The sequence below is a fragment of the Streptomyces sp. HD genome, from assembly GCF_028369295.1.
Taxonomy (GTDB): Bacteria; Actinomycetota; Actinomycetes; order Streptomycetales; family Streptomycetaceae; genus Streptomyces.
In genome coordinates this window covers 1-94,307 of sequence record NZ_JAQMYP010000042.1, presented here as the reverse complement: position 1 = coordinate 94,307, position 94,307 = coordinate 1, and the positions used below count along the sequence as shown (strand labels likewise).

The 94,307-nt window shown below is 71.6% G+C and carries 81 protein-coding genes; 41 read left to right on the top strand and 40 right to left on the bottom strand.

The genetic code is table 11. From position 1 onward, the window contains the following. Positions 1 to 1,191: sensor histidine kinase (locus tag POF73_RS33105; protein WP_272122730.1), on the bottom strand; the 1,191-nt coding region annotated here is incomplete at its 3' end. Between the two features lie 2 nt (positions 1,192 to 1,193). Continuing rightward, positions 1,194 to 1,919: a response regulator transcription factor gene (locus tag POF73_RS33100; RefSeq protein ID WP_272122729.1), complete on the bottom strand. Its 726-nt coding sequence runs from the start codon at positions 1,917 to 1,919 to the stop codon at positions 1,194 to 1,196. Between the two features lie 157 nt (positions 1,920 to 2,076). Here POF73_RS33100 and POF73_RS33095 point away from each other — a divergent pair, with 157 nt between their 5' ends. The 6 genes from POF73_RS33095 (at position 2,077) to POF73_RS33070 (ending at position 7,006) form a co-directional block, all read left to right on the top strand. Then, positions 2,077 to 2,760: a glycosyltransferase family 2 protein gene (locus POF73_RS33095; RefSeq protein ID WP_272122728.1), complete on the top strand. Its 684-nt coding sequence runs from the start codon at positions 2,077 to 2,079 to the stop codon at positions 2,758 to 2,760. Continuing rightward, the gene (locus POF73_RS33090; RefSeq protein WP_272122727.1) at positions 2,757 to 3,368 is read left to right on the top strand and encodes a TIGR04282 family arsenosugar biosynthesis glycosyltransferase; all 612 of its coding nucleotides are present in this window, start codon (positions 2,757 to 2,759) and stop codon (positions 3,366 to 3,368) included. The genes POF73_RS33095 and POF73_RS33090 overlap by 4 nt, the downstream gene beginning before the upstream one ends. After that, a complete protein-coding gene (locus POF73_RS33085) occupies positions 3,365 to 4,309 on the top strand; it encodes a class I SAM-dependent methyltransferase (RefSeq protein ID WP_272122726.1) in 945 nt (314 codons plus the stop codon). The genes POF73_RS33090 and POF73_RS33085 overlap by 4 nt, the downstream gene beginning before the upstream one ends. A 185-nt stretch (positions 4,310 to 4,494) precedes the next feature. Further along, the gene (locus POF73_RS33080) at positions 4,495 to 5,658 is read left to right on the top strand and encodes an ABC transporter ATP-binding protein (RefSeq protein WP_272122725.1); all 1,164 of its coding nucleotides are present in this window, start codon (positions 4,495 to 4,497) and stop codon (positions 5,656 to 5,658) included. Next, complete coding sequence (locus POF73_RS33075) at positions 5,655 to 6,341, top strand: ABC transporter permease (RefSeq protein WP_272122724.1); 687 nt, start codon at positions 5,655 to 5,657, stop codon at positions 6,339 to 6,341. Before POF73_RS33080 ends, POF73_RS33075 begins: the two co-directional genes overlap by 4 nt. Next, positions 6,338 to 7,006 carry an ABC transporter permease gene (locus POF73_RS33070; protein WP_272122723.1) on the top strand — a complete coding sequence of 223 codons (669 nt, stop codon included), beginning with the start codon at positions 6,338 to 6,340 and terminating at the stop codon, positions 7,004 to 7,006. The genes POF73_RS33075 and POF73_RS33070 overlap by 4 nt, the downstream gene beginning before the upstream one ends. Positions 7,007 to 7,249: 243 nt before the next feature. On the opposite strand, the gene POF73_RS33065 is transcribed toward POF73_RS33070, so the two are convergent. Genes POF73_RS33065 through POF73_RS33050 form a run of 4 tightly spaced genes read right to left on the bottom strand, consistent with a single transcriptional unit; the run spans position 7,250 to position 11,241 of the window. Beyond that, the gene (locus POF73_RS33065; protein WP_443049676.1) at positions 7,250 to 7,825 is read right to left on the bottom strand and encodes a GTP-binding protein; all 576 of its coding nucleotides are present in this window, start codon (positions 7,823 to 7,825) and stop codon (positions 7,250 to 7,252) included. Further along, positions 7,812 to 8,237, bottom strand: a complete 426-nt coding sequence (locus POF73_RS33060) for a DUF742 domain-containing protein (protein ID WP_272122722.1) — start codon at positions 8,235 to 8,237, stop codon at positions 7,812 to 7,814. Before POF73_RS33060 ends, POF73_RS33065 begins: the two co-directional genes overlap by 14 nt. Before the next feature lie 38 nt (positions 8,238 to 8,275). Continuing rightward, a complete protein-coding gene (locus POF73_RS33055; protein ID WP_272122721.1) occupies positions 8,276 to 8,752 on the bottom strand; it encodes a roadblock/LC7 domain-containing protein in 477 nt (158 codons plus the stop codon). Further along, positions 8,749 to 11,241 carry a sensor histidine kinase gene (locus POF73_RS33050; RefSeq protein WP_272122720.1) on the bottom strand — a complete coding sequence of 831 codons (2,493 nt, stop codon included), beginning with the start codon at positions 11,239 to 11,241 and terminating at the stop codon, positions 8,749 to 8,751. Before POF73_RS33050 ends, POF73_RS33055 begins: the two co-directional genes overlap by 4 nt. 306 nt (positions 11,242 to 11,547) lie before the next feature. On the opposite strand from POF73_RS33050, the gene POF73_RS33045 reads away from it, so the two are divergent. Beyond that, the gene (locus POF73_RS33045) at positions 11,548 to 12,504 is read left to right on the top strand and encodes an ABC transporter substrate-binding protein (protein WP_272122719.1); all 957 of its coding nucleotides are present in this window, start codon (positions 11,548 to 11,550) and stop codon (positions 12,502 to 12,504) included. Positions 12,505 to 12,573: 69 nt separating this feature from the next. On the opposite strand, the gene POF73_RS33040 is transcribed toward POF73_RS33045, so the two are convergent. From POF73_RS33040 to POF73_RS33005, 8 genes are all read right to left on the bottom strand, one after another. Next, complete coding sequence (locus POF73_RS33040; RefSeq protein WP_272122718.1) at positions 12,574 to 13,953, bottom strand: glycoside hydrolase family 43 protein; 1,380 nt, start codon at positions 13,951 to 13,953, stop codon at positions 12,574 to 12,576. Positions 13,954 to 14,114: 161 nt separating this feature from the next. Continuing rightward, a complete protein-coding gene (locus POF73_RS33035) occupies positions 14,115 to 14,702 on the bottom strand; it encodes a GTP-binding protein (RefSeq protein ID WP_272122717.1) in 588 nt (195 codons plus the stop codon). Further along, positions 14,689 to 15,069, bottom strand: a complete 381-nt coding sequence (locus POF73_RS33030) for a DUF742 domain-containing protein (RefSeq protein ID WP_443049675.1) — start codon at positions 15,067 to 15,069, stop codon at positions 14,689 to 14,691. Before POF73_RS33030 ends, POF73_RS33035 begins: the two co-directional genes overlap by 14 nt. Further along, a complete protein-coding gene (locus POF73_RS33025; RefSeq protein WP_272122715.1) occupies positions 15,050 to 15,469 on the bottom strand; it encodes a roadblock/LC7 domain-containing protein in 420 nt (139 codons plus the stop codon). Before POF73_RS33025 ends, POF73_RS33030 begins: the two co-directional genes overlap by 20 nt. Positions 15,470 to 15,480: 11 nt before the next feature. Next, a complete protein-coding gene (locus POF73_RS33020) occupies positions 15,481 to 18,138 on the bottom strand; it encodes a sensor histidine kinase (RefSeq protein WP_272122714.1) in 2,658 nt (885 codons plus the stop codon). Positions 18,139 to 18,380: 242 nt separating this feature from the next. Then, positions 18,381 to 19,376, bottom strand: coding sequence for a substrate-binding domain-containing protein (locus POF73_RS33015; protein ID WP_272122713.1), 996 nt, complete (start codon positions 19,374 to 19,376; stop codon positions 18,381 to 18,383). A 255-nt stretch (positions 19,377 to 19,631) separates the two neighbouring features. Next, positions 19,632 to 20,042, bottom strand: coding sequence for a DUF6114 domain-containing protein (locus POF73_RS33010; RefSeq protein ID WP_272122712.1), 411 nt, complete (start codon positions 20,040 to 20,042; stop codon positions 19,632 to 19,634). Beyond that, positions 20,042 to 20,710, bottom strand: coding sequence for a DUF6230 family protein (locus POF73_RS33005; protein WP_272122710.1), 669 nt, complete (start codon positions 20,708 to 20,710; stop codon positions 20,042 to 20,044). Before POF73_RS33005 ends, POF73_RS33010 begins: the two co-directional genes overlap by 1 nt. 614 nt (positions 20,711 to 21,324) lie before the next feature. Between POF73_RS33005 and POF73_RS33000 the strand changes: the two genes are divergently transcribed. Beyond that, a complete protein-coding gene (locus POF73_RS33000) occupies positions 21,325 to 21,978 on the top strand; it encodes a Tat pathway signal sequence domain protein (protein ID WP_272122709.1) in 654 nt (217 codons plus the stop codon). 18 nt (positions 21,979 to 21,996) lie between these two features. On the opposite strand, the gene POF73_RS32995 is transcribed toward POF73_RS33000, so the two are convergent. Further along, positions 21,997 to 22,980: a lytic polysaccharide monooxygenase gene (locus POF73_RS32995; protein ID WP_272122708.1), complete on the bottom strand. Its 984-nt coding sequence runs from the start codon at positions 22,978 to 22,980 to the stop codon at positions 21,997 to 21,999. 378 nt (positions 22,981 to 23,358) lie between these two features. Here POF73_RS32995 and POF73_RS32990 point away from each other — a divergent pair, with 378 nt between their 5' ends. Further along, on the top strand, positions 23,359 to 25,173 hold the full coding sequence (locus POF73_RS32990) for a S8 family peptidase (RefSeq protein WP_272122707.1): 1,815 nt from the start codon (positions 23,359 to 23,361) through the stop codon (positions 25,171 to 25,173). Between the two features lie 176 nt (positions 25,174 to 25,349). On the opposite strand, the gene POF73_RS32985 is transcribed toward POF73_RS32990, so the two are convergent. Next, entirely contained in the window at positions 25,350 to 26,027 is a 678-nt protein-coding gene (locus POF73_RS32985; RefSeq protein WP_272122706.1) for a ScbR family autoregulator-binding transcription factor, read from the bottom strand. Positions 26,028 to 26,229: 202 nt separating this feature from the next. Here POF73_RS32985 and POF73_RS32980 point away from each other — a divergent pair, with 202 nt between their 5' ends. From POF73_RS32980 to POF73_RS32970, 3 genes are all read left to right on the top strand, one after another. Continuing rightward, positions 26,230 to 27,162, top strand: coding sequence for a ScbA/BarX family gamma-butyrolactone biosynthesis protein (locus POF73_RS32980; protein WP_272122705.1), 933 nt, complete (start codon positions 26,230 to 26,232; stop codon positions 27,160 to 27,162). Between the two features lie 72 nt (positions 27,163 to 27,234). After that, the gene (locus tag POF73_RS32975; protein ID WP_272122704.1) at positions 27,235 to 27,882 is read left to right on the top strand and encodes a ScbR family autoregulator-binding transcription factor; all 648 of its coding nucleotides are present in this window, start codon (positions 27,235 to 27,237) and stop codon (positions 27,880 to 27,882) included. 22 nt (positions 27,883 to 27,904) lie between these two features. Further along, complete coding sequence (locus tag POF73_RS32970; protein ID WP_272122703.1) at positions 27,905 to 29,110, top strand: damage-control phosphatase ARMT1 family protein; 1,206 nt, start codon at positions 27,905 to 27,907, stop codon at positions 29,108 to 29,110. A gap of 51 nt (positions 29,111 to 29,161) precedes the next feature. Here POF73_RS32970 and POF73_RS32965 read toward each other — a convergent pair whose 3' ends face one another. Together POF73_RS32965 and POF73_RS32960 are read right to left on the bottom strand one after the other, a co-directional pair. Further along, a complete protein-coding gene (locus tag POF73_RS32965) occupies positions 29,162 to 30,424 on the bottom strand; it encodes a cytochrome P450 (RefSeq protein WP_272122702.1) in 1,263 nt (420 codons plus the stop codon). After that, entirely contained in the window at positions 30,421 to 31,212 is a 792-nt protein-coding gene (locus tag POF73_RS32960) for an alpha/beta fold hydrolase (RefSeq protein ID WP_272122701.1), read from the bottom strand. The genes POF73_RS32965 and POF73_RS32960 overlap by 4 nt, the downstream gene beginning before the upstream one ends. A gap of 171 nt (positions 31,213 to 31,383) precedes the next feature. Here POF73_RS32960 and POF73_RS32955 point away from each other — a divergent pair, with 171 nt between their 5' ends. From POF73_RS32955 to POF73_RS32940, 4 genes are all read left to right on the top strand, one after another. After that, complete coding sequence (locus POF73_RS32955) at positions 31,384 to 32,310, top strand: ABC transporter substrate-binding protein (protein WP_272122700.1); 927 nt, start codon at positions 31,384 to 31,386, stop codon at positions 32,308 to 32,310. Positions 32,311 to 32,316: 6 nt separating this feature from the next. Then, positions 32,317 to 33,096 carry an ABC transporter permease gene (locus tag POF73_RS32950; RefSeq protein WP_272122699.1) on the top strand — a complete coding sequence of 260 codons (780 nt, stop codon included), beginning with the start codon at positions 32,317 to 32,319 and terminating at the stop codon, positions 33,094 to 33,096. A 318-nt stretch (positions 33,097 to 33,414) separates the two neighbouring features. Continuing rightward, on the top strand, positions 33,415 to 34,248 hold the full coding sequence (locus POF73_RS32945; RefSeq protein WP_272122698.1) for an ABC transporter permease: 834 nt from the start codon (positions 33,415 to 33,417) through the stop codon (positions 34,246 to 34,248). A gap of 49 nt (positions 34,249 to 34,297) precedes the next feature. After that, positions 34,298 to 35,047 carry an ABC transporter ATP-binding protein gene (locus POF73_RS32940; RefSeq protein WP_272122697.1) on the top strand — a complete coding sequence of 250 codons (750 nt, stop codon included), beginning with the start codon at positions 34,298 to 34,300 and terminating at the stop codon, positions 35,045 to 35,047. A gap of 29 nt (positions 35,048 to 35,076) precedes the next feature. Here the strand turns inward: POF73_RS32940 and POF73_RS32935 are convergent, their stop codons facing one another. Then, positions 35,077 to 36,318, bottom strand: a complete 1,242-nt coding sequence (locus tag POF73_RS32935; protein WP_272122696.1) for an endonuclease/exonuclease/phosphatase family protein — start codon at positions 36,316 to 36,318, stop codon at positions 35,077 to 35,079. Positions 36,319 to 36,488: 170 nt separating this feature from the next. On the opposite strand from POF73_RS32935, the gene cyc2 reads away from it, so the two are divergent. Continuing rightward, complete coding sequence (gene cyc2, locus POF73_RS32930; protein ID WP_272122695.1) at positions 36,489 to 38,648, top strand: germacradienol/geosmin synthase Cyc2; 2,160 nt, start codon at positions 36,489 to 36,491, stop codon at positions 38,646 to 38,648. 242 nt (positions 38,649 to 38,890) lie between these two features. After that, positions 38,891 to 40,801 (top strand): O-aminophenol oxidase PhsA, encoded by a 1,911-nt coding sequence (gene phsA, locus POF73_RS32925; protein ID WP_334313636.1) that lies wholly within the window; start codon positions 38,891 to 38,893, stop codon positions 40,799 to 40,801. Between the two features lie 42 nt (positions 40,802 to 40,843). On the opposite strand, the gene POF73_RS32920 is transcribed toward phsA, so the two are convergent. After that, positions 40,844 to 41,623, bottom strand: coding sequence for a CTP synthase C-terminal region-related (seleno)protein (locus POF73_RS32920; protein WP_272122735.1), 780 nt, complete (start codon positions 41,621 to 41,623; stop codon positions 40,844 to 40,846). A gap of 125 nt (positions 41,624 to 41,748) precedes the next feature. On the opposite strand from POF73_RS32920, the gene POF73_RS32915 reads away from it, so the two are divergent. The 5 genes from POF73_RS32915 to POF73_RS32895 all read left to right on the top strand — a co-directional run bounded on the left by POF73_RS32915 (position 41,749) and on the right by POF73_RS32895 (position 46,553). Next, positions 41,749 to 42,615 (top strand): LysR family transcriptional regulator, encoded by an 867-nt coding sequence (locus POF73_RS32915; RefSeq protein WP_272122693.1) that lies wholly within the window; start codon positions 41,749 to 41,751, stop codon positions 42,613 to 42,615. Between the two features lie 356 nt (positions 42,616 to 42,971). Then, positions 42,972 to 43,571, top strand: coding sequence for a PDZ domain-containing protein (locus tag POF73_RS32910; protein WP_272122692.1), 600 nt, complete (start codon positions 42,972 to 42,974; stop codon positions 43,569 to 43,571). 70 nt (positions 43,572 to 43,641) lie between these two features. Then, positions 43,642 to 44,262: a LysE family translocator gene (locus POF73_RS32905; RefSeq protein ID WP_272122691.1), complete on the top strand. Its 621-nt coding sequence runs from the start codon at positions 43,642 to 43,644 to the stop codon at positions 44,260 to 44,262. Positions 44,263 to 44,416: 154 nt separating this feature from the next. Beyond that, the gene (locus POF73_RS32900; protein ID WP_272122690.1) at positions 44,417 to 45,544 is read left to right on the top strand and encodes an aminopeptidase P family protein; all 1,128 of its coding nucleotides are present in this window, start codon (positions 44,417 to 44,419) and stop codon (positions 45,542 to 45,544) included. Positions 45,545 to 45,605: 61 nt separating this feature from the next. Further along, on the top strand, positions 45,606 to 46,553 hold the full coding sequence (locus POF73_RS32895) for an aminoglycoside phosphotransferase family protein (RefSeq protein WP_272122689.1): 948 nt from the start codon (positions 45,606 to 45,608) through the stop codon (positions 46,551 to 46,553). 84 nt (positions 46,554 to 46,637) lie between these two features. On the opposite strand, the gene treZ is transcribed toward POF73_RS32895, so the two are convergent. Then, positions 46,638 to 48,383: a malto-oligosyltrehalose trehalohydrolase gene (gene treZ / locus POF73_RS32890; RefSeq protein ID WP_272122688.1), complete on the bottom strand. Its 1,746-nt coding sequence runs from the start codon at positions 48,381 to 48,383 to the stop codon at positions 46,638 to 46,640. Between the two features lie 185 nt (positions 48,384 to 48,568). Here treZ and POF73_RS32885 point away from each other — a divergent pair, with 185 nt between their 5' ends. From POF73_RS32885 to POF73_RS32875, 3 genes are all read left to right on the top strand, one after another. After that, positions 48,569 to 49,120 carry a DUF1707 and FHA domain-containing protein gene (locus POF73_RS32885; RefSeq protein ID WP_272122687.1) on the top strand — a complete coding sequence of 184 codons (552 nt, stop codon included), beginning with the start codon at positions 48,569 to 48,571 and terminating at the stop codon, positions 49,118 to 49,120. A gap of 114 nt (positions 49,121 to 49,234) precedes the next feature. After that, a complete protein-coding gene (locus POF73_RS32880) occupies positions 49,235 to 50,605 on the top strand; it encodes a M14 family zinc carboxypeptidase (RefSeq protein ID WP_272122686.1) in 1,371 nt (456 codons plus the stop codon). Beyond that, positions 50,602 to 51,120 carry an SSI family serine proteinase inhibitor gene (locus POF73_RS32875; RefSeq protein WP_272122685.1) on the top strand — a complete coding sequence of 173 codons (519 nt, stop codon included), beginning with the start codon at positions 50,602 to 50,604 and terminating at the stop codon, positions 51,118 to 51,120. Before POF73_RS32880 ends, POF73_RS32875 begins: the two co-directional genes overlap by 4 nt. 129 nt (positions 51,121 to 51,249) lie before the next feature. On the opposite strand, the gene POF73_RS32870 is transcribed toward POF73_RS32875, so the two are convergent. From POF73_RS32870 to treY, 3 genes are all read right to left on the bottom strand, one after another. Then, positions 51,250 to 52,500, bottom strand: a complete 1,251-nt coding sequence (locus POF73_RS32870) for a M14 family zinc carboxypeptidase (RefSeq protein ID WP_272122684.1) — start codon at positions 52,498 to 52,500, stop codon at positions 51,250 to 51,252. A 190-nt stretch (positions 52,501 to 52,690) separates the two neighbouring features. Then, positions 52,691 to 52,951, bottom strand: coding sequence for a hypothetical protein (locus tag POF73_RS32865; RefSeq protein ID WP_272122683.1), 261 nt, complete (start codon positions 52,949 to 52,951; stop codon positions 52,691 to 52,693). Between the two features lie 2 nt (positions 52,952 to 52,953). Next, positions 52,954 to 55,308, bottom strand: coding sequence for a malto-oligosyltrehalose synthase (gene treY, locus POF73_RS32860; protein WP_272122682.1), 2,355 nt, complete (start codon positions 55,306 to 55,308; stop codon positions 52,954 to 52,956). Positions 55,309 to 55,389: 81 nt separating this feature from the next. Here treY and POF73_RS32855 point away from each other — a divergent pair, with 81 nt between their 5' ends. After that, the gene (locus POF73_RS32855; protein WP_272122681.1) at positions 55,390 to 56,709 is read left to right on the top strand and encodes an MFS transporter; all 1,320 of its coding nucleotides are present in this window, start codon (positions 55,390 to 55,392) and stop codon (positions 56,707 to 56,709) included. On the opposite strand, the gene glgX is transcribed toward POF73_RS32855, so the two are convergent. Further along, complete coding sequence (glgX, locus tag POF73_RS32850) at positions 56,706 to 58,898, bottom strand: glycogen debranching protein GlgX (RefSeq protein WP_272122680.1); 2,193 nt, start codon at positions 58,896 to 58,898, stop codon at positions 56,706 to 56,708. The two genes, POF73_RS32855 and glgX, sit on opposite strands and share 4 nt — an antisense overlap. 183 nt (positions 58,899 to 59,081) lie before the next feature. Between glgX and POF73_RS32845 the strand changes: the two genes are divergently transcribed. The 4 genes from POF73_RS32845 to POF73_RS32830 all read left to right on the top strand — a co-directional run bounded on the left by POF73_RS32845 (position 59,082) and on the right by POF73_RS32830 (position 63,468). Continuing rightward, positions 59,082 to 59,891, top strand: coding sequence for a Tat pathway signal sequence domain protein (locus POF73_RS32845; RefSeq protein WP_272122679.1), 810 nt, complete (start codon positions 59,082 to 59,084; stop codon positions 59,889 to 59,891). 60 nt (positions 59,892 to 59,951) lie between these two features. Next, positions 59,952 to 61,280, top strand: coding sequence for a copper amine oxidase (locus POF73_RS32840; RefSeq protein ID WP_272122678.1), 1,329 nt, complete (start codon positions 59,952 to 59,954; stop codon positions 61,278 to 61,280). 103 nt (positions 61,281 to 61,383) lie between these two features. Next, a complete protein-coding gene (locus POF73_RS32835) occupies positions 61,384 to 62,622 on the top strand; it encodes an SAV2148 family HEPN domain-containing protein (RefSeq protein WP_272122734.1) in 1,239 nt (412 codons plus the stop codon). A 108-nt stretch (positions 62,623 to 62,730) separates the two neighbouring features. Beyond that, positions 62,731 to 63,468: a 3'-5' exonuclease gene (locus tag POF73_RS32830; RefSeq protein WP_272122677.1), complete on the top strand. Its 738-nt coding sequence runs from the start codon at positions 62,731 to 62,733 to the stop codon at positions 63,466 to 63,468. Between the two features lie 195 nt (positions 63,469 to 63,663). Here POF73_RS32830 and POF73_RS32825 read toward each other — a convergent pair whose 3' ends face one another. Continuing rightward, the gene (locus POF73_RS32825; RefSeq protein WP_272122676.1) at positions 63,664 to 64,176 is read right to left on the bottom strand and encodes a YbaK/EbsC family protein; all 513 of its coding nucleotides are present in this window, start codon (positions 64,174 to 64,176) and stop codon (positions 63,664 to 63,666) included. Next, entirely contained in the window at positions 64,131 to 65,162 is a 1,032-nt protein-coding gene (locus tag POF73_RS32820) for a DMT family transporter (RefSeq protein WP_272122675.1), read from the bottom strand. The genes POF73_RS32825 and POF73_RS32820 overlap by 46 nt, the downstream gene beginning before the upstream one ends. A gap of 110 nt (positions 65,163 to 65,272) precedes the next feature. On the opposite strand from POF73_RS32820, the gene POF73_RS32815 reads away from it, so the two are divergent. Further along, positions 65,273 to 66,214: a LysR family transcriptional regulator gene (locus tag POF73_RS32815; RefSeq protein WP_272122674.1), complete on the top strand. Its 942-nt coding sequence runs from the start codon at positions 65,273 to 65,275 to the stop codon at positions 66,212 to 66,214. Between the two features lie 138 nt (positions 66,215 to 66,352). Here POF73_RS32815 and POF73_RS32810 read toward each other — a convergent pair whose 3' ends face one another. Then, positions 66,353 to 67,216 carry a phosphotransferase enzyme family protein gene (locus POF73_RS32810; protein WP_272122673.1) on the bottom strand — a complete coding sequence of 288 codons (864 nt, stop codon included), beginning with the start codon at positions 67,214 to 67,216 and terminating at the stop codon, positions 66,353 to 66,355. A 178-nt stretch (positions 67,217 to 67,394) separates the two neighbouring features. On the opposite strand from POF73_RS32810, the gene POF73_RS32805 reads away from it, so the two are divergent. The 4 genes from POF73_RS32805 to mgt all read left to right on the top strand — a co-directional run bounded on the left by POF73_RS32805 (position 67,395) and on the right by mgt (position 71,751). Beyond that, positions 67,395 to 68,339: a carbohydrate ABC transporter permease gene (locus tag POF73_RS32805; RefSeq protein ID WP_443049674.1), complete on the top strand. Its 945-nt coding sequence runs from the start codon at positions 67,395 to 67,397 to the stop codon at positions 68,337 to 68,339. After that, a complete protein-coding gene (locus POF73_RS32800; protein ID WP_272122672.1) occupies positions 68,336 to 69,169 on the top strand; it encodes a carbohydrate ABC transporter permease in 834 nt (277 codons plus the stop codon). The genes POF73_RS32805 and POF73_RS32800 overlap by 4 nt, the downstream gene beginning before the upstream one ends. Further along, a complete protein-coding gene (locus POF73_RS32795; protein WP_272122671.1) occupies positions 69,169 to 70,455 on the top strand; it encodes an ABC transporter substrate-binding protein in 1,287 nt (428 codons plus the stop codon). Before POF73_RS32800 ends, POF73_RS32795 begins: the two co-directional genes overlap by 1 nt. 72 nt (positions 70,456 to 70,527) lie before the next feature. Further along, positions 70,528 to 71,751, top strand: coding sequence for a macrolide-inactivating glycosyltransferase (mgt, locus tag POF73_RS32790; RefSeq protein ID WP_443049673.1), 1,224 nt, complete (start codon positions 70,528 to 70,530; stop codon positions 71,749 to 71,751). Positions 71,752 to 71,823: 72 nt separating this feature from the next. Here mgt and POF73_RS32785 read toward each other — a convergent pair whose 3' ends face one another. Further along, the gene (locus POF73_RS32785; protein WP_272122670.1) at positions 71,824 to 74,091 is read right to left on the bottom strand and encodes an MMPL family transporter; all 2,268 of its coding nucleotides are present in this window, start codon (positions 74,089 to 74,091) and stop codon (positions 71,824 to 71,826) included. A 305-nt stretch (positions 74,092 to 74,396) separates the two neighbouring features. Here POF73_RS32785 and POF73_RS32780 point away from each other — a divergent pair, with 305 nt between their 5' ends. From POF73_RS32780 to POF73_RS32760, 5 genes are all read left to right on the top strand, one after another. Next, positions 74,397 to 74,945 (top strand): DUF1697 domain-containing protein, encoded by a 549-nt coding sequence (locus tag POF73_RS32780; RefSeq protein ID WP_272122669.1) that lies wholly within the window; start codon positions 74,397 to 74,399, stop codon positions 74,943 to 74,945. A gap of 49 nt (positions 74,946 to 74,994) precedes the next feature. After that, positions 74,995 to 75,318, top strand: coding sequence for a nuclear transport factor 2 family protein (locus POF73_RS32775; RefSeq protein ID WP_272122732.1), 324 nt, complete (start codon positions 74,995 to 74,997; stop codon positions 75,316 to 75,318). A gap of 2 nt (positions 75,319 to 75,320) precedes the next feature. Continuing rightward, the gene (locus POF73_RS32770) at positions 75,321 to 76,337 is read left to right on the top strand and encodes a ketopantoate reductase family protein (protein ID WP_272122668.1); all 1,017 of its coding nucleotides are present in this window, start codon (positions 75,321 to 75,323) and stop codon (positions 76,335 to 76,337) included. Positions 76,338 to 76,430: 93 nt separating this feature from the next. Beyond that, positions 76,431 to 77,930, top strand: a complete 1,500-nt coding sequence (locus tag POF73_RS32765) for a hypothetical protein (protein ID WP_272122667.1) — start codon at positions 76,431 to 76,433, stop codon at positions 77,928 to 77,930. A 26-nt stretch (positions 77,931 to 77,956) separates the two neighbouring features. After that, the gene (locus POF73_RS32760; RefSeq protein WP_272122666.1) at positions 77,957 to 78,277 is read left to right on the top strand and encodes a hypothetical protein; all 321 of its coding nucleotides are present in this window, start codon (positions 77,957 to 77,959) and stop codon (positions 78,275 to 78,277) included. 81 nt (positions 78,278 to 78,358) lie between these two features. Here POF73_RS32760 and POF73_RS32755 read toward each other — a convergent pair whose 3' ends face one another. From POF73_RS32755 to POF73_RS32705, 11 genes are all read right to left on the bottom strand, one after another. After that, the gene (locus POF73_RS32755) at positions 78,359 to 79,696 is read right to left on the bottom strand and encodes a protein kinase domain-containing protein (RefSeq protein WP_272122665.1); all 1,338 of its coding nucleotides are present in this window, start codon (positions 79,694 to 79,696) and stop codon (positions 78,359 to 78,361) included. Positions 79,697 to 79,699: 3 nt separating this feature from the next. Further along, positions 79,700 to 80,608 (bottom strand): protein phosphatase 2C domain-containing protein, encoded by a 909-nt coding sequence (locus POF73_RS32750; protein ID WP_272122664.1) that lies wholly within the window; start codon positions 80,606 to 80,608, stop codon positions 79,700 to 79,702. After that, positions 80,602 to 81,261 carry a vWA domain-containing protein gene (locus POF73_RS32745; protein ID WP_272122731.1) on the bottom strand — a complete coding sequence of 220 codons (660 nt, stop codon included), beginning with the start codon at positions 81,259 to 81,261 and terminating at the stop codon, positions 80,602 to 80,604. The genes POF73_RS32750 and POF73_RS32745 overlap by 7 nt, the downstream gene beginning before the upstream one ends. Before the next feature lie 210 nt (positions 81,262 to 81,471). Continuing rightward, positions 81,472 to 83,124: a TRAFAC clade GTPase domain-containing protein gene (locus POF73_RS32740; protein ID WP_272122663.1), complete on the bottom strand. Its 1,653-nt coding sequence runs from the start codon at positions 83,122 to 83,124 to the stop codon at positions 81,472 to 81,474. 55 nt (positions 83,125 to 83,179) lie between these two features. After that, the gene (locus POF73_RS32735; protein WP_272122662.1) at positions 83,180 to 86,206 is read right to left on the bottom strand and encodes a GTPase-associated protein 1-related protein; all 3,027 of its coding nucleotides are present in this window, start codon (positions 86,204 to 86,206) and stop codon (positions 83,180 to 83,182) included. Continuing rightward, on the bottom strand, positions 86,203 to 87,465 hold the full coding sequence (locus POF73_RS32730; RefSeq protein ID WP_272122661.1) for a TRAFAC clade GTPase domain-containing protein: 1,263 nt from the start codon (positions 87,463 to 87,465) through the stop codon (positions 86,203 to 86,205). The genes POF73_RS32735 and POF73_RS32730 overlap by 4 nt, the downstream gene beginning before the upstream one ends. A gap of 2 nt (positions 87,466 to 87,467) precedes the next feature. Next, positions 87,468 to 89,717 carry a hypothetical protein gene (locus POF73_RS32725; protein WP_272122660.1) on the bottom strand — a complete coding sequence of 750 codons (2,250 nt, stop codon included), beginning with the start codon at positions 89,715 to 89,717 and terminating at the stop codon, positions 87,468 to 87,470. A 778-nt stretch (positions 89,718 to 90,495) separates the two neighbouring features. Further along, on the bottom strand, positions 90,496 to 91,227 hold the full coding sequence (locus POF73_RS32720) for a sirohydrochlorin chelatase (protein WP_272122659.1): 732 nt from the start codon (positions 91,225 to 91,227) through the stop codon (positions 90,496 to 90,498). 5 nt (positions 91,228 to 91,232) lie between these two features. Then, positions 91,233 to 92,126: an ABC transporter permease gene (locus tag POF73_RS32715; RefSeq protein WP_272122658.1), complete on the bottom strand. Its 894-nt coding sequence runs from the start codon at positions 92,124 to 92,126 to the stop codon at positions 91,233 to 91,235. Beyond that, positions 92,113 to 92,901 carry an ABC transporter ATP-binding protein gene (locus tag POF73_RS32710; RefSeq protein ID WP_272122657.1) on the bottom strand — a complete coding sequence of 263 codons (789 nt, stop codon included), beginning with the start codon at positions 92,899 to 92,901 and terminating at the stop codon, positions 92,113 to 92,115. The genes POF73_RS32715 and POF73_RS32710 overlap by 14 nt, the downstream gene beginning before the upstream one ends. A 48-nt stretch (positions 92,902 to 92,949) precedes the next feature. Continuing rightward, positions 92,950 to 94,050 carry an aliphatic sulfonate ABC transporter substrate-binding protein gene (locus tag POF73_RS32705; protein WP_272122656.1) on the bottom strand — a complete coding sequence of 367 codons (1,101 nt, stop codon included), beginning with the start codon at positions 94,048 to 94,050 and terminating at the stop codon, positions 92,950 to 92,952. Positions 94,051 to 94,307: the final 257 nt, after the last annotated feature.

Below are 94,307 nucleotides of genomic sequence, written 5' to 3'. Positions count from 1 at the left end.
CCCCCCCCCCCCCCCCCCCCCCCCCCCCCCCCCCCCCCCCGCCCCCCCCCCCCCGCCCCCCCCCCCCCCCCCCCCCCCCCCCCCCCCCCCCCCCCCCCCCCCCACCTCGAAGCGGCAGCCACCAGGGACGTTGCGGACCGTGGCCCGGCCCTCGTGCGCCTCCACGATGCCCCGCACGATCGCGAGACCGAGCCCGGCGCCCGACGGGGGCGTCCGGGCATGCGTACCGCGCCAGCCGGTGTCGAAGACGCGCGGCAGGTCCTCCTCAGGAATGCCGCCGCAGCTGTCGGTCACGGACAACACGACGCCCTCGGGCGAGCTTTCGGCGGCGACGGCGACCGTACCGTCGGCCGGTGTCCGGCGGATGGCGTTGACCAGCAGATTGCCCAGCACCCGGCTCATCTCCTTGCCGTCCACCTCGACCGGCACGGGCTCCACCCGCCCCCCGACCAGCCGCACGCCGTACTCGCGCGCCAGTGGGTCCGCGCCCGCGAGCGCGTCGCCGACGAGGTCGTACAGCGAGATCCGGCTCGGGCTCAGCGCCAGCGTCCCCGCATGGATGCGGGACAGCTCGAAGAGGTCGCCGACCATGCCGTTGAGGCGCTCGACCTCCATCCGGATCTGTTTGAGGTAGCGGCCGGGATCGGCGGCCACCCCGTCCTCCAGCGCCTCCGCCATCGCCCGCAGCCCGGCCAGCGGGGTACGCAGATCGTGCGAGATCCAGGCGACGAGCTCACGTCGCGAGGACTCCAGGGCGCGTTCCCGCTCGCGGGACTCGGCGAGCCTGGCGCTGGTCGCCTCCAACTCGCGGCTCAGCGCGGCGAGTTCGGCGGTGGCGGGGCCGTCCGGCGAGGTGAAGGCCCCGCCGTCGCCGAAGGAGCGGGCGGCGAGCGCGAGGGCGTGACTGCGGGCGGCGACCCAGCGGCCGAGCAGCAGGGCGGTGGCCAGGGAGACCACGGCGGCCATGGCGACGACGGTCGTGACGACGCTCAGGTCGTGCCGGGACAGGAACATCGCCTGCGCCACCGCGAGCGTGCCCGCGAGCATCGCGATGACGCCGACGCCCGCGACGACGGCGAGGTGGGTGATGAGCGAACGGCGCCGGATGAGCAGGAGGACACAGGCGCCGAGCGCTCCGGCGGCCGCGGCGCCGAGGAAGGCGAAGAGGGCGATGAGGAGGGTGTCGCGCATGATCACACCTCCGGGTTCGCGGTGCCGGTCGTGTCGAAGCGGTAGCCGACGCCCCACACGGTCTGGATGAGCCGGGGCCTGGCCGGGTCGTCCTCGACCTTGCCGCGCAGGCGGCGGACATGGACGGTGACGGTCGACAGGTCACCGAAGTCCCAGCCCCACACCTCCCGCATCAGGTCCTCCCGGCTGTAGACCTGGCCGGGGTGGTTCAGGAAGAAGGCGAGCAGGTCGAACTCGCGGATGGTGAGGGGGAGTTCGGTGCCGTCCTTGGTGGCGCGGCGGGCCGCCGGGTCGACCGAGAGCCCTGCCGCGCGCACTGCGCCCGACGGCCGGACCGGCCGGGTGCGGCGCAGCACCGACTCGACGCGCAGGACGAGTTCACGAGGGCTGAAGGGCTTGGTGACGTAGTCGTCCGCGCCGACCTCCAGGCCGAGGATGCGGTCGTCCTCGTCGCCGCGCGCCGTCAGCATGATGACCGGCACGGGGCCTCGGCCGCGCATCCGGCGGCACACCTCCAGACCGTCCATGCCGGGCAGCATCAGGTCCAGCACGACGAGGTCCGGCCAGTGCGCGGCGGCCCGGGTGAGGGCGTCGGGGCCATCACCGGCGTGGTCCACGACGTAACCGGCGCGGTCGAGGTACCCGGAGACGATCTCGGCGACGGTGGGGTCGTCCTCGACGACGAGGACCCGGGCCCCGGCCTGTGCGTTCGACTGTTGCTGCTCCATGCCGCCAGCCTCGCACCCCACACGCGCGCGTGGCGCCATCCGGCCCCGACGTCCGTGTTTCGTAAGGAGCATGAGTCTGATATGTCCCTTTCTCGCTCGTAGGGTGAAAGCCGTGACGACCCCATCACCACGAGCGAGTGCTCCTCATCCGGCGTCCGTGGACGTCGTGCTTCCCTGTCTCGACGAGGCCGAGGCGCTGCCCTGGGTCCTGGAGCGCATCCCGCCCGGCTGGCGTGCGCTCGTCGTGGACAACGGCTCCACGGACGGCTCGGCCGAGATCGCGGCCGCCCTCGGCGCGACCGTAGTACGGGAGACGCGGCGCGGATTCGGCGCCGCCTGCCACGCGGGCCTGAGTGCCGCCACGGCCGACATCGTCTGCTTCTGCGACTGCGACGCCTCCCTCGACCCGGGCGACCTGGTGCCCTTCGTGCGGCGCCTGGCGGCCGACGAGGCCGACCTGGTCCTCGGCCGCCGCCGCCCGAGGAGACGCGGAGCCTGGCCGCCGCACGCCCGTGCCGCCAACCTCGCCCTCGCCCGCCTCCTGCGCCGCCGCACCGGCCTGCGCCTGCACGACCTGGGCCCGCTGCGCGCCGCCCGCCGCGAGCCCCTGCTCGCCCTCGGCCTGACGGACCGGCGCAGCGGATACCCCCTTCAGATGGTCGTCCGCGCCGCCGACGCGGGCTGGCGGATCGCCGAGTACGACGTGCCGTACCACCCGCGCACGGGCGCCTCCAAGGTGACAGGGACATGGCGCGGCAGCTGGCAGGCGGTACGGGACATGAGCCGGGTGCTGGCCGAGGAACCGGCCGGCCCGAACGTCAGGGAAGGGGCCCGCTCTTGACCACGCTCCTCGTCATCGCCAAGGAGCCCCGGCCGGGCCGGGTGAAGACCAGGCTGACGCCGCCCTTCACACCCGAGGAGGCGGCCGCGCTCGCCGAGGCGGCCCTCGCGGACACGCTGGACGCCGTGGCGCGCACGCCCGCACGGCGCCGGGTCCTCGTCCTGGACGGAACACCGGGTCCCTGGCTGCCGCCCGGGTTCGACGTCGTACGGCAGTGCGCGGGCGGTCTCGACGAACGGCTCGCCGCCGCCTTCGCGCAGTGCGACGGCCCGGCGCTGCTCATCGGCATGGACACCCCGCAGGTGACGCCGGAGCTGCTGACGGTGGACTGGGCCGACCGTGACGCGTACTTCGGCCCCGCCGAGGACGGCGGCTTCTGGGCGCTGGGCCTGGCCGAACCCGACCCGTCACGCCTGCGCGGCGTACCGATGTCGACGCCGCACACGGGTGCCGCACAGCGTGCCCGGCTCGCGGACCTGCGGGTGCGGGACCTGCCGTGTCTGCGGGACGTCGACACGGCGTACGACGCCGGCCTGGTCGCCAAGTCGGCACCGGGCGGCCGTTTCGCGACGACGCTGGCCCGCCTCTCCTCGGCGGCGGACCGATGAGCGGCCTGCGAGAGGCGGCGGTGGCACGGATCGTCCGCCAGCCGGAACCCGCCGAGGCCACGGACGACCTTCGGCCCGACGGTGCTCGGCGGGACGGTGCTCGGCCCGACGGCCCCTGGTCCGACGGTGCTCGGCCGGACGGTGCTCGGCCGGACGGTGCTCGGCCGGACGGTGCTCGGCCGGACGGTGCCCGGCCCGACGGTGCCCGGCCGGATGGTGCCCGGCCGGACGGTGCCCGGTCCGACGACCTCCGGTCCGATGCCCCCTGGTCCACCGACCCCTATACGCGCGCCCTCGGCCGCGGCCGAGGGCCCCTCTTCCTGCGCCGCACCGACGGCTGGCTGTTGCCGCTGGACGTGGAGCGGTGGTGCGCGGACGCCGACGCGGCGGACCTGGAGGTGCTGCGGCACTGCGAGGGGGCCGTGCTGGACGTCGGCTGCGGGCCCGGGAGGCTGGTGGCGGCGCTGGGTCGGCAGGGGCGGCGGGTGCTCGGCATCGACGTCAGCGAGGCCGCTGTCACCCGCACCGTACGGGTCGGGGGCCAGGCGTTGCGCCGCTCCGTCTTCGACCCGCTGCCCGGCGAGGGTCGCTGGGGCACCGCCCTGCTCATCGACGGCAACGTCGGCATCGGCGGCGACCCGACGGCGCTGCTCGCCCGGATGGCCCAACTCCTCGCCCACGGCGGCCTGTTGATCGTCGAGACGGTGCCGGACCTGGACCTCGACGAGCGGGTCCAGGTCCATGTCACCGACGCCAGGGGCGCAAACGGCACCCTCTTCCCCTGGGCCAGGCTCGGCACCCCCGCCCTGCTGCGGCACGCGGAGCGCGCCGGCTGGCGTGCCGTCGACCAGTGGACGGCGGGCGGCCGCTGCTTCGCCGCCCTGCGCAGCGCCCGGCCTCAGTCGACGTCGGAGGTGTCCAGGCGGTACAGGCCGTCGTAGTCGCCCACAGCCGTGCCGTACTTCCTGACCCATACCGCCCCAGCGGCGTCTTGCGAATCAGCGGACTCGCAGGCAGGTCACCGCAAGGTTGCCGCAACACGAGCCGTCTAGACTCGGGCCTCAACGGCCCGGGCCCGTGATCGAAAGCGGGCGAATTCTGCCCAACCCGAAGGGTATTCGGCGTTTTGATACGGATAGATTCAGTCACCAAGCGGTACCCGGACGGCACGGTGGCGGTCGATCGACTGTCGCTGGAGATACCCGACCGCTCGATCACCGTTCTCGTGGGGCCGTCGGGCTGCGGGAAGACGACGACGCTGCGGATGATCAACCGGATGGTCGAGCCCAGTGAGGGCACCATCCTCCTCGACGGTGTGGACATCGCGCAGCAGCCCGTGAACACGCTGCGCCGGTCCATGGGTTACGTCATCCAGAACGCCGGTCTCTTCCAGCACCGCACGATCCTCGACAACATCGCGACCGTGCCCCGTCTGCTCGGCTGGGGCAAGGAGAAGTCGCGGGCGCGGGCGCGGGAGCTGATGGAGCGGGTGGGCCTCGACGGGGCGCTCGCCAAGCGGTATCCGTACCAGTTGTCCGGGGGACAGCAGCAGCGCGTCGGTGTGGCGCGGGCGCTCGCCGCGGATCCGCCGGTGCTGCTGATGGACGAGCCGTTCTCGGCCGTTGACCCCGTGGTGCGCAAGGGGCTGCAGGACGAACTCCTCAGGATCCAGGAGGAGTTGGGCAAAACCATCGTCTTCGTCACCCATGACATCGACGAGGCCGTCAAGCTCGGCACGATGGTCGCCGTGATGCGCACCGGCGGACACCTCGCCCAGTTCGCCCCGCCCGCCGAGCTGCTGACCCACCCCGCCGACGCGTTCGTGGAGGACTTCCTCGGCGCCGACCGCGGCATCCGGCGGCTGTCCTTCTTCCCCTCGGCCGGCCTGGAGCTGCTGACCGAGCCGGTCGTCGCCGTCGACGCCACGGCCGAGCAGATCGCCGCCGCCGCTGCGGGCGACGCACCGTACCTCCTCGTCACCGACCCGGACGGCAAGCCCCTCGGCTGGAGCGAGCCGCGGGCCCTCACCGCCGGGGAGATCGCGACGGACCGGCTGGTGCCGCACGGGCGGCCGTTCGTCGCCGGTACGGATTCGCTGCGGGCCGCCCTGGACTGTGCCGTGCTCTCGCCCACCGGATGGGCCGTCGCCGTGGACGCCGACGGGCGGGCCGCCGGGGTCGTCTCACAGCTGACCATCGGTGAGGCCATCCGCGGGGCGCACGCGGAGCGGAGCACGGACGGCGACGTCCAGGGCGGCGACGTCCAGGACGGCGAGAAGGTCGCGCCATGAACGACCTCTTCCGTATGCCCAGCGACCTGCAGAACACCTACTTCGGGCTCGTCGGACTGCATCTGCGCGAAGCCCTGATCCCGGTGCTGGCCGGACTGCTCGTGGCCCTGCCCGTCGCCCAGCTGTGCGTGCGGCTGCGCTGGCTGTACCCGCCCGTGCTGTGGGTGACGACCGTGCTGTACGCGATTCCGTCCCTCGCGTTCTTCGTCATCCTCATCGACTACACCGGCCTGAGCGACCTCACGGTGATGATCCCGCTGGCCGTGTACAGCCTGGTGGTGCTGGTCCCGGCCATCGTGGACGGCGTGCGGTCGGTGCCGCAGGAGACGCTGGCCGCCGCCACCGCCATGGGCTTCGGGCCCGTACGGCGCTATTTCCAGGTGCAGTTGCCGATTGCTGCGCCCGCGATCATCGCCGGACTGCGGGTGGCGTCGGTGTCGAGCATCTCCCTGGTCAGCGTCGGCATGCTGATCGGCAACGCGGGAGCCCTCGGCAACCTGCTCAACAGCGGCATGATCTACCACCAGTCGCGCCTGGTGTGGCTCTCGGTGATCGGTACGGCCGTCCTCGCCCTGCTCGTGGACGCCGCGCTGATCGGACTCCGTGTGCTGCTGACGCCCTGGATGCCGCGCGGCACCCGCAAGAACGCGCGCACGCTCGCCGTCAAGGAGGCCGCCCGGTGAACGTCCTCAACTTCATCAACGCCTTCTTCAGCGACAGCGCCCACTGGCAGGGCTACGACGGCATCCCGACGCGCGTCGCCGAACACATCCAGTACACGCTGACGGCGCTCGCCATCGCCGCCGCGGTCGGACTGCCGGTCGGCCTGCTCACCGGCCACACCGGCCGCGGCGGCAACACGCTCGCCCTCATCGCCACCGCCGCCCGGGCGCTGCCCAGCTTCGGCCTGATGGTGCTGATGTTCATCCTGCTCGGCCTGGGCATGGCCCCCGTCATGATCCCGCTGGTCGTGCTCGCCGTCCCGCCCATCCTGGTCACCACCTACGAGGCGATGCGCTCCGTCGACCCCGCCCCGGTGGACGCCGCCCGCGGCATGGGCATGGCCGAGGCCGGCGTCCTGTTCCGGGTCGAACTGCCCGTCGCCCTCCCGCTGATCCTCAGCGGCCTGCGCTCGGCGGCCATCCAGATCGTCTCGACGGCCACCATCGCCGCCTACGTCAGCTTCGGCGGCCTCGGCCGCTACATCATCGACGGCCTCTACCAGCGCAACTACGAGAAGGTCGTGGGCGGCGCCACCCTGGTCGCCGGCCTGGCCCTCGCCACCCTCGCGGTGTTCTGGACACTGGGACGCCTCGCGGTCTCGGCGGGGGTGCGCAGGCGGGGCTGAGGGGCAGACCGAGGCGAACTGTGCCCGGATTCGTCAGTGCCCCAAAGGGGCGCGGGGAACTGCGTGATCAGTCACTGGGTACGGGTGCGCTCTGCTGGTGGTGCCGCGATATGCAGTCGAGCGGCTGCGGCAGCGTCGGGGCTGGTCGTGCCCACGCGGCGGAGCCGCATATCGATACAGCCCCGCGCCCCTTGGGGCGTTGCCGAACCGGTGGTAATCGAGAGACCGTCGATGCCGGGCATGTCAGCCCCCCGTGCGCGCCAGCGCCAGTTCCAGTACGACCAGCAGCGCGTCCCGCACCGAGCCGCGCTCGCGGGCGTCGAAGACGACGACCGGGACGCCGTCGCCCACGTCGAGCGCCCAGCGGATCTCCTCCAGGGTGTGCTCGACCTTGCCGTCGAAGGCGTTGGCGGCGACCGCGAAGGGGATGCCCTTGTGCTCGAAGTAGTCGACCGCGGCGTAGCAGTCGTCGAGACGGCGGGTGTCGACGATGACCAGCCCGCCGACCGCTCCCTCGACGATGTCGTCCCACATGAACCCGAACCGCTGCTGGCCGGGCGTACCGAACAGGTATAGCTTCAGGGTGGGGTCGATGGTGAGGCAGCCGAAGTCCATCGCCACCGTGGTCGTGGTCTTGCGCGGCGTGTGCGTGAGGTCGTCCACACCCGCCGCGACCTCCGTGATGGCGGCCTCGGTGGTCAGCGGCTCGATCTCGGATATCGAGCCGACCGTGGTGGTCTTTCCCACGCCGAAGCCGCCCGATATCACCATCTTCACCGGCAGCGGCGGCCGTACGGTGGCCGGTTCAGTCGGTGTCACTGAGTACCCCTCGTGAGTCGGGGACGGCGCGCAGGCCGTCGATGACCCTGCGCAGGACGGATGCGTCATGGACGACGTCGGAGTCGGGCACGTGCACCGTCAGATGCCCGGCGGCGCGCAGGTCCTCGGCGAGGATGCGCACCACGTTGAGGTGCAGCCGCAGCCGGGCCGCGATCTCCGCGATGGACTGCGGCAGCCGGCACACGGCGACGATGTCGTGCTGCTCGAAGCGGAGCAGGTCGAGCGCGTCGAGGCCCTCGGCGGTGGCCACCACCTGGGTCTCGACGGGCATCGACGGGCCGTCGGCGCCGTCCGCCACCCGGCCGGCGGTTAGCAGGAACGGCCGCACGGCGGAGGCGGGGCCGACCGGGTCCGGGCCGCTCGGGTCCGGCGGTGGGGTGCCGTCCGCCATGGGGTCGTCCGTTTCTCCTCGGTCTGTCGTCGGCCCGGTCAGCGGGCCGACGCCGCGCCGACGCTGTTCTTCAGCTCCAGCACGAGCTGCGGGCTGAGGGCGGCGCCGACCCGGTTGGCGAACACCGTCATCTCGTAGGCGATGTTGCCCAGCTTTGCCTCCTTGTCGGTGACCACGCCGAGCACCGCGCCGCTGCCGATCGCGGAGACCAGGACATGGCCGCCCTCCAGATCGATGATGACCTTGTTGAGGCCGCCCAGGCCGTAGTTGCCGGAGGCGCCGGCGGCCAGGCTGGTGATGCCGGAGACGATCGCTGCGAGCCGCTCGGAGTCGGCGTGCTCGCGCACTTCGGACACGGCGATGAGGAGACCGTCGGACGAGACGGCGATGGCGTCCACGACGCCGGCGGTCTCCGTCGCGAAGCGCTTCAGCAGCCAGGTGAAGTCGGCTGCGGCGGCCTGCAGTTCGGCCGGGGTGGGGCCTCCCGAGGGGGTGCCACCTGTCGACGTGCTCACTGCTCCGCTCCTTCCGGGGGGTCGTTCTGGTCGTGCACATGGGGGGTTGGGGGTGTGGCTGGGGCGGAGTGTTCTCCGGTGTCCCTTCGATCGCCGCTGTTTCGGCTGTCGCGGTGCGCGCGCTCCACGGCGGCCTCGAACTCCTCGATCGCGGCCCGCACGGCCTCCGCGTCCACGGTCCGCACCGGCTGGGGCAGCATCGCCTGCCGCTCGGGGGCCACGCCGTTCACCTGGAGTGTCGCACCGCGGACCCGGCGACGCAGGGGGCGGGTGCCGTCGGGGGCGTCGGGGACGGGCGGCGTCTGGCCCGGGGTGACTGCCCGCTGGGAGACCCGGCGGGGGAGCGGCCGCAGTCCGTCGCCGTCCGCGTCGCCGTCCGCGTCGCCGTCCACCGTCCGTACGGCGGCTTCCGGCACGGCGGCCGACGGACGGGGGCCGGACACCGGGGCCGACGGCGTCTTCGCGGCGGGCGCCGCCGCGGTCACCTCGGCAGCCTCGGCCACCGCGGCCAGCGCCGCCATGGCCGTGGCGCCGGTCGTGCTCCCCGTCACCAGCCGCGACGACGGCACCGTCACCTCGGCCGTCACACCGCCGCCCGGCGTACGCGACAGCGTGACCGTGATCTCCCAGCGACGGGCCAGCGTGCCGACCACGAACAGGCCGAGGACCTTGGTCGGTACGAGGTCCAGTCGCTCGCGGCGGATCAGCCGGGCGTTCTCCTCGTCGAGGCGCTCGGCACTCATGCCCAGGCCGTGGTCGGTGACGACGATCACCGCGGCGTCGTGCTCTCCATTGGCCACCGTCACCTCGACGGGGCTGCCCTCCGGCGAGAACGACACGGCGTTCTCCAGGAGTTCGGCCACCATGAGCGTGAGGTCGCCGATGACCTCCGGTTCCACCATGGCCTCGGTCCGCGCCCGCAGCTCCACCCGCTGATAACCCTCGATCTGGCCGAGCGAGGCGCGTACGAGGTTGGTGAGCGCGGTGGGACCGGCGTCGAGGTCGGCCTCGTGTATGCCGGCGAGCAGCATCAGACTGTCGGCGTTGCGGCGCAGCCGGACCGCGATGTGGTCGATGGAGTACAGACGCTCCAGAAGTGCGGGGTCGGTCTCGCCCCGCTCCACCGCGTCGATCAGCGCCAGCTGGCGTGTCGTCAGGTTGCTGACCCGGCGGCCCACGTTGCCGAACATCTCCGCGACGTTGCGCCGGCTGAGCACCTGCCGCTCCAGCAGGGCGGCGGCCATTGTCTGCACCTGGTTGAACGTCTCGGCGAGTTCACCGATCTCGTCGCGCGCCGTCACCGGTATCTCGCGCAGCCGCGGCGGACCGTCGTCCTCGGCGTCGTCGTCGGCCACCCGGGCCAGCTCCCGCTCGGCGACGACGGCGACCTGCCGCGCGGCATCCGTGACCGCCTGCACCGGGCGGAGCACCGAACGGCGGACCAGCATCGCGAGGACCAGCCAGACGGCGAAGCCGAGCAGGGCGAGCCCCAGCAGCAGGACCGCGCGCAGCGCCGCCTCCTCGGAGGCGTGGTCCGCCCGGTCGGCGATCTGGCCGATCAGCGACGTGGTGATCGCCAACCGGGTCTTGGCCTGGTCGCGATAGGCGGGGTAGGAGTCGAGCGCCTCCGCGAGCGCCTTGCGGACCTCGGCGGGCGAGTCGGCCTGCACCGCGCCGGGGTCGATCTGAAGCTCGGCGAAGTGCCGGCTGATGACGCTCTGGGCGGCGGTGTACTTGATCCCGGAGAGCTGCGCGGCCTGTGCCTCGGTGGCGAACCGGGCGAAGCGGTCGGCCTGGTGGGTGTACTCGTCGTAGGAGCCGATCGCGCCGATGAACTCGATGAGCGCGTTGGAGTCACCGGTCGACGCGGAGAACACGCCGGTCTCGAAGGCACTGTGCGCGGCGCCCGCGCGCAGCAGCGAGTCGAGCAGGCTGCCGGTGAAGGTGGTCGCGAGGTCGGGGTTGCGGTCCAGCCCCAGGCCGTCGATCAGGCCCTGCGCGCTGTGGGTGTACGCGGGGTCGATGTTCTCGGCGGCCAGATACTGCTGCTCGACCGTGTCACGCAGACTGCTCAGGCCCTCGACCGCCCGCAGTGCCTGCGCCTCGCCCTCCGGCAGCCGGTCCCCGAAGGCGTCGCGGACCCGCTCGACCTGGGCGTTCACCAGAGACTGCGCCGTGCGGTAGGCGGCGGGCGAGGGCGCCTCGCGCTGGGCGGTCTCGTGCCGTACCGAGAGCAGGACGGCCTGCTGGTGCTCGGCCGCCAGCCGGTCGACGAGGGTGGCGACCTCGACGCTCTCCCGGACCAGCCGGGCGGCGTCCGCCGAGTTGCGCGACTGCGCGGTCTGGTCGGCGATCAGATAGGCGAGGAGGGCGGCGACCAGGGTGAGCGGCACACCGACCAGCAGATTCAGCTTGCGCCGGAACGGCCAGCGAACGGCGAAGCCGCGCAGCCGACGCGGACGGGGTACGCCCGCCTGGTGACTGGCCACCCTGCCTCCTTCGTGGGCGTCACACGGCGCGCAGGGGTCTTGCGTGACCGCTGTTGCACGAGTACGGACCGGCTTTTTCCGGGGGACGGTACCGCCCTTGAAATGCCGTGACCGGAACTGTACGTCAAGAATCCGTTACTTCCCCCGGCACCCCAACCGTCCCGCCTTCACATCGGAGCGCAACTGCCCGTTACCTTCCGATTTTTGAGGCCAATCGGTGACCTGGCCGCTCTTGACTGACCAAGAACCGGCTGGCTTGGATCAATGAAAGAGCTCTCCCAACCCACTGAATCCGGAACGGGAATCGTGACTTTCACCGCCTCACGCAGCAGGTCCTTCAGGAACCATCCCGGCGCGGCCGCCGTCGCGCTCGCCGCCACCGCGGCGCTGCTGGCGGGATGTTCCTCCTCCGACGACAAGTCCGACCCGCTCGCCGAGGGCGAGGCGAGCGGCGACACGGTAGTCGTAGGCTCCAACAACTTCGCCGAGAGCATCCTGCTCGCCGACATCTACGGCGAGGCCCTGAAGGCCAAGGGCATCAAGGTCACCTACAAGCCCAACATCGGCAGCCGCGAGACGACCTACGGTCTGCTGAAGAACGGCTCCATCACGGTTCTGCCGGAGTACAACGGCTCGCTCCTGTCCTACCTGGACCCGAAGGCGGAGCAGGAGTCGGCCGAGGCCGTGAACACCGCGGTGAAGAGCAAGCTGGACGCCAAGCTGACGCTGCTGGAGTCCTCGCCGGCCGAGAACAAGGACTCCGTCAGCATCAACGCCGAGACGGCGAAGAAGTACAAGCTGACCGCCGAGTCCAGCCTTGCGGACCTCAAGGACATCGCCCCGGACCTGGTGATCGGCGGCTCGCCCGAGTTCCAGACCCGGCAGCAGGGCCTGAAGGGCCTGGAGTCCGAGTACGGCCTGGAGTTCAAGTCCTTCAAGGCGCTGGACGCGGGCGGCCAGCTGACCCAGGCGGCGCTGACCAAGAACACCGTGCAGGCCGCGGACATCTTCACCACGGACCCGACCATCAAAAAGGAGGGCTTCGTCGTCCTGAAGGACCCGAAGAACCTCTTCGGCTTCGCCAACGTGACCCCGCTCGCCTACAAGAGCGGCCTCTCCAAGGAGGGCGTCGAGGCGCTCGACGCGGTCTCGGCCAAGCTGGACACCAAGACGCTCCTCGACCTGGACTCCCAGGTCCAGCTGGGCAGCAAGGACCCGCTCGACGTGGCCAAGACCTGGCTGAAGTCGGCCGGCCTGAACTGACGTACCGCGGAGCGGGGCTGTGGCCGGCCGGCGCCGCCACAGCCCCGCTCACCGCTGTCCGGGGGCTGTTCAGTAGCCGACCTGGAAGGTGGCGTCCTGGCGCTCGCTCGCCGTGGAGACCGGGTCTATGCGCAGCGCGAAGTCGGCGTGCCTGATGTAACGCGTCGGGTTGTTGAACGAGCGGAACGACGCCCAGGAGGAGTCGGCGAGCCCGGCAGTGCGGTGGAAGGTGGCGTCCGCGGCGAAGGTCGACGTGCCGTCGTTCGCGTCGAGGCGCAGGGCGTAGTTGTAGTGCCGCAGATACCGGGTGGGGTAGTTGACCGACTGGAACGAGACGGCGGAGGAGTCGGCGAGGCCCGGCACCAGCTTCCACTGGGAGTCGGGGAACGGGTCGAAGGGGTACTCGTCGATCCGGCCCGCGAAGCCGCTGTGCCGGACGTAACGCGACGGGTAGTTGTACGACTTGAGCCGGTTCCAGGCCGGGGCGCCCCACTTGGCGATCAGGTTGTTGTACTCGGCCGAGGTGATCGGGTGGATGCCGCAGTGCTTGGAGTTGAGCGGCTGCGTGTAGAGCTTCTGGTCCAGCGCCGTCCAGGTGCCGGCGGCCAGGTTGCCGGTCTGCCAGACGTAGAAGACGCCGTTCGGTGTGTAGGTGTCTCCCCAGAGGTACCAGGTGTTGCCGGTCAGCGACTTGACCACCGTGGGGGCCTCGGTGCCGCCGTGGTTGACCGCCGTGCTGAACGGGGTGAAGCTGCCGGGGGTCAGGGTCGTCGAGCGGGCGCCGACCAGGGTGCCGTTCCGCTTGAAGTACAGGTAGTTGACGCCGTTCACGCCGACGGTGAGGTTGCCGTCGATGACGTCGTAGCCGGGGTCGAAGAACACCTGGGGGCTCGTCGTCGTACGGAAGTCGGTCGTGTAGCTGACCATGATGACGTTGTGGCCGCTGCTGTTCACCGACGAGTAGAGGATGCCGTACTGGCCGCGTGAGGCGTCCCAGAAGGCCTCCGGCGCCCAGCTGTGCGTGCCCGTCATGTCGTGCAGCTTCAGCAGCCGGTAACCGGTGAAGGTGCGCAGGTCGGCGGAGTCCCAGACGTGGATGTAGACGCTGTTGCGGGTCCAGTCCGTGCCGCTCAGGTCGGTCGCGAGGACGACGAACGTGCCGTCCTGCTTGCGCAGCAGGAACGGGTCGCGCAGACCGCCGGCGCCGAGGGTGGGGGAGGCGACGGGGGCGTTCTGGTTGAGCGGCGTCCAGCGCAGACCGTCGGTGCTGACGGCCAGATGGAGGTTGTAGTTCGCCTCCAGCATGGTGTTGGACTCGGTGAAGTAGACCATCGCGTACGCCGAGTCGGCGGCGTGGGCGGTGCCCGTGCCGAGGGTCAGCGCGCCGGTCGCGGCCAGCGGAAGCGTCGCGGCCATGCCGAGGAAGTGTCTGCGGGAGGGGGTCGTCATGCGGCTCTCCAGGGGGGTGTGGGGAGTGCGTAGGGTCGATATCCCGAACGAAGTTCGGTGAATCGACCAGAACGTAGGAGAGTGTGGGGTTCGCGTCAATCACATGGTCATCCTTGGCGGATTTCCGCCACTCGACCCGGCCGGCTCGAAGTCCCTGCCGCTCAGCTCGCCTTGCGGGCGTCGGCGATCAGCTGGTCGATCAGGGCGATCAGCACGTCCCGGCACGACTCGCGTTCCCGCGCGTCGCACAGCAGCACCCGTACATGCGCCGGGAGCGCCAGGGCGTCCCGGATCTCCTCGGCGGGGTAGGGGTGTTCGCCGTGGAAGCCGTTGACGCCCACGACGAAGGGGATGCCCCGGCGCTCGAAGAAGTCGATCGCCGCGAAGCTCGACTCGGGTCGCCGGACGTCCATCAGGACCACGGCACCGAGCGCGCCGATCGCCAGGTCGTTCCACATGAACCAGAACCGCTGCTGTCCGGGCGTACCGAACAGATACAGCACCAGCTCCCGGCTGATGGTGATCCGGCCGAAGTCCAGGGCCACCGTCGTGGCCCGTTTCTGCTCGATGCCGTTGAGGTCGTCGATGCCCAGGCCCGCGACGGTCAGCGGCTCCTCGGTGCGCAGTGGGGCGATCTCGCTGACCGAGCCGACCATGGTGGTCTTGCCGACACCGAAGCCGCCGGCGATGAGGATCTTGACCGTGTCGGGCGGTGCGACCGCCTCCACGGTGGTGTCAGAGCCGGCCAAGACCGTCCCTCACTTTCTGCAGCAGGTCCAGGTCCGGGGTGCGTGCGGTGACGGGGTGCGGCGGATGAACGGTGATCAGACCCGCCTCCAGCAGATCGCAGAGCATGATGGTGACCACGCTGACCGGCAGGTCGAGATGGGCCGCGAGCTCCGCCACCGCGATCGGCCGCGCGCAGCGCCGCAGGATCCGCACCTGATCGGGCTGCGGGCGCGGCGCCCGCTCGGGCGGCGGATCCACCGCCGTCACCGTCGTGATCAGCGTGAAGTCGCTGCGGCTGGGCCGGGTCCGGCCGCCGGTCAGCGTGAACGGACGGACCAGCCGGCCCGCCGTATCGTCTCCGCTCACCTCACGCGCCAGGACCGACATGGGCCCGCGGTGCCGCCGACAGGTGCTCGCCGATCTTCTTCACCAGCATGTTCATCTGGTACGCCACCACACCGACGTCGGCGCCCTGGTTGGTGAGCACGACGAGATGGGCGCCCGGACCGGCCGAGGTCAGGATCAGATAGCTGTTGGCCATCTCGATCAGCGCCTGGCGCACCGGGCCGCCCCGGAAGTCCATGCTGACGCCCTTGCTGAGGCTCATCAGGCCGGACGCGGTCGCCGCCAGCCGCTCGGCGTCGTCGCGCAGGAACCCGACGGACTTGCTGACCACCAGCCCGTCCTCGGAGAGGACGACAGCGTGGTTGACGTCGGCGACCCGATCCACGAGTCCGGTGAGCAACTGGTCGAGCAGGGTGTCCGTGGCGGGGTTGGGGCGTGTCATGGCGATGTCCTTCATGAGCGGTCGGCGGACGGAGGGGAGGACGGGGGAGCGGCGGCCCGGGAAGAGGCGGCGGAGTCGGCCGCGGGCGGCTCGTCGGAGGCGGCGACGTCGTCGCGGGCCCGGCGCGCGGCCGGGACCCGCTGATCCACGGCCTCGGACGCGTCGGGCGCGTCGTCACCGCTGTCGTCGCGGGCCTGGAGTGTGCCGCGCTGGAACCGGGCGAGGGCGGACGGGCCTTGCTGGTCGGCGGTGTCGGGCGCGTGCGGGGCGTCGTCGCTGCTGTCGTCGTGGGCCTGGAGTGTGGCGTGTTGGAACCGGGCGAGGGCGGACGGGCCTTGCTGGTCGGCGGTGTCGGGCGCGTCCGGGGCGTCGTCGCTGCTGTCGTCGCGGGCCTGGAGTGTGCCGCGCTGGAAGCAGGCCAGGGAGGAGGCGGCCTGCTCGGCGGTGAAGTCGTCGGTGCAGCCGTCCTCTTCGGCGGGCGTGGCCTCCTCGCGCAGTTCGGCGGCCAGGCTGGTCTGCGGTACGCGGCGCGGGAGCGGGGAGAGACCGTCGCGGCGCGCCGACGGTGCGGGGGCCGCCGGGGTGGGTGCGGTGCGGGCAGGGACGACGGGGCGGGAATCCCGTACGGGCTCCTCCGGTTCGGCGGCGCCGACGTGCTGCACCTCGACCTCGACCTCCACCTCGACCTCCACCTCGCCCTCCACCTCGCCCTCCTCCTGCTCCTGCTGCGGGGCGGGCACCTCCCGTACCACGACGTCGTGCGGGATCAGCACGATCGCCGTGGTGCCGCCGAACGGCGACGAGCGCAGGGTGACCGCGATGCCGTGCCGCTGGGCGAGCTGGGCGATCACGAACATGCCGAGCCGCAGGTCGTCGGCGAGCGCCACCACGTCGAACTGCGGCGGCTCGGCCAACTGGGCGTTGAAGGAGTCGTAGTCCTCCTCGGACATGCCGAGGCCCCGGTCCTCGATCTCCACGGCCAGCCCCTTGGCCACCATCGCGGCCCGCACCCCGACCGGCGCGGGAGCGGGGGAGTACAGCGTGGCGTTCTCGATGAGCTCGGCCAGCAGATGGATGACGTCCGCCACCGCGGGCGGCGCGAGATGCACCTCCTCCTCGGTCTGCACCTCCACCCGCTGGTACTCGGCGACCTCGCCGACCGCACTGCGCAGGATGTCGATCAGCGCGACCGGCTCGCTCCAGCTGCGGCCGGGGCGCGCGCCGCTGATGATGACGAGGTTCTCCTCGTAACGGCGCAACTGGCTGGCGGTGGAGTCCAGTTCGTACAGGCCCTTGAGAACCTCGGGGTCCTGGTGCGCGCGTTCCAGCGCGTCCAGCTTGGTGAGCTGGAGGTTGACCAGGTTCTGGCTCTGCCGGGCGATGCCCAGGATGATCTTCTGGAAGCCGCGCCGGGTGTCGGCGAGTTCGACGGCGGTGTGCACGGCGGTGCGCTGCGCGGTGTTGAACGCCTTGGCCACCTGGCCGAGTTCGTCATGGCCGTAGTCCAGCGGAGGCGTCGCCAGCTCCACGTCGACCGTCTCGCCCCGCTCCAACCGGGCCACCACGTCCGGCAGCCGCTCCTGCGCGAGGCTCAGGGTGGCCTCGCGCAGGCCACGCAGCCGGCGGGACAGCGAGCGGGTGATCCGCCAGGACATCCCGACGCACAGCAGCAGGCCGGCCAGCCCGCCCGCGCTCAGGAAGGCGGCCTTGATCAGCAGGTCACGCGCGTTCTCCGCACTGCGCTGCAGCAGTGCTGACGTCTGCTGCTGGATCAGCACCGAGTACTGGTCGGAGACCTCGATCAGCGCGGCCCGCCACTGCTTCTGCACGTCCGGGATCACGATGTCCCCGTGGTCGCCCGCCGACGCCCGGGCCGCGAGCACCCGGTCCTCGACGGACTCCAGGATCCGCCACTGCGAACTGCGCAGGATCTGCTCGGTGTCCGCCTTGGCGGTCCCGGTGAGCGCGGGGACGATCTGGTCCCCGACGAGCCAGCGGCGGGTGCTCACCATCTCGGCGAACTCGGTCCACGTCTTGTCGTCCATCTTCCCCGCGGGCCCGGCCAGCGTCAGCAGCGCGTCCTCCCGGGACACCAGCTCCGCCGCGTGCTCCAGTGAGACCAGCGGACCGGCCTGCGAGGTCAGATCACCGTCGTCGACCTGGGAGAGCTCCTGGAAGGCGTGGATCTGGTCGTCGATGATCGACGTGTACTGGCCGAGCGCCTGTGCGGCCTTGATGTCGGTGGGGTTGTCGACCTGTCCCCGGTAGTACTCAAGGCTCCCCGCCGACGCGAGGACCGAGTACAGCCGGTCCTTGACCCGGGACGGCGCCTGCTGGATCTCGTCCGACTGCCCGAGCAGCTTCGCGACCGCCTTGTCCGTCTTGAGGCGCTGCTGGTCCAGCGCGGCACGGGCCTCCTCCCGGCGCGACGCCAGCCATACGGCTGAGTAGCTGCGCTCCTGCTGCAGCGCGAGCGTGGCCTCGGTGCCCATGGCCCCGGTCGACCTGCTCAGCTCGGTCTGCGAGCGCAGCCGCAGCCCCTCCGAGAACATCTGGATCGTCGTCACGCTCCAGACGGCGGCGAGCGTGACGCCGGGCACCAGCGCCAGGAGGATCAGGGAGAGACGTATGGAGCCGAGGCGGCGCCGGGGGCCTGTCCGTGGAGACATTGTCGTCCTAGGGCGATCAGCGGAGGGCGGGGGCGTTCAGCGCGGAGGGGGTGGGGGGCACGCGGAAGCGGGTGCGGGCGGGGGATGAGCGGGTGGGGGGGCGGTGCGGGAGGGGGACGAGCGCGAGGGGTGGCGGCGTGTCCGGTATGGCACAGGGGGTTCGCAGGATGTTATCCGTACATGTGACCGTACGCGCCACACCTGGCCGAATCTTTGGCGACAGCGCGGGGAGAAGTGTCCGCTCAGCGCGTCCCATCGGCAGCCCACTTCGCGACCGCGGCGACATTCGCCTTGGTGACGAACGCGGGCCCGGTGAGGACGGGGGCCTCGCCGCCGCCCAGGGTGTTGCCGTTGGTGCGGTAGAGCTGGAGCGAGTCCACCGCGAGATAGCCCTGCAGATAGGGCTGCTGGTCCACCGCGAACTGCACGTCCCCGGCCCGGACCGCGCGCACCAGGTCCTTGTTCAGATCGAAGGTCGCGACCCGGCACCTGCTGCGCGCCTCCTCGGCCGACTTCACCGCGGCCAGCGCGAACTGAGCGCCGTTCGTGACGACTTCGTCGATGCTCGGGTCCTGGGTGAGGCGGGTCGCGACGGAGTCGGTCACCGCGTCCATGTCGGTGCCGTCCACATAGAGGTTCTCGGTCTCGCCGCCGAACGCCTTCTTCACGCCCGCGCAGCGCGCCTCCAGGGCGACATTGCCGCGCTCGTGGATCACGCACAGCGCGTGCCGGGCCTTCAGCTCGTCCAGCTTGTCGCCCACGGCCCGGCCCGCGACGCTCTCGTCCTGGCCGAAGTACCCGAGCAGTCCGGCGGACTGCCAGTCGTCCATACCGGAGTTGAGGCCGACCACGGGTATGCCCGCTCTGCGGGCCTCGTCGACGGGAGTGGTCATCGCCGAGGGTTTGGCGAGGGTCACCGCGATGCCGTCGACCTTCTGCCGGATCGCGTCCCGCATCAACTCGGCCTGTCCCGCCGGGTCGGAGTCGCTCGCGTACGTCACGTCGATGCCGTCCTTGGCCGCCGCGGCCTGCGCACCCTTCTGCACCAGCTCCCAGAAGGCGTCCCCCTCGCCGCCATGGGTGATGAGGGCGACCTTCGGCCGTGAGGTGCCCGCCGCGTCCGCGCCCGACGCGTCGTCGGCCCCGTCGACGGCGGAGCAACCGGCCAGCAGCAGACAGACGGCGGACGCGAGGGCCGCGAAGCGAACGGGGACGGAGGAGGGGGGTGGGGTCTTCATGAGGGTGCGGCACCTCGCTGTGCGGCCGAGCCGGGGGAACGAACGAGAGTACGGCCGACGTGGGACGGGGAGTTCGCCGACCTGGTGAACTCTCGCTGTGGCGGAGCCAATCGCGTGTGACCATCGGTAGTCAAGTGTGCAACCACACCGCGTAAGTCGTCGCTGCCACATCGTGATGAACCGCTGGCCGGAGCGTGAACCGGCGCCCGACCCTCCCATTTCGCTTGCGCCCGCAAAGGGCACGGCGTCCCACCCCTACGGTGCCGTCGCCATGTCCTTCCTCCGCTGCCGGCGACTACGCCGAGGCTCCTGATCCGGCAGCCACCCGAACGCGAGACAACTCCCCACCGCGCCCAGCAACAGGCCCACGAAGAACCCACCGAGGTTCGACGTGAGCCAGGTTCCCAGAGTGACCAGAATCCCGGTGATCGAGTAGAAGAGCCGCTGCGCCGGGTTGAAGAGAACCAGCAGACCCAGCAGCACCATCAGCGCCGGCAGCAGATACCCCGCCAGTCCCTGCATCCCGACATGCAGGACGACCTTCAGCGAGGCCTTCATCGTGAGCAGAATCCACGCCCCGCCCAGAGCGAGCAGCAGACCGCCCCAGAACGGCCGGTCGGCCCGCCAACGACGGAAGGCCGACCGGAATCCATCCACCCCGCTCATCAGCAACCCGAACTGCTGAAGCGAAGCTTCAGACCCGGCAGCTTGAACACCCCGGCAGTCGTCGCGTAGTTGGTCTGCCGAAGATTCGCGATGCGCACCGTGTCGGCCTGCTGGCTGAAGACACCGATCGGCCCCCTCACCCCGGCCTTGGTCAACGTACTCGCGTCGTTGCCGATCTCGATGTTGTTGAACGCCGCGTCACCCGACAGCTCGGTCGAGTCGGTGGTCAGATCGGACGCGGACACCTTCTCCGCCCCACCACCGGCGGTGATGAGCAGATTCGTACCGCCGAGGTCGACGCTCTGACACAGTTTCGTGAGCGTCGCGTTCTTGATCGCGGACGTGACGACCAGCACCTGCCCACCGGTGTCCCCTGCGTTGGGGCTGCCCGGCGCCATCTCGTCGAGGCCGCCGAACTGCTCGAACCCGGTGCCGTTGAGCTCGGTCGCGGTGACCGTGAAGGGCATGCCGGAGATGGCGAACTGAACGCCCAGCGCGCCCTCGGCGGTGAGGACCGCGAGCGCTCCGGCGACCAGGGTGGCCGGCACCGCCATCACGGCGGCCCGGCGGGCCCGGACCCGGCCGCGTCTCGCAGGGCCGTCGGGGGTCTCGGACGCTTCGGACGCTTCGGGCACGGAACCGCTTTCCGGGTTCTCGGACAAGGCCATAACTGCTCCCAGGTGCAGAGAAAAGTGCGGGTAGGGCATCAGCGGCACGTTGTCCTGGCGCGGACAGCGCCCACGGCGTACGTCTCCTCGCAACTCCCGGCGGATGCAAGGGCTTTCTCGTACTCCGCAGTAGCCAAGCCGGGAAGTTACCGGTGGTTACAGTCAAGGGTCAAGGTAGTTGTGGAAAAAGGGTGTTGATTGTGCGTCAGCTGTGACTCAAGGGGTTCCCGGGCTCCGGCACGGGACCTGTTGCCGCCATCAACTCCCTTTCAACTGCTTGACGTTGAATGACTCTCAGGTCTACAAATTCCCCTGGCTCCCCCCTGGATCCGTGGCGCCGGATCCGCCGCCCGCGCGGCCTCTGCCCGCGTTCCCGGACTGATGTCCTTCACATTTACGCGAGTTCACTCCATGGCGCCGTCACGGTCACTTTCCCCCTCGGTCCGTGCCGGCCACCCCCAGCCGTTGCCGGTCCGTGACGTACGGAGAAGGCGTCACGGACCGGCAACGGCACCCAAGAACTCGCGCACCCCCCACTTGTCGATCCCCTGATCCCCCTGAGTCCCCCGGGCCCTCGGGGCACACCCCCGCAACGAAAGCCGAGGTACATCCGCATGCGCATGCGCTCCCTGCTCACCCTCGCCGGTGCCGTCGCCGCGCTCACCCTCCCCACGGCCGTCCCCGCGTCCGCGGCCGACGGCGCCGTCCTCACCGCCGGCTCCGTCGGCGGTACGGCCGTCGCGGCCGGCGAGGTCCTCACCGCGCCGCTGGCGAGCGGCACCGCCGCCACGTTCTACTCCAGCGCCACCGGTACGAGCGGCATCTCCTGCACGTCGTCGCAGTTCACGGCCACCGTGACGGACAACCCCGGTGCGCCGGGCACCGCGACGGAGTCGGTCTCCGCGCACACCTTCGACGCCGCCAGCTGCACCACCAACGTGGTCGGCGTCCTCGGCGTCACCGGCATCACGGTCAACAACCTGCCCTACAGCGCCGCCGTGGCCTCCGACGGCACGGTCACCGTCACCCCGGCCGAGGGCTCCGTCATCCAGACGACGGTCGTCCTGCGGACCCTGCTGGGCAGCATCAACTGCGTCTACCAGGCCCCCAGCCTGGCCGGTACGGCGAGCAACGACGACAACACCATCAACTTCACCCGCGCGCAGTTCACCAAGGTCTCCGGCTCGTCCCTCTGCTTCGCCAACGGCTACTTCACCGCCAAGTACGCCCCGGTGACCGGCAGCGGCGCGGCGGTCTACGTCAACTGACGCCCATCGCGCCGGAGTTCACCTCCTGCGCAACCGCAGCGCCAGGGCGGCGCCCCCGGTGAGCACCAGCACCGCGGCGGCGCCGCCCGCCAGCATCGGCGTCGAGGGTCCGGTGTCCGGGGCCCCGTCGGACGCCACCGGAGTGCTGTCGCCCTGGGCACGAGGGGTCTCGCCGCCGGCCGGGGAGGAAGCCGCGGACGAGGCGGGCGTACGCGATGCGGGCCCGCCCGCCTTGGCGCCGCCCGGGTCCTTCGCCGGCGAAGGACCGTCGGCCGTACGGCCGCTGTCGCCCTCCGCGTCCGCACCCGAGCCGGACGACGCCCCACTCCCGCCGCCACCGCCCCCGGCGCTTCCGCCGCCGCCCGCCGGGAACACCACGTCCGAGCACGAGTAGTACGTGTCCGGCGTGCTGCTGTTCTGCCAGATCGTGAACAGCACGTGCCGCCCGGAGCGGTCGGACGGCAGCTTCGCCCTGATCCGGTACGCCCCGTCCGTCAGTGCCGGGTCCGTCACTTCAGCGAACGGCTTCTCCGGCAGGTCGGACCAGGTGAGCGGCTTCGTCGGGTCGTAGCCGGGCTTGGTGAGATAGAGCCGGAACGTGCCGGTGTGCGGGATCGTGGAGACGTACCGCATCGTCAGGGAGTCACCCGGGGTCAGCCGGGTCGAGGGCCAGTCGGCGCGGGCGAGGTCGAGGCCCCGGTAGGCGGGCAGCCCGCCGCTGCACAGCTTTCCGTCGGGCACGACCTGCCGGTCCCGACCGTTCACATTCGCGATCCGCAGGTTGTCCCAGGCGGTGAAGGGGCCGCCGTTCGAAGCGACCGCCGCCCGGCATGCCGCCGACTTGGACGCGCTGCCGCCGTCGGGGGAGCAGGCGTACACCCGGCTGACCGGATCCGTCGGCGCGCCATGCGCCTGTGCGGGTCCCGCCGCCCACACGGTGAGCAGCAACGGCGTTGCGGCGGCGGCCGCCAGGGCGGCGCGGTGCGATCTCATCCAGGGCATCCGGGGCATCCGGAACGTCTCCTCGGCCGGCGCGGGAAGGGTCCTCGTGCAGTACGGGAATTCGGCCCGGCGCGTTCAGTGCGTGACGAGTCGGGCAAAGTCCGTCATTACCGGTCGACTGCACGATGTAGAGGGTGGTTTTCCGGCCTGATCGAGGGTTTCCCCTGTATCCGGATGACTTTCCCTTTGCCTATTGTTCGACCACAGCCGACCCACAGGTAACCCCGAACGGGTCGTAGCTCGTAGCCCGTAGTTCACGCCAGGCCGGCCGCCGCGCCCCCGCACTTTCGAAACACCCCCCGCCGCTTCGAGGACGAAGCGAAAACGTCCGCCGCTCCGCGCTGCCCGGAGTACGGCCGGCCCCGAAAGGCACTCCCCTTGCGTACTTCTGCACCCCTCAGACGGAAGCTGATATCCGTCGCCGCGGTCTCCGCCGCGCTGTTCACGGCCGCCACCACCGTCGCCGTGGCCCAGGACGCCCCCGCCCAGGAGGCCGCCGTACCGACGGCACAGACCGAGGCCGCCCCCGGCACCACGGCCGAGCGCCTCATCGTCGGCTACAAGGCCGGCGCCGCCGAGGCCAAGTCGAACAAGGCCGCCGACGCCGACGCCGCCGCCAAGGGCGAGGAGGCCGGGGAGAGCCTGGACTTCCAGCGCCGCCTCGGCTCCGGCGCCGCCCTCGTCGACCTGGGCGAGAACCTCACCAAGCGGGACGTCGCCGACGTCGTCGCCGAGTACCAGGCCGACCCGCAGGTCGCCTACGTCGTACCGGACCGGCTGAACAAGCCGCTGGCCACCCCCAACGACACCGAGTTCAGCAAGCAGTGGGACCTCTTCGAGTCCACCGCGGGCATGAACGTGCCGGGCGCCTGGGACGTCACCACCGGCAGCGGGGTGACCGTCGCCGTCATCGACACCGGCTACGTCACCCACTCCGACCTCGGTGCCAACATCGTCGGCGGCTACGACTTCATCTCCGACACCGCGGTCTCCAACGACGGCAACGGCCGTGACAGCAACCCGGCCGACCCGGGCGACTGGACCACCGACGGCCAGTGCGACACCGGCTGGCAGGCCACCTCCTCCTCCTGGCACGGCACCCACGTCGCGGGCACCATCGCCGCGGTCACCAACAACAGCAAGGGCATCGCCGGCATCGCGCACGGCGCGAAGGTCTCCCCGCTGCGCGTCCTCGGTCAGTGCGGCGGCTTCGACTCGGACATCATCGACGCCATCACCTGGGCGTCGGGCGGTACGGTCTCCGGCGTCCCCGCGAACACCAACGTCGCCAAGGTCATCAACATGAGCCTCGGCGGTGGCGGCGCCTGCTCCGCCGCGACCCAGAGCGCCATCACCGCCGCGGTGAACCGCGGCACCACGGTGGTCGTCGCGGCGGGCAACGAGAACCAGAACGCCTCCAACTCCTCGCCGGCGAACTGCAACAACGTCGTCTCGGTGGCCGCGCTGGGCCGCTCCGGCTCCAAGGCCTCCTACTCCAACTTCGGCTCGTCCGTGGACATCGCGGCCCCGGGTGGCGAGACCCGTACCACCACGGCCAACGGCATCCTGTCCACGCTGAACACCGGCACGCAGGGCCCGTCGAGCGAGACGTACAAGTACTACCAGGGCACCAGCATGGCCGCCCCGCACATCGCGGGCCTGGCCGCGCTGATGAAGTCGGCCAACACGTCGCTGACCCCGGCGCAGATCGAGTCCGCGATCAAGACCAACTCGCGTGCTCTGCCCGGTACTTGCTCGGGCGGCTGCGGTGCGGGCCTGGCGGACGCGGCCAAGACGGTGCAGGCGGTGAGCGGCAGCTCCGGCGGCACGGAGGGCTCGACGGGCAGCACCACCTTCACCAGCACCTCGGCGCTCTCCATCCCGGACAACGGCTCCGCCGTCGAGTCCCCGATCACCGTCAGCGGCCGCAGCGGCAACGCCCCCTCGGCTCTGCAGGTCGGCGTGGACATCACCCACACCTACCGCGGTGACCTGGTCATCGACCTCGTCGCCCCGGACGGTTCGACCTACCGCCTGAAGTCCGCCAGCTCCTCGGACTCCGCGGACGACGTCAGCACCACCTACACGGTGAACGCCTCCGGCGAGACCGCCAACGGCACCTGGAAGCTGCGCGTCCAGGACACCGCGGCCCAGGACACGGGCCGGGTCAACAGCTGGAAGCTCACCTTCTGAGCTGACGCGGTCGACGGCCGCGTACCGAAGACGGGCGGGCCGGCCGATGCGGATGGGGCATCGGCCGGCCCGTCGTTCATTGCGACCGTCACTCCCACCGACCGACCGGCTGACGGAAACCGTCACTCCGGTCGGTCTTCGGCTACTCAGCGTGGTGGCCCTCGGTGTACCGGCCCTCAGCGTGCGGACAGGCCCATGGCGACGTCTTCGACGTCCGCCGCGTCGAGTTCGGCCAGCACACGGACCCCGCGGTCGGGTTCCCAGTCGATGCCGGGCAGCATGCCAGGGACCGCGATGCTCGGCAGGAGGTGCTCCCACAGCACCGAGATGCGCTCCGCGAGATCCTCCCGGTCGGTCAGCGCCCGGGACATCAACTGGATGCCGGCGAACGCCCCGACCAGCAGTTCCACCGTTTTCCTGGGCTGCACGGTGGGCAGCAACTCGCCCTGTGCGCGGGCCTGTTCCAGCACCACCACCAGATGCTCCACCCACTGCCGGAACGGCCCGGAGTGGTCGACGCCGGGCGGCGCGCTCTGGTCCACCGCCAGTCGCACGCTGCCCTTGAGCAGGGAGTTGCGCAGCAGTCGCCGCCCGAACACGAAGGTCATGTCGACCAGTTCCTGTAGCTTGCAGGGCTGCGGCGGCACCGCGCCGAGCGACACCTGCTCGTCCAGCACGGCCTGGGCGAGGGACTCCTTGGACGGGAAGTGGAAGTACAGGGCGCCCTTGGTCACCTCCGCCCGCTCCAGGACCATCGAGATGGTGGTCGCGGAGTAGCCGTGCTCGTCGAAGACCGCGCCGGCGGCCTCCAGGATCAGCCTTCGCGTTCTGACGGCGCGCTCCTGCCTCGCCATAACCGCCTCTCCGTATGCCTCATCAGCCCCCGGAGCGCACCGAGTTGACGTGCGCGCCCGGCGTGCGCCGGAGCGGATTCGGGCACGGCGGGCGACCCGAGGCCGCATTGAAAACAAACCGGTCGCCTCGTACTCTAACGCTCGCGGCACGGGCACCTCGCCGTCTGTCATCGCACAAACGGGGGGACCCATTGGAGGGGACATGCCTCATTCGCGGCTCACCACGAACCCGCTCGCCGAGCTGTCGGCGGTGCCGGAAGGCCTGACCGCCACCGTACCCCGCCAGCTCGTCCATCGTGCCTCGGTGGCCGAAACGCTGATCACCGGTGGAGCCGGTACCGACGCCGACCGGTTCACCGTCTTCGCCCAGTGGCCGCGCGCCCACCAGTTACACGTGTCGCCGGACCGAACGGCGTACGAGCCGTTGCTCGCTGCGGAAACCGTTCGCCAGGCCGGCACGCTCGTCGCGCACACCGCCTACGAGGTCCCGCTGGGCCACAAGTTCGTGCTCAAGGAACTGCGCATCACCACGCGCCCCGAGCATCTGGCGGTCGGCGCCGTACCCGCCGAACCCGTCGTCCACATAGCCGTCTCCGACGTCGACCTGCGTGGCGGCCGCCCGGCCGGATTCCGCTTCGACACGGAGATACGGCTCGGCGGTGAACGCGTCGCGACCGGGCATGTGGCCGCCACCTGGACCAGCGAGGCCGTCTACCGCCGGCTGCGCGGCGGCCGTACCGCGACGGGCGTGTCCGCGCTGCCCCTTCCGCCCGGACTGCCACCCGCCGAAGTGGACCGCGTGCTGCCCGCGGACGTCGTCCTCGCCCCGACCGGCAACCCCGACCGCTGGCGGCTGCGAGTCGATACCGCCCATGCTGTTTTCTTCGACCATCCGCTCGACCATGTGCCCGGAATGCTGCTGCTGGAGGCCGTACGCCAGGCCGTACGGGCCCACAACGGCCGCAGGGCGCCCGTCTCGTTCCATACCGTCTTCCACCAGTACGCCGAACTCGACCGCCCCACCTGGATAGAGATCCTGGACAAACCGGGCGCACACGACACGGATGTCCAAGTCGTGGGGCAGCAGGGGGAGTCGACAGTCTTCGAGTGTGCGGTGGCAATGGGGAAGTGGTGAGTTATCTTGTACAGGGAGTAAGAAACAAACGGCATGTCCCGTTCTTTTCAGTGCCAGGAGAGAGTCCAGCCGATGGTGAGGCAGTTACGCGCCGAACAGACCCGCACCACGATCCTCACAGCCGCCGCCGAGCTGTTCGACCGTCACGGTTATGAATCGACCAGCCTCAGCGACATCGTGGAGCACGCCCAGGTCACCAAGGGCGCCCTGTACTTCCACTTCGCGGCGAAGGAGGATCTCGCGCAGGCCATCATGGAGCTCCAGTCCAGGGCCTCCCGCCAGGTCGCGAACGAGATGGACGTCCGGGGCCAGTCCTCGCTGGAGGCGCTGATCCGCACGACGTTCGGCATCACACGCCTGACCGTCGAGGGCCCGATCCCGCGCGCCGGCCTGCGCCTGGCAACCGGGGGAGTGGTGATACGGCCGCCCCTGCGGCACCCGTTCACCGAGCTCCTGGACATCGCCACCCGCAAACTCCACGCCGCCGCCAAGGAGTCCGACATCCACCCGGACGTCGACGTGGAGGCCGCGGCCCACTCCCTGGTCTGTTTCTTCGTCGGCACCCGTGTGGTCGGCCGCTCCCTCGAACCCGTCGCACGCCAGCCCCGCAGGGTGGCCGAGATGTGGCACCTGATGATCCGGGGCCTGGTCCCGGTGCCCCGCAGGGCGCCCTATCTCACGCTCGCGACTCAGCTGGAGCGGGAGATCAGAGTCCTGTGACGCCCGCGATACGGTGAGCCGCATGCCCGACAGGTCCGACACCCCGCTCACGCCCGTGCTGCTGCTCGGGAACGAACCCGGCTCGTTCCCGCACAGCGTGCTCGCCGAGCGGCATCCCGCGATCATCCGGCAGGTACGGGAGTCCTTCCCGTACGGCCCCGAGCAGCACCGCGCGCTGGACGCGCTCCTCGCGAGCTGCACCGAGGGTGTGATCGAACCGCTTCCCGCCGACGCGCACGACCGGGACCGCTGGACGGCCTGGGGCGCCGACGCGTTCGTCGGCCGCTCCTGGTTCGATGTGCCGTGGCTGTGGTCGGAGAGCTACTTCTACCGCCAACTCCTCGAAGCCGTCGGTCACTTCACCCCCGGCCCCTGGCAGGGCGTCGACCCCTTCCGCCCCTCCAAGCTGGCCGAACTCGACGCCCCGGAGACGGACGAGGAACTGGCCGCCCTCGACACCCTCGCGGACCTGCCCGCCGACGAACAGAACCGGGCGCTGCTGCACGGCTCCCTGTGGGGCAACCGCGCCGACCTCGGCTTCCGGCTGTCGGCCGCGCACGACGAGGGGTCGTCGGACACCCCGCCCCTGGTGTCCGACGACAGCGAGACCCTCTGGTCCCTGCTCCCGCCCACGGGGGCGGACGGCGCGGGCCGGGCCACCCTGTGCCTGATCGCCGACAACGCCGGCCGCGAACTCGTCCCCGACCTGCTCCTGATCGCCCACCTCCTCGACCGGGACCGCGTCGGGCGGGCCGTCCTCCACGTCAAGCCGTACCCCTACTACGTCTCCGACGCCACGCACACCGACGTACTCGACGCCCTGCGCCGGCTGACGGCCGCACCGGGCGCGGCCGCGACATACGGACACACCCTCTGGTCGGCCATGACGGACGGTCGCCTCACCGTCCGCGCCCATCCCTTCGCCGCCGCCCCGCTGCCGTTCGCGGAGCTGCCCGGCGATCTGCGCGAGGAGCTGGCCTCGGCCACCCTCACCGTCGTCAAGGGCGACCTCAACTACCGCCGCCTGGTCGGCGACCGGCTCTGGCCCCCGACCACGCCCTTCACCGACGTCACCGCCCACTTCCCCGGCCCGGTCGCCGCCCTGCGCACCCTGAAGTCCGACGTGATCACCGGCCTGGACGCCCGCACCGAGGCGGCGCTGGTGGCGGCGGAGGGGCAGAAGTGGCGGACCGGTGGGACGCATGCGCTCATCCAGGTACGCACGTGACGTGACGTGACGTGACGGCCGGACCGGCTCGGGTGGTGCGGCCGGCCCGGCTCAAGTGATCCGTACGGGCAGCGACTTGATTCCGTTGATGAAGTTCGACACCAGGCGTCCGGGCGCTCCCGCCGTCCGCAGTTCGGGCAGTACCCGCGAGGCCTCCCGGTAGAGCACGCGCAGTTGGAGCCGGGCGAAGTGCGCGCCGAGGCAGACGTGCGGGCCGTCGCCGAAGGACACGTGCGGGTTCGGTGCGCGGGACAGGTCCAGCCGGTCCGGGTCGGCGAAGACCCGTTCGTCACGGTTGGCGGAGGCGTGGAAGACGACCACCTTGTCGCCCGCGCGGATACGACGGCCGGCCAGTTCGGTGTCCTCGGCGGCGGTGCGGCGGAAGGTGAGCACGGGCGGGTGCCAGCGCAGCAACTCGTCGATGACTGCGGGGAGTTCGGCCGCTCCGTCCCGCAGGCGTGCGTACTCCTCCGGGTGCTCGGCGAGGGCGAGCAGTCCGCCGGGTGCCGCGCTGCGGACGGTGTCGTTGCCGGCGACGGTGAGCAGGAAGAAGAACATCTCCAGCTCGGGGCCGGAGAGCTCGGGATCGTGGGCGAGCGTGGTCATCACGTCGTCGTCGGGGTAGCGCCGCTTGTGGGCGGCCAACTGCTGGGCGTACCCGAACATGTCCCGCAGCATGGCGGGCGACCGCGGATTGACCGGCCGGCCTTTCTCGTCCAGTACGGCGGGACCGGCCTCGTCGGGGTCCTGGTAGCCGATCACCCGCTGCGTCCAGTGCAGCAGCAGCCTGCGGTCGGCCTCCGGCACGCCGAGCAGGTCGGCGAGATTGAGCAGGGCGTAGTCGTCGGTGACGGCGGTGACCAGGTCGACGGTGCCGTCCGAGGCGCGGGCCTCCGCCAGGGCGCGCGCTAGGAGCGTGTGCGCCCGGTCCTCCGCGACCCTGGTGAAGCGGTCGATACGCCCCGGGGTGAACGCCCGGCTGACCAGCCGCCTCAACCGGCCGTGCCCCGGCGGATCCTGATTGAGCATCATGCGCCGGATGAACGGCAGATCATCCGGGTCGGGGTCGCGGATCTGCGTCGCGCCGATGTGGGAGGAGTACGTCGCGGAGTCCTTGAGCACCCGCACCACGTCCGCGTGCCGGGTCACCGCCCAGAACCCGGGTCCGGCCGGCCAGCCCAGTACCTCCGGCTCGTCCTGCCGGACCACGGGATGGTGGTCGCGCAGGACCCGGTAGGCGTCGTACGGGACGCCGGTGGCGTACTGACGGGGGTCGAAGACGTCGGGGACGGGCGGAGCGTGGTGGACCGTCACGCCTGCTCGCCCTCGCCGGAGTGGTCCGCGCGCAGGAAGTCCTCGATCACCCGGATCAGTTCGAGCGGGGTCTCGTCCATGGCGTAGTGGCCCGCCGAGGGGAGTTCATGCAGCTCGGCGCGCGGGTACCAGGTCATCCACGTCCGGCGCATGAGGTCGGCGGAGAGAGCCGGGTCGAGGGCGCCGGTCACGGCCAGGGCGGGAACCGCGGAGCCTTCGACGCGGGAGTGGAAGTCCTCCCCGGCCCATGAGTCCAGCCAGGCGCGGAACGCCTTCTGGTCGCTGACCGCGAGCGAACGGGTCACCATACGGTCGAGCCAGGCGGCCGGGCGGCGGCCACCGGTGGTGAGGTCGATGATCGTGCGCCGGTTCTCCGGCCGGTGCGCCGCGTCCGCGAACAGCTCCCACTGCTCCGGCGGCAGCGCCAGCCCCGACGCGGGCACCGGCGACACCCCGACCAGCCTGCGCAGCCGGTGCGGGGCGACGGCGAGGAGGCGCTGTCCGACCGCGCCGCCCATCGAGTGGCCGACCACCGAGAACCGCTCCCAGCCGAGCCGGTCGGCCAGTTCCACCAGGTCGAGGGCCGCCTCGGCCGTCGTGTACGCGCCGACCGCCTGCTTGGCGGCGCCGTAGCCGCGCAGATCGACGAGGGCGTAGGTGAACTCCGTACGGTCGAGGTCGGGGAGGACGCCCGCGTAGGCGGACCGGTCGGCGAACCAGCCGTGCACGGCGAACGCCTTGTGGGCGCCGTCGCCGTGCAGCTCGTGGGGGAGCATGAAGGAGGTCATGTGACCAAGGTGGCGTATATCGGTGGAGACCGACAGATTGACGGGTCCTGTTCGCTGTGCTGAACGTGTACAGCGGCGACGTGTATGTGGTGATCATGACAAATTCTTGCTAGTCATGTCGACATGCCGTTACGTCAATTGCGCGCGGGAACGAGGACAGCGGCGGTCGCAGTGGCCACGCTCATGCTGGTGGCGCTCACGGCCTGCGGCGACGACGGGGACTCCTCGTCCGGGGCCGAGGGGCGCAAGACCGTCAGGGTGGCCGCCCTGCCGCTGATCGACTGTGTCGCCCTCTACATCGCGCGGGACCGTGGCCTGTTCGAGAAGGAGGGTCTCGACGTCCGTATCCAGCAGGTCCAGCAGAGCCTCCAGGCAATTCCGGCCCTGGCCAAGGGGCAGATGGACATGGTCGCGAGCGCGAACTACGTCACCTATCTGCAAGCCCATGAGCAGGGCACTCTCGACATACGCATCGTCGCCGAGGCGATCCGGGCAGCGCCGCGCATGATGGAGGTTCTGGTGCCGGCGGACTCGGACATCAAGACCGTCGCCGACCTCGAAGGCAAGAAGCTCGCGGTCAACACCCTGAACAACGTCCAGTCGCTCACCTTCAACGAGATCCTGGCGAAACAGGGCGTCGGCCGTCCCGTCTACCGGGCGATTCCCTTCCCGCAGCTGGGCGCCGCCCTGGACAAGGGGCAGGTGGACGCGGTGCACGCCGTCGAGCCCTACGACAGCTCCATCCAGGACGAGCTGAAGGCCAGGGTCCTCGTCGACGGCTCGTCGGCACCCGTGGAGGGCATTCCGCTCAGCGGGTACATCAGCACGAGCAAGTACGCCGACGGAAACGGCAAGACGCTGGCCGCCTTCCAACGGGCCCTGAAGAAGGCCGTGCGGATCGCCGCCGAGAACCCGTCCGTCGTACGCGACACCTTGCCCACGTACACCAAGGTGACCGAGAAGCAGGCCGAGTCCATCGATCTCCCCGTCTTCCCGCCCACCATCGACGCCGCACAGCTCAAGCGGCTCACCGACCTGATGGAGAAGCAGGGGATGTTGAAGAAGCCGATCGATCCGGCGACGCTGATGGTCGAGTGAGGTGACGTGAAGGGCCGTCAGGAGCGGCTGCTGCTCGGCGCCCTGGGCGTGGTGGTGGCCTTCGGGGGCTGCGAGGCGGTCTCCCGTGCCGGTCTCGTGCGGCGCAGCTATCTGCCGCCCGCCTCCGAAGTCGTCGCCCGCGCGGTGGAGTTGGCCGGCGACTCGGTGTTCCTGGAGGGCATCGCCGCCACGTTGCGCGCCTGGGCGCTCGGGCTCGCGCTGGCCGTCGCCATCGCCGTGCCGGTCGGTCTGGTCCTCGGGAGTGTGCCGGTCGTCGATGCCGCCGTGCGCGCGATCGTGGAGTTCCTGCGGCCGCTGCCGTCCGTCGCGCTGATCCCGCTGGTCTCCCTCCTGCTCGGCTCCGGCACCGAGACCAAGGTCGCGCTGGTGACGTACGCGTCGGTCTGGCCGATCCTCTTCAACACCATCTACGGCCTCGGCGAGACCGACCCCCTGGCCAAGGACACCCTCCGCGTCTTCGGCTTCGGCCGCCTCGCCGTCCTCCTCCGTGTCGAACTGCCGGGTACGGCCCCCTTCATCGCCGCCGGCATCCGCATCTCGGCCGCGGTCGCCCTCATCCTGGCCGTCGCCACGGAGATCCTCGCCGGCTTCGGCGAAGGACTCGGCATCTTCATCGCCCAGGCGGGACTGGCCACGGACGGGACGCGGGATGTGCTGGCCGGGGTCGTGTGGGCGGGGGCTCTCGGGCTGGTCATCAACGGGGTGCTGGTGTGGGGGGAGCGGCGGCTGTTTCCCTGGACGCCGGAGCGGCGGGGGGTGGGGTGAGTTGAATTGTGCGGGTGCGGGTGCGGGTGCGGGTGCGGGTGCGGGTGCGGGTGCGGGTGCGGGCGAGGGAGAGGTGGCGGGGGCGTGGCGTTCGGTGTGGGGCGGGTTGTTTGACGGGGGTGCGCGGGGTGACCGGTCCGTGGCGGCCGAGGTGCGGGTGGGCCGTCGTCCTGCCGCGCGGGTGACGCCATCGACGGCTGCCGGGCAGAGCGGTGCCGGTCGTGCGTACGACCGCCCCAAGCTCCTCTCATCCGGCCGCCCCAAGCTCCTCTCATGCGGCCGACCCAAGCTCCGCGCCTCACCCTGCGAGGTGCGCTGATGAACCAGTCCCGCGCCGCACTGCGCCGCACCCTCGCCCCCGCTCCCGCTCCCGTACGTCACGCTCTGCTCCGCTGGACCGTCCTCGTCCTCGCCGTCGCCGTCTGGCAGTTGGTCGCCCGAACCCACGGCAGCGTCTACTTCCCACCGCCCGCGGAGATCGCGCGGCACGCCCGTGACCTGTGGTTCTCGGGGCCCGTCCGGCACGGCTTCCTCACCGACGCCGCCGTCGCCGACGTGCTGCCCAGCCTCGGCCGGATGGCCGCCGGGTTCGCGCTCGCCGCCGTCGCCGGGATCGCCCTCGGTGTCGCGGTCGGCCGTTCGCGGCGCGCGTACGCCCTGTGCAACCCGGTTCTGCAGTTCGCCCGCAGCGTCCCGCCGCCCGCCCTGGTCCCCGTCTTCGTCGTGATCTTCGACTTCGGTACGCCGATGCAGATCGCGTCGATCGTCTTCAGCGCCGTCTGGCCGGTGCTGATCAACACGGCGGAAGGCGCCCGCAACACCGACCCGCTGCGCCTGGAGGTCGCCGCAGTGCTGCGCCTCACCCCGGCCGAACGGCTTCGCTTCCTCATCCTGCCCTCCGCGCTGCCCCGCATCTTCGCCGGCCTGCGCCTGAGCCTCTCGCTCTCCCTCATCCTCATGGTGTTCTCGGAACTGCTGCCGGGCACCGCGAACGGCATCGGCTTCACCCTCACCGACGCCCAGTCCCGCTCCGACCTGCTCACCGTCTGGGCGGCACTCGCCCTGCTCGGCGCCTTCGGGTACCTCCTCAACACCGGCCTGCTCGCGGTCGAGAGGCGGCTGGTCGGGAAGGGGAGGGCGACGACCGTATGACCTTCACGCCACCCCCCACGCCCCCCGCCTCCTCCGCCCAGGGACACGCATGCTCCGCCTAGACACGGTCGGTCAGCACTACGGCGACCACCAGGTACTGCACGACATCACCCTCACCGTGCCGGACGGCCAACTCCTGTGCGTCGTCGGCCCGTCCGGCTGCGGCAAGTCGACACTGCTGCGCACCGTCGCGGGCCTGCTTCCCACGTACGACGGCACGATCACGCTGGACGGCACACCCGTGCGGGGCGTCCCCGACAACCTGGCCGTGGTCTTCCAGGACTACGCCCGCTCCCTCTACCCCTGGCTCACGGTCCGCGAGAACGTGGCGCTGCCGCTGCGCCGCAGGGACCTGCCGAGAGCGGAACGCCGGGCCGAGGCCGACCGCATCCTGGCCCGGGTCGGCCTCACCGACACGGCCCGGCGCCACCCCTGGCAGCTCTCGGGCGGCATGCAGCAACGGGTGGCGATCGCCCGCGCCCTGGTCTGCCGCCCCTCCCTGCTCCTCATGGACGAACCCTTCGGCTCCCTGGACGCCCAGACCCGCGAGGACCTGGAGGACCTCCTCCTGGAGGTCCACCGCACGGACGGCGCCACGATCGTCTTCGTCACCCACGACATCGACGAGAGCGTCTACCTGGGCGACCGTGTGGTCGTCCTCTCCCCGGGGCCCGGCGCCAAGGTCGTCCTGGACCTGCCCGTCCGACTCCCCGGCACCCGGGACCAGATCAGGACCCGGGGCCTGGCGGAGTTCGTCGCACTGAGGTCGGAGGTGGGGCGGGCGGTGCGCAACCGGTAGTCGGCCCGCCCGCGTTCGCCCTCCGCCGCTCAGCCCAGGCGCACGTCCTGCCACACCAGCCGGTGGTCGGACGTCGGCACCGTCCTGCCGTCCCCCACCAGCCGGTACAGCGGGTCGTCGGACGTCGGCCAGAAGACGCCGTTGGTGGCCGGTATCAGGCCCCTGGACGGCAGGACGTAGTCGACGCGCAGATTGCCGGGAGAGGTGTCGCCGAAGTCGGAGGTGTCGTACGCCGGGTTGCCGGTGTGCGAGGCGTTCGCGCCGCCCTGGAGCTTCGCGGCCTCCACGCCGCCCGCGCTCGCCGGGGGAGTGGCCGGGAGGTGCACCGCCGGGTGGTCGAGCAATTGCCGGATGGCGTGGTCGTAGCTGTCGCCGTCGTACGGGTCGGCGTTGTTGTCGCCCGCGATCACGAACCGTGCCCCGGGCCGCAGCCCACCGCACACGCCCTTGTCGTCGTAGAGGTAGGAGCTGCGCCGGCGCCCGCCGACGTAGTCGGCCCACAGGCGGATCTCGTCGTGGTTGCGGCGTCCGTTGCGGTCCTCGGTGCCGTCGAAGGTGGGCGGCGTCGGGTGCGAGACAAGGAAGTGCACGGTGGAGTGCCCGATGCACACCGGCACGTCCCAGTGGCTCTTCGACGACAGCCGGAGGATCGCGCGGGCCTCGTCGCTGTAGTAGCCCGGCGGCATGACGTGGCTGGGCATGTCCTTCCACAGGAAGCGCTGGAAGGTCCGCACCGCGCGTGTGTCGATCGGGAACTTCGACAGTACGACCATGCCGTACTGCCCCGGGAACCAGCCGTAGCCGTACGCGTCCTGCCCGTACGCGTCCGAACCGGGGGTCGTGACGGCGCCGTTCTTCCCGTCGAGGTCCATGCCGGTGGCGACACCCGTGTTGACGGGGCCGGTGTAGTGGTACGGGAAGCGGATCGGTTTCGCCCCGTTGTGGCCCACGGACAGGTAGTTGCGCAGGAAGAGACGGACCGCCGTGCCCTGCTCGTCGTGGTCGAACTCGTTGATCAGCAGGACGTCCGGGTCGACCCGCTGGATGGTCTCCGCGGCGTTGCGCGCCTGGGCGTTGTCCGGTGTGGACAGGTCGGTGATCAGCGCGCCCTGGGTGGCTCGGTTCAAGGAGGCGTTGAAAGTGGCGAACCGCACGGACCGGCGGCCGTGCCGCTCGGCCGCCGCGGCCGGGAACGCCGCGGTCGTGGCCAGCGCAGCCCCGGCGAGGGAGGCGAGCGCCGTGCGGCGGGAGAGGGATCCGGTGTGGGTCATCGCGACTCCGGTGTGGGAGGGGGACACATGAGGTGCGAGAAGTCTGCGCGCGTAGAGATGAACGCCACAAGGCACGGCGAGAACTCCCGGATTCACCCTTGATTCACGCGATGGTGTGATCATGTCCCGCGCGGCGGATGCCCCTCGGGACCCGGGGGTAGGGCCGGGCCATGACGCAGCAGCCCTTCGAACTCCCGCACTTCTACATGCCGTATCCCGCGCGGCTGAACCCGCACGTCGACGAGGCGCGTGCCCATTCGACCGAGTGGGCACGCGAGATGGGCATGCTGGAGGGGTCCGGGATCTGGGAGCAGGCCGACCTGGACGCGCACGACTACGGTCTGCTCTGCGCCTACACCCACCCCGAATGCGACGCCGAAGCCCTCTCCCTCATCACCGACTGGTACGTGTGGGTGTTCTTCTTCGACGACCACTTCCTGGAGATCTTCAAGCGCACCCAGGACCGCGTCGGCGGCAAGGCCTATCTGGACCGGCTCCCGATGTTCATGCCGATGGACCTGTCGACCCCGATGCCCGAGCCGCAGAACCCGGTCGAGGCGGGGCTCGCCGACCTGTGGACCCGCACGGTGCCCTCGATGTCGGCCGACTGGCGCCGCCGGTTCGCGGTCGCCACCGAACACCTGCTCAACGAGTCGCTCTGGGAACTGTCCAACATCAACGAGGGGCGCATCGCCAACCCCGTCGAGTACATCGAGATGCGCCGCAAGGTGGGCGGTGCCCCCTGGTCGTCGGGCCTGGTCGAGTACGCGACGGCCGAAGTGCCCGCGTCCGTCGCCGAGTCGAGGCCGCTCAGGGTTCTGATGGAGACCTTCTCGGACGCCGTGCACCTGCGCAACGACCTGTTCTCCTACCAGCGCGAGGTCGAGGACGAGGGCGAACTCAGCAACGGCGTCCTGGTCCTGGAGACCTTCTTCGACTGCACCACCCAGCAGGCCGCCGACACTGTCAACGACGTCCTCACCTCCCGGCTCCACCAGTTCGAGCACACCGCCCTCACCGAAGTCCCTGCCCTGGCTCTGGACAAGGGCCTCACCCCGCAGGAGGTCGCGGCGGTCGCGGCGTACACCCAGGGGCTGCAGGACTGGCAGTCCGGCGGCCACGAGTGGCACATGCGCTCCAGCCGGTACATGAACGAACGTGCGCGGACTTCCGCGCCGTGGCAGGTACCCACCGGGCCCGGCACTTCCGCGGCCGACGTCGGTGCGCTGCTCGCCGCGGCCGGCGCCGAACGCCTCCGTGCGTACACGCACATGCCCTTCCAGAAGGTCGGCCCGTCCCGGCTGCCCGACTTCTACATGCCGTTCCGGGTGGAGCTCAGCCCGCACCTCGCCGACGCCCGCACCCACCTCACCGAGTGGATGCACCGCATGGGCATGCTCCGGGAGGGTGTCTGGGACGAGGACAAACTCGCCGCCTACGACCTTGCGCTGTGCTCCGCCGGCCTCGACCCGGACGCCACGCCCGAAGCACTCGACCTCAGTGCGCAGTGGCTCGCCTGGGGCACGTATGCCGACGACTACTACCCGCTGGTCTTCGGCCACCGCCGCGACCTGGCCGCCGCACGTCTGACGACCCGGCGCCTGTCGGACTGCATGCCGCTCGACGGAGAGGTGGCCGTCTCTCCGCTGGGCGGCATGGAGTGCGGCCTCGTCGACCTCTGGACGCGCACGACGGCCGAGATGACACCGGCCCAGCGACGCTCCCTGAAGGAAGCGGTCAACGCCATGACGGAGAGCTGGGTGTGGGAGCTGGCCAACCAGCTCCAGAACCGCATCCCGGACCCGGTCGACTACCTGGAGATGCGGCGCGCCACCTTCGGCGCCGACCTCACGCTCAACCTGTGCCGGATGGGCTGCGGCCCCGCCGTCCCGCCCGAGGTCTACCGCAGCGGGCCCGTGCGCTCCCTGGAGAACGCCGCCGTCGACTACTCGATGCTCATCAACGACGTGTTCTCCTACCAGAAGGAGATCGAGTACGAGGGCGAGATCCACAACGCCATCCTCGTCGTGCAGAACTTCTTCGGCGTCGACTACCCCACCGCACTCGGAGTCGTCCATGACCTGATGACCCAGCGCATGCGCCAGTTCGAGCACGTGGCTGCGCACGAACTGCCCGTCGTGTACGAGGACTTCGGCCTCTCGGACGAGGCTCGCAAGGCCATGGGGGACTACGTGGCCGACCTGCGGAACTACATGGCAAGCATCCTGAACTGGCACCGGTCGGTGGACCGTTACAAGCCCGACTTCCTGGCCCGCCGCGCCCACGGCTTCCTACCGGACCGCCCGTCGGCCGTACCCGTTCTCAGCTGACCTCCCGCACGCCCGCCGCGGCCTTCTCGGCGAGCTCTCGTACGCCGTTCGCGACGTTCTCCGAGAGCTCGCACCGCCGTCGCAGTACGTAACAGCCGCCACTGACAACGGACTTCCCGCCTCCGGATGCCGTTTCCGAAACTTTTCGTGCGGAACGGGATATTCAGGGAACTTGGGCGGGGCGCCGCGAGTCTTCTGGGGTGAGGGGAACAGACAACGAGAACACACGGGGGTGTTCGACCTTGACCGACATCATCGAGAGGCTCACGGACAGCGACACGGGGACCGGAGCGAAGGGGGCCGACAAGGGGGAGCGGCCGCTCGACGCCGGTGAGCTCACGCCGTACGCGGCCCCGCTGCCCGTCCCTCCCGTCCTGCGCCCCGCGTCCGACGACGTTCTGCGCGAAACCGAGATCGCCCTGCGCCCGACCTGGGTGCGACTGCATCCGCAGCTGCCGCCGACCCTGATGTGGGGGTACGACGGCCAGGTGCCGGGCCCGACCATCGAGGTGCGGCGCGGACAGCGTGTCCGCATCGCCTGGACCAACCGCATCCCCAGGGACGGCGAGTACCCGGTCACTTCGGTGGAGGTACCGCTGCGCACGGACGGCCGTCCGCAGGCCTCCACCGAGCCCGGCCGTGAGGGCGTCGAGCCCAACAAGGACGTCACCGCCCTGCCCGCCTGGTCGGTGACCCATCTGCACGGCGCCCAGACGGGCGGCGGCAACGACGGCTGGGCGGACAACGCGGTCGGCTTCGGCGACGCCCAGCTGTCGGAGTATCCGAACGACCACCAGGCGGTGCAGTGGTGGTACCACGACCACGCCATGAACATCACCCGGTGGAACGTGATGGCGGGCCTGTACGGCACCTACCTCGTCCGTGACGAGGAGGAGGACGCCCTCCATCTGCCCTGCGGTGAGCGGGAGATCCCGCTGCTGCTGGCCGACCGCAACCTCGACACCGACGAGGACGGCCGGCTCAACGGGCGGCTGCTGCACAAGACGGTGATCGTCCAGGAGAAGAACCCGGAGACGGGCAAGCCGGTCTCCATCCCGTTCACCGGCCCGTACACCACGGTCAACGGCCGCATCTGGCCGTACGCCGACGTGGACGCCGCCTGGCACCGCTTCCGGCTGGTCAACGCGTCCAACGCGCGTATCTACAACCTCGTCCTGGTCGACGAGGACGACAACCCGGTCCCGGGCATCGTGCACCAGATCGGCAGCGACGGCGGGCTGCTGCCGCGGCCGGTGCCGATCGACTTCGACGGCGCGCTGCCCACGCTGAGCGCGGCACCGGCCGAGCGCTTCGACCTGCTCGTCGACTTCCGCGCTCTCGCGGGCCGGACGCTCCGGCTGGTCAACAAGGGCCGCAACCAGCCGCCCGGCGTACCCGACCCGGCGGGCGACGTGCGCTATCCGGCGGTCATGGAGTTCCGGGTCGGGGAGAGCTGTGAGACGGACACCTTCGAACTGCCCGAGGTGCTCTCCGGCTCCTTCCGCCGGCTCACGCACGACATCGAGCACGGCCACCGCCTGATCGTGCTCACCCCGCCCGCCACCAAGGGCGCCGGCGGTCACCCGGAGATCTGGGAGATGACGGAGGTCGAGGACCCGGGTGACATCCAGGTCCCCACCGAGGGTGTCGTCCAGGTCACCGGCCCGGACGGCAGGACCAAGACCTACCGGCGCACGGCACGGACGTTCAACGACGGCCTCGGCTTCACCATCGCCGAGGGCAGCCACGAGCAGTGGAGCTTCCTCAACCTGGCACCGATCGTCCACCCCATGCACATCCACCTGGCCGACTTCCAGCTGCTGGGCCGGGACGCCTACGACGTCTCGGGCTTCGACCCGGCGGTGGGCGGCACCCGCAGCCCGATCCGGTACGACGCCGGCACCTCGATCCCGCTGGCGCCCAACGAGCTCGGGTACAAGGACGTCTTCCAGGTGCCGGGCAACCAGATGCTGCGCGTCATGGGCCGGTTCGACGGCGCCTACGGCCGCTTCATGTACCACTGCCACCTCCTTGAGCACGAGGACATGGGCATGATGCGGCCCTTCGTCGTCATGCCCCCGGAGGCGTTGAAGTTCGACCATGGCGCCGGGCACGGAGGACACGGCGGCCACGGGGCGGGGCACACGGGCTGAGGCACGCACGTGCGCGTGGCGCCGTCCCTTGCGGGTCTCGCGTCACGCGCGCGTGGCGACCCTGCGCGCCGCGTGTTCGACGGCGGCTCGCGCCAGCGCCCGGACGACCGGGTGCGGGTGTGAGCCGTCGCCGGACAGCTCCGGCTGGAAGAGCGTGGCCAGGAAGAAGGGGTGGCCGGGCAGTTCGGCGATCCGTACGTGACCGTCCTCGTCGTGTCCGGAGAAGAGCAGCCCGTGCGCGCTCAGGGTGTCGAGGTGGCGGGAGGGGCCGTACGCGCAGAAGTACCGTTCGACGGTCCGCTCCGAGCCGATGACCGACTGGGCGAGCGAGCCGGGCGCGATCCGGACAACGGCCTCGTGCCCGACGAGCGAGCAGGCCAGGGGTTCGATGAGGAAGTCGTCGGCGCCGGGGTCGTTCTCGGCGTGGGCGACACGGGTCAGCCCGCACACGTCCCGGGCGTACTCAAGGAGTGCGTGCTGGAAGCCGCCGCACGTGCCGAGGAACGGGATTCCCTCCTCGCGCGCGGTGCGGATCGCCGACAGCACACCCGCCTCGCTGCGGTACGGGCTGCCCGGCAACACCCACACCGCGTCGAAGCCGCGGACGGTGTCCTCGGCCGCCGCGTCCTGCGACGGGATCCAGTAGGCGTCGAGGACGAGCCGCTCGCGTTCGGCGAGGGCGTCCAGCAGAAGCGGCACGCGCGTGTGCGAGGCGACGTTGGGGGAGCGATCCCCGACCAGGGCGAGCCTTGCCGCTCGCGCCGTCCGTGTCCTCTGTGCTGTCTGATGTGGCGTCTGGGTCGTCTGAGTCGCCTGTGCCATCCTGGCCGTCCGAGCTGCGGAGTTCGTCATGTCCTTCATCCTGGGCGCGGCCCGTACTTCACGTCCAACGATGATTACTGCACCTCCGATAAGCGGTGCTGATGGGGTGCGGGATGCTGTCCGCCATGGACCCGCACCTGCTGCGCACCTACGTCACGGTCGCCCGCCTCGCCTCGTTCTCCGAGGCCGCGCGCGAGCTGGGCTACACCCAGTCGGCGGTGTCCCAGCACATCGCCGCGCTCGAACAGGACCTCGGCGCCCCGCTGCTCACGCGTCGCCCCGTCACGCCCACGCCGGCCGGCGAGCGGCTCCTCGAACACGCGAGCCCGTTGCTGCTGCGCCTGGAGGCGGCCCGCGCGGACGTCGTACGGATGGCTGCCGCGCCCGCTCACGGGCTGACGCTCGCGACCTCGTCGACCGCGCTCGGACCACGCGTCCTCGCCGCGCTCCCGGCCTCCGGGGTGACCCTGCGTGTGCTGCCCCGCGACGAGGTCCCCGCGGCCGTGGCCACGGGGACGGCGGATCTCGGCCTCGTGGACGGCCTGGCCGCCCCCAGCGACCCGTTGCGACTGCCCGACGTGGCACCGCTGACCACCTACGGCGTGGGGGAGGAGCCGGTCTGCGTCCTCCTGCCCGACACCCACCCGCTCGCCCGGCGGACCGGCCTGCGCCTCGCCGACCTGGCTGACGCCCGCTGGCTGGACGCCCCCGACGCCGGTTTGCCGCTCGCCCACCTCCGCGCCGCGAACGGCGGCCACGGCTTCCGCACCGCCCTGCGCTACGAGGGCACCGACGTCCGCGCCCTCATCGCCCTGTCCGCGGCGGGTCACGGCCTCACCCTGCTGCCACGCCCGACGGCCACCGGGGTGCCCGGCACGGCGGCCGTACCGATCACGGAACCGCGAGTCGTACACCGGACGGAACTGGTGCACGCGGGGGTGCTCGGGGGAGCGGCGGCCGGAGTCGCGGAGGCGCTGGTCGAACGGGCGTGAGGAGCGGGGGGTACGCACCTGGCGCACCGGCGGGGGAGGGAGGCCGTGCCCTCGGCACACCGGCGTGAGAAGGGAAGCCGCACTCTTGGCGCACCGGCCTGAGGAGGCAGGCCGCACCCTTGGCGCACCGGCCTGAGGAGGAAAGCCGCGCCCCGACGCACCGGACTGAAGCAAGGCGACGACTCACCGGCCGCAGGGGTGTGAGCCGGCCGCCCGCCACAGATGCTCGCCCACCCTGACGTCCCGTTTCCGCCGTGACGCCTATGGCTTCCCGTTCTTGACCACTGGTCAGTCTCACTCGATCGTGGCTCGTTGTGCGCCGGTGCGCAGGGTAGTCACCAGACGGAGGCGATCCGATGGAACACACTGCGTTGCGACCCAAGCCCATGCCAGGTCAGCGGCCCGACGACGGCGCCAAGTCAGGCTCCGGCGCGAAGCGCCCGCACGCCGCGCCCCGCCCACGCCGACGGCGACTCGCGACCCTTCTGGTCGCCGTTCTCGCCGGGATGATCCTGCTCCTGTCCGGAGTCGGACTCGGCACGCTGGGCGCCACGGTGATCGGCATGAGCAGACTCGCCGAGCTGCAGCGGCAGGCAGGGCAGGGCCTTCCCGGCAGCCCGACCGTCTCCGCGCATCCCGGTTCCTCGAAACAGCCCCCCTCGACCCGGACCTCCTCACCGGTCCCCGCCGCCGTCGCGACCCTCGGAGTGGAGGCCGTGGACGCCCGGAAGTCGGGGGCCCTGGTGGTCGGGGTCCACGTGCCCGGCCCGGGATACACGGCCGGTCTGGTCCGCGGTGACGTGATCCTCGCGCTGGACAAGACCCGTATCGGCTCGGCCGCCGACCTCGCGCGAACCGTCGCCGGTTCCCGTCCGGGCGACGCGGCCACCCTGACGGTGCGCCACCGCGGCGGCGACCACCAGTGGCTGACGGTGGTGCCGGGCGTCGTCACCTGACCACCCCCATCCCCGGGGAATTCCGGGAAAAGCACTGGCCACGCACGGCCGGCAAGGCCACGATGACCCCATGCCGACCACCCTCATCGCCTTCCTGGGGGCCTGTACCCTCATCGCCGCCTCGCCCGGGCCCAGCACCGTGCTGATCATCAAGCAGTCGCTGTACAGCAGGCGCTCCGGATTCCTGACGGTGCTCGGCAACGAGACCGGCGTCTTCATCTGGGGTTCGGTCGCCGCTTTCGGCCTGACCGCACTGCTGACGGCGTCCGAGGTGGCGTACGACGTGATGCGGATCGTCGGCGCGGTCGTGCTGGTCGGCTTCGGCATCCAGGCGCTGCGGCAGGCGCGGCGCGCCAAGGGGGCGGAGGAGAGCGCATGGGAGGGCACGCCGAAGAGCGGCTGGGCCTCCTACCGCGGCGGACTGCTGCTCAACCTCGCCAATCCCAAGGCGGCCGTCTTCGCGATGTCCTTCCTGCCGCAGTTCGTGCCGCACGGCGCCCCGCATCTGCCGGCCATGGTGGGCCTCGCCGCGCTCTGGGCGGTCTACGAGGTCGGCTACTACGGCCTGTACGTGTGGTTCGTGGGCCGGATGAAGACCGTGCTGTCCCGCACGGGCGTGCGCCGACGCCTTGAACAGGTCTCCGGAGGGGTGCTGCTGCTCCTCGGCGTCCGCATGGCGCTGGAAAGCTGATGCCATGGCACCGGACGGCTGCCGCCATGCCCCGCCGGCCGCCCGACGGACCTCCCGACCCGCCGCCCGAAAGGCGCGTCGACCGGCTCGCGTCGCCCCCTCCGTACGGGCAGGATGCTGCCCGTAGTCCTTTCACGCGCCCAGGGAGGCCCGGATGACCGGCACCGCACCCGCTCCCTTCACCGCCGACGACTACCGGGCCCGGATGGAACGGGCCGCGCGGACCGCCGCGGACGCCGGCCTGGCCGGGCTCCTGGTGGCACCCGGCCCGGACATGGTGTGGCTCACCGGCTACGCGCCCCCCGCCGAGACCGAGCGGCTCACCCTGCTGGTCCTCGCTCCCGGCCGGGATCCCGTCCTCGTCGTCCCCGCCCTGGAGGCCCCGGACGCCGCCAAGGCTTCCGGCGCGCCCGTCCTGACCCTGCGCGACTGGACCGACGGCCAGGACCCCTACGCCGCCACCGCCGCCCTCCTCGACGCGAGCGGCCGGTTCGGCATCAGCGACAACGCCTGGGCGATGCATCTGCTGGCCCTGCAGAAGACGCTGCCCGGCAGCTCCTACGCCTCCCTCACCGACGCCCTGCCGATGCTGCGGGCCGTCAAGGAAACCGCCGAGGTGGAGCTGTTGGCGGCCGCGGGTGCGGCCGCAGACGCAACGTTCGAGGAGATCCGGAAGGTTCCCTTCGGCGGACGCCGCGAGTCGGACGTCGCCAAAGACCTCGCCGACCTGCTGCGCGACTTCGGCCACTCCCAGGTCGACTTCACCATCGTCGCCTCCGGCCCGAACGGCGCCAACCCGCATCACGAGGCGGGCCACCGAGTGATCGAGAGCGGCGACATGGTCGTCCTCGACTTCGGCGGCCTGCGGGACGGCTACGGCTCCGACACCTCCCGCACGGTCCATGTCGGCGAGCCCACCGACGAGGAGCGCCGCGTCCACGACCTGGTACGCGAGGCCCAGGAGGCCGGCTTCCGCGCCGTACGGCCCGGTGTTGCCTGCCAGGAGGTCGACCGGGCCGCCCGCGCGGTCATCGCGGACGCCGGGTACGGCGAGTACTTCATCCACCGCACCGGGCACGGCATCGGCGTCACCACGCACGAGCCGCCGTACATGATCGAGGGCGAGGAGCAGCCTCTCGTGCCCGGCATGTGCTTCTCCGTGGAGCCGGGCGTCTATCTGCCCGGCCGCTTCGGAGTGCGTATCGAGGACATCGTCACGGTCACCGGGGACGGCGGCCGGCGCCTCAACGACACGACCCGCGAGCTGGTCATAGTCGACTGACCCGGCGACCGATCCCGGAGCAAGGAGCCCCCGTAGACCCCCGAGCGACAACGGCGCGACCATGACCCAGGCACCGACACCCACCGCGGACACCGTCCGCCGGCTGGTCCGTTCCCTGCTCAAGGACGGTGTGGCCGACTCGGCCGGACCCGAGGTGCGTCCCGCCTCCCCGGGCGCCGAGCCCGCCACCTGGTGGGTCGGCACCCGCCATGTGCTGCGCCTTGCCCCCGACCGGGCGGCCGCCGTCCGCCAGCGCCGCGAACTGCGCCTGCGCGACCTCGTCCGCCCGCACGTCCCGGTCGCGGTGCCGACGAGCGTCGCGCACGGGGAGTGGGCGGCCGGGCTGACCTACACCCTGGACACCAAGGTGCCCGGCGGGGCGGGCGCACAGCACGACGTGTCCGCCGTCGGAGAGGCCGACCTGGCCGGGCTGCTCACGGGGCTGCGCGAGATTCCGGTACGGCAGGCCGAGACGCTCGGTGTGCCGCGCACCGCCCCGCGCTCCCTGGAGGCCCTGCGCCGGTCCGCCGACAGTGCCGCCGGGCGCCTCGCCGCCGCCGACGAGTTCGACGCCGTCCGGATGCGGCAGCTGACCCAGCCCGCCGCCGTGCAGCTCGCGGCCCAGCCCGGCACCGCGGTCCTCGTCCACCACGCCCTCACCGCCGACCACCTGGTCGTCAGCGCCGACGGCCGGGTGCGCGGCGTCCTCGGCTGGGCCGACACCGTCGTCGGCGACCCCGCCGAGGACATCGCCGGTCTCGCGCTCGCCGTCGGCTCCCCGGCCGCCGTCCGAGCCGCCACCCTGGCCGGCTACGGGGCCCGCCCCTGCCTGCGCGGCCTCTGGCTCGCCCGCTGCGACGCGGTCGCCCACCTCGCGGACCGCCTCGAAGGCAAGGGCGAGGCACCCCTCTCGCTGCTGAGGACACAGCTGCGACACGCGTGGGAGGCGATCCTGCTGGAGCGCGTGACGGAACTCAGGGAGGAGGACGACAGGGACGAGGAGCTCTAGCAAACGCCCTGGCTCACTGCCCCCGGCTCGCCGCTGACCCCTGGCTCACCTGCGCCACCGGCGCACCGCGCCCCCTGGCCCGGCTCACCCCTGCAACAGCACCACACTCGACTCCCCGGGCACATGCAGCACCCCGTCCGCGCCCGGCGCCTCCACCGGCTCCCACGCCGCCAGTACGGCCGCCTTGCGGGGCCCCAGCGGGATCGACGCCGGTTCCTTGGCGAGGTTGACGGCCACCCGGACGTCGCCGCGACGGAAGGCGAGCCAGCGCTCCTGCTCGTCGTAGGCCACCTTGGTGTCGGCGAGGTCGGGATCGGTGAGATCGGGCTGCTCGTGGCGCAGCGCGATGAGGCGGCGGTACCAGTCGAGCACACGCGCGTGGGGCTCGCCGTCGAGCTCGGACCAGTCGAGGCAGGAGCGCTCCCGGGTCGCCGGGTCCTGCGGGTCGGGCACGTCCTCCTCGGCCCAGCCGTGCGCCGCGAATTCGCGCCGTCTGCCGCGCCGTACCGCCTCGGCGAGCTCCGGGTCGGTGTGGTCGGTGAAGAACTGCCAGGGCGTGCTCGCGGCCCATTCCTCGCCCATGAACAGCATCGGCGTGAAGGGCGCGGTCAGCGTCAGCGTGGCCGCGCAGGCCAGGAGGCCGGGGGAGAGCAGGCTCGCGAGCCGGTCGCCCTGGGCCCGGTTGCCGACCTGGTCGTGGGTCTGGCTGTAGCCGAGGAGGCGGTGCGCCGCCACGCGCGCGCGGTCCAGGGGGCGGCCGTGGCGCCGGCCCCGGAAGCTGGAGTACGTGTCGTCGTGGAAGTAGCCGCCGGCCAGGGTCTTGGCGAGGCCCGCCATGGGGGCGCGGGCGAAGTCGGCGTAGTAGCCCTGGGACTCGCCGGTCAGCGCGGTGTGCAGGGTGTGGTGGAAGTCATCGTTCCACTGGGCGTGCAGCCCGAGCCCGCCCGCCTCGCGCGCGGTGATGAGCCGGGGGTCGTTGAGGTCGGACTCGGCGATCAGGTACAGCGGCCGGCCCAGGTCGGTGGCCAGGGCGTCGACGGCCGTCGACAGCTCCTCAAGGAAGTGGCACGCGCGTGTGTCCGCCAGCGCGTGCACGGCGTCCAGACGCAGCCCGTCGATCCGGTAGTCCCGCAGCCAGGACAGCGAGCTCTCCACGAGATACGCGCGCACCTCGTCCGAGCCGGGGGCGTCCAGGTTGACGGCGGCGCCCCAGGGCGTCTGGTGGGTGTCCGTGAGGTAGGGGCCGAAGACCGGCAGGTAGTTCCCGGACGGGCCGAAGTGGTTGTGCACGACGTCGAGGACCACGCCCAGGCCCAGCTCGTGCGCCCGGTCGACGAAGCGTTTCAGCGCCTCGGGTCCGCCGTACGGCTCGTGCACGGCCCACAGCGAGACGCCCTCGTAGCCCCAGCCGTGCCGCCCGGGGAAGGGGCTCAGGGGCATCAACTCGACGTGGGTGACGCCCAGTTCCGCGAGATGTCCGAGCCGCTCGGCGGCCGCGTCCAGCGTGCCCTCACGCGTGTACGTGCCCACGTGCAGCTCGTACAGCACCGAGCCGGGCAGCGGCAGGCCCGCCCACTCGGTACGCCACTCGTACCGTTCGTGGTCGACGACCGCACTCAGTCCGTCCGGGCCGTCCGGCTGCCGGCGGGAGCGCGGGTCGGGCAGCACGGGACCGTCGTCGAGCGCGAAGCCGTACCGCGTCCCGTCCCGCGCCTCCGCCTCCCCCCACCACCATCCCGCGCGATCGGGATCGCGCTCCAACGCGCGCGTGGCGCCCTCGCAATGGAGCGTCAAACGGTCGGCCTGTGGTGCCCACACCTCGAACTGCACGGACGGTTCCCCTTCGTCTGCTCACCGTGATGTAGCCCGTCCATGGTGCTTCAAACGTGATCAATCCGCTTTTGAATCATCCCTTTTGCGGCGGGTGTCGCGGCCGGTCCCGTCGGGCACGCGCGGGTGGCCGCCGTTTCCCCGTTTTCTGGACACCGCGGGTTCACTGACCGACAATCAGCACCGTGACGTCGTCCTTCGAGTTCAACACGTACCCCGCGCGGCTCTCCGACGCGGAGCGCGACAAGGCGCTGAAGGTGCTGCGTGACGGCGTCGCCATGGGCCGGCTCTCGCACGACACGTTCGTACGACGCATGGAACTCGCCCTCGCCGCCCGCCGCGCCGACGAGCTCGCCGTACTCACCGCCGACCTGCCCGTCGAGAGCCGTGTGTCACGCCTGGTGTTCGGCACCGTCGAGGCCATCTCCGGCTTCACCGTACGGCTGCGCAGGGCCTGGCAGTCCGAGCGGCTGCCAAAGCTGCTGCTGCCCCACCCCGCGACCGGACATCCGCTGCGCATAGGGCGCGACCCCGCGAACGGGTTGCGGCTGACCCACGAGACGGTGTCCCGGGTGCACGCCGAACTGAGCCACCAGTGCGGCATGTGGGTCCTGCGTGACCTCGGCTCCACCAACGGCACCACGGTGAACGGCCGCCGCGTCATCGGGGCCGTGGTGGTCCGCGAGGGCGATCAGATCGGCTTCGGCCGGATGTCGTTCCGGCTTGCCACGCACTGACCGCAACCTCGCGGCGACCCGAATCCCTTTGACCTTCTGCGGTGTTGACGTAGTCGTCAACTCGTGACTGACTGTGCGTACACCATGCACATCAGGTGAATCGACGGCACCACATTGTGGAGGTGTGCCCTGCCGCCACTCCTCCGCTATCCGACGGTCGACGAGCTCGGCGCCCGGGCTGCCGCACTCGTCGCCCGCCGCCCCCGTGACGCGCGACTGCGCCGGGTGGGGACCTCCCGGGCCGGCACGCCCATGTTGCTGCTGTCCGTCGGACACGGCAGCCGTCAGGCCCTGATCGTGGCCGGCCCGCACGCCAACGAACCGGTGGGCGGCGCGACCGTACTGCGACTGGCCGACAGGGTGCTCGCCGACCCCCGGCTGCACGAGGGTGCCGACGCCACCTGGAACCTGCTGCTGTGCCTGGACCCCGACGGTCTGCGCCGGAACGAGGGCTGGTTGCGCGGTCCGTACGCCCTCGGCGGCTACTTCCGGCACTTCTTCCGGCCCGGCTTCATGGAACAGCCCGAATGGCTGCCCGACGGCGCGGACGCCGTCGTGCTGCCCGAGACCCGCGCCCTGCTCGAACTCCAGGACGAACTGCGGCCCTTCCTCCAGTGCTCCCTGCACGGGGTCGACGTCGGCGGCGGCTTCGTCGAGCTGACCCACGACCTGCCCGGCCTCGCCCAGCGTGTCGCGCACTGCGCCACCCGCCTCGGCATCCCGCGCGAGCTCGGCCCCTACGACACCCTGTACTGGCCGGAACTGGGACCCGCCGTCTACCGGATCCCCAGGCCGCGCCGCGGCGATCTGGCCGCCGCCATCACCGAGGCGGCCGTCGAGTCGACGTGGTTCCATCCGCACCGGCACGGCACGATCACGGCGATCGTCGAGGCCCCGATGTGGGGTGTGGCCGCGGTGGAGGACGGCGCTCCGCCCACCGATGAGGAAACGGTCCTGCGCGTGGTGAGCCACACGCTGCGCCACGACACCCGGCTCCTGGAGCGGCTGTTGGAGCGGCTGCGCCCCCACCTTCCGGCCGGACCGGAGACGGCCCGGCTGCTCGCCCCGGTGGACGACTATTTACTGGTCTGCCCCGGGCTCGCCGACACCTGGGACCCCGACATCCCGGTCACCGGCGGCGCCCGCCCCCTCCCGCCGCTCAGCACCGCCCATCTGGCCGCCCTGCGCATCGCCGGACGGCGCCTGGCGCTGCGCACGGCAGGGCTGCTCCACCAGCTCGTGACGGGCGCGGGGCGCGACCCGGCCGGAGTGATGCCGGAGCTGGAGCGGCTCCTGGACCAGTGGTGCGACGACTATCGCGACGGCTGCGGGGCGCGCTGGATACCGGTCGCGCGGCAGGTGGAGTACCAGTCGCGGGTGGTGCTGGCCACGTTCGAGCTCGCCGGACGGTACGCGCCCGCGTGCTCCCGTTCGGGTGAGTCGGGGTGGAATGCCGGGGCCGCTGTGCCGATGCATCGGGAATGACGCATTCCCACCCGAGGCGCTCCCTCACTGAACACACTCGCGCGGCGAAAGCGGTCCGGGCCGGTCTGTCGGCCGCCGCAGCCCTCCTGGTCCTCGGCACCGTTCCGGCCCTCGCGGCGGCTCAGGAGCCGGTCCGGGAACCCGGTCCGACCAACTGGCTCTTCCTCACGATCACCCCCGGCGACGGCGGACACGGCGACACGCGCGGCGACGGCGGACAGAACGGCACGCGCGGCGAGGGCGGCCACAGCCGCGGCATCCTCCTCACCTGCGACCCGCCCCAGGGCCACGACCGCGCGGTCGAGGCCTGCGCACAGCTCGCCAAGGTGGACGGCGACATCAGCCGGCTCCAGCAGCTTCAGTCCGACAACACCTTCTGCACGATGATCTACGCGCCGGTCACCGCCCACGCGCGCGGGACATGGGGCGGACGGTCCGTCGAGTACCGGGAGACCTTCTCCAACTCCTGCGCGCTGGCCGCGCGGACCGGCTCGGTGTTCACGATGGACAGCTGACCCGGACGGCCCACACGGCCGCCGAGCCTTCGTACACCTGTCGGCGAGTCTCACGCGCGCATGGAGGACGGCGTCGCGCCCACGCGCGCGTGGCGCCGTCCTGCCGCGCCACGCAGCCTGTCGCCTGCCTCATGCCGCGCGGTCCCGTGCGTGGAGTGCCGCCGCGACGACCGTGCGGGACTGGTGCTCGACCTGGTCCTCCAGGGGCACCCAGCGGGCGCGGAAGCGTTCGGTGAAGGCGTCGCTCCAGGTCGCCACGAGGTGTTCGAGGTGCGGTGCCGCACGGTCATCGGCCTCCCGCAGGACGCGCAGCAGCATGGCCGCCGCCCGCAGCGGCAGCCGGCGCCCGAAGGCGTCCACGCTCCCGACGTACGCCATGGTGTCGTCGGCCGGCGCCGTGTGGATCCAGTCGGCGGCCAGCCCCGGCACCAGCTCCAGTGCCCACTTCGCGGCCCGCAACAGGGGCCCGTCGACGCCGTCCAGCCGGGGCAGCGCCTCGCCGAGCACCCGCTCCACCTCCAGCGCGTCCCGCCGCAGCCGGGTCCCCAGCCGCCGCATCGCCCTGGCCGGGGCAGGATGCGGAGCCGGGTCGTCCACCAGGTCGCTCGCCCACATCGGCACCTCGACGACCGCGGTCAGACCGCCGTACCGATGCACGTGGTACCAGGTACTGCTGCGCGCGTCGTCCGGCATGCTCGGATACGCCGCCCCCGCGCCCGGCGCCGGCATCACATGCACCCCGGGTCCGGCCGCGGGCCAGCCCGCCGCGTCCGAGGCGCCGGTCTCCACCGGGATGTGCAGCTCGGCGGCGGACTTCGCGAACGGCTCGGCGAGCCCGGGGACATCCTTCGTCAGCTGTACCCAGCTGCCGCCCAGGTCGGTGCCGTGCAGGGTCACCTGGAGGTAGGGGCGGAGTTCGTCGATGACCCGGGTCAGCGCGCGCGTCTCCGGCGGCAGCCGGTCGGCGGGCAGCGCGGCCGGCGCCCATTCCGGCTGTTCCGGGGCCGCCGGCCGGAAGAAGCCCTGGTGGTACTCGAACAGACTCCGGGGCGCCGGGGTGATGTGCAGGTTCGCCCCGTCGGGGTCCGCGCACAGCAGGAAGTGCCAGGAGATGTCGGCCCGTAGGTCCCGGTCGCGCAGGACGCGTTCGGCGACGGCGAGGAGGGTGGCGCTTCCCGTCGGTTCGTTGGCGTGGGCACCCGCGACCACCAGGACCGCGCGTCGGGCGTGACCGATGGAGAGCAGGATCAGCGGTCTGCCGCCCCGGGAGGTACCCACCTGTCTCAGTGTGCACAGGCCGGGACGGTGAGCGGCCAGTGCACGGGCGGACAGGACCAGTTCGGCAAGGGTGGGGTAGCGCAGCTCCGGCAGGAGACTCACCCCCGTCACGTCCGCCCGGCTTCGCAATCCGCAGTACCCCACGGTCTCGTTGACGTGTCAAGGACTTCACGGGGGAGGCGCCAGGGGGCGCCCAGTTGCATTCACCGTCGGAGGGTGGGGGCCGCCGGCCTCGACGGGAGCGCGACGCCCGCCCTGCCGCTCCAAGAGGTTGTCCCATGCACCCCAGGAGTCACAGAACGAGACGCGCTCCGAACCGGTCACCTTCCGGCCGCGCACCGGGAGACACCGGAAGCCCGGCGGTGCAGCGCACATCGGCCTGCGCCACCACGCGCCTGCCATCGGGCACAGGCCCCCGGAGCGCGCGCGGGTACGAGCCGGTCGCCGGCGGGACGGCACGGCGTGCGGCGCAGCTGTCCACGCCGGGCAGCCGCACTCCTTCGCGCACGGCTTCTTCGCGCACGGCTTCTTCGCGCACGGCTTCTTCGCCCACGGCTACTCCGCGCCGATCCGCTCAAGCAACGCCACCGGCAGCCGCTCGAAGAGCTCCTCCACGCGCGCGTGCCCGGTGAACTCCCGCCCCGGAGCCAGCACATCGGCCCACCGCCCCGGCGGCAGCGGCAGCAGCGTGTCGCGCCAGCCGCCCGCCCGGGCCAGCCGCAGTGACAGCCGGGTCACGGCGGTCACCACCTCTCCGGAGCGCACGAAGGCGGCGCAGTGGGCGGCAGCCGGGCCCTCGGCGGGCAGGGGCGTGTACGACGCCGAGTCGCCGAACACATCGGGGCGCCGCCTGCGCAGCCGTAGCGCCGCCGTCGTCACCGCGCCCTTGTCGCCCGGATCCTCGTGCGGGAACCGCACGGCCCGCCGGTTGTCCGGGTCCACCAGCGCCCGGTACTCGCCCTCGGTGCCCTGGTAGACGTCCGGGACGCCCGGCATCGTCAGCTGGGCCAGGGCGATGCCCAGCATGTTCGCCCGGACGTGCGGCTCCAGGCCGCCGCGGAAGGCGGCCACACGCTCGCCCGGCGCCCCGCAGGGCCCCGCCGCGACGAACGCCGCCACCGCCTCCTCGTACGGCGGCTCCTGTTCCGTCCAGCTGGTGAACAGCCCGGCCTCGCGCACATGCTTCAGCAGCGCCCCCTGAACACGTTCCACGTCCCCCTCGCCCAGCGCGAACACCGTCTGCCAGGCGGCCCATGCCGCTTGCGCGTCCGGTACGCCCTCGCCGTCGCGCGTCACTTCCGTCAGGACGTCCGCCCAGCGCTCCGGGCACTCGGTGAGCACGGCCAGCGCGGCCCGTACGTCGGCACTGCGTTTGGTGTCGTGCGTCGACGCGACCGTCCCGGTCAGCGGCCAGTCGCGCTGCACGCGCGCGCAGTACGCGTGGAACTCGTCGGGCGAGACCGCGGGACTCCCCGGGTTGCCGCCCACCTCGGTCACCGACAGCAGCGGCACATAGCGGTAGAAGGCCGTGTCCTCCACGGACTTGGCCCGCAGCGCCGACGCCGTCTGCGCGAACCGTGTCCGGAACTCCACATGCTCCGGTCCCTCACCGGCCCGCCCGAGCACCAGGTCGCGCACGACGTCGACCGCACCGGCCTCCTCGGGCACGACGAAGGCGAGCCGGGCCTGCGCGGCGGCCTCCTCGGTGACCACCCGGGCCGCGTCACCCGAGGCGTACGGCCGGTAGACCTCCAGCCGGACGAGGAGCTCCTGCAGCGCGGTGCGCAGCGCCCAGGGCGCGCGGTCGCGCAGCGCGGGCTCCGGGGACGCGGCGCACACACGGCTCGCCACCCGCGTCAGCCGGTCGATCTCGGCGGCCAGCTCGTGCGTGAGCACCTTGTACGCCGCCCGCCGCACCGTCGCCTCCCAGTCGCCGCCGCGGTCCGTCTGAGGGGCCGCGAACCGCCGGTACTGGCCGAGGAGTTCCCCGAACCCCGCCGGGTCGGTGAACAGGCCGTCCACGTGGCGCAGGGCGTCGTATCCGGTGGTGCCCGCGACCGGCCAGGAGGCCGGCAGGTGCTCACCGTCCGACAGGATCTTCTCCACGACCGTCCAGCGCCCGCCGGTCGCCTCGTTCAGGCGCCGCAGATACCCGTCGGGGTCGGCGAGCCCGTCGGGATGGTCGATGCGCAGCCCGTCGATCACGCCCTCGTGGAGCAGCTGGAGGATCTTCGCGTGCGTGGCCTCGAACACCTCCGGGTCCTCCACCCGCAGGCCGATCAGCTCCGAGATGCTGAAGAACCGCCGGTAGTTGAGCTCGGTACGAGCCAGCCGCCACCACACCGGCCGGTACCACTGGGCGTCCAGCAGCTGCGGCAGCGGCAGTTCCCCGGTGCCCTCGCGCAGCGGGAACACCTGGTCGTAGTAGCGCAGGACATCGCCGTCCACTTCCAGACGGCCGAGCTCCTCGCCCACCGGGTGCCCCAGCACCGGCAGCAGCACCTGGCCGCCCTGCGCCTCCCAGTCGATGTCGAACCAGCGCGCGTACGGCGACTTGGGACCCTCGCGCAGCACCTCCCACAGGGCGTGGTTGTGGCGCGGGGCCATGGCCATGTGGTTCGGCACGATGTCCACCACCAGGCCCAGCCCGTGCTCGCGCGCGGTGCGCGCCAGCGCGCGCAGCCCCTCCTCACCGCCCAGTTCCTCGCGCACGCGCGCGTGGTCCACGACGTCATAGCCGTGCCCCGAACCGGGGACGGCCTCCAGGACGGGGGACAGATGCAGATGCGAGACGCCGAGCGAGGCCACGTACGGCACGGCCGCCGCGGCGGCCCCGAACGGGAACGCGGGCTGCAGCTGCAGCCGGTAGGTGGCGGTCGGCACCATCGGGTCAGGTCGCTCAGGTGTCATGGAAACCTACGTACCCGCCCCACCGCGCTTCGTGTCATCGTCCCCTCCACGCGGGCCCGCGCGCGTGCCTAGCTTCGAGTGATGAGGAAGAGGGGGACCGCGGGACGTCGCGGCGCGCTGGAGCCCTACCGCCAGGTGATCGGCCTGACCGGGCCGCTACTGCCGGTCGTGTCCTTCCTGGCGCGGCTGCCGACCGCCACCATCCAGTTCGGCAGCGTGCTGCTGGTCGCCCGGACGAGCGGCTCCCTGGCGGCCGCGGGGCTGACCGGCGGCGCGCTCGCGGTCGGGCAGGTGGCCTGCGGCCCGCTGGTGGGCCGACTGGCGGACCGGCACGGCCAGCGGACGGTCGTGCTCGCCTTCTCCCTCGCCAACGCCCTGGCGATCGCCGGACTGGTCGCCGGGGCGCTCACGGGGCTGTCCACGGCCGCCCTGGCGGTTCTGGGGGCGGCGGCCGGGGCCACGGTCCCGCAGATCGGGCCCATGGCCCGGGCACGTCTGGTCGCTCTCGCCCGCCGGTCCGGGGCCCGCGAGACGACAGTGGGCGCCGCGCTCTCCTTCGAGAGCACCCTGGACGAGATCTCCTTCGTCCTGGGGCCGGCCCTGGTCGGCCTGGCGGCGGTGGCGGCCCATCCGGCGTACGCGCTGGGCGGGGCGGCGGTGCTGGTGGCCCTGTGCGGCAGCGGCTTCGCGCTGCATCGGACCGGTGCCGTGCCGATGTCCCGGGAACGGCGCACCGGCCCCGCCCCGGCGCGCATCCCCCGCCCCGTCCACGCCCTCCGCACCGCCCTGGCCCTCCAGGGCGCCATGTTCGGCGCCTGCCAGGCCGGCATCACCGCCCTCACCCAGCGGCTCGGCCAACCGGATCAGGCGGGGCTCGTGTACGCCGCCATGGGAGTGATGAGCGCCGTCGCGGGCCTCTCCATGGCCGGGCTGCCGGCCCGTATCGCCCTCGTCGCACGCTGGCGGGTGGCCACCGCGGCAGCGTGTGCGCTGTCCCTGCCTCTGGTGTGGACCGACAGCCTCCCCGCGCTGTACGCCACGGTCACCGTCCTCGGCATCGCCTACGCCCCGCACCTCATCACGGTGTTCGGGCTGACCGAGCGTGTGGTGCCGCCCGAGCGGCTCGCCGAGGCGATGGCGTTCGCGACGAGCGCCCTCGTCGGCGGGCAGGCTCTGGCGGTCGCGGTCACCGGCCGTCTGGCCGAGTCGTACGGCCCGGCGGCGGCCTTCGCGGCGGCGAGCCTGGTCGCCGCACCAGCCTGCGCGATCGCGCTGACGGCGCGCCCGGCGTCGTACACCGCACGCGCCGCCGAAATCGACCTCCACGCGCGTGTGCCCGACGGGGACGGGACCGAGCAGGTACGCACCCACACCCCGTCCGCGCCCTCCGCGCCGTCCTAGACCGGCCGCTGCAACACCGTCAGACTCCGGTCCACCAGCGTCAGCCGGTCCCCGGCCTGCACCTTCGTGCCCGTCCCCGGCGGCACCCCGTCCGTGCGGGCGGTGTCGACGACCACCTGCCACTGGCGGCCGTGGTTGACCGGCACGACGAAATCGAGCGTCTTGGGGGAGGCGTTGAACATCAGCAGGAACGAGTCGTCGGAGATCCGCTCCCCGCGCGAGCCCGGCTCCGAGATCGCGTTGCCGTTGAGGAACACCGTCAGCGCCGACGCCTGCGTCCGGTCCCAGTCCCGCTGGGCCATCTCGTTGCCCTGCGGAGTGAACCAGGCGATGTCCGACAGATCGTCGTGGGTGCCCTCCACGGGCCGCCCGTGGAAGAAGCGCCGCCGCCGGAAGACCGGATGGTCCCGGCGCAGCCACACCATCGCGCGCGTGAAGGCGAGCAGCTCGCGGGGCAGTGAGGCCGCGTCCTCGCCGCCCGAGCCGTCCTCCCCGCCCGAACCATCCGCCCTGTCCTGCCCGCTCTGCCCGTTCTCCCCGGCCTGCGGCCAGTCGACCCACGCCAGCTCGCTGTCCTGGCAGTACGCGTTGTTGTTGCCGAGCTGCGTGCGCGCGAACTCGTCGCCGTGGCTGATCATCGGCACGCCCTGGGACAGCATCAGCGTGGCGATGAAGTTGCGCATCTGACGGGCCCGCAGCTCCAGCACGGCCGGGTCGTCGGTGTCGCCCTCCGCACCGCAGTTCCAGGACCGGTTGTGGCTCTCGCCGTCCCGGTTGTCCTCGCCGTTGGCCTCGTTGTGCTTGTCGTTGTACGAGACGAGGTCGTGCAGGGTGAACCCGTCGTGGCAGGTCACGAAGTTGATCGAGGCGAGCGGGCGCCGACCGTCGTCCTGGTACAGGTCGGACGAGCCGGTCAGCCGGGACGCGAACTCCGCCAGCGCGCGCGGCTCGCCCCGCCACAGGTCCCGTACGGTGTCGCGGTACTTGCCGTTCCACTCGGTCCACAGCGGCGGGAAGTTGCCCACCTGGTAGCCGCCCTCGCCCACGTCCCACGGCTCGGCGATCAGCTTCACCTGGGAGACCACCGGGTCCTGCTGCACCAGGTCGAAGAACGACGACAGCCGGTCCACCTCGTGGAACTGCCGCGCCAGGGTGGCCGCGAGGTCGAAACGGAAACCGTCGACATGCATCTCGGTGACCCAGTAGCGCAGCGAGTCCATGATCAGCTGAAGGACGTGCGGGGACCGCATCAGCAGCGAGTTCCCGGTCCCGGTGGTGTCCATGTAGTAGCGCGGGTCGTCCGTCAGCCGGTAGTACTGCGCGTTGTCCAGGCCCCGGAAGGACAGCGTGGGGCCCAGGTGGTTGCCCTCGGCCGTGTGGTTGTAGACCACGTCGAGGATGACCTCGATGCCGGCCTCGTGCAGCGCCCGCACGGCCGACTTGAACTCCAGGACCTGCTGGCCCCGGTCGCCCCAGGAGGCGTACGCGTTGTGCGGGGCGAAGAAGCCGATCGTGTTGTAGCCCCAGTAGTTGTTCAGGCCCATGTCGACCAGCCTGTGGTCGTTCACGAACTGGTGGACCGGCATCAGCTCCAGTGCCGTCACCCCCAGCTCGGTGAGGTGCTCGATGACCGCCGGGTGCGCGAGAGCGGCGTAGGTGCCGCGCAGTTCCTCGGGCAGCCCCGGGTGACGCATCGTCAGGCCCTTCACATGGGCCTCGTAGATCACCGTGTGGTGGTACTCGGTGCGCGGGCGGCGGTCGTCGCCCCAGTCGAAGTACGGGTTGACCACGACCGACGACATCATGTGCGGCGCCGAGTCCAGGTCGTTGCGCCGGTCCGGTTTGTCGAAGTGGTAGCCGTACACCTCCTCGCCCCAGCGGATCGAGCCGCTGACCGCCTTGGCGTACGGGTCGAGCAACAGCTTCGCGGAGTTGCAGCGGTGGCCGTGCTCGGGAGCGTACGGGCCGTGCACCCGGAACCCGTACCGCTGCCCGGGCATGACGCCCGGCACGTACGCGTGCCGCACGAACGCGTCGCTCTCCCGCAGTTCCACCGCCGTCTCCGAGCCGTCGTCGTGCAGCAGACACAGCTCTACTCGGTCCGCGGCCTCGGTGAAGACCGCGAAATTGGTGCCGGCGCCGTCGTAGGTGGCACCGAGTGGATATGCCTCTCCAGGCCAGACCTGCATGGATACGACTCTTTCAGCTGGAGCGCGCCGTCGGGGGTCCCTTGGCGTCGAGTCTCCCCGAAAGTGATGGAACCACCTATGACTTACGTCCCTCTTATCGATCGACCAGTGCATACGCGGTATGCCGAACCAGTGGGGCAAACACGTACTCCCGGGGGCTCAGGGGAGTAGGGGGAGGAAGATGTGCGCAAGATAGTGCACCGCCATCTGGGCAAGGTGGTGGCCGGTGCGGCCATCGCGGTGGCGGGAACCGCCGTGATGGTCGGGGTCACCCTGCCCGGGACGGCCGGGGCCGACACAAGCGGAGGGACCAACGGCAGCGGCCAGTCCGCCCAGCAGGGGGCTCAGGGGCAGGACGCCGCCGCCGTGCAGCCCGGCGTCGTCGAGCAGGCGCCGGCCGAGGGCGAGCGGGGCAAGGGCAATGACCCGCTGACCGACGACGAGATCACGCGGGTGGAGAAGCTCGCGGTGAACCGGCAGCTGATCGACGGCAGCGAGAACGTCAGGGGCGCGCGCGGTCCGCAGCGGATCGACGTCCAGCTCGCCGAGCCGGAGGCCGACGAGGTCGACAACGCGAACGCTCCCCGACGCGCCGATGTGACGGTCTACGACTACCGGGACGACACCCTCGTCACCAAGACCGTCAACCTCGACACGGGCAAGGTCGAGCAGACCGCCACCCAGCACGGAGTCCAGCCGCCGCTGAGCCTCGCCGAGCAGAACGAGGCCGCCAAGCTGCTGATCGCCGATCCGCTGGGCGCCGACCTCAAGGCGGACTACAAGGACGCCACCGGCAAGGAGCTCACCTCCCCGGACCAGCTGCAGCTGAGCAGCATGGTGTACCGGGCCGCCGCGGGCGGGTCGGCTTCGGTCGAGAAGTGCGGCGAGCACCGCTGCACCCGACTGTTCCCGAAGATCAAGAACGGCTCGTGGATCGATGCCCGGGACTTCGTGATCGATCTGAGCGCCCGCAAGGTGATCCGCCTCGGCTGAGCCGGGCCGACATCCGTTCACTTTTCCAACTCGCATCTCCTGTAAGGGAGTCACCTCTTCATGCGCGTGAACAGAATCAGCCGTGCTCGCAGGGGGGCGGCCTTCGGCCTGTCCCTGGCCGCACTGGCCGCCGGCGCGACGACCGGAGCGGGTCCGGCCGCCGCCCAGCCGAAGTCGGCCGCAGCCCCGGCCCCCAACTGCAGCGCGGCCTACCGCATCGAACAGAAGCTCTCCACCGGCACGACCTGGCGCATGTGCTGGCGCTTCAACAGCACCTCCGGGGTCGTCCTGGAGGACATCTCCTACCAGCCGCCCGGCGAGGCCAAGCCGATCAAGGTCCTCAACAGCGCCAAACTCGCCCAGATCCACGTGCCGTACGACGACGGCGAGGCCGAGTACAACGACGTCACCGAGTACAACTTCGGCAACGGCCTGCTGAACCTGAAGCCCGCCGAATGCCCGGGCGGCACCATCAAGACCGTCAAGGTGCGCGAGCCCATGTACTCCGCCTCCCAGGACGTCAAGGGCCTGTGCGCCACGACGCGTTCGCGGGGCCACGCGTACCACCTGCAGACCGAGCCCCTGAACGGCGGCATCGGCAAGACCTACCAGGCCCAGGGCAAGGACCTGCTGCTCTACACCATCAACAAGGTGAGCTGGTACGAGTACATCACCGAGTGGCGGTTCCAGGACGACGGCACCCTCACCATGAACGTCGGTGCGACCGGCAGCCTCGCCCCCGAGGACTACGACTCCGGTGACGGCCGCGGCTGGCCCATCGGCAAGGGTGCCAAGGACTACGCCGACAGCCACAGCCACAACGTCTTCTGGCGGCTCGACTTCGGCCTCGACGGCTCCTCCAAGACCCGGGTCGAGCAGTACGACTCGAAGGTCAGCCCGGCCGCGGGGGACCGGGGTCCGACCAACAAGACGACGCTCACGAAGGTCACCAAGGAACTCGCCGGCGACGCCAAGAACATGCGCTGGTGGCGGGTGGTCAGCCAGTCGGGCAAGAACAAGGACGGGCACGCGCGCTCGTACGAGCTCGTTCCGGGCGCCACCAGCAAGTACCCGGGCCGCTCCTTCACCAACCGCGACGTGTACTTCACCGAGTACAACAAGTGCGAGCAGTACGCGAGCGGCAACCTGGGCGCCTGCGCCGCCGGCCACCCCAAGGACGTCGACAAGTGGGTCAACGGACAGTCCCTCACTCACCCCGTGGTCTGGATGAACGTGGGCTTCCACCACATCGTGCGCGACGAGGACCAGCAGCCGATGCCGGTCCACTGGCAGGGCTTCTCCATCGTCCCGCGTGACGTGACCGCTATGAATCCGCTCACTCCGGCCGACCTCAAGGGCATCAACGGGCACGTCGGCCGGGATAGTTGAGAAACGACCCTGTCCATCCGGCTGCACCGCCCACCGCTCCCGGAGTACCCTTCCTTGATCGTTGGGACGGGGAGTGCTCGGGGGAGCGGAAGGCGGTGCGCGGGTGGGCTCGGGAGGGCTGGAGTTGCCCCCTGGTGACGAGGGTCACGAGGGGAACTCCACAGAGGTCCCACCCGGCACGGTGTCCCTGGCCAGGCCGATGGAGACCAGCTCCATCGGCCCGGAGCTGGACTGGGGCACCGACGCCTGGCGCGAGGTGCGTACGCGCGCCCAGCGGGCAGGCCGGGCCTACATCTGGCTGAACCTCGTCGAACAGCGGCTGCGCGCGGTCGTGGCCGCTGTTCTGCGTCCCATCTACGAGCCCGTCCACGGCGACGAGTGGGTGGTCGCGGCGGCCGGACCGGCAGGCCAGGAATGGGTGCAGCGCGCCGTCGCCGTACGCGAAGTCAGCCGCCGCAAGGGTTACTTGCTGGACCCGGCCGACGACAACGTCCTCAGCTTCCTCACGCTGCCGCAGCTGCGCGAGCTGATGGTGCAGCACTGGCCGTGCTTCGAGCCGTACGTCGACGACCGCCGGGACGTCGAACTCGCCCTGGACGAGCTCGAAGTGACCCGGAACGTGGTCTCGCGCAACCGGGCCCTGTCCGAGGCGGTCCTGAACCAGGCCGAGCGGGCCTCGGCGCGGCTGCTGGAGATCCTCGGCGGCAGCGGCGACGTGCCCTCCGCGCGCCGGTTGCCCATCGACGCCGTCGAGGACCTGGTCGGCGACCGGTACGCCGACGTGGTCGCCGTGCACTCCGACCGGGTACGGCTGCTGCGCCAGTTCCCGGCCGAGGACATCTTCGGCGGTGCCCGCAGGCTCGACGCCATCGGCATCGGCCTCAACCTGCTGGTGCAGAACTTCTCCGGGCGGCGTCTGGTGCGGCTCGCCGAGTCCGGGTGCCGGATGCGGCTGCTGTTCCTGAACCCGGCCTCCAGCTCGGTCAAGCGGCGCGAGCGTGAACTCGGCATCAAGCGGGGCGAGCTGAGCCGCGCGGTCGAGATGAACATCCTGCACATGCGCCGGGTGCGGTCCCGGCTGCGCGACCCCGGCGCCTTCGAGATCCAGGTCTTCGACGAGACGCCCCGCTTCACGGCCTACCTCGTGGACGGCGACGGCACCGACGGCATCGCGGTCGTGCAGACCTATCTGCGGCGGACCCGGGGGCTGGAGGCGCCGGTGCTGGTGCTGCGCAACGGCGCCAGGGTGGTCAAGTCGGACGAGATCGATGAAGGCGGGCTTTTCCCTACGTATCGCGAGGAGTTCGAGTTGATGTGGGCGGATTCGCGACCAGTGTCCTGAAGTGTCCCGCAGCTGTCGGGTAGGCGGAATGCGGTCCTCTGATTGTCAGTGGCACATGGGAAGGTGGAGACCACTGGGGGAACGCACCACCAAGAAGGGGGACCGCCCATGGGCTGGCACCGTGAGCTGCTGATCGGCTTCGACCTGGAGACGACCGGGACCGATCCGCGCGAGGCGCGCATCGTCACCGGCGCCGTGATCGAGGTCAGGGACGGGCAGCCCATAGGGCGCAAGGAGTGGCTGGCGGATCCGGGCGTGGAGATCCCGGCGGACGCGGTCGCGGTGCACGGCATCAGCAACGAACGCGCGGCCGCCGAGGGCCGCCCGGCCGACCAGGTGGCGGACGCCATCGCCGAGGTCCTGGTCACCTACTGGAAGACGGGCGTGCCGGTCGTCGCCTACAACGCCGCCTTCGACCTGAGCCTGCTCTCCGCCGAACTGCGACGGTACGGACTGCCGTCCCTGCGCGACCGCCTCGGCGGCATCGACCCCGCCCCGGTCATCGACCCGTACACCATCGACCGCTGGGTCGACCGTTACCGCCGCGGCAAGCGCAACCTCGAAGCGGTCTGCCGGGAGTACGGCATCGCCCTCGACTCCGCTCACGACGCCTCCGCCGACGCCCTCGCCGCGGCCCGGCTCGCCGGTGCGATAGCCGTCCGCCATCCCAAGATCGCGGCCCTCGGCCCGGCGGAGCTGCACCGCCGCCAGATCGAGTGGTACGCCGAGTGGGCGGCGGACTTCCAGAACTTCCTGCGCCGCAAGGGCGACGCGACGGCGGTGGTCGACGGCACGTGGCCGCTGCGGGAGCCGACGGGGGAGACGGTGGCGGGAGAGGCGCTCTGAGGGGGCGGGCGGCGCCGCGTCTCGGCTGACAGGCGGGCAGCCGGTCGTCTCGTTCCCGCGGCCGCGTGTCATTCACCGATGCGGGGCGTCCTCCGGCACGCCGGTGCCGGGCATCCTCTGTCGCCCTGATGCAGGGATCCGTACGGTACGCCGTCGCCGGGCGCCTTCCGTCACGTCGTCGCCGGGCGCTCTCCGCTACTCCGTTGCCGACGCCGCGATGCGCTCGATGCGGGGCTTGGCCAGGCGTTCGTAGTCGGCGCCCGAGATGAGCAGTGAGCGGTCGAGACGGGCGGCGTTGAAGTACAGCTTCGGCTGGGCCAGGACTTCGGGGTCGGCGACGAGTTCGAGGTCGGGCTCGAAGCTGAACGGCAGCACGGTGCCGGGGACCGCGCGGGCCAGTCGCTCGGCGGTCTCCGCGTCGCTGAAGCCGACGTAGCGCGCGGCGAACAGCGCCCTGACGGCGTCCAGGTCCACCCGTCGGTCTCCCGGGACGACGGCGAGGACGTGGCGCGTCGTGCGCCGGTCCACCTTGACCCGCAGCACGATGCACTTCGCGGCCTCGGAAGCCGGGTGCCCGCGCAGCGCGCAGACGGCCTCGGTGGCGCCTTCGGGGGCGTGGTCGATGAGGCGGTAGTCGACGGAGGAGGAGTCGAGCAGGGAGATCAGGTGGTCGTAGGTGTCGTTGGTGTTGCGGGTGTGTTCAGGCATTCGGAGTCCTTGTCGAGGGCCTTGTCGAGGGCCGTGGCGGGCGGCTCGGCGGGGGCCTGGTCGGGAGCGTGGGGCGGTGGGAGTGGGGGTTCGGGTGTGCTCCGGTGCGCTCGCTCCACCGCCTGCCCCCAGTAGGTACCGGCGACCATCAGCGCCGCCCCCAGGCCGGTGAGCGGTGTGAGGTGCTCGCCGCCGAGGGCCACGCCCACCGCGACGGCCCAGACCGGTTCGGTGCCCAGCAGCAGGCTGGCCCGGCTGGCGGAGGTGCGTTGCACGGCCCAGGTCTGGGCCAGGAAGGCGAACACACTGCAGAACAGGGCGAGATAGCCGAGCTGGGCCCAGGTCGCCGGGTCGGTGTGGACCAGCGTCGGCAGGTCATGGGCCGCAGCCGGCAGGAACAGCGCCGTGCCCACGAGGGTCTGCACAGTCGTCAGTTGCAACGGGCGGATCGGTCGCCCCGCGGTGAACCGGCCGACGAGTGCGACATGCGCGGCCCTGATCAGCGCCGCGCCGAGCATCAGCAGGTCGCCGAGGCGGGGCGCGTGGAAGCCGTTGCCGGACATCAGCAGCCCGACGGCCAGGACACAGACGGCGGTCGCGGCGAAGAACGAGCCGGGCAGGGTGCCGCGGCGGCCGCCGCGGTCGAGGAGCGGAGTGAGGACGATGGTCAGGCTGATGATGAGACCGGCGTTGGCGGCGCTGGTGTGGGCGACACCGTACGTCTCCACGAGCAGGACCGCCGCCTGGGTCACGCCCAGGGGCACACCGGCCCGCAGTTCGGCACCCGTCCACCGGCGGGACCGGCGCGCCCCGCGCCTTCGGACGGCGACTACGCCGAGGCAGGCGACGGCGGACAGGGCGTAGCGGGCGAACAGGACCAGCAGGACGGGCAGCGCGGCGGTGGCCGTCTGGGCGGACAGATAGCTGGATCCCCAGACGAGCGCGACAAGGAGGAGTACCGCATCGGTACGGCGGACGTCGGACACGCGACCACGGTGCACCGGAAGCTACTCTGAAGCCCAGTACCACTTTCTAAAACGATCATTTAGCGGCACTTCATTGTGACTCCACCCACCACCACCCCTGAACCGAGGCCATGGACGAGCGGCAGCTGAGGATCCTGCGGGAGCTCGGCGAACTGGGCAGCGTCACGGCGGTCGCCGAGGCGCTGCTGGTGACGCCGTCGGCGATCTCCCAGCAGCTACGGCTGCTGCAACGCTCGATCCCGGTGCCGCTCACCGAGCGGCAAGGGCGTCGCCTTGTGCTCACCGACGCCGGGCAGGCGCTGGCGGGCGCGGCCGTAGAGGTGGAGACGGCGCTCGCGCGGGCCCGGCACGCGGTCGAGGAGTTCGTCGAGCGGCCGGACGGGGAGGTGTCGGTGGCGGCGTTCCACAGCGCGGGCACCGCGTTCTTCCCGCTCCTGCTCCGTGCGCTGGCCGGTCCGGGACGGCCGGTGCCGAGGCTGGCCGACGAGGACGTACCGCAGGAGGACTTCCCCCGACTGACCCGGGACTACGACATCGTCCTCGCCCACCGGCTGGACCACGCCCCGCCGTGGCCGGACACGGTGGCGGCGACGACGCTGCTGCGGGAGCCGCTGGACGTGGCCATGCCGGCCGACCACCCGTTGGCCGCCAAGCGCCGCGTCACCCCGCGCGACGTGGCCGACGAGACGTGGATCACGGCGCACGACGGTTTCCCGGTGTTCGCGGTCATCGAGGCCATCGCCGCAGCGGCCGGGCGCCGCCTCCGTCTGGCCCACCGGATCAACGAATTCGCCGTGGTGGCCGAGGCCCTCGCGGCCGGCGGAGGCATCGCCCTGATGCCGCGCTGGACGATGCGCCCACACCCCGCACTCGTCCTCAGACCCCTCAGCGGCGTCCAGGCGAGACGCCACATCGACGCCCTCTACCGCCCCGAACGCACAGCCCGCACGGCATTCCGCACGGTTCTGACCGAGCTGCGCCGAACCGCGACGACCATCCAGGAACGCGGCGCCGACGCCCCTTGGGCGCGGGGACCTGCGCGCCGCCGGTGATCGATCCTGAACAGCGGCATGGCATCGGGCGGCACCGGCCGGCGTCAGCAGGTCAGAGCGCTGCCCAGGCCCTCACCGACTCCAGGGCCCACCGACTCCAGGCCCTCACCGACTCCAGGGCCCACCGACTCCAGGCGCTCAGAACGGATACCACCGCACGGCCTCGTCCGCCTCCCGCAACGACCCCACCCGCCGCTCGAACTCCGCCAGCGCCTTCGGATTGCTCGGCGCGTGCTGTGCGACCCACGCGCAGCTGGCCGTCTCCCGAGCCCCCCGCAGCACGGAGCACCCGTCCCACTCCCGCACATCCCAGCCGTAGGCCTCGACGAACGACTGGTAGGCCGCCGCGGGCACCCCGTACCGATCCCGGGACAGGGCCATGACCACCAGATCATGCTCACGCAGATCGAAGGAGAAGGTCTCCAGATCGACCAACACCGGCCCGTCCGCCCCCACATGGACATTGCGCGGCAACGCGTCTCCATGGATCGGCCCGGGTGTCAGATGAGGTGTCAACCCAGCGGCGGCCGCGGCGAAACCGTCCCGCCGCTCCCGCAGATACGCCGCGTCCGCCGGATCGATCGCGTCGCCCGCCAGCCGTAGCCAGCGCTCCACCCCGCCCAGCAACTCCCGCGGCGGCAGCGCGAAGGAGGGCGCGGGCAGGGCGTGCACGACCCGTAGGAGTTCGGCCAAATCCCGTGGCTCGGCGGGCCGTACCGGATCGGGCAGCCGGTGCCACACGGTCACCGGGTGCCCCTCCACCAGCAGCGCCTTCGGTTCGGCCGCCCGCACCGCCGGCACGCCCGCCTCGGCCAGCCACACCGCGATATCCAGCTCGCGCCGCGCCCGGTCGAGGAGTTCGGCGTCCCGGCCCACCTTGACGACCAGGTCACCGGCGGCGAACACCGCGTTCTCGCCCAGGGCGAGCAGCCGCGCGTCCTGGGCCGGTCGGGGCAGTACCCCCGCCGCGGCCAGTAGGTCCCGCGCCCGTGCCTCGTCCATCGTCCGCCTCCGTGTGGTCGTACGCCTTCGTGAACGGCGGCGAACGGTGTCGGATTCCCGCCATCCGCGCCCAGTCTTGCATTTCCACAGGTCGGACCGCGTGCGCACTGCCTTGACGGGGTACGGCGCCTTCACGACCATGACGGAGCCCACCCGAGCCGTGCAAAGGGGCTGATTCGTGACATCGGTGACCGAGGCGGAGAGGCCGGTCAGACCTGTGCCGGGCGGCAAGAGGCGTGACGGGCAGCGGCGCGTCGCGGACCACGGCGCCTGGTTCCTCGTACTCCCCGCGCTGATCCCCATCCTGATCCTGAGCGTCGGACCGCTGCTCTACGGAATCCTGCTGGCCTTCACCGACGCCCAGTCCGGACGCACCGAACCCACCCAGTGGATCGGCGCGCTCAACTTCAGCGACCTGCTGCACGACACCCTGTTCTGGGAGTCGTTCCGGATCGGCCTGGTCTGGGCGGTCGGTGTCACCGTGCCGCAGTTCTTGCTGGCGCTGGGCCTCGCCCTCCTCCTCAACGAGGACCTGCGGCTGCGCTGGCTGGCCCGCGCCCTGGCGATCGTCCCGTGGGCCATGCCCGAGGTCGTCGTCGGCGTCATGTGGCGGCTGGTCTACAACCCCGACGCCGGCATCCTCAACGAGACACTCCGCGATCTGGGCCTCGGCGACGGCCGCGACTGGCTCAGCGGTCTGTCCACCGCCCTGCCCGCCGTCATCGTCGTCGGCATCTGGGCCGGCATGCCCGTAACCACCGTCACCCTGCTCGCCGGTCTGCAGAACACCCCGCGCGAACTCCACGAGGCGGCGGCCGTCGACGGCGCCGGAGCCTGGCGCCGCTTCCGCACGGTCACCTGGCCTGCCCTGCGGCCCGTCGCCCTCTCCATCACCGCCCTCAACCTGATCTGGAACTTCAACTCCTTCGCCCTGGTCTACGTCCTCACCAGCGGCGGCCCCGGCGGCCGCACCCGCCTGCCGATGCTCTTCGCCTACGAAGAGGCCTTCCGCTACGGCCAGTTCGGCTACGCGGCGGCGATGGGATGCGTGATGGTCGCGATGATCTCGATCCTCCTCGCCCTCTTCCTCGTCGGCCGGCTCAGAGGAGGTGACGAGTCATGAGGACCAGCACCATGGGCCGTGCCGGCCAGTACGCCGCCCTGCTCGCCTACCTCCTCTTCCTCGTCTTCCCCTTCCTCTGGCTGATCTCCACCGCCTTCAAGCCGCCCGGCGAGCTCGCCAGCCTGCACCCCACCTGGATCCCGAAGAACCCCACCCTCGCCAACTTCCGCCAGGCCTTCGACGAACAGCCCCTCCTGCACGCCGCCCTCAACTCCCTGATCGCCGCGGTCGGCGCCGCCCTGATCGCCGTACTCCTCGCGACCCCGATGGCGTACGTCATGGCCCGACACCGCACCCGGCTCGCGCGGGCGGCGACCGGCTGGGTGGTCGTCAGCCAGGCGTTCCCGCTCGTGCTGGTGATCATCCCGCTGTTCCTGGTGCTGAAGAACCTGCGGCTGATCAACTCGATGCCGGGGTTGATCATGGTCTACGTGGTGTGGGCGCTGCCGTTCGCGCTGTGGATGCTCGTCGGGTACGTCCGTGCCGTGCCGCCCGAGCTGGAGGAGGCGGCGGCCGTCGACGGGGCCGGGCGGCTGCGCACCCTCGTCTCGGTGACCGCGCCGCTGCTGGCGCCGGGGATCGTGGCGACGGCGATGTTCGCGTTCGTCACGGCGTGGAACGAGTTCTTCTTCGCGCTCGTCCTGCTGAAGACCCCGGAGAAACAGACCCTGCCGGTCGTCCTCACCCACTTCATCGGCGCGGAGGGCGTCGCGGACCTCGGCCCGCTGGCCGCCGCCGCGTTCCTCGCGACACTGCCCTCACTGGTCGTGTTCGCGGTCATCCAGCGACGGATCACGGGCGGCATGCTCAGCGGGGCGGTGAAGAACTGATGCGTACGAGACTGCTGTCGAGCCTGGTGGCCGCGCTCGCCCTGCTGCTCGCCGGGTGCAGCGGCGACGGCGGTGGCACCGCGGGCGGCCCGATCACCCTGCGCTTCCAGTCCCTGGCCTGGCAGGAGGAGTCCGTCGAGGCCAACAAGGAGCTGGTCAAGGAGTGGAACGCGAGCCATCCGGACGTCAAGGTCGAGTATGTCCAGGGAAGTTGGGACGGCATCCACGACCAGCTGCTCACCTCCTTCGAGGGCGGTGAGGCGCCCGACATCATCCACGACGCCTCGGACGACCTCGCCGACTTCGCGTACGGCGGCTACCTCGCCGATCTGACCGACCTGCTGCCCCAGCGGCTCAAGTCCAACATCCCGCAGCGCAGTTGGGAGACGGCGACCTTCGGGGACGGGATCTACGGCGTGCCGTTCCTCCAGGAGCCGCGGGTGCTGATCGCCAACGCGAAATGGCTGAAGGAGTCGGGCGTACGCATTCCCACCCCTGAACGCCCTTGGAGCTGGGCCGAGTTCAGGAGGATCACCGAAGAGCTCAGCGGGGACGGCAAGTACGGCGTCGCCTGGCCGCTCAAGGAGCCCGTCTCCGCCACCCTCAACCTGTCCCTCTCGTCCGGTGGACAGCTCTTCCACCGAGGCGCCGACGACAAGGTCAACGTCCGCTTCGAGGCGGCCGACGAGGTCATGCCGCGCACCGTCCACGACCAGGCCAACACCGACCACAGCGCCTCGCCCACGACCCTCGGCAGCGGCGGCTCGGACACTCTGCCCGGCTTCTTCGGCGGCCGGTACGCGATGGTCCCGCTCGGCTTCTCGTACCGCCAGCAGATCGTGCAGCAGGCACCGAAGGGCTTCGACTGGCAGGTGCTGCCCGCCCCGGCGGGTGCCGACGGACTCACCCAGGGCGTCAGCCCGCAGACCCTGTCCATCGCCGAGGACAGCCCGCACAAACGGGAGGCGGCCGAGTTCATCGACTTCCTGCTCCGCCCCGACAACATGGTGCGGCTCGCGCTCGGCGACTGGATGCTGCCCACCGGCACCGCGGCCCTCAAGGACCCGGCCCTGCACACCACCGAGAACGACTGGGCCACCGGCACCGCCCTCGCCGAACACCTGCGCTCGGCACCCGCGCAGTCCGTGCGCGGCTACCCGGAGTGGAAGGACAAGGTCGCCACGCCCGCCTTCCAGGAGTACTACAGCGGCGCCATCGGCCTCACCGAACTGCGTGAACGCCTGGAGGAGGACGGGAACCTGGTCCTGGCCCGCTACCAGCGCTGACGTGGTCGGTGCGGGCCTGCCTCTCTCAAATAAAATTGCACGAGACGTATCGTCTCGCATAGCCTCCACGGCATGACCACAACCCCCCGCACCGCCCGCCCCGCTCACATCGCCATGTTCTCGATCGCCGCCCACGGCCACGTGAACCCCAGCCTCGAAGTGATCCGCGAGCTCGTGGCGCGTGGGCACCGGGTCACGTACGCGATTCCGCCGGCCTTCGCCGAGAAGGTCGCCGAGACCGGCGCCGAGCCGAAACTCTGGAACTCCACCCTGCCCGGACCCGACGCCGACCCGGAGGCATGGGGGAGCACCCTGCTGGACAACGTCGAGCCGTTCCTGGCCGACGCGATCCAGGCGCTGCCCCAGCTGATCGACGCGTACGACGGGGACGAGCCGGACCTCGTCCTGCACGACATCGCCTCCTACCCGGCCCGCGTCCTCGCCCACCGCTGGGGCGTGCCCGCCATCTCGCTCTCGCCGAACCTCGTCGCCTGGGAGGGCTACGAGGAGGAGGTGGCCGAGCCGATGTGGGCGGAGCCGAAGAAGACCGAGCGCGGCCAGGCGTACTACCGCCGCTTCCGGACCTGGCTGGAGGGAAACGGCATCACCCTGGACCCCGACGCGTTCGGCGGCCGCCCCGACCGTTCGATCGTCCTCATCCCGAGGGCGCTGCAGCCCAACGCCGACCGGGTCGACGAGAGCGTGTACACGTTCGTCGGTGCCTGCCAGGGCGACCGGTCCGCCGAGGGCGACTGGCAGCGCCCGGCGGGCGCCGAGAAGGTCGCGCTCGTCTCCCTCGGGTCGGCCTTCACCAAGCAGCCCGCGTTCTACCGCGAGTGCGTGAAGGCGTTCGGCGACCTCCCCGGCTGGCACCTGGTGCTCCAGGTCGGCCGGCACGTCGATCCGGCCGAGCTGGGGGACCTGCCCGCGAACGTCGAAGTGCGTTCCTGGGTGCCGCAGTTGGCGATCCTGAAGCAGGCCGACCTGTTCGTCACCCACGCCGGCGCCGGCGGCAGCCAGGAGGGGCTGGCCACGGCCACCCCGATGATCGCAGTACCGCAGGCCGTGGACCAGTTCGGCAACGCGGACATGCTGAAGGCGCTCGGCGTCGCCCGGCACGTCCCGACGGAGGAGGCCACCGCCGGGGTCCTGCGCGAGATCGCCCTCGCCCTGGTCGACGACTCCGAGGTCGCCCGCCGTCTGATGGACGTCCAGGCGGACATGGCCCACGAGGGAGGCACCAGGCGGGCCGCCGACCTGATCGAGGCCGAACTGGCCGCCGTACGCGAAGCGTGAGCGGACGCCCCAATGAGCAGGGCCCGTTGACTCCCCCGGAGTCAACGGGCCCTGCTCGTCGGGCGGGCGGGGTCAGACAGGCACCCGCTCACCCTCGTCGTCGCGGGCCGACCCACGTGTCACGGCCTCGGGGGCCTCGTCGTGCGTCAGGTCCGGCAGACGGTGCAGCCACTTCGGCAGGTACCAGTTGCGCTCGCCCAGCAGCGCCATGACCGCCGGGAGCAGCACGCCCCGGATGATCGTCGCGTCGATCAGGACCGCGGCCGCGAGGCCGACGCCCATCTGCTTCATGGACTGCATGGACAGCGTGCCGAAGATCGCGAACACGGCGACCATGATGACCGCGGCGCTGGTGACGACACCGGCCGTGGTGACCACGCCGTGCTGGATCGCGTCCTTCGTCGTACGGCCCCGCAGCCGCGCCTCGCGGATCCGGGAGACCACGAACACGTGGTAGTCCATCGACAGGCCGAACAGGATCACGAAGAGGAACAGCGGCAGCCAGGTGATGATGGCGCCGACACCCTGCGCGCCCACCAGCGACGCGCCCCAGCCGTGCTGGAAGACGGCGACGAGGATGCCGTACGCCGCGCCCACCGACAGCAGGTTCAGCACGATCGAGGTGACGGCGATCGTCAGCGAGCGGAACGACAGCAGCATCAGCGCGAAGGCGAAGACCACGACGAACGCGAAGACCGGGACGACCGCTCCGGCCAGCTGGTCGTTGAAGTCCTTCGAACCGGCGACCTGCCCGGTGATCGGCGCCTCGACGCCGTCCACCTTGCCGAGCGTGGCCGGCCGCACCTCGTCACGCAGCTTCTCCAGGCTCGCGCCCGCCTTGTCGAGGTCGGAGCCGCCGACCAGCGGGACATAGACGAAGGCGACGTTCTGGTCGTCGTGCAGCTTGATGTCGACCGGGCCGCGCGAGGCACCCGAACTGATCGCCCGCTCACGGAAGTCGGCGAGCGCGGACTTCACCTCGGGAGCGTTGATGTCGTTCGCCCTGACGACCACCTCGGCCGGCTCGGAGCCGCCCGGGAAGGCCGCGTTGAGCCGGTTGTACGTCTGCACGATGGGCAGCGAGTCGCCGAACTCCTTGTCCAGGGTGAGCTGCTGGGTCTTCATGCCGAGCGCGGGCGCCGCGATGGCGAGCAGCGCACCGGCCGCGACGACGACCGAGATGACGGGCCGCGCGAGCACTCCCTTGAGCACGGCCGTCCAGAACCGGCTCTCGCGGTTCGCGCCGCCCTTGTTGCGCCGGAGCCTGCTCTCCGGGTGCAGGAAGGGGATCTTGCCCTTCTCGACCCGCTCGCCCAGCAGCGACAGCAGCGCCGGCAGCACGGTCACCGACCCGACCATGGCGACCGCCACGACCATCAGCGACGCGAGGCCCATCGCCTCGAACTCGGCGAGACCGGTGAACAGCATGCCCGCCATCGCCACGCACACCGTGACACCGGAAACGATGATCGCGCGGCCACTGGTGGCGGCGGCGACCTTCAGGGCGGTCTGCGGGTCCCGGCCGGCCTGGCGCTCCTCGCGCTCACGGCGCAGGTAGAACAGGCAGTAGTCGACGCCGACGGCCAGGCCGACCAGCAGCATCACGGAGTTGGCGGTGTCGCTCATCGGCATGACGTGGCTGACGATGCCCATCAGGCCCATCGTCGCCATGATCGCGGTGACCGCAAGGAGCACCGGCAGCAGGGCCGCCACCAGCGCGCCGAAGGCGATGAGCAGAATGCCGAGGGCCACCGGCACCGCGGAGTACTCGGCCTTCTGGAAGTCGTCCCCGAACGCGTCGTCGAACGTCTTCATCATGCTCGCGCCGCCGATCTCCTCGATCCGCAGCGACTCATGGCTCTTCTGGACGTCCTCGACGGCCTTCAGCACCGGCTCCACGCGCTCACCCGCGGTGTCGGAGTCACCGCGCATGTCGAACTGCACCAGCGCGCTGCGGCCGTCCTTGGAGATCGTCTGCGTGTCGTACGGCGAGGTCACGTCAGTGGCCCTGCCGGTGCCCTCGACGGCGTCGACGACGGCGGTGACGGCGGACCGGAACTCGCTGTCGGTGGCCTTGAGCGAACCGTCCTTCGCCTGGATCAGGACGGTCTCACTGGCCGGCTCCTCGATCCCGGCGTCTTCGATGATCTTGGCGGCGGTGTGTGTCTCGCCCTTCAGCTGGTCGCTGTCCTTGACGTCGACCCGGCCCGCCGCCGAGCCGAGCCCCATCGCCAGGACGACGAACAGCACCCAGATACCGACGGCAGCCCATCGATGCCGGGCGCTCCAGCCGCCGGCGCGAGCGGCGAGCCCCCGCACTCGCGTGTCTCCGTTCCCCATGACGGGCTTGCCCCCTTGATTGCGGTGGCGGCCCCCTGCCTCCACCTTTCGTTTCGAAGGTATGAGCCGGATAAAGGCATCTCGTCGTGCTGCCCGGTGAAGTGCGAAGGCCGGAACTCATCCGCTCGGACCCCGAGGCCTCCCCACTGGGTAGGACCGCGGTCCCTTACATCTATCCGGCCGGATCGGGGGCGCGGATCAGGGGAAGAGCTTGTGCATCGTGCTGACCGCTCAGTAACTTACGGGCCTGGGCAGCTGTCGTGCCCACCCCCACGGGGCACGACGGCCGCCCTTAAGGTGGCCGGATGACGACGACGTATGCGGCGCTGCTGCGCGGGATCAACGTGGGCGGCAGCAGAAAAGTCCCGATGGCCGATCTGCGTACCCTGCTCACCGGCCTCGGCCTCGACGGCGTACGCACCTACCTCCAGAGCGGTCAGGCCGTCTTCTCCGCCGACCGCGGCGACGAGGAGTCCCTGGCCGCCGAGGTCGCGTCGGCGATCGAGAAGCACTTCGGCTTCGCCGTGGACGTGATCGTGCGCGACCACGCCTACCTCAGGGCGATCGCCGACAACTGCCCGTTCCCCGCAGCCGAGTTGGAGCCCAAGCAGCTCCATGTCACCTACTTCTCCGCCCCGGTCGACGCCGACCGCTTCGCCGAGATCGACCAGGCCGCCCACCTCCCGGAGGAGTTCCGGCTCGGCGACCGCGCGCTGTACCTGTACGCCCCGAACGGCCTCGGCCGCTCCAAGCTCGCCGAAATCCTGTCGCGCCCCCGCCTCAACAAGGGTTTGATCGCCACGAGCCGCAACTGGAACACCGTGCTGAAACTCGTGGAGATGACTCGTGACTGACGCCGGCAACACCGCCGTGGAGGCCGCCATCGAGGGCGAACTGCGCCTCATGGACCCGCAGGTGCGCGGCTCTGCCGAACTGCTCGGGGCGCTGCTGCATCCCGACTTTCGCGAGTTCGGCGCGTCCGGGCGGTACTGGTCGCGGAAGTCGATCATCGAGTCGCTGGTCGCGGGCACCGAGCCGGGCCGGCCCCGGCCCGTCGTGGTCTCAGGGATGGAGGGCGTCCAGCTCGCCCCCGACGTCGTCCACCTCACCTTCGACACGGAATACAACGGCGGGCATGTGCACCGCAGTTCGCTGTGGCGGCGGACGGACGACGGGTGGCAGATGTACTTCCACCAGGGGACGCCGTTCCACGCCGAGGGGGAGTGACCGTGCGCTACATCGTCATCGGGGCCGGAGCGGTCGGAGGAGTCATCGGCGGGCGGCTCGCGGGATCGGGGCACGAGGTCGTGCTCGTCGCGCGGGGTGCCCACTTCGAGGCCCTACGGGACCACGGCCTGCGACTCAGGGTTCCGGAGGGCGAGCTCGTCCACCGGCTGCCGGTCGCCGACGGGCCGGGCGTGCTCGGGGAGCTGCGGCCCGACGACGTCCTCGTCCTGGCTGTGAAGACACAGGACAGCACGGCCGCCCTGCAGGCCTGGGCTGCCGTACCGGTCGCGGGCGGCGGCACGGCGGCCGAGCGCCTGCCGCTGTTCTGCGCACAGAACGGCGTCGAGAGCCAACGCCTCGCCCTGCGGCTCTTCCGGCGGGTGTACGGCGTCTGCGTCTGGCTGCCGTCGACCTACGTCGAACCCGGCATCGTCTCCGCGGCCGGCAGCCCCCTCACCGGCATCCTGCATCTGGGCCGTCACCCCCAGGGAGCCGACGAGACCGCCCGCCTCGTCGCCGCCGACCTGGAGAAGTCCCACTTCGAGGCGCCGGTCGTGGCGGACGTGGCTCGCTGGCAGTACGCCAAACTGCTGGGCAACCTCGGCAACGCACTGGAGGCGGTGACCGGCCCGGTCGCCGACGAGCAGGCGACGGCGCTGCTGCGGCGCGTGCGGGCCGAGGGCGCGGCCGTGCTCGACGCCGCCGGGATCGCCTACGCGAGTGCCGAGGAACAGCAGGCCGTGCGGGGCGACAAGGTCACCCTCGTCCCGCTCGACGGCACCCCGCGGGGCGGCGGCTCCTCCTGGCAGTCCCTCACCCGCGGCACCGGCACCATCGAGGCCGACTACCTCAACGGCGAGATCGCCCTCCTGGGCCGCCTGCACGGCGTACCGACGCCGCTGAACGAACTCCTCCAGCAGCTCGCCAACACCTTCGCACGGGAGCGACGGGTGGCGGGATCGATGCCGGTGGGGGAGCTGGTGCGACGGGCCGACGAGGCGCTTGCCGGCACACCCTGACCCTCTTATGGCGACTTGGCCCAACTCCGAGACACATAGCGGGCGTTGTCCCTATGGTGAAGCGCGCGAGTTCGGCAGGAAGGGCAGGTCACCGTGGTGGGCAGAGCGTTACCGTCGCTGCCGCAGTACCGCAAGGACGGGGTGACCCGGCGGCTGTGCGCATCGGCTCATCTGGACGACGACCTCGCCGCCGAGGTCGACCGCGAGCTCACCGGCGACCGGCTGGACGCGATCGGACTGACCCTCGGCATCAACTTCGTCGCCCTGGCTCGGCACGCGCGCGTGGCCGTGCGGCGACGGGAGGCGCTCGATCGGCAGCTGGCCGGGCTCGGCGCCCTGTTGGTGGTCGCCCTCTTCGCCCTCCTGTGGGGACTGGCCGGCGGTCACGGAACGGTCGTCCAGGCCGGTTTCTACGGCCTGCTCGGCGTCCTCGTCGCCACCTGGTGGCTGATCCATCACGCCGAGTCCCGGGCGCGTGTGGCGGCGCAGCAGGTGCTCCACGGCCAGGAGAAGCCCGAGGGGCTCGCCCCACCCGTGGAGCCCGAGGCGGAGGCGTGGCTGAACGATCTCAAACGCGCCAACGTGTTGCCGTACGCCGACCAGGCCGCACTCGACAAGCCGTTCGTCGGCAGCGGTCACATCCAGCTCGGGAAAGTCGTCGTGTGGCAGCCCATCGACATCAGCAAGCCCGCCGCGGCGTCGGGTGGCGGCACCCGGCCGATGCTGCCCTTCGACGCCATCGACCTGCACACCTATGTGGCCCGCGAGATGGAGAAGATCTCCGGCCTGGACGGCCTGCGGGCCAGGAACCGGCTCTACGTCCTCGGCAGCCACGCCTACCTGCTCCCGGACCTCGTGCCCGACCGCACCCGACGGCCGCACGCCCAGATCCCCAAGCAGCTCGTCCAGGCGGGCCTGCACCAACCCGGCGCGGCCATGCGAACCCACCTCTGCCTGGAACGGGTCGGAGAAGGCGGACGCATGGTCGTGTCCATGTACGTCAGGGCGATCCTCAACCGGCCCAGCCTGAGCTGGGAGGTCGCCGTCTACGCCATACCGCCGCTGCACGGCCGCTTCCACGTGGTGGACCGGCTGCCGGTGGCGCCCTTCGACCGCTGGCGGAGCCTGGTCGCGTACGCGACGCTGCGCCTGTGGCCCGAGCTGAGCGGCGCTCCGCGGCGGATCAACGAGCGGAACCGGCGACGACGCCGCTCCGCGAAGTTCCTGCGCAAACTCCGCCGGGACATCACCAGGCAGCATGTGATCTACGACTACGGCGCCCCCGACAGTCTGCGTGAGCGGTACGGCGACTGGGACCAGGCCGGGCACAACGAGCTCACCGACGCGGCGGACTTCCTCAACCGGCTCCAGCAGGGTGTGCTCACGGCGACCGAGCGGTTCCTGAAGGACCACAACATCGACACCAGCTCGTTCGACAAGGCGCAGCAGATCATCACGCAGACCTACAACATCAACAACGTCAACGGCCCCAGCAACATCGGCACCGGCGGCACCATCAACAGTCCGGGCGGGCCGCAGGGGAGCGGTGCCCCAGGGCAACAGGGCGGCGGCCAGCCCCCGGCCAGGCCCTGAACCGCGCACATCACAGGAGGCGGGACATGAGCACGTTCAACATCCGCAACATCAACGGTCCGGCCAACATCGGCGACCACGGACGCATCGAGATCAACAACGGCGCCGACCCGGCCGCGGTCCTGCGCCTCGCGGAGCAGCTCGTCGAGCGGCTGCGCGCCGACAATCCGGCGCTCGTGCCGCAGGCGCAGGTCATCCAGGGCGAGCTGGCCGGCACCGGGCAGGACGGCCGGACCGCCGACCGCGGCCGTATCCGCTCCGCCCTGGAGACCATCGGCATCGGCGTGGCGGCGGGCAGCGGCAGTCTCGCCCTGGTCCAGGAGATCGGCCGCGTGCTCGGACTGTGACACCGGGCGCCCCGCCTGTCCTGCGGGGCGCCCGGCCCGCTCATCTCACCGCGGTCACTCGACCATGACGACTCACGGCGGTCACCTGGCCTTGACGACCGCCCGCACCCCGCCCCCGAACTCCAGCTCCAGACCCGAGCGCAGCGGGACCGTCTGACCGGGGCCGATCTGCTGGGACGTGCCGTCGGAGCGAGTGCCCGTCCAGGTGTCCTTCGAATGGTTCTTGATGCCGAAGCGGCCCGGCTTGCTGGGGTGCTCGACCAGTTCCGCGACCAGGCTCGCGTCCGAGCAGTCGTGACGCGTCGGCTCCGGCAGCAGATGGTGCGCCTGGACGCGGGCCGCCCGGCGCAGCCGGATGTGGTGCTGGGCGCGCGGCGGAGGCGTCGTGACCGTCAGCCGGGGCGGCAGCACCAGCCGCGCCCCGCATCCCCAGCACGGCCGTGACGGCGGGTTCTCACCCGGCTCCGTCATGTTCTGCCGACCGCAGGCGGCGCACTCGACCACGGAGTCCAGCACCGCCCGCAGCGCGTTGCGCCACTCGCTCTCCCGCACTCGCGCCGCCGGGTCGTGCAGTCCGGTCGTGAAGCTGCGCCGGAACAGCTCCTGAAGCGTCCCCACCGCCGCGTCCCACGTCGCCAGCACGGTCGCGTGCTCCATCGGGTCGGGCGCGTTCGAGTCGTCCGCCGGGTCGAAGACGAACAGCGGGCTCTTGCCGTACAGCCGCTTCTCCGCCGCCTCGTCGAAGCAGTGGATGCCCAACTCCCGGCGGCCCTCCAGCGGATGATGGTTCATCAGCAGCATGAACAGCAGCACGGCCAGCGAGTGCAGATCGGACTGCGTGCCAGGGCGCGCCCCCGGCTCGGCACGCACCAGCTCCGGCGCCATGAACTTCATCGTCCCCGAGATGCCGCTGACGTCGCCCTCCACGACCGCGTTGTCGTTGTCGCACACCAGCACATCACCCGTGGCCGGGTCGAAGAAGACGTTCCCCCAGGAGATGTCCCGGTAGGCGATACCGCGCGAGTGCAGCGCCTGGTACGCCTCCACCGTGTACAGGCAGGCCGTCAGCAACGCCCGTGTACTGGTGCGCAGTTGGCGCCGGAACAGATCCGGCAGCCCCTTGAAGCGGTCCGGGCGCAACGCCATCAGATAACCGAACGAACCCCGGTGATCGCGCACATAGGCCTCGGGCCACAGGAACCGGTCGTCGTCGAAGTCACGCCCCACCAGCTCCCTGACGATCGCCTCCTGCTCGGGCGTCGCACACGTCGGGTAGTACCACTTGAGCGCCTTCTCACCGCCCGGAGTCCGCACCCGGTACACCTCGCCCTGCCCGCCGGCGCCGAGCATGTCGATGATCTCGACGTCGTCGCCGTTCTCCGCGGTCAGCCGCGTCCCGCTGTCGAGCATGCCGCTCATCTTCTACGTCTCCGTCTTCCGTTCCGTATCCATGGCCCCGGCGTCCGCCGCCGGCTCGGTGTCCTCGCCCACCGGCCCGACGGGGCGCAGCGCCGCCGCCAGCGTCGTGTCGTCGCCGGAGTACTGCGAGGCCTGCCCCAGCCACTGGGGCAGCGAGGCCCGCACCCCGTCACTGCCCTCGGCCGTCAGCCGCCCGTCCAGTCCCGCCACGAACTCCCGGTACCCGTCCGCCGACGCGAAGCTCTTCGACAGCCCGTCCGTCGACAGCACCACCAGCCGCGGGGTCCGCGCCTCGTCGAACACCGGCGCCCAGTGCATCCGCACCGCACGCCAGGCCTGCCGGCCGCACAGCGACTCCGTCTCGTCGCCGAGGTCCTCCTCCGACGGCGCCAGCGGCCGGCGCAACGCCCCGTCGTGCTCGACGACCGCCAGATCCCCGTCGCCGATCTGCCACGCCACGAACAGCCACGGCGTGAGCACCGCGCCGATCAGCGTCGTGCCGTACAGCGCCAGTTTCTGGTCCTGCTCCGGCTCCTTCGCCCCCTCGTCGGCGACCGGACGGTGCCGGGCCCAGTGGCCCAGGGCCGCCTCCCGCCAGTCGTGGACCAGCGCGCGCGGGAAGTCGTCGCGGGCGTACGTCATCAGCCGCGCCAGCCGCCCCGGCTCATGACAGTCACGCGCGGCCCGCCCGAACTCGGCCCCGCGGAGCAGGAACCGGTCCACGGCGAACCGCGCCCCGAGCCCGCTGCGCGCGTGCACGGCCGAACCGTGCCCGTCGGCCACCGCGAGGACCAGCGGGTCGTCACCGTGACCGGTGCCCTCACAGGCGTACCAGTCCTGGTTGTGCCGCTTGTTGACCCCCTGGACGCTGTCGCCGAGCGTCTCCCAGCGCCGCACCCCGAGCGTCACCACACGTCGTCGTCATCGTCGTCGAGGACCGGCGGCGCGTACGGCTGCTTCACGGCCGAGTCCGCCGAGCTCGCCATCTGCTGCGAGGCCGCCTTCACCGCCGCCGTGGACGCCCAGCGGATCGCCGCCGCGAGCTGCTTGGGGCTGTTGGCGTCCAGCGGCTGCAGTTCGGGGTTGCCGAGGAACTCCTGCAGTACCGAGCGGTCCGCGTCGGCGCCGATCGCGATGGCGACCCGCACCGCCTTACGGCCCCACGGCGTCGCGTCGATCGCCTTCAGGCCCGCCTTCCAGTCGTCCGTGGGCACACCGTCCGACACCAGCGCCAGCACCGGCTTCAGCGCCCGCTGCGGCATCGGCGGGCTCTGCAGCTCCCGCGAGACCAGCGTGAACGCCTCACCGAGGTTGGTCATGCCGTCCACCTCGACGTCCTGCCAGGTGAAGTCGTCCACCGGGACCGGCGTCGGATGGTGCCACTGGGCCGTCGTGGAGAACGTGATGGTGCGCAGCAGCAGTTGGGCGGCCGGGTTGTCGTGGGCCACCGAACGCATCTCGGGAATCGCTTCCCTGATTGCGTAGTTGAGTCTGGCGATCTTCTCGCCCTGCATCGAGTACGAGCAGTCGAGCAGCCAGATGAAGTGGACCGGCCGGTTCGCCATCGGCCCGCCGGGAATGTCGCTCACTTCGCTTGTCCTTTCCGGTGGTTGGGATGTCCGCGCGTAGGGGAGCCGAGGGCTCCCCTACGTTCGGGGATCAGGGCAGCAGCGACAGTGCGAGCAGCGCCGCCCCGGCCGCCGTCAGCACCAGCGAGGCGACGAACAGGCCTGCCGCCATCCGCCGTCCCCGCCCGATCGGTCTGGTCACCTGCGTCATGCCGGGCTGTACTTCCTCTCCTTCTCGCCGCTGCCGCGCAGCCGCAGTCTGCGCTCCTTGCCGCCCGACCCCGAGCCCGGCCCGATCAGCGCCCCGGTCCTCAGCCCCGAGGCCGCGAGCAGCCACAACACCGGCTCCGCCGCCCTGCGCTGCTCGGGCTCCAGCGGTCCGGTACCGGTGGCGGCGTGAGCGCTGACGGACCAGTAACGCGCCGCCCGGAAGTCGTGCCCGAGAGCGCGCACGAAGCCGCCGAGGCCGATGTCCTCCAGCCAGGTGTCGATCCGCGCACCGGCCACGGGCAGCGAGGACAGCTGGTCCAGCACATCCCGCTTGGTGACGACCGCCGCAGCCGACAGCCGCCCGCGCCGGCCTGCCAGCGCCGTGAGCTCACCGATCAGCCGCTGATACGTCTCCCAGGGCCCCTGGGCCGAGGGCCGTGCGTCCCCCGCCCGCCGGGCGTCATCGGCGCTCAGCCTGCCGCGCACCTTGGGGTCGGCGAGGACGTCGGCAACCAGGACGATGCCGTTCGCGTGCGCCAAGTACTGCTGGGCACGCACCCGGTCGGCCTCACTCACCGACTCGCCCATCGGGTCGTACAGATACAGCAGCCTGCGCCGCCGCCCGCGCGCCACGGTCAGCATCAGCGCACGCGGCTGTCCGCCGGTGGTGGCGTGGGCCCAACCGGTCTGCTTCAGCTCCTGGTTGAGGTCGGCGGCCGTACGCCGGTCCTCGTCGGAGGCGTACTCGACGGTCAGATCGCCGCGCCGCGCCCACGCGTGCAGGCCCTCCACCATGGCCGCCATCAGCATGGTCTTGCCGGACGACGTGCCGCCGACCAGCGGCGCGTGCACCACCCGGGTGGTACCGGCCGTCTCCGGCAGGGCCCGGGCACAGTGCGGGCACAGTGCGGCCAGCTTGCCGCGCCCCGCGAGCCGGGTCGTCGGCAGCCGGTGCCCGCACGTGCACGCGTGCCACAGCACGCCGTACCGTCCCGGCCGCAGCGCACGATGCTCGGCCCGGCAGCCCGGGCACCGGTGCACGGCCAGCGGCACCGGCCGATAGCAGCCGGGGTACGGGCACTTGACGCGCACTCCCCGCACCAGCAGCCACCCGCGCTCCACGCCCCGCAGCACCGGTACGGCCGCCGCGCAGCCGAGCCAGACCAGGCCCAGCAGCAGGGCGAACACGGCATGCACGATGCCGAGGCCGACGGTGGCGAGCGCGGCGCCGAGCAGGGCGCCCAGGGCGACGCCGGGCCCGACGAGGACGATCAGCAGGAAACGGGAGCCGGGCGAGCTGCCACGGATGCCCGAGGGACGCATCCCGTGGAACAGGTTCCGTACGAACCGCCCCATCCACGGGTCGGAGAACGTCGTCCAGATGACCCGCATCCCGTATCCGGCGGCCGAGACGGCGTCGACCCGCATCTGCCGCCACCAGTACCCGAGATGAGCGGGCTCGCCCGCTCCCACGACCGGGATCCGCTGATCGGACCGTCCCACCTGCCAGGGCCCGAGCCCCTGCCACACGGCACTCACCCCGACGCCGAGGAACTGCCACAGCGCACGGAACAGGCAGAGGCCGACACCTATGACGAGGATCGGGCCGAGCACGAGGAAGAGCGGGAGGGCCGGAGTGAGTGAGTTCATCGGCGATCCCCTTCACGAGCCGGACCGGCGGCGGCCACGACGGCTGTGACGTTGTTCATCGGCGCCGCCCCTCGGCCGGCGGCTCCACGTCCCCGGGCCACACCGGCGGCTGGTCCGCGCCGCGCCGGCCACGGCCGGACAGCCGGCCGGCGAGCCGCCCCAGTGCGCCCGGACGGTTCCAGGCGCGGAACGCGTCGAGCCTGCCGCGCCCCGCCCGCCCGAGGGCCTGCTCGACGGCGGCGACGTCCTCGGCGGGCAGTGCCCGCACGATCGGCCGCAGCACCTTCGTCAACAGGGCCGTCCGTGTCTCGTCCCATTCCGGCCGGGTACCGGCGAAGGCGTTCCAGGCACCGAAGCAGACGGCGACATACGACGGCACCGTCCGCAGCCGGTCACCCACCCGGTCCGAACGCCCCACCCGCTCGTACGCCGCGAGCAGCCGCGGCTCGGCCGCCCTGGCCAGGGCGTACAACTCGCTCTCGGGCTCCGGCCGCAGGACGAGCCGCCACGCGAGGGCGTCGGCCACCCGCTCCAGCACCGTCCCCGGCACGGGCTCGGCCGCACCGTCCCGCAACGCCAACGCCCGCTCGACCCAGTTCTCGCCCTCGCCCTCGGTACCGAGCAGACCGGCGAACTCCAGCAACAGCAGCGCGGCACGCTGCCCCGGCCGCAGTTCCGTGGGGAAGCAGCGCAGCAGATCGGCTGCGAACACCGGGACGTCGGGGTCGTCCGGAGGCGCCGCGAGCGCCGCGTCGATCAGTATGTCCCGGGTACCGGCCGCGCGGTGGATGTCCGACCCCAGCTGGTTGAGCAGCAGGCTCGCCTCCTGGCCGGTCGGCAGAACGCCGGACCACACCAGGTCGAGCGCGGTGCGCAGGACCGCCGTATCGGCGTGCGGCGAGACACCAGCGCTGCGCAGCACACCGTGGAACCGCCCGAGCCGGTCACCGCCGCTGCCGCCGACGGGCTCGCCCGGCATGACACACATCTGCAGATGCGGAAACCCGGTCTGCAGGTCCACGGGCAGCCCGGTCCCGGCCAGCCTCCGTGCCACACCGGGCGGGTCGGCCTGCGCCAGCGCGTTCAGGGCACCGAACAGCGCGATACGCAGGGCCGGATGCTCGCGCACGGCGTCGAGGAGGGCGGGGGGACAGGGGGACGCAGGCTCCGCGGGCGGGTTGCCGGCGAGGGAGGCGGGGCCGCCGGCCTGGGCGTGCCCCGAACCGCCGTCCGGCGTCCTGCCGAGGCCGTCGCCCGGAGCCTGACTCCACCAGGCGTCGCCCGCCTGGCGACTGGTTCCGAGGGACCCGGGCCCCGACGCACCATCCGCGTGACCGGCGGAGTCCCGGCCCGAACCGCCACCAGGCGTCGACCGGCCCGAACCGTAGGCAGGCGTCGACCGGCCCGAACCATCTACGGACGCGGTCTTGCCGGAACCATCTACGGACGCCGTCCTGCCGGAACCGTCGCCCGGGGCTTGGCTCCACCACGCCTCGGCCGGGGGACGGCCCTTCCCGTCAGCCGGGGAGCGCCCCTCCCCGTACCCGGCCGCATCGTTTGCCCCGTACCCCGCAGAGCCCCCGCCCGCACCACCCGAAGCACCCGCTGCGCGTGCCGAACCCACCGAGCCTGCTGAACCCACTGGACCCGCCGAACCCACCGGACCCGCCGAACCCACGGGGCCCGCCGAACCCCCGTACCCCGCCGACCCCACCGAGCCCGCAGAAGACTCCGCGACCAGCCCCCGGGCCAGCCGTCCCGCCAGCTCCGGAAGCAGGTCCTGGCAGTCGATGTCCAGCAGGTCCGCTGTCCGCAGCAGTGCGAGGGGGCGGCCGGTGGCCGGCTCCCGTTCATCGGCGATGCCCGCGCGAAGGGAGGGCGCCAGATCCCGGGCCAGCGTGGCCTGAGCCTCGGCGGTCAGCGACCCGGCACGCAGAGCGGGCATGGGCCCCCGGCCCCGTACGGCGGAGACCAGCACCCGGGCCGCGAGGGGCGCGGTCACGACAGTCGGCAACTGCCCCTCCAGCCGGGCCAACAGGGCGGCCAGCGCGGCATGTTCACCATCGCCATCTCCGCCCGCACCCCCGCCCCCGCCCTCGCACAGGGCGCCCACCAGCGCGGTCAACGTGTCGTCGGCGAGCGTGCCCGCATGCTCGACCGCCCACCCGGCAGCCGCCGTACGCCCCGCCGTGCCCAACTCGACGCCCGCAACCAGCGCGGCCACCGCCAGCGGCCCGGTCTCCGTGGAGGTGTCGCGGAACAGGTCGGGGCGCCCGGCGCACCAGATGCGCGCGCAGATCCGGGCCCAGGCATCGGTCACCGCTTCCGGCGCCGGTCGGGCCGTACAGTCGTGAACCCGGTAGCGGTGGTCGTGGCTGACCGACTCCGAGGACGGCAGGACGCCGATGATCTGCTGGCGGGCCTGCTGCGGACGCCGTGTGTAGGTGGTGAACGTCAGCCGGTGTGCCTGTTCGCGGGGCAGCACCGCGCAAGCGAGTGCGATCCACTGGGCGACATCGGCGCTGTCGTGCTCGACGAGGACGATCTGACCGGCGGCGTCGGGATCCTCCGTCAACGCCCGCAGGTCGGCGAAGAACGCGGCGAGACGGTCGGACCGGGACACGGCGAAGGCGATCAGGCTGTCCTTGCGGAGCAGCCCGGACGGTTCGAACCGGTCGATCGGGTGGGGCCGGCCGTCGGCAGGCGTGGTGTCGGCCCAGCGCGGCGACTCCCACGCGGTGATCGGCAGCGCGCCGTCCGGCAGCCGGACGCCCGACGGAAGGTGCAGCGCGTGCGCGTGGAAGTTGCCCCATCGGCCGCTGTAGTCCGCCCCGGTGTACACGGAACGGCTCAACAGCCGCCCGCCGTCGGTGAGGTCGGAGAAACTGAAGGCCTTCGGGAAGCTCTTCAGCTGCTCGGCGTCGGGCCGGGCGGGGAAGTCACGCGGGGGCTCGTAGCCGATGAGCTGCTCGGCCTCCCGCAGCAGCCCCTGCGGGACCCCGGCGCTGACCGCGGTGAACCGGAACCCCGAGCCGTCCGGCCCGGGCGGTGCCGAGGTGTAGTGCAGTTGGGCGAGGGTCACTTGACACGTCCCTTCCCTGCGCGTCCCTTCGCGGCGGACCGCACGGGCAGCAGCCCCCGCCGGGCCAGCAGCCACAGCAGCGGGTCCTCCACCCGTACCGGCTGCGGCCCCGACTTCGGTACGTCCGCGGGCGCCTCGGCGGGCGGCGGCGCACCGAGGGCCGACAGCCCGAACAGCGACAACTCGGCGAAGTCCAGCTCCAGTTGGCGTACGAGAGCCCCGGAGTCCCAGTCGGCCATCAGGGACCGGATCTCCTCGTGCACGGCGAGCCGGTCGTCCTGGTCGAACCGGCCCTCGGTGTGCGGCGCGTTGCGCAGCACCGGCGAATGCGGGTCGAGCAGCGACTTGAGCATGTCGGTCTTGGTGACGGCCACCGCGATCGGCGTGGACACCCGGCCGCGGGAGCCGCCCTTGCCGTGGGCGCGCAGTTGGGCCGCGAGGTCGGCGGCGATCTGCTGCGGCGCCGTCTCGACGACGGGCAGCGGCGGACCGTCGTGCACGGGCAACCGGTCTCGAACGGAGCCGAGTTGAAGTGGATCGACGAGCAGCACGATGCCGTCGGCGGCACTGAGATAGCGCGTGTAGCGGTCCATGGCCTCGGCGCCCGCGAGATCCTCGCCCGCGGCGTCGAAGAAGACCAGCGTGGTGTGCCGGGTACCGGAGCCCGGCCGTCCGCGTCGGGGCACGCTGAGCCGGTACAGGAGCGGATCGTTGAAGCCGAGGGCGGCCGGCCGCGTCGCGTCCGGCAGCCGCAGCCGCTCGTACAGGTCCTCGGCCATCTCCTTGTCCCGCTGCTGGGTGGTCTGTCCCATCGCGGCCAGCGAGGCGTGGTAGGCCTGCCCCACCCGCTGGTTCAACTCGTTGACCAGCACGGACACATAGGTGCTCTTGCCGGAGGCCTTCGCGCCGACCAGGGCGATGATCCGGCTGTCCTGGTCGCAGTAGTCGCTCGGCAGATCGTTGTGACAGGCCCGGCACACCCGCACCGGGGTGGGCACCCCGCAGTCGGGACAGGGCACGCTGCTGCCACCGCGCAGCCCGCCGGCCACCGCGGGCAGCCTGCGGCCCGGAGCGAACACGGGACCGCGCATCCGGGCCGCCGGGGGCGCGCTCGGCCCCATGAACCCCGCCCATATGTCGTCACGTTGGGGGCCGCAGGGGGTGCCGCCGCGGACGCCGCTCGGGGTCATCAGGCAGCGGTAGGGCAGCTTGGCCGCGGACGAGCGGTCGAAGCAGTAGGGGCAGATCACGGTCGTCATGGTCAGCGCACCACCAGGGTCGCGGGGGACGGTTCTTCGAGACGTACGGCGGCCGCGTGCTCACCCAGCAGGAAGCCGCGCAGGGTGTAGGGGGCCGGACAGGGTACGGCCGGCAACTCCTGCTCGACCGTGCCGTGCCGGGTCAGGTCGGTGCCGGGTATGCGCAGCACGGTGGTGCCGTCGGTCGCGGTGCGCGGCCGCAGGGTGCCACTGCGCGCGACGCACACGAACTCCGGGACGCCCGTGTGCCCCAGGGGAGCGGACAGGGTGACGCGCAACAGGGTACGGCCCCGGCCCAGCAACCGCCTTGGCCCGCGCACGAGTTGATAACCGATCGCGGTGTCGGGCGGCAGCACGACCTCGGCGACGGCGGCAGGCACGACGACGGCCCCGGGCACCTGAGCAACGGCGGAGGCCCGAACCAGCACCCCACCCGCCCCGACGGACAACCGCAGTCCGTTACGGCGGTAGGCATGGGCGGTGACGGTACGCCGACCACCGCCCCCGGATCCTCCCTCAGGGACGGAACCGACGGCGTCCACGTCCGAACCGCTCAAAGGCTCCCACTCCACGACCAGTTGACCGACGCCGTCGGGCCAGTCGAGCTTGACCGCCGCCTGTCCTTCCGGAAGCCGCTGGACGACGAGCCCGGTGACCGCCCGCAGCACCTCCACGTCGACCACGGGACCGGCGAGCGCCCGATCACCGAGTACGGCGACGGCGGCGACCCGCGTGAACCCGCCCGGCGGCGGATCCAGCACCCCGGCCCGTTCGGGCCGGTCCAGCCGCGCCGGAAGCTGCTCGGTACGCAGCTCGCTGCCCGGTACCGGGGCATCACCGGGCCACCGCACAAGACGGACCTCACCGTCCCGCGCCCCGGTCCACTCGAACCGCAGAGCCGTGCCGTCGGGGCGAGCGGTGAGGGTGCGGACTGGGTCGGGCCAGGGATGGACGGTGCGGGTGGCGCGGACGCCGGGGGAGGGGACGAGGGTTCCGTCGGGGGCCCGATACCGACAGACGACGCGAAAGGAGTGCGCACCGATGGCGAGACCAGTAGCGGCGAACCCATCGGCACGGGAAGCCAGTTGCCCCCCACTCCGACCCCCACCCATCCCACTCCACTCGACCGTAACCTCGGTCGCACCGGCCGGCCGCCGCCAGGAGCCCTCGACCCGCCCGGGCCCATCCACGAGGACGAGCCCCTCCACCTCAGGTGCGACAAGCACTCGCCGCGAAACGTACGGCGCCCCCGCGACCACCCCGTCGCGCAACGGAAGGGCGGCATACCGAACGCTGGACCCGAGGGCAACGACGGTGTCCCGAGCCGCACCACGCCCCTGTACCGCCACCTCCCGCACCTTGGCCGCACCCACCGGGTCCCGGTACAGGCACAGAAGCAGCCAGTCCCGCTCGCCCTCCCCGTCCGTCCCGTCCCAGCTCAACTCAACATGATCCGGACGGAGTTCGGCACGCAGCGGGGAGGGCCCCCTGGACCGGGGCCGATGATGACGAACCAGTGCACGCAGAGCCCGCCGATCATCAACGGCCTCACGCAGTGCACCCAGCAACTCCTCGGTCGCCCGCTCGACGTCTCCGCGCCCCTCGGCCTCCCGGGCCGCACGCAGGGCGTCCTCAACGGCCCTCAACCGGACGGACAGCGCACCCCGCAGCGCTTCCAGCGCCGGATCGGTACGGTCCTGCGGCAGCCGCGCCAACAGCCCACGCACCCGGTGCAGCCGGTGCCGTTCCCAGGCATCGGCGAGAGATTCGGCGGCATCAAGCTGCTGCCGACTGAGGACGGGCCGCAGCCGCGCCGCCGCCACGATCCCGGCGACCTCGTCCGGATGAACCCCCAACTCAACGGCAGAACGCGGGCGTTCACCCGGCTCCCGCTCCTGTAACAGCCCGATCAGCTGATACAGCACCACCCTGCGCAGCGCCTGCGGATCACGACGCTGCAGTTCGGCGAGCAGCCCCACGACCGACGCCGTGGAACTCGCGGTCCGAGCGAGGCCGTCCAGCAGAGCGCCGTCCACCCGCTGCCGCCCACGGGCCCCGGACGGTAAGTACAGCCCGTCGAGCACACGTAACCCACCACCGCCGGGCGGCAGCAGCGCCGCGCCCAGGTGCCGTAACCCCGCGGCGTGCTGCGCGGCGACAAGCTGGGCGTAACCGGGCACCAGCGGACTCAACGGCAGCCCGGCCAACGCCCGTGGCAGCCCCAAGTAATGCCCGAACTCGCGTCCAGCCACGTGCGCCGCTCTCCCCCGATAGCTCTTCGGGGAACATCCCAGCAGATCCATGCTCCCGGGGAGACGGTTTTTCCCGAATCGAAGCGCTCCTGACCAGCCGCGACCGCCCCCGCGCGATGGCTGACCGAGGGAGGGTGCGCAGCCCGGCGAGACGGGGTGCGGCCGCGCCCACCCGTGCCGCCCCAGCGGCACGACTGCCCGCAGCTACGCGAGCAACACGGCCTGCGGCTGCGTGAGCAACGACGGCCTGCGGCTACGTGAGCAACGACCGCCCGAGGTTTGGGCGGACCGGCGACCGCCCGCAGCGCGGCGGGCCGGGCCCAGTCGACGGCGCACCGCGGTGATGGCGCGTACCCCCACCGGCCTGCAGTCGCGTTGAGCGGGCCGGCGACCGCCCGCAGCGCGGCGGGCCGGGCGCAGTCGACGGCGCACGGCGGTGATGGCGCGTCCCCCCCCACCGGCCTGCAGTCGCGTTGGGCGGGCCGGCGACCGCCCGCAGCGCGGCGGGCCGGGCGCAGGCGACGGCGCACGGCGGTGATGGCGCGTCCCCCCAACGGCCTGCAGTCGCGTACGGCGGGAAGGGGACGTGCCGGGGGGTGTCCGCCCGCAGTGGCCGGCGTCAAGACGCGGCACCTCCTGGCCTACGCCAGCCGCCGGTCCGAGGACGGACACCCCCCGGCGCGGCCTCGACCCACAACGCACCCGCAGGCGCTACGCGCACCCCCACCGAACACCAGCAGGCTGCCGCAGGCATCGCCCCCGCCCACCCGCCGAAGGCCTACGCAGCCAAAACCCGCACCCCAGCCCCCTCATACCGCTCCACAACCACCGCCGCCACCTCAGCCGCAGCCCCCAACACATCCCCCAGCACATCCGCCCCACCCGCACCCCGCACGATCCGGTCCGGCAGAAACCCCGGCGCCAGGACATACGGCGCCACAGCCACCCGCTCACAGCCGAGCTCCCGCAGCTCCCGCACAGCGTCCTCGGTGCGAGGAAGAGATGCGGAGGCGAACGCAGGCCGCACGGCGCACCAACCGGTGTGCCGCCACTCCCGCGCGATTTCTGCGATCACTGCGATCGCCTCCGGGTCGGTGGACCCCGCCGAGGCCAGCACGACCCCGGTCGAGGACTTGTCGGCGGGCGTCAGGCCCGCCTCGTACAGGCGCCGCTCCAGGGCCGCCATCAGCAGCGGCGACGGGCCGAGAACCTCCGCCTGCCGGATCCGCAGCTGCCGCGGCGCATCCCGCAGCACCGCAGGGATGTCGGCCTTCGCGTGAAACGCCCGCGTCAGCAACAGCGGCAGCGCCACCACGTCCCGTACGCCCTCCGCCGCCAACGACTCCAGCACCCCCCGCACCGACGGGATGTTGAAGTCCAGGAAGCCGGTCTCCACCCGCACGTCGGGGCGCAGCGAACGGACCCGCCGTACGAGGGCGTGCACGGTCGCGGCGTGCCGAGGGTCGCGGCTGCCGTGGGCGATGACGAGGAGGACCGGTTTCTGGTACATCGGGTTCAGCTCCTTGCCAGCAGGCCTCGGCTGCGCAGCACCCGCCGCTCCAGCGGGCTGAAGATCAGCAGGTCGATGGCGATGCCGACGACGAGGATGAGCAGGATGGCGAAGAAGACCATGGACATGGAACTGGTGTTGCGCCCGTTCTCCAGCAGCTGCCCCAGTCCCACACCCAGGTCGGGCGAGGACGCGATGATCTCCGCGGCCATCAGCGACCGCCAGGAGAACGCCCACCCCTGCTTCAGACCGGAGAGATAGCCCGGCAGCGCAGCCGGCATCACGATGTGCCAGGTGCCCTTCAGCCCCGTCGCGCCCAGCGTGCGGCCCGCCCGAAGGAACAGCGGCGGCACCTGGTCGACGCCGGACACCAGCCCGTTGGCGATGGACGGCACCGCACCGAGCAGGATCACCGCGAACATCATCCGGTCGTTGAGGCCCAGCCAGATCACGGCCGGCGGCACCCAGGCGACCGACGGCAGCGACTGCAGCCCGGACAGGATCGGCCCGATGGCCGCACGCACGAACCGAACACGCGCCACCAGCAGCCCCAGCGGGGTCCCGATCACCAGCGCCAGCAGGAAGCCCAGCAGACCGCGCGAGACGGACGTCCAGATGTACTCGTGGAGCGTGCCCTGCAGCCAGGCCTCACGCAACTCACCCCACACGTCCGCGGGCGCGGGCAGCTTCGTCGGGTCCCCGGCGATCCCGGACGACACCAGGAACTGCCACACCGCCAGCACCAGCGCGACGGCGACGACGGGCGGCAGGACCTTCTGGGTCAGGGTCCGCCGCAGCGGCGTACGGCCCGTCTGGACCGTCTCCAGGGCGTCCAGACCCGCTTCGAGTCCGGCGAGATCGTTGCCGTCCTTGGCGGCGGTCGTCTCAGTGCTGGCCATGGCGGCGGATCTCCCCACGCAGTTCTTCGGTGATCTCCCGGGACAGTTCGGCCACCTCGGCGTCCTCGATACGACGCGGCTGCGGAATGCCGACCGTCCACTCGCGGGCGACCCGGCCCGGCCGGGAGGACAGCAGGACGACACGCTGGGCGAGCCGCACCGCCTCACGCACGTTGTGCGTGACGAACAGGACGGACAGCTGTGTCTCGCGCCAGATCCGGGTGAGCTCGTCGTGCAGCACGTCCCGCGTGATCGCGTCGAGCGCCGCGAACGGCTCGTCCATCAGCAGCAGCTTGCTGTCCTGGGCGAGCGCCCGCGCCATGGCGACGCGCTGGCGCATACCGCCGGACAGCTCGTGGACCCGCTTGCCGTGCGCGCCCTTCAGCCGGACGAGTTCGAGGAGTTCCTCGGCGCGCTCGCGCCGCTCCGTCTTGGCGACTCCCCTGAGTTTGAGGGCGAGTTCGATGTTCTTGCCGGCGGTCAGCCACGGGAAGAGGGCGTGCTCCTGGAACATCAGGGCCGGGCGCCCGTCGGTCGTGATGCTGCCCGCGCTGGGCCGGTCCAGCCCGGCCACCAGGTTCAGCAGCGTCGACTTGCCGCAGCCGGACGCCCCGAGGAGGGTGACGAACTCGCCAGGCGCGACATCGAGCGTGATGTCGTCGAGGACGAGCTGCTGCCCGGCGGGGCCGGCGAAGGACTTCGAGACGTGCTCGATGCGCGCGGCGTGCTTCACGGACGCATCCGTGTCGGCGGCCTTGGCGAGTGCCGTTGCCATGGTCGTCACCTCCTGGGACTCATCGGGGTCAGTGCCTTGCTCACGACGTCACTTCACGCCGAGACCGGCGTCGTCGACCGTGCTCTCGCCCTCGGCCCTGAGGACCTTGTTCAGTGGCGTGAGGTCGTAGATGCCGCGCAGATCCGGCTGCTCCAGCAGCCCCGCCTTCACCGCATGCTCGGCCTCGGTTCCGAGGGTGGAGGCCAGCGGGTCGTCCGTGACCTGGATGGACTGCCACGCCGGGTCGAGCACACCGGCCGGCAGCGGCTTCCCGGTGTCGGCCTTGAGCTGGGCGTTCGCCGCGGCCTTCGCCTTCTCCGGGTTGGCGTCGATCCACTTGTTGGTCCGCACCGAGCCCCGCAGCAGAGCCTCCACGGCCTTCGGGTGCTCCTTGAGGAAGTCCTGCCGCACGATGACGTTCGTGATCACGAACTTCTCGCCGGGCCACAGGTCCGCCTCGTCCAGCAGCACCTTCCCGCCCTCGGCGACCAGCTTGGACGCGGTCGGCTCGGGCACCCAGGCGCCGTCGATCGAGCCCGACTTGTAGGCGTCCGGCGTGATCTTGTTGTCCGTGCGGACCACGGAGACGTCACCCTTGCCGCTCTGCGCGTCGACCTTCCAGCCCCGCTCGGAGATCCAGTTGAGGAACGCCACGTCCTGGGTGTTGCCGAGCTGCGGCGTGGCGATCTTCCGGCCCTTGACGTCGTCCAGGGACTTGATCTTCTCCGGGTCGACCACGAGCTTCACACCGCCCGAGGCCGACCCGGAGATGATGCGCAGGTTCTCGCCGTTCGACTTGAGGTAGCCGTTGACGGCGGGGGAGGGGCCGATCCAGCCGATGTCGATGGAACCCGAGTTGAGCGCCTCGATCTCCGAGGGACCGGCGTTGAACGGGATGTACTCCGCCCGCGTCCCGCCCAGCTCCTTCTGGAACAGCCGCTCGTGCCGGCCGACCAGCGCGGTCGCGTGGGTGAGGTTCCCGAAGTAGCCGATCCGCACCGAGTCCAGCCCGTCGACCTTGGCCGCCCCGGCGATGGCCTGCTCGGTGTTCTCCTTGGCCTGCGAGCCGTAGCCGCAGGCCGCGAGGGCCAGCAGCGGCAGCGCGGCCAGGACGGCGAGCGTCCGTCGCGGGGCGGGGGTGGCAGGCACGGGGAGGTGTTCCTCTCGGTGGCCCGGCGCTCACGCCCTGATCAGGGCGTGGCCGGGAGGTCGGCAGGGTCGTCCGGAGCGGCGCGCATACGGTGCACGCGGGTCAGCGCACACATCGCGACACTCCGCCCTGCCCTCCCCCAAACTCCGTTCGGGGGGACCCCCAGCCGAGGGCGCCGCTACCGACGCGGCCGCCCTCCTTCGCGAACGTGGAGAAGTAGTCGAGGGCCTTCATCTCAGAAGTCCCACCCGTCGTC

Excerpts from the sequence above, each read along its gene's own strand:
- POF73_RS33100 (WP_272122729.1), bottom strand. The coding sequence starts at position 1,919 with ATGGAGCAGCAACAGTCGAACGCACAGGCCGGGGCCCGGGTCCTCGTC.
- POF73_RS33085 (WP_272122726.1), top strand. The coding sequence starts at position 3,365 with ATGAGCGGCCTGCGAGAGGCGGCGGTGGCACGGATCGTCCGCCAGCCG.
- POF73_RS33075 (WP_272122724.1), top strand. The coding sequence starts at position 5,655 with ATGAACGACCTCTTCCGTATGCCCAGCGACCTGCAGAACACCTACTTC.
- POF73_RS33060 (WP_272122722.1), bottom strand. The coding sequence starts at position 8,237 with ATGGCGGACGGCACCCCACCGCCGGACCCGAGCGGCCCGGACCCGGTC.
- POF73_RS33040 (WP_272122718.1), bottom strand. The coding sequence starts at position 13,953 with ATGACGACCCCCTCCCGCAGACACTTCCTCGGCATGGCCGCGACGCTT.
- POF73_RS33030 (WP_443049675.1), bottom strand. The coding sequence starts at position 15,069 with ATGTCGGTCCTGGCGCGTGAGGTGAGCGGAGACGATACGGCGGGCCGG.
- POF73_RS33025 (WP_272122715.1), bottom strand. The coding sequence starts at position 15,469 with ATGACACGCCCCAACCCCGCCACGGACACCCTGCTCGACCAGTTGCTC.
- POF73_RS33020 (WP_272122714.1), bottom strand. The coding sequence starts at position 18,138 with ATGTCTCCACGGACAGGCCCCCGGCGCCGCCTCGGCTCCATACGTCTC.
- POF73_RS33015 (WP_272122713.1), bottom strand. The coding sequence starts at position 19,376 with ATGAAGACCCCACCCCCCTCCTCCGTCCCCGTTCGCTTCGCGGCCCTC.
- POF73_RS33010 (WP_272122712.1), bottom strand. The coding sequence starts at position 20,042 with ATGAGCGGGGTGGATGGATTCCGGTCGGCCTTCCGTCGTTGGCGGGCC.
- POF73_RS33005 (WP_272122710.1), bottom strand. The coding sequence starts at position 20,710 with ATGGCCTTGTCCGAGAACCCGGAAAGCGGTTCCGTGCCCGAAGCGTCC.
- POF73_RS33000 (WP_272122709.1), top strand. The coding sequence starts at position 21,325 with ATGCGCATGCGCTCCCTGCTCACCCTCGCCGGTGCCGTCGCCGCGCTC.
- POF73_RS32995 (WP_272122708.1), bottom strand. The coding sequence starts at position 22,980 with ATGCCCTGGATGAGATCGCACCGCGCCGCCCTGGCGGCCGCCGCCGCA.
- POF73_RS32985 (WP_272122706.1), bottom strand. The coding sequence starts at position 26,027 with ATGGCGAGGCAGGAGCGCGCCGTCAGAACGCGAAGGCTGATCCTGGAG.
- POF73_RS32980 (WP_272122705.1), top strand. The coding sequence starts at position 26,230 with ATGCCTCATTCGCGGCTCACCACGAACCCGCTCGCCGAGCTGTCGGCG.
- POF73_RS32975 (WP_272122704.1), top strand. The coding sequence starts at position 27,235 with ATGGTGAGGCAGTTACGCGCCGAACAGACCCGCACCACGATCCTCACA.
- POF73_RS32970 (WP_272122703.1), top strand. The coding sequence starts at position 27,905 with ATGCCCGACAGGTCCGACACCCCGCTCACGCCCGTGCTGCTGCTCGGG.
- POF73_RS32960 (WP_272122701.1), bottom strand. The coding sequence starts at position 31,212 with ATGACCTCCTTCATGCTCCCCCACGAGCTGCACGGCGACGGCGCCCAC.
- POF73_RS32945 (WP_272122698.1), top strand. The coding sequence starts at position 33,415 with ATGAACCAGTCCCGCGCCGCACTGCGCCGCACCCTCGCCCCCGCTCCC.
- POF73_RS32940 (WP_272122697.1), top strand. The coding sequence starts at position 34,298 with ATGCTCCGCCTAGACACGGTCGGTCAGCACTACGGCGACCACCAGGTA.
- POF73_RS32935 (WP_272122696.1), bottom strand. The coding sequence starts at position 36,318 with ATGACCCACACCGGATCCCTCTCCCGCCGCACGGCGCTCGCCTCCCTC.
- cyc2 (WP_272122695.1), top strand. The coding sequence starts at position 36,489 with ATGACGCAGCAGCCCTTCGAACTCCCGCACTTCTACATGCCGTATCCC.
- POF73_RS32920 (WP_272122735.1), bottom strand. The coding sequence starts at position 41,623 with ATGGCACAGGCGACTCAGACGACCCAGACGCCACATCAGACAGCACAG.
- POF73_RS32915 (WP_272122693.1), top strand. The coding sequence starts at position 41,749 with ATGGACCCGCACCTGCTGCGCACCTACGTCACGGTCGCCCGCCTCGCC.
- POF73_RS32910 (WP_272122692.1), top strand. The coding sequence starts at position 42,972 with ATGGAACACACTGCGTTGCGACCCAAGCCCATGCCAGGTCAGCGGCCC.
- POF73_RS32905 (WP_272122691.1), top strand. The coding sequence starts at position 43,642 with ATGCCGACCACCCTCATCGCCTTCCTGGGGGCCTGTACCCTCATCGCC.
- POF73_RS32900 (WP_272122690.1), top strand. The coding sequence starts at position 44,417 with ATGACCGGCACCGCACCCGCTCCCTTCACCGCCGACGACTACCGGGCC.
- POF73_RS32895 (WP_272122689.1), top strand. The coding sequence starts at position 45,606 with ATGACCCAGGCACCGACACCCACCGCGGACACCGTCCGCCGGCTGGTC.
- POF73_RS32875 (WP_272122685.1), top strand. The coding sequence starts at position 50,602 with ATGACGCATTCCCACCCGAGGCGCTCCCTCACTGAACACACTCGCGCG.
- treY (WP_272122682.1), bottom strand. The coding sequence starts at position 55,308 with ATGACACCTGAGCGACCTGACCCGATGGTGCCGACCGCCACCTACCGG.
- POF73_RS32855 (WP_272122681.1), top strand. The coding sequence starts at position 55,390 with ATGAGGAAGAGGGGGACCGCGGGACGTCGCGGCGCGCTGGAGCCCTAC.
- glgX (WP_272122680.1), bottom strand. The coding sequence starts at position 58,898 with ATGCAGGTCTGGCCTGGAGAGGCATATCCACTCGGTGCCACCTACGAC.
- POF73_RS32840 (WP_272122678.1), top strand. The coding sequence starts at position 59,952 with ATGCGCGTGAACAGAATCAGCCGTGCTCGCAGGGGGGCGGCCTTCGGC.
- POF73_RS32830 (WP_272122677.1), top strand. The coding sequence starts at position 62,731 with ATGGGCTGGCACCGTGAGCTGCTGATCGGCTTCGACCTGGAGACGACC.
- POF73_RS32825 (WP_272122676.1), bottom strand. The coding sequence starts at position 64,176 with ATGCCTGAACACACCCGCAACACCAACGACACCTACGACCACCTGATC.
- POF73_RS32815 (WP_272122674.1), top strand. The coding sequence starts at position 65,273 with ATGGACGAGCGGCAGCTGAGGATCCTGCGGGAGCTCGGCGAACTGGGC.
- POF73_RS32810 (WP_272122673.1), bottom strand. The coding sequence starts at position 67,216 with ATGGACGAGGCACGGGCGCGGGACCTACTGGCCGCGGCGGGGGTACTG.
- POF73_RS32800 (WP_272122672.1), top strand. The coding sequence starts at position 68,336 with ATGAGGACCAGCACCATGGGCCGTGCCGGCCAGTACGCCGCCCTGCTC.
- POF73_RS32795 (WP_272122671.1), top strand. The coding sequence starts at position 69,169 with ATGCGTACGAGACTGCTGTCGAGCCTGGTGGCCGCGCTCGCCCTGCTG.
- mgt (WP_443049673.1), top strand. The coding sequence starts at position 70,528 with ATGACCACAACCCCCCGCACCGCCCGCCCCGCTCACATCGCCATGTTC.
- POF73_RS32785 (WP_272122670.1), bottom strand. The coding sequence starts at position 74,091 with ATGGGGAACGGAGACACGCGAGTGCGGGGGCTCGCCGCTCGCGCCGGC.
- POF73_RS32780 (WP_272122669.1), top strand. The coding sequence starts at position 74,397 with ATGACGACGACGTATGCGGCGCTGCTGCGCGGGATCAACGTGGGCGGC.
- POF73_RS32775 (WP_272122732.1), top strand. The coding sequence starts at position 74,995 with ATGGACCCGCAGGTGCGCGGCTCTGCCGAACTGCTCGGGGCGCTGCTG.
- POF73_RS32760 (WP_272122666.1), top strand. The coding sequence starts at position 77,957 with ATGAGCACGTTCAACATCCGCAACATCAACGGTCCGGCCAACATCGGC.
- POF73_RS32755 (WP_272122665.1), bottom strand. The coding sequence starts at position 79,696 with ATGAGCGGCATGCTCGACAGCGGGACGCGGCTGACCGCGGAGAACGGC.
- POF73_RS32745 (WP_272122731.1), bottom strand. The coding sequence starts at position 81,261 with ATGGCGAACCGGCCGGTCCACTTCATCTGGCTGCTCGACTGCTCGTAC.
- POF73_RS32740 (WP_272122663.1), bottom strand. The coding sequence starts at position 83,124 with ATGAACTCACTCACTCCGGCCCTCCCGCTCTTCCTCGTGCTCGGCCCG.
- POF73_RS32730 (WP_272122661.1), bottom strand. The coding sequence starts at position 87,465 with ATGACGACCGTGATCTGCCCCTACTGCTTCGACCGCTCGTCCGCGGCC.
- POF73_RS32720 (WP_272122659.1), bottom strand. The coding sequence starts at position 91,227 with ATGTACCAGAAACCGGTCCTCCTCGTCATCGCCCACGGCAGCCGCGAC.
- POF73_RS32715 (WP_272122658.1), bottom strand. The coding sequence starts at position 92,126 with ATGGCCAGCACTGAGACGACCGCCGCCAAGGACGGCAACGATCTCGCC.
- POF73_RS32710 (WP_272122657.1), bottom strand. The coding sequence starts at position 92,901 with ATGGCAACGGCACTCGCCAAGGCCGCCGACACGGATGCGTCCGTGAAG.